Raw genomic sequence first — 94,717 nt, forward strand, 5'->3', positions numbered from 1 at the left:
ACCTGGAGGGGGCGGGCAGCCCGGCGCCCGTTGGCGTCCGATCAGCTCGCGGTGCAGGCGAGGGCCGGAGCGGTGTTGGTACCGCTGTAGTTGGCATTGAAGCCGAAGTTGGTGGTGCCACCCGCCGCGATGGCGCCGTTGTAGGCGGCGCTGTTCACCGTGACGACCTTGCCGGACTGGGTGTAGCTGCCGCTCCAGAGGTTGGTGACCGTCTGGTTGCCGGCGTAGGTCAGGGTGACCTTCCAACTCTTGGTGGCGGCGGCCCCGTTGTTCTTGACGGTCACCGCGCCGGTGAAGCCGGAGCCCCAGTCGGACGAGTTGGTGAAGGTCGCGGTGCAGCCACTGCCGGTGCCGGTACTGGTGGCGGTGGGCGACGGGCTGCTGGTCGCGGTGGGCGACGGGCTGGAGGTCGGGGTGGGCGACGGGCTGGAGGTGGTACCGCCGGTCCCGTGGCTGACCGTGATGTTGGAGCTACCGCTGCTGCCGTAGCCCTCGGTGGCCAGGATCTCGTAGTTCGGGGTGCCGAGGTTCAGGCCCGCCTTCGCCCACGCGTTGAAGAAGTTCGACACGGTGATGGTGCCACCGGTGCGCTTCGACTGGCGGACCGCCCAGAACTGCGTGAAGTTCGAGCTGTCCCCCTCGATGGACGGGGCGTTGGTGCGCTGCGTCGAGTACAGGTCGTACGTACCGCCGTCGCTGGCGACCGAGCCCAGCTTGGTGGCACCCGAACTCGGGTTGTAGTTGCCGTAGTTGTCGACGATGTAGTACTCGATGAGCGGGTTGGTGGTCCAACCGTACAGCGACAGGTAGCAGTTGCCGTTGCAGTTGAACGAGCCCGAGTAGGTCACGGCGTCGGTCGTGCCCGGGTTCCAGCCCTTGCCGGCGACGAAGTTGGTGACGTTGCTCCACGTGGTGCTGTACTGGCCGCCGGTGCCCAGGGTCATGGAGGCCTGACCACTGTTCTGGCTCCAGAACGAGTAGAAGTACCCGTTGTTGGTGCCGGTGCCGTTCGACGAGATGGTCGTGTCGGCGTTCGCGACGGTGGGGATGACGAGCACGGCCGCCAGGGCCACGGCAAGGACGCTCGCCTTACTGACGAACCGTGAGAGGCGGCGACTGCCTCGGGTGGGGCGGATGAGCTTCACGTGCGTGCTTCCTCTTCAGTGGGGGCGGACAGAAGGGGTGCGTCGTGGCGTGACACGGCACAGCGCCGCGGCCGAGTTGCGGCCGGCGCGTGCGGGTGTCGTGCAACGCGGCGGGGTGGCCGGACGCCAAAGGGTCGGCGGCCGGAGAACACCTGGGGCCCAAGTCGCGATGGCCGACTTGGATCGGCCGTGGTGGGGCCTGCCGATGGCGACGATGCTGGCCCGCACCTGTCGGACTGTCAACACTTTCGACAAATTTGCGAAAACTTCGCGGGAGACCAAGGCTCTCCTGATGAAGGATCACCGCAGCTCACAGTCCATTCACAGAGACCTGCCTACCTAATCGGGCAACTTCGAGAAAGGCGTGGGGCAGTGAGGACTCGAAGGAACAGTGATCCGGAAAGGTCACCTCTCTCGAAAGTTTCGATACTCGACCCGATCACTCTCGATGCGGGCCGGGGACGCGAGTCCGGTTTGCTGCACCGCATGTGACGGGAAGCCGGGCAACGGCATCGGCGCAGCCGTGAGCAACGGTGGGCCCGCCCGGCGTCGTTCGCTTCCGAGTCCGCTCGCGTCACGGGCCGACTGAAGACGGCGTGGACCGGCGCCCGTCCCCGTGGTCGATCAGGGAAAGGTACGTGATGAAGGCGAACGCATCGGCGTTCTTCGCACCTCGACCGCGACGCCACCGGCCACCTCGCTTTCGGACACGGAATCCACCGCTGCTTCGGCGCACCACCGGCACAGACCGAGATCGAGATCGCACTCCGGACGGCTATGACCCGCCTCCCCGGCCTGGCAGCTCGCCGTACCGCCGGAGCAGCCTCGTGGCTGGCCGGCTCGGATGGAACCGGTTTTGCCCGGGGCCCGTCGAACCGGCGCGGTGCCGCCGAGGATGCGGCGCCGTCCAGCTTTCAGGAGGAAGTCAGTAATGGTTGTGGAGACGAAGAACCGGCCGATGGGCCGCTGGCGCGGGCGGCGGCTGGCCGTGCTGGCCGGGATGCTGCTGACGCTCGCCGCAGTGGCGGGCTGCGCTTCGGGCGGCACGAGCGCGGTTGGCGGAGCACCAGCGAAAATGGCGCCCCCGGCCGCACTGCCGTCGACAAGCCAGCCGGCCGCACCGGCCACGACGCCCCCGCAGTCGCCGGCCGCGAGCGCGCCACCGGCCGCGGGCTCCAAGCCGGCCACCAGCCCGGCGCCGAAGGGACCGGGGATCGCCCCCGGTGAGCCCGCGCCGGTGCCCGGTGGCCCGCAGACCATCAGCTACCGGGCCGACGGCAACCGGCTGACCGTCTGGTTCAGCGCCGGCATCTGCGAGAAGTACGGCCTGAAGGCGGACGAGTCCCGGGCCGGCCAGGTCGGCGTCCGGATCGTGGTCACGACGCCGATCCCGCCCGGCCAGGTCTGCGCGGCGGTGGCCGAGAAGCAGTCGGCAACAGTCGATCTCGCGAAGCCGCTGGCGGGCCGCACCGTGCTGGACACCGCCGGGGGCACCGAGGTGCCGCTGGAGACCGCCCCGTCGGGGCGCTGAGCGGGGGCCCGACACGACAAAGGCGGCCCCCGGGATCACCCGGGGGCCGCCTCGGCGCTCGCGCGTGGTGTATTTTGAGAGCAGTGTGAGCCCCGGCGCCCGGGGCGGGTCGGTCTCGTTGGGGTGAATCGGACGAAATGTCCGCGACTGCCGCCGCCGGCCGGGTACAACCGGGATCATGACGGATGCCGAGGACCGGGCGACGGTCGATGCGATGTGGCGGGCCGCCGATCTGACACGGGCGTATCTCGCCGAGGACCGCGCAATGGTGGAAAAGATCCTCGCCGAAGTGGACACCGACGCGCTGGACAGCATCCTGGCCTGGCTGATCATCAGCCACGACGAACTCTTCGACGGGCTGGGAGAGCCGTCACTGTCGGTACGGGGATTCGAGGCTGTGGCGGCCCTGGCGCCCCCCGAGTCGGAGTTCGCGGTCACCACGGCAGTGCGCCAGGTCGCCTCCGGAGAGATCGGTCTCCACGCGGCGGTGGAGGACCTCGGCCGCCGCGAGGATCAGATCCACGCCGTGGCGATCTGCAGCACCACCATGCTCCTGGAAGCCGTCAGCCGCACCGACGCCCTGCAGATGCTCGACAAGGACACCGCGGAATACGTGAGGAAAGGCCACCCCCGGCCCTACACCATCACCTGACCTGGCGTGACGGGGCGCTCGCGCCAGCTGCTCAGTCGCTCATTGGAGGCCCGGTCGCGTGTGTCGGGCTTGCCGAGCCGGGCGCTTCGGGTCACGACGGTCAGCGCTTCGTGCAACCAAGTGTCTTCGGCGGGGACTGCCGGGTCCTGTAGTTCCCTCAGCCGCCGCACTGCCTCGGCCGGAGGCCTGTCCACCGCGGCTACGACCTTGCTGGGATGCCCACTTGCGCAGCGCGGCCCCGGGGATGTACGGAGCGCTGTCGTAGGTCTCGATCAGCTGGGCCAGCACCATCCCCGTCACGTAGGCCTCGCTGTCGGGGTCGTGCTTGGTGAACTCGCGCCGCGGGCCAAGCCGCCCGGTGATCTTATGAGGCCCGTCGGCGTATTGGCCGGTCGGCGCCAGAGCGGCCGCGTTATCGGGCAGGAGCGGCAACAGTGCAGTGACAGGCGTGTTCGGGGCGGGACCGCAATCCGTCATGTGTCACTCCACACGTCAGTGGGGTCCACGGGCCTCGACCTCGACCTCATGGCAGCCTATGTTCTCCAAGAGGACCTCGATCAGCGGACGCGCCGCCGCGCGCAGGTGTTGCGGGCTGGCGCCGTACACCGGTGGTGATCAAGCCCTACCAGGCATCGCGCGAGTCGAACTCGCGCGATGCCCGTGGCATTGCGGCGTCTGTCAGTTGCCGCCGCCGGCGACCTTGATGGTGTGTGTGCCGGCCTTCACTCGGTGGAGGGTGACATAGCCGTTGTCGAGGGTGGCGCCGGAACCGTTGACGGCGGCGGTTCCGTTCCAGACGATCTTGCCGTCGAGACGGACCGCTGCGGAGCCGGTGACCGGCACCGAGACGTCTCCCGAGGTGTCCTTGGGCGCGGTGTAGGTCAGGGTGAAGTCGTTCTTGTTCTTGTCGCGGGTCCAGTCGACCCGCAGGGGCCCGTGTGGGGTGGGGAGCACTCCCTTCGCCCAACTGACCGAACCAGGGTTGGGCTTGATGGTCCAGGTGGCGAAGCCGGGGCCGGTGGGGGTGGCGCCGAGCAGGCCGTTGGTGAGGGCCGGCAGTACTCCGGTGGACCAGCCGTGGGCGGCGGAGGTGAAGGCGCCCTGGTACAGGGACCCGCCTGCGCCGATGCCCTCCCAGTCGGTGATGCCCGGGCCGTGCTCGGTCATCCAGCCGTAGAGCCGCTTGATCTCCTCGATCGCGGAGTCGGCCTGGCCGCTGAGGAAGCGGGCCTGGATCTCGGGGTACGAGGTGAAGGCGTACACGCGCTGCGAGCCGTCCGGGACGAGCGTGTCGTTGTCCATGAACGCGTTGCCGTAGGGCCGGGCGGTGTTCTTGGCGAGGTAGTCCAGTGCCGAGGCCGCCCGGACGGGGTCGCTCACGCCCGCGACGACGGCGAGACCGTTGCCGTCCTGGCCGTGCCGCACGGGGCCCGTGGCGGAGTCGAGGTACGCGCCCGCACCGGCGTCCCACAGGTGGGCGTTGATCGCGTCGGAGACGCTCTTCGCCCGCTGCTCCCAACGCTCGGCGTCGGCGGTGTGGCCGAGGGACCGGGCATAGCCGGCGGCGTTCTTCAGGGCCTGGACGTAGAGCGTGTTGTAGTACGTGACCTCGCCGGTGCGGCCGAGGAAGGCGTAGTCCCCGTAGTCCTTGGTGCCGTTGAGGCCCTTGGAGAGCAGGCCGTTGGTGTCGGTGACGCTGGGGTACCAGTTGTCCAGGACCTTGAGCAGGTGCGGGTAGTAGGTCTGGGCGTAGCCGGTGTCACCGGTGTAGAGGAGGTAGTCCCAGCTGCTGGTGACCCACCACATGGGGTAGTCGAACAGCGGGAGCGTGTAGTTGCCGATCGAGGCCGGCGGGATCCAGCCGTCGTTGCGCTGGTGGTCCGCGAGGTCGGCGAGCACGTTGCGGGCGGCGATCGAGGTGTTGTGCGTGAGGTAGGTGGTGCGGCCGGAGACGGCTATGTCGCCGACGTAGGGGTCGCGGTCGCGCTTGGCGCCGTCGTGGAGGACGAGCTTGCCGTCCAGGGTGGGGCTGAACGCGTTGCGCATGTCGACGTCGCCGGCGCGGAAGGTGTCGGTACCGAGCTCGTTGGTGTAGGAGGCGTTGTACCAGTACTGGTTGAGCTTGGTGTCCGAGGACTCGAACCAGCCGGTGTAGCTGTTCGGGGTGCCGAGCAGGGCGGTGAAGTCGAGGGAAACGCCGTTGATCTTCACGCTGCCGTAGGGCTGTGCGGCGGGGGCGTCGCCGGGAAGGGCGTCCAGGGTGATCTTGAGGTAGCGGAAGCCGTGCAGTCCGTCGGCGCACACCTGGGTGCCGTTCTTGCAGCCCCCGGTGTCGGTCCAGGTGCCGCCCTGCTGGGGGACGGCGTACTGGTCGGTGCCCGGGCCGCCGGCGTAGTCGGACCGGGAGAAGTCGGAGCGGTCGCCGAGGAACTCCTGCGTTTCGGAGAACGCGAGCCGGACGCCGGGGTTGCCCGCGGAGGCGCCGGCGAAGCTGATCCGGGGGTAGCCGACGACGACTTTGCCGAAGTCCAGGGTGATGCTGGGCGCCGGTGCGTCGGCGATCAGGCCCGGGTAGACCTCGTTGATCCGGGTGTATTCGCCCTTCGGGGTCGACTGGTCCTTAGTGACGTTGATCCGGACCTGGGTCGTCGTGACCGTTGCGGGGAAAGCTACTGCGCGCTGCACCTCGGAGTTGCCGGTGACCGTGGCCTGGACCTTCCAGGCGCTGCCGTCCCAGGTCTCGACGGTGAAGTCCTGAGGCGTTCCGTCGCTGTTCGACCGCACGGTGATGCCGGGCAGGGAGACCGGTGCGGGGCTGGTGATCTGGAGCCAGGCGGGGTAGGCCGCTGCCGACTCGTCGTTCCAGAAGGTGCCGATGTCGCCGTCGATCGCGTTGCCGGGGACGTAGGTCCGCGGCTTGTTGTCGTTGCCGTTGTTCCCCTCGTGATGTGACGAGGCGGTGGCCGTGGTGCCGGTCGGCCAGCTTGGCCTGGGGAGGGGGGCCGGCCTGTTGAGGACGGCGGTCCCCTTGCCGAGTGCTCCGTTCGGGCGGGTCACGTCACCGGTGGTGGCGACGACGGCGACGGGCTTTACCGTCCTGCTCGACGGTGCCTGCACGTACTGCCGCCAGGAGGGTGAGTCGGCGTGGGCGGACGCCAGGCCAGTGATGCTGGTGGTGGCGGTGAGGGTTGCGGCGAGGAGGACGAGCTGGGACGGACGGAAGCGGCGTGAATGCTGCGGCATGAGGGCTCCAGAGACTCAGCCGGACGCGTCGTGCGCACGGCTGGTGCAGGTGGGTCCGAGCGATAGAACGTTTCAACTCGGTGACGCAGAACCTAAGGTCCGGTAAATCTCTCAGTCAATACACCTGCAAGAAAAAGTTCATATCGGACGCAAGAGGGGATTGAAACCTTTTTGAATCGCGAATGAGAGCCCGGGTCGCCGCACCGGGCGCGGCCGAAGGCCGCAAAGGCGCGCCACGCAAGCGGCACGCCTCAGGCCGGCATGAGGCCCCCCGCCTGAAGGCTGCCGGCCGCCCACTGCGGGCATCGTGAGGGGCACCTTCGCCCTGGGACGGCCCGAGGCTCGGCGCGCCCGCGTCCGGCGGGGATTCGTCCCTGCCCGTCGGGCACCACTGTGAGAGCTCCGGGCGCGCACGTCACGGCCGTGCCGGAGCACGAGGCCGGCCGGGGCGGCCGGCGGACGTGTGCCGCCCGGTCAGCGAGAGCCGAGCGTGGAGCTGCGCACCACCAGTTCGGGCAGCAGGACCACACGACGGTGCTGGTGGGCGTCGGCGCTGTCGCCCGTCTCCTCCAGGAGCATCTCCGCGGCCATCGTGCCCATGGTGAGGGCGGGCTGCCGGACGGAGGTGAGCGGGACGGCCGCGGCGGCCGCGAACTCGATGTCGTCGTAGCCGACGATGGCGAGGTCCTGCGGCACCCGCACGCCGGCTGCGTAGACGGCCTGCAGGACTCCCAGCGCCAGCAGGTCGTTGGCGCAGAAGACCGCCGTGGGGCGCCGGGTGAGCCCGAGCAGCCTGGAGCCTGCATCTCGGCCGGCCGCGACGTTCAGTGCCTCGGTGGGCAGGTCCTGCAGTGCCTCGGGCGGGAGACCGGCCTCGGCGAGCGCGAGCAGTGCGCCGGCGCGGCGGTCCTTGATCTGCTGGAGGTGGCTGGGGCCGCTGACGAAGGCGATGGAACGGTGGCCGGCTGCCGCAAGGTGCCGTACCGCGAGGGCGCCGCCCGCGACGTCGTCGACGGAGACCGAGCACTCGCTGCTCCCGGCCGCGACGCGGTCCACCAGGACGAACGGGATGTGATGGCGTCGGAACGACTCCAGGTTGCGCCCGGTGGCGTCGGCGGGGGTCACCAGCACCCCGCGAACGCGCTGTTCGGCGAACAGGCCGAGGTACTCGGCCTCCTCGGCGGCGCTCTCCCCGCTGTTACACACCATCACCCCGAGCCCCGCCGCGCGTGCGGCCCGCTCGGCGCCGCGGGCGACGTCCACGAAGAAGGGGTTGCCCATGTCGAGGACCAGCAGTGCCATGATCCTGCTCCGGCCGGCGCGCAACTGGCGCGCGGACTCGCTGCGGACGTAGCCGAGACGCTCTATCACCCGCTGGACCCGCACCCGGGTCTCCTCGGACACCATGTCAGGCCGGTTGATCACGTTGGACACCGTGCCCACCGAGACTCCGGCCTCCCGGGCCACATCCTTGATTCCGGCCATGGCTGCCACGAGCCTGTCCTACCTCCTTCGCGGGTTGCCGGAGCCGTGGGGCTCCGGCAACTGTCCATCGTATGGGGTCACCCGTCGTCCGCGCCCTCAGGCTAGGTGGAACACCTCGGGCAGCGGCGCCATCGCGGCGTCGGGCGTGGCGCCGTCCGTGCTCTCGAAGAACTCGGCCATCTGCGCCTGCCAGCGGGTGTTCACGTCGGTGCCGGCCATGGCGGCCCGGGCCCGTTCGAAGTCCTCGGTCTCCAGGTAGCCGACCAGGAGCCCGTCCTCGCGCAGGAACAGCGAGTAGTTGCCCCAGCCGGCCGAGGAGAGCTCGGCGAGCAGGTCGGGCCAGACGTCCCGGTGGCGGCTCCGGTACTCGTCGAGGCGGTCCTGACGCACCTTCAGCAGAAAGCACACACGTTGCACGGTCAACTCCTTCTCGCCGGATGCCGGTTGCCGCCGCCCCTGCACGAGGGCGGCGGCAACCGGTGGGGACGCGGGGCCGGTCAGAAGTCGAACTGGTCGATGTTGGCGGCGTCGAAGACGGTGGGGTCGCCGAGCAGAACCACGCCGTTCGCGCCGACCGTGAAGCTGCCGAGGTCGCCCGCCTTGAACGTCTGCCCCTCGGCACCGCTGATCTGGCCCGAGGCCAGCGCCGTGGCGGCGTAGGCAGCCAGCGCACCGAGCTTGGACGGGTCCCACAGCTCGAACCCCTGGACGGTGCCGTCCTTGACGTAGGCGCGCATGTCGTTGGGGATGCCGAGACCGGTCAGCTTCACCTTGCCCTTGTACTCGGAGCCGGAGAGGTACTGGGCCGCCGCCTTGATGCCCACCGTGGTGGGGGAGATGATCCCGGCGAGGTCCGGGTACTGCTGGATGAGCCCCTGGGTCTGCTGGAAGGAGGTCTGCGCGTCGTCGTTGCCGTAGGCGACCTTGACCAGCTGGATGTCCTTGTAGTCCGGCTTCTTCAGCTCGTCCTTCATGAAGTCGATCCAGGTGTTCTGGTTGGTCGCGGTCTGGGCCGCGGACAGGACGGCTATCTTGCCCTTGCCGCCGATCTGCTTGGCGAGCAGCTGCACCTGGGTGCGGCCCAGCGCCTCCGCGCTCGCCTGCGAGATGAACAGCTGCCGGCAGGCGGCATTGGTGTCGGAGTCGTAGGTCACGACCTTGATGCCGTTCTCCATGGCCTGCTTGAGGGCCGTGCACAGCGCGCCCGGGTCCTGGGCCGACACCGCGATCCCGTGCACCTTCTGCTGGGTGAGGCTGTTGACGTAGGAGACCTGGCCGGCGGTGTCGGTCCCGCTGCTGGTGCCGACCTCCTTGTAGGTCTCGCCGAGGGCCTCCAGCGCCTTCTTGCCCCCGCCGTCCGCGACGGTGAAGTACGGGTTGTTGACCGCCTTGGGCAGGAAAGCGATGGTCAGGCCGTTCTTGGTGGGCGCGTTCGGGTCGGCCGAGCCCTTGACCGCGGGGGCCGACGACGAGGCGCCGGAGCCCTTCGTGGTGCCGCCGCAGGCGCCGAGGCCGAGAGCGAGAACGGAGGTGACGGCGAGGGTGAGGCCGGCGCGGGCGACGGACGTGAGGCTGACGGACATGAGGGGTTCGTCCTCTCTGCTGCGGGGACAGCAGGTGGGCAGGCCGAGGCCTGGGAATGGCGGAGGTGGGGGAAACGGGGGAAGAGGCTCAGGCCGTCCGGGCCGGAGCGGCAGCTTGAGCGGGAGCGGGGGTCGGGCGGCGCCGGGCCTGGGCGGCCACGACCTGCCGGGCGACCCGCGGGCCGAGGACGGAGATCACCAGCAGCACGCCGGTGACCACGATCTGTGACTGCGCCGAGACGTTGACCAGGCTCATCACGTTCTGCAGGGCGCCCAGCAGGAAGACCCCGGCGACGGCGCCGCCCAGCGTGCCCCGGCCGCCGTCGAAGTCGATCCCGCCCAGCAGCACGGCGGCGACGACGGACAGTTCGAGCCCGGTGGCGTTGTCGTAACGTGCGCTGGCGTAGTGCAGCGCCCAGAACACGCCGGTCAGCGAGGCGACGACGCCGGTGGCGACGAACATCGACAGCTTCAGACGCCGCACCCGGATGCCGGCGAACCTCGCGGCCTCCTGCGAGGCGCCGATCGCGAACAGCGATCGGCCGATCGGCGTGGCGTGCAGGACGACGACCGCGACGAGCAGCAGCACCGCCCAGGGGATCGCGGCGTAGGGGACGAAGGTGCCCGCGATCCGGCCCGCACCGAAGTCCAGGTACTGCTGCGGGAAGTCGGTGACCGAGTTCGCACCCAGGACGATCTGCGCGATGCCACGGTACGCCGCCAGCGTCCCGATGGTGACAGCCAGTGAGGGCAGGCCCAGCCTGGTCACCAGCAGGCCGTTCACCAGACCGCAGACGACGCCCAGCCCGACGCAGATCGGGATGATGACCTCGATGGCCGTCCCGCTGTTCCACAGCGCGCCCATCACCGCGCCGGAGAGCCCCGCCGTGGACCCCACCGACAGGTCGATCTCGCCGGAGACCACCAGCATCGTCATGGGCAGCGCGATCATCGCGATCGGAAGGGTGTTCCCGATCAGGAAGGACAGGTTCAGTGCGTTGTCGAAGTTGTCCACGAAGGAGAAGGAGCAGAGCAGCAGGACCACCAGCATCGCCCCGACGGCGGTGTCCCAGCGGACGGCTCCGCGCAGGCGGGAGCCGGTCGAGATGTCAGCCATGGCGAGCACTCCTTGTCTCCGCTGCCCTCTTTCGCAGCGCGCCCGCGACCCGCAGGGCCACGACCCGGTCGACGGCGATGGCGAGGAGCAGCAGGATTCCGTCGATGGCCTGCACCCAGACCGAGCTGACGCCGATCGAGGGCAGGACGCTGTTGATGGACGTGAGTAGCAGCGCGCCCAGGGCGACGCCGTAGACACTGCCGGAGCCACCGGTGAAGGCGACGCCGCCGACGACCACCGCACTGACCACGGTGAGCTCGAAGCCGCTGCCGGTGGCGGAGTCGACGTTCCCGAAACGGGCCAGGTACAGCGCCCCGGCCAGGCCCGCGAGCGCTCCGCAGACGACGTACGCCGCGAGAATGCGCCGGCGCACGGGCACACCGGCCAGCCGTGCGGCCTCGGGGTTGGAACCCAGGGCGTAGAACTGCCTGCCGCTGCGGTAGTTGCGCAGGTAGTAGGCGACCGCGGCCAGGACCAGAGCCGCCAGGACCGCCAGGTAGGGCAGCACGCTCAGGCCATCCCGGCCGAAGGCGGTGAACCCGGAGGGCAGGTCACTCGCGGTGATCTGCCGGGAGCCGACCCAGATCGAGGCGGCCCCGCGGATGATGTAGAGCGTGCCCAGGGTGACGACCAGCGCCGGCACCTGTCCGATGCTCACCAGCATCCCGTTCAGTGCCCCGAAGGCTGCGCCCAGGGCGGCGGCGAGCAGGACCGCGAGGACGGGGTTGCCGCCGGACTGCAGGAACGTGCCCGCGGCGAAGGCGGAGACGCCGAGGACCGAGCCGACTGACAGGTCGACGTTGCGGGTGATCACCACCATCGCCTCGCCGACGGCGACCAGCAGCAGGATGGTCGCGTTCAGCAGCAGGTCCTTGACGCCCTGCTGGGACAGGAAGGCGCTGTTCTCGATCTGGGTGGCGGTCAGCATCACCACGAGGACGGCGAGGATGGCGAGTTCGCGCATCTTCAGCACCCGGTCGAGCAGTGTCCGGGGTGCTGGTCTCGCGACCTCGACGGACTGCAGGGTCGTCATGCCGCCCTCCTTGTGGCGCCGGTGGCCGCGGCCATCACGGACTGCTCGCTCGCTTCGGCCCTGGGTATGTCGGCGGCGATCCGGCCTTCGTGCATGACCAGCACCCGGTCGGCCATGCCGAGGATCTCCGGCAGGTCGGAGGAGATCATCAGCACCGCAACGCCGCTCGCCGCGAGCTGTGACAGGAGCCGGTGGACCTCGGCCTTCGTGCCGACGTCGATGCCGCGCGTCGGCTCGTCGACGATCAGGACGTCGGGGGAGGTGGCCAGCCACTTGGCCAGGACGACTTTCTGCTGGTTGCCGCCGGACAGTGTGCCTACGACATCGGCCAGCCTGGCGTACTTGACCTGCAGCTTCGCCGCCCAGTCGACGGCGCGGCGGCGTTCGCCGCCCCGGTCCATCAGGCCGACGCGCGAGGTCTCCGGAAGGCCGGTGAGTCCGATGTTGCGTTCGATGGACATGTCCATCACCAGGCCCTGTGCGCGCCGGTCCTCCGGGACCAGTGCGACACCGGCGGCCATGGCCAGGCTGGGCGCGCCGGGCTTGAGCGCCTGCCCGCAGACCTCGACCTCACCGCCGTCCCAGCGGTCCACGCCGAACACCGCCCGCGCCACCTCGCTGCGCCCCGCGCCGACCAGTCCGGCCAGGCCGACGATCTCGCCGCGACGCACCTCGAAGGAAACGTCGGTGAAGACGCCCTCCCGGGTCAGCCGGCGCACGCTGAGCATCACCTCGCCGATCTCCGCGGTCTCCTTGGGGTAGAGGTCGGCCAGGTCGCGCCCGACCATGCGGCGGATCAGGTCGCTCTCGTCGAGTCCTTCGACGGGCTCGCTGGCGATCCAGGTTCCGTCCCGCAGGGTGGTGACCCGCTGGCAGAGGGCGAAGACCTCCTCCAGCCGGTGGGAGATGAACAGCACGGCGGCGCCCTGCTCGCGCAGTTTCCGCACGACGCCGAAGAGGCGGGCCACCTCGCTGCCGGTGAGGGCGGCGGTGGGCTCGTCCATGATCAGGACGCGGGCGTCGAAGGACAGCGCCTTGGCTATCTCGACGAGTTGCTGGTCGGCGATGGACAGGCCGCGGGCGGGCTGGTCGGGGTCCAGGTCGACGCCCAGCCGCTTGAACAGCCCGGCGGTCGCGTCGCGGACGGCCCGGTGGTCCACCCGGCCGAGCGAGCGGCGGGGCTGGCGGCCCATGAAGATGTTCTCGGCCACCGACAGGTCGGGGAAGAGGGTCGGTTCCTGGTAGATGACGGCCACGCCCGCGTCCCTGGCGTCGGCCGGGCCGTTAAAGACGACTGGCTCGCCGTCCAACAGCACGCTGCCTTCGTCCGGTCGGTGCACTCCGGCCAGGGTCTTGATCAGCGTCGACTTGCCCGCGCCGTTCTCGCCGGCGAGGGCGTGCGCCTCTCCTGCGTAGAGGTGCAGGGAGACACCGCGCAGGGCGCGCACCATGCCGAAGGACTTGCTCACCCCCTCGAGCGCGAGTACCGGAACCAGGTCCGGGTTGGGGTGGATCATGGGGATTCTCCTGGCTCTCCGAACCTGACGGCCCGGGGGATGAAATGTTTCAAGGAAGTTGCCGTGAAGTTAGCTGCGCCCTGCAAGGGCGTCAAGAGATGCTTCCGGGTCGACCCTCGCTCGCCATGCTTGTGAGCATCTCGGGTCGACTGTTCCAGGTGCTCCGACCTGCGGGAAGATGTCCCCATCGTGGGACTGGGATTGATTGACACGATTCAATAACGTCACTCGTTTCAGGTGCTTTATGGCGGTCTCGGCATGGGCGGCGGCGCCCGACGGCCGCCCGTTCGCGCGGCGGGCTCGGGCGCAGGGGCGATCGTCGACATGGCGGCGGCTGCCTCGGCCCCGTCCGACAGGGTGCCTTCGGGGCGCCTTCCGGAGTGCCCGCCCCCGCCGCGTGGGCGCTGCGGTCCGGCGCGGGTGAATCGCGTGGCTACTCCGGCGGCGGGGCGATCCCTTGTGGGTCGACCGGACATCTGGCCTGGTCGCAAAGGTTTTCCGCCGGGCGGCTTGCCCTCGTTCCTCGGCCCCGTCCGTCGGCGGCCCGCCCCGTTAGTCATGAGCCATCGCCGGACTCGTGCGCGATCCTCGGCCCCGTCGCGTCCGGGCCCGACCTCTTGACGGACCTTCTGGAGGCGAGTAGCTTCCGAATCCTGAAACGATTCATGGCGTTCATCGGCGCACCGCCGAATGGGCGCCGTCACAGGAGGTGTCAATGTCTGACTTGGCGGCGGTCAAGGCGGCGCTCAAGGTCCAGCGGATCGAGACCCCGTCGTGGGGCTACGGAAATTCCGGGACCAGGTTCAAGGTGTTCACCCAGCCGGGCGTGCCACGAGACCCCTACGAGAAGCTGGCGGACGCGGCGCAGGTACATGCCGCCACCGGGGTGGCCCCCCAGGTGTCGCTGCACATCCCCTGGGACCGGGTCGACGACTACGGCAGGCTGGCGCAGTACGCGGACGGCCTCGGGGTACGGATCGGGGCGATCAACGCCAACGTGTTCCAGGACGACGAGTACAAGCTGGGCTCGGTGACGAACGCGGACTCGGCGGTACGCCGCAAGGCGGTCGACCACCTGCTGGAGTGCGTCGACGTCATGGACGCGACCGGTTCACGCGACCTGAAGCTGTGGTTCTCCGACGGCACCAACTACCCCGGCCAGGACGACGTGGTGACCCGCCAGGGCCGCCTGTCCGAGGCCCTCACCGAGGTGTACGCACGGCTGGGCGAAGAGCAGCGCATCCTGCTGGAGTACAAGCTGTTCGAACCCGCCTTCTACACCATGGACGTACCCGACTGGGGCACCGCCTACGCACACTGCCTGAAGCTCGGTCACAAGGCCCAGGTCGTCGTCGACACCGGGCACCACGCGCCCGGTACCAACATCGAGTTCATCGTGGCCCTCCTGCTGGCCGAGGGGAGGCTGGGCGGCTTCGACTTCAACTCCCGCTTCTACGCGGACGACGACCTGATGGTCGGCTCGGCCGACCCGTTCCAGCTGTTCCGGATCCTGCACGAGGTCGTCAAGAACGGCGGCTTCGACGAGGCGGCCGGCGTCGCGTTCATGCTCGACCAGTGCCACAACATCGAGGCGAAGATCCCCGCGGTCATCCGCTCGGTGATGAACGTCCAGGAGGCGACGGCCAAGGCGCTGGTGGTGGACCTGGACGCGCTGCGCGCCGCCCAGCAGGCCGGCGACGTGCTGGGTGCGAACGCCGTGCTGATGGACGCCTACAACACCGACGTCCGCCCGCTGCTGGCCGAGGTCCGCGCGGAGCAAGGCCTCGACCCGGACCCCGTCGCCGCCTACCGCGCCACCGGCTGGGCCGAGCGGACCGCCGCCGAGCGGGTCGGCGGTACCCAGGCCGGCTGGGGCGCATAGCCGCCTCCCCGCTCTCCCGCCTCCGCTGTGACCGCTTCACGAAGGACTGCCATGACTGCAACGCTCCACCCCGAGGCCGCCGCGCTGCTGGCGCGTTCCAACCGGCTCGGCGCCGACCCCCGTAACACCAACTACGCCGGCGGCAACACCTCCGCCAAGGCGACCGTCGCCGACCCGGCCACGGGACAGCCGGTGGAACTGGTGTGGGTCAAGGGCTCCGGCGGCGACCTCGGCACCCTGACCGGGTCCGGGCTGGCGGCGCTTCGCCTGGACCGCCTGCACGCGCTGGCCGCCACCTACCCGGGGGTCGAACGCGAGGACGAGATGGTCGCCGCGTTCGACTACTGCCTGCACGGGCGCGGGGGAGCGACGCCGTCGATCGACACCGCGATGCACGGCCTGGTCGACGCCGCCCACGTGGACCACCTGCACCCCGACTCCGGCATCGCGCTGGCCACGGCCGCCGACGGCGAGAAGCTGACCGCCGAGTGCTTCGGCGACCTGGTGGTATGGGTGCCCTGGCGCCGCCCCGGCTTCCAACTGGGCCTGGACATCGCCGCCGTCAAGGCCGCCAACCCGCAGGCGGTCGGCTGCGTCCTGGGCGGCCACGGCATCACCGCGTGGGGCGACACCAGCGACGAGGCCGAGGCGAACTCGCTGTACATCATCCGCACCGCCGAGCGGTTCCTCGCCGAGCACGGAAAGCCGGAGCCCTTCGGCCCACTGCTCGCGGGCCACGCGCCGCTGCCCGAGGCCGGCCGGCGCGAGCGCGCCGCCGCACTCGCCCCGCTCGTCCGCGGCCTCGCCTCCACCGACCGCCCGCAGGTGGCCCACTTCACCGACATCGCGCCGGTCCTCGACTTCCTCGCCCGCACCGAGCACCCCCGCCTGGCGGCACTGGGCACCTCCTGCCCCGACCACTTCCTGCGCACCAAAGTCCGGCCGCTGGTCCTGGACCTGCCCGCGGAAGCACCGCTGGAGCAGGCCGCCGCGAGACTGCGCGAGCTGCACGAGCAGTACCGCGAGGAGTACACCGCCTACTACCTGCGCCACGCCACCCCCGACTCCCCGCCGATGCGCGGCGCGGACCCGGCCGTCGTGCTGGTACCCGGCGTGGGCATGTTCTCCTTCGGCAAGGACAAGCAGACCGCGCGGGTCGCCGGCGAGTTCTACCTCAACGCGATCAACGTGATGCGCGGCGCCGAGTCCGTCTCCTCCTACACCCCGATCGAGGAAGCCGAGAAGTTCCGGATCGAGTACTGGGCGCTGGAGGAAGCCAAACTGCGACAGCTGCCCGCGCCCAAGCCGCTGGCGGCCCGCGTCGCACTCGTGACCGGCGCGGGCTCGGGCATCGGCCGGGCGATCGCCCGCCGCTTGGTGGCCGAAGGCGCCTGCGTGGTCGTCGCCGACCTCGACGGCGAGAGTGCCGCCGCCGTCGCCGAGGAGCTCGGCGGCCCGGACAAGGCCGTCGCCGTCACCGTCGACGTCACCTCCGAGGAGCGGATCACCGCGGCCTTCCAGGCTGCGGCCCTCGCCTTCGGCGGCGTCGACCTGGTCGTCAACAACGCCGGCATCTCCATCTCCAAGCCGCTGCTGGAGACCACCGCCCGGGACTGGGACGTGCAGCACGACATCATGGCCCGCGGCTCCTTCCTCGTCTCCCGGGAGGCCGCCCGCGTCATGATCGAGCAGAAGATGGGCGGCGACATCGTCTACATCGCCTCCAAGAACGCGGTGTTCGCGGGCCCGAACAACATCGCCTACTCCGCCACCAAGGCCGACCAGGCGCACCAGGTCCGCCTGCTGGCCGCCGAGCTCGGCGAGCACGGCATCCGCGTCAACGGCATCAACCCCGACGGCGTGGTGCGCGGCTCCGGCATCTTCGCCGGCGGCTGGGGCAGCCGACGCGCGGCCGTCTACGGCGTCGAGGAGGACAAGCTCGGCGAGTTCTACGCCCAGCGCACCCTGCTCAAGCGCGAGGTCCTGCCCGAACACGTCGCCGCCGCCGTCTTCGCTCTGACCGGCGGCGACCTCACCCACACCACCGGCCTCCACATCCCCGTCGACGCCGGCGTCGCGGCAGCGTTCCTGCGCTGACCCCCTGATCGCTCCGGGGGCCTCGCCCACGGCCGCCACCGTCGGCGCGCGACCCTCCCCCGGGCGCGCCGACGACTGCCACCGTCGGCGCGGCCCCCGGAGCCCACCCCACCCTGCACGCCCACCGCGTGCGCCCCGACCGTCGAACCGCTGGATACCAGGTGCCCGTGTGACCTCCACGACCGCTTCCCCCGCCCACCCCGCCGTCTTCGCGGCCGTCGACCTCGGCGCCACCAGCGGCCGGGTGGTCCTCGGCCGGGTGGGGGAGAACCACCTCGACCTGACCGAGGTCCACCGCTTCGCCAACCGCCCCGTCCGGCTCCCCTCCGGCCTGCACTGGGACATCCTCGCCCTCCACCAGGGCATTCTGGACGGCCTGCGCGCGGCCGCCCGGAGCGGCCCCCCGGTGGTCTCCGTCGGCGTGGACACCTGGGCGGTGGACTACGCCCTGCTCGACTCCACCGGCGCCCTCCTCGGCAATCCCCACCACTACCGCGACGAGCGCACCCACGACGCGGCCCGGCGGATCCACCGCCACGTCGGCCCGGCCGAGCTCTACCGGACGACCGGCCTGCAGCACCTCGACTTCAACACCGTCTACCAACTGGCCGCCGCCCAGGACACCCCACAACTACGGGCCGCACACCGGCTGCTGCTCATCCCCGACCTCGTCGCCTACTGGCTGACCGGCCAGCTCGGCGCGGAGGAGACCAACGCCTCCACCACCGGGCTCTATGACGCACGGACCCGCCAGTGGTCACCCACCCTGCTGAAGGCCGCCGGCGTACCCGCCGACCTCATGGCGCCGCTGCGCCGGCCCGGCGACACCATCGGCACCCTCCTCCCGTACGTCTCGGAGCACACCGGGCTGCCCCGCGACACACCGGTCACCGCCGTCGCCTCGCACGACACCGCCTCCGCCGTCGTCGCCGTCCCGGCCTCCGACCCCGCCTTCGCCTACATCTCCTGCGGTACCTGGTCCCTGGCCGGACTGGAACTCGACGCCCCCGTGCTCACCGAAGCCTCACGGGCCGCCAACTTCACCAACGAACTCGGCATCGACGACACCGTCCGCTACCTGCGCAACATCATGGGCCTGTGGCTGCTAAGCGAGACCCAGCGAACCTGGCAGGCCCAGGGCCGCCCCTGGGAGCTGGAGCCGCTGCTCGCCCGGGCCGCCACCGCGGAGCCATTCGCCGCGGTGATCGACCCGGACGCCCCCGAGTTCCTGGCCCCCGGCGACATGCCCGCCCGGATCGCCGAGTACTGCGGGCGCACCAGCCAGAAACCGCCGGCCGACCCCGCCTCCCTGGTGCGCACCATCCTCGAAGCCCTCGCCCTCGCCCACGCTAGAACGCTGCGAGCCGCAGCCGCCCTGGCCGGCCGCGACATCGCCGTCGTGCACCTCGTCGGCGGCGGCAGCCGCAATGCCCTCCTTTGCCAGCTCACCGCCGACGCCCTCGGACTGCCGGTCGTCGCAGGCCCCGCCGAGGCCACCGCCCTCGGCAACATCCTCGTCCAGGCCCGCACCGCGGGCAGCGTCCGCGACCTGGCGCAGATGCGCAAGCTCGTCGCCGACACCCAGCACCTGCGCCACTACCTGCCCCGAGGCACTCCCACCCCCTGGCACGCCGCCGCCGCCCGCATCGGCCTGGCCTGACTGCGGCCCGAACCCCAAGGAGCAAGCGATGCGCGTCGCCCTCTTCCTGACCTGCGTCAACGACGCGCTCTACCCCCGAACCGGCCGGGCCGTGGTCACACTGCTGGAGCGCCTCGGCGTCGAGGTGGACTTCCCCGCAGCGCAGACGTGTTGCGGGCAGCCGCAGTACAACACCGGCTACCGCCGCGAAACCGAACCCCTGCTGCGCCGCACCGCCGCCGCCTTCGAAGGCTACGACTACATCGTCAGCCCCTCCGGATCCTGCACCGCGATGATCCGCGACGGCTACCCGCGCGTGGGTTCCCACGCCGAGGCGGATGGGCGCGGGAGCGAACTGGCCGACGCCGCCGCCTCCCTCGCCTCCCGCACCTACGAGTTGACCGAGTTCCTCACAGACGTCTTGGAGGTCGAGGACGTCGGCGCCCACTACCCCCACAAGGTCACCTACCACCCCTCCTGCCACGGCATGCGGATGCTCGGCCTGGGCAGCCGCCCCACCCGCCTCCTGCGCGCGGTCAAAGGCCTCGAACTGGTGGAACTGCCCGGCGCCGAGGAGTGCTGCGGCTTCGGCGGCACCTTCTCGGTCAAGAACCCCCACGTCTCCGCCGCCATGGGCCAGGACAAAGCGCGCAACGCCGTCGCCACCGGCGCCCAGGTGCTGTGCGGCGCCGACAACTCCTGCCTGATGCACATCTCCGGGGTGCTGCGCCGCCTCGACGCCCCCACGGACGCCGTGCACATCGCCGAGATCCTGGCCGCCACCGAACAGGAGACCCACCTGTGAGCAGCACCCACCTCGGCATGCCGTCCTTCCCCGACGCGGCCAGGGCATCCACCCAGGACACCCGGCTGCGCGCCAACATGACCCGGGCCACCCGCACGATCCGGGACAAACGGGCCGGCGCCGTCGCCGAACTCGACGACTGGGCACAGCTGCGCAACGCCGGAAAGCAGATCAAGGACCAGGTGCTGCGCCACCTGGACGCCTACCTACCGCAGGTGGAGGAAAAGGTCACCGCGGCCGGCGGCACCGTGCACTGGGCGGCGGACGCCGCCGAGGCGAACCGGATCGTCACGGACCTGGTCAAGGCCACCGGTGAGACGGAGGTCGTCAAGGTCAAGTCCATGGCCACCCAGGAGATCGGCCTGAACGAAGCCCTCGCTGAGCACGGCATCACCGCGTACGAGACCGACCTGGCCGAGCTGATCGTCCAGCTCGGCGACGACCGCCCCTCGCACATCCTGGTCCCCGCGATTCACCGCAACCGGGCCGAGGTCCGCGACATCTTCACCGGTGAGATGGGCCGCTGGGGCCGGCCCGCCCCCGAAGGCCTGACCGACCGCCCCGCAGACCTGGCCGACGCCGCCCGCCTGCACCTGCGCGAGAGGTTCCTGCGCGCCAAGGTCGCCGTCTCCGGAGCGAACTTCATCGTCGCCGACACCGGAACGCTCGTCGTCGTCGAGTCCGAGGGAAACGGCCGCATGTGCCTGACCCTCCCGGAGACCCTGATCTCCGTCGTCGGCATCGAGAAGATCATCCCCACCTTCCAGGACCTCGAAGTCTTCCTCCAACTCCTGCCGCGTTCCTCCACCGCGGAGCGGATGAACCCCTACACCTCCATGTGGACCGGCACCACCGCCGGGGACGGCCCCAGCGCCTTCCACCTGGTGCTGCTCGACAACGGCCGCACCGCCACACTCGCGGACGAGGTCGGCCGCCAGGCCCTGCGCTGCATCCGCTGCTCCGCCTGCCTGAACGTCTGCCCCGTCTACGAGCGCGCCGGCGGCCACGCCTACGGCAGCGTCTACCCGGGCCCGATCGGCGCCATCCTCAACCCCCTGCTGCGCGGCACCGCCAGCGACGTCGACGCTTCGCTGCCCTACGCCTCCACCCTGTGCGGCGCTTGCTACGAGGTCTGCCCCGTCGCGATCGACATCCCGGAGGTCCTGGTCCACCTGCGCGAACAGGTCGTCGAGCAGCACCCCGAGGAGCACCGCGCAGAACGCGCGGCCGTCAAGGCCGCCACCTGGCTCCTCGACCACCCGGCCGCCTTCGCCCTCGCCGAGCGCGCCGGCTCCAAGACCCGCAAACTCCACCCCCGTACCCTGCCCGTTCCCCCGGTCAAGGCCTGGACCGATTCGCGCGACCTGCCCGAATTCCCCCAAGAACCGTTCCGCGACTGGTGGAAGAAGAACCGACGATGACCACACCATCCGCAACCAGCCCGACATCACGCGAACGGATCCTCCAGAGCATCCGCGATGCCCTCGCCGGCGCGGGCGAGGCCGCACCTGTTGATCGCGGTTACGCCGAGGCCCACGTTCCGGACGACCCCGCTGCCCTTCTCGCTCTCCTGGCCGACAACCTCCAGGACTACCGCGCTCGTGTTCACCGTGCCGGGACGCGCGAGCTCCCGGGCCTGATCGCCCGGCTGCTGGCCGACCGCGACGTGCGCACGCTCGTCCTGCCCCCAGGCGTACCGGAGTTCTGGACCACTGCCACAGACGTCGACCTGCTTGTCGACGACCCTGAGGACCTGCTGACGACATGCCGGCTGGACGCCGTCGAAGCAGTCCTGACCGGCTGCACCCTGGCGATCGCCGAGACCGGCACCATCGTCCTGGACGGCGGCCCGGGGCAGGGGCGCCGCGTGCTCACCCTCGTCCCCGATCACCACATCTGCGTGGTCCGGGCTCCCGAACAGATCGTCGCCTCGTTGCCACTGGCCATGCACCGTCTGGACCCCACCCGGCCGCTCACTTGGATATCCGGGCCCTCCGCCACCAGCGACATCGAACTCGAACGAGTGGAAGGCGTACACGGCCCCCGCACCCTCGACATCATCCTGCCCGCCTGATCGAAGGCCTCCTGAGGCAGCGGGCGCCGCCCGGTCGGCCCACCGCACCGGCTCCCACCCTGATGATCCGGCACGGGCGACCGAGCGGGCGCTCCCTGCGGGGGCGCCTGCCCGTCCTGGCCGTCGTGCCTCCGCGCTCCCCCCGGTCCGGTCGTAGTCACGCCGTCCGTCCACCGGTGCCGTTGCGCTGCCGTCCGCCGGTCCGTCCGCTCGGGTCTTCTCCGTCGTGTTCCAGGCTGCCGCAGATCAGTGGGCGTGCCGTACGGCCCTCGCCTGCGGGTGCGGTGGTATGCCAGGCGGCGCCGGTCAGGGGGTGCGGCCCGCCGCGACGGCCCGGTCCGGCCGCGCCGGCGTGCCCGGACCCTGGCGCAGGACGAGCCCTAGCTGGTCCGGTCCGGTCTGGTGCGTGGGCTGCTCCGTGCCGGGCCCGCGCGCCTTCCGTAGTTCCCCACGTGGTCAGCGGATACGCAGACAGGAACCGTTCAGCGGGCCGAGCCTGTGGATGTTGCGGAGGGTGCAGCGAACGGCGCTGCCGGCTGGCTCGGCATCGGATGCGATTGCCTAAAGGAGCACGCCGGTGACGGCGATGAACGCAGCGGTCATCAGTACGGCCGGGATCCGGTTGTGCGGGTCCTGTTCCTGGTGCGGGACGTCCGGTTCGCGCGGGGGACCTTCCAGGCGGTGTGTCTCCTGGAGCGTGTCATGCCCGACTGGTTCTGACGTGCCTCGCGCGCCCTCCCGCACGCTCTGCCGCGACGCCCGACGAGGCGGCAAGTCTTGGTCTCGGGATCACTCGGACTGAAGGCCTCGGCGTCGGGAGGGGGCGGCTCCACCTGCCGCTGCGGATCCGAGCTCAGGACGCCTCGCGTTCGTCCGGCTGATCATCCAGATGCAGGACAACGGCTACCTAGGGCCTATTTGGAGTCGTGATCATGTGGCGGGGTCGAGGCTGCGCATCCAGATGATGGATCCGCGTAGTTGGAGCCCCGCCATGTAGCTCTCGGGTGTTTTGTCGCATCGGGTGGCCAGGCCCGGATCTTGTTGATGCAGCGCTCCACCGTGTTGCGCTCCTTGTACTGCTCGGCATCGTGGGAGACGGGTCGGCCGCCAGCGCTGCCGCGCTTCTTGCGGTTGGCGGCCTGGTCGGCCTTCTCCGGTATCACCGCCTTGATCCCGCGTCTGCGCAGGTAGGCGCGGTTGGCCCGCGAGGAGTAGGCCTTATCGGCGGCGACCGCGTCGGGCCGGGTACGCGGACGGCCGAGCGGCCCTCGCACCTTGACCTTCTCCAGCACCGCGACGAACCGCGGGCTGTCGGCGGCCTGCCCCGGCGTGAGCACGAAGGCCAGTGGGCGGCAGCGCCAGTCCGCGCGAGGTGGACCTTGCAGGTGAGATCGCCGCGAGAACGCGCGAGCTCCGCGGCCCTGAGCCGGGCCCGGCGGCGCCGACGCAGCCGTCGACGCTCGGCGCGATCCGCCTCAAGCAACACCGCCTCGACGGTCACCGGGGCGGTTTGCCCGGTTTCTGCTGCCCCTATTCCTCCGCTGCTGCCTCCTCCAGGGCCGCCAGCACCTCGGGGCCCACCACCATCCCGGCCGCGTCGTGGTGCGTGCGGGCCACCGTGGAGTCCACACTGACCAGCGACATGTCCGCCTGTCCACGCCGGGCGGCCTCGGCGAACATCGCCTCCATCAGCGCGGCGAACACGCCGCCGTCGCGCCACTGGGCGAAGCGGTCGTAGACCGTCTGCCAGGCCCCGAACCGCGCCGGCATCTCCCGCCACCTGCCGCCACTGCGGAACTTCCAAATGACGCCCTCGAACTGTTCGCGCAGATGCTGCGGATAGGGGCCATACCGGCCGATCGGCAGGAACGGCTCAACCAGCCCCCACTCGCTGTCACTCAGTTCGCATCGCGTCGCGTCACAGCAGTGTTCTACCAGCCCCGCCCGGCCCGCGGCAGGCGAACCAGGCAATTAATCACAACTCCAAACAGACCCTCGCGGCCCCGGCAACTGGGTCGTACCGTCGGCCCGCCATGTTGCCCCGTCGGTGAGATCCTTCCGGGCCACCGACTTCAACCACAGCCGTTCGGTGAAGCCGGTCAGAGCTTCAGCACACTCGGCCCTGTCCTGTCCGTGCTCCCGCGGCCTTGCCAGTCGGCGACGCTCAATGCGTAGCCGGTTCCCGCAGCAACCTCGTTGCCGGGCCGACGGGCTCAGGCAAGGAAACTGGGGCCGTCGAGACGGCCGCCGCCGGTCAGTTCCATGACGGCCTCCAGGAGTGCGCCGAGGTCCTGCAGGTCGTCGAGTACCCGGTCGGCGCCGGCTACGGCCAGCTGCGGCACGGAGGTGGTGCCTGAGGCGATGGCGATCACCCTGGCGCCGCCCTCGGCGCCGGTTCGCACGTCCTCCAGCGAGTCGCCGATGATCACCGTGTTCGCAGGACCGAAGGCAGTGTCGTAGCGATCGGCGGCGCGGCGTTGGGCGATGCCGACCAGGGCCGGCCGATGAGAGTCGTCGGAGGCGAAGCCTCCGACGCTCAGATCCACATACCGCTCAAGATCGAAAGCGCCGAGCTTGATGGCCGCGCTCTGCTGAAGGTTGCCGGGTGAGTTCAACCGGTGGTTGCAACACCAGGCTGTTGTAGTGAGCGTAGCTGTTCCTCGAACACCTCGGTCGGCGTCCGCCAGCCGAGGACTTCCGGGGCCGGTTGTTGATCGCCAGCGCGACGGCTTGGAGGTCCTGGGACGACCACCGGGAGAGATCGGTGCCCTTCGGGAAGTACTGACGCAGCAGTCCGTTTGTGTTCTCGTTCGTCGGTCGCTGCCAGGGTGAGTGCGGATCGGCGAAGAACACCTTCATCCCGGTATCGAGAGTGAGCTGGGCATGGCCGGAGAGTTCTTTCCCCCGATCCCAGGTGAGGGTCTTGCGTAATTGCTCGGGCAGCTTCGACATCGACTTGGTGAGCGCCGCGTTCATCGCGATCGCGCCGTAACCCCCGAGCGAGGTGCCGTTCTTCACCGGTGGGTTCTCGCCCCAGCCTTCGAGCCGGGGCAGGTGCACCAGGAGCGTGGAGCGGCTGCTGCGCTCGACAAGTGTGCCGATCGCGGAGCGGCCCGTCCCGATGATCAAATCACCTTCCCAGTGTCCGGGGACCGCGCGGTCCCCAGCCTCGGCGGGGCATTCGCTGAGGACGACGTCCGCGGTGACATGCCCTTGCGGCTTGTTCTGCGACCGCCCACGGGGAGTCCGCAGTGCCCGGCCGGTACGCAGACACGTGACCAGCTCCCGCTTGAGCGCACCGCGGCCTTCGATGAACAGCGCCTGTTAGATCGCTTCGTGGCTGATCCGCATGGACCCATCATCGGGGAAGTCGAGTTCAAGCCGGCGCGAGATCTGCTCCGGACTCCACGCCGTCGCCCATCTTCTGTCCTGCCGGTGCGGCTTGTTCAGCCCCTTCCACACGGGCGTCCTGGGCCCGGTGACGATCGTGCCGTCGGGACGACGGACACTGCCGGCGAGCCGTTCCTGCACGTATTCGCGCAGCCTGTCGTTGCCTGCGAGCTTGGCTGTTCCCGGTCGCTTCGCGGCCTGCTGTACTTTCCACTGAGCGACCGTGGCCCGGTACTCCTGCCGCCCGCCGCGAGTGGCGGCGTTGCGGCGCAACTCGCGCGAGATCGTCCCTGGGTCACGCCCGATCGCTCGGGCGATCTCTCGCACGCCCTTGTCCTGTGCCCGCAGGATCGCGATCTCCTCTCGCTCCTCGAAGAACAGATAGCGGCCGGTGGCCTCGGCCAGGGAGATCGGCGGCATGCCGCCAGCGTGACGGAACCACCGAGCACCGACCGGCCACGACACCCCGACCGCCAGCGATGCCTCAGCCGTCGTGACACCCGTGGCGATCAGCCGCCAGAACTGCCGCTGCACCACCCTCGACGGATCAGGCCGACCAGGCGAACGCATCGCAGGCCTCAGCGCCCGGTCAGCACGCCACTGACGCCGAAGCCCCTCGGGCGCATCGCCAGACTTCCTGATCCAGTCCTCCGTAGCGATCTTGAACACCTCCGAAATCAAGGTGTTGCGACGACCGATTGAATCCGCCAGCGCCCACTTCCATCGGTGACGACAACAAAGGACTGCAGCCCACCCCACTTCCCGTCCGAGACGAATCCGAAAGGTGACTTGGTCATACCGAGCCGCTCCGCGGCCAGGCCGGCCCGTCGCCCTCCCTGCCCTCCCCGCCATCACCAACCTCACCCCCACACCGGGTCGACACCACTGTGATCGCCAAGTTCGGCCCTCCACCAGTGGAGCCTGGAATCCCGGCACTGTCCGCTACACAGCCACAGCCGCCGGCTGCGGCAGCACCCACGGCCCCAGCTGCCCGAAACCTCTCGGGCCACTGACCAGCCGAACGGGTGAAAATCCGGCGACGGCTACACCCTGCGCGAGCTCCTCACCCACGAGGGCATCCGCAGCCACCTCGACCCCCGCCCGGGCGAGACGCTCGAACGAACTCGTACCGCCTGCGCACTGGACTCCATGGCCCTGCCAGCCACCCTGCACAGGCGGGCGGAGGAAGCCTCCGCCCGTGCTCGGACAGTGATCGAAAAGTCCCCGTTCGACCCGAACACGCCCGGAGGAAACCCACTTGAACGAACCATCCGCACAGCACCATCATCAACGCCTGCTGGAACCGCCATCCTCTTCAACTGACCCTTCCAAAAAGCGACTTACCGCTTCGGCCGATCGCCGCGGCGCTCTGCGCAGCGCGCCCACCCGTCCGGAAGGCCACCGGACAGTTAACCGATCCATCGATCTTCGAACACCAGGGGACAGCTTGACCACCGCAACGACGGCAGAGCCCACCGCTGACCCGACACCCGAAGACATGGCCCTCCGGTTCGCCGGCGCCGACGTCGAACTCGCCTCCGGACAGGCCCTGACCATGCGCAGCGTCGCGCGCCGTCTGCCCGCTCTGGTGCGCCGTGTGCTGGCGATGGCGTGGGAGCGTGACCGGGCGGCGCTGGCGGTCCTGCTCGTCGCTCAGGCCGTGTCGGGTGTCGCCGGGGCGTTCGGGCTGCTGGCGACGACCGCGATGATCCAGGCCCTGGTTACGTCCGGTGACCTGGCGGCGAACCTGGGGCACGCCGTGCCGTCCGTCGCGGTGCTGGCTTCGATGGCCGCGACCCGGGCGGTGCTGGGGAACGTGGTGCGGGCCATGTCGGAGCGGATCGGTCCGAAGCTCTCGCGGGCCGCCGAGCGCAAGCTCGTCACGACGGGGACGGGCGCGGAGTACGCGGCCTATGACAACCCCGGCTACAACGACCGGTGGGAGGCGGCGGACCGCGGGGCGAACACGGCCCGCGACCTCCTCGGTGACACGCAGAACATGATCGCCTCGCTGGCGTCGGTGGCCGCCGCGGCGGCCGTGCTCTGCACGGTCCACCCGCTCCTGCTGGTCCTCCTGCTGGTCGCGGCGCTGCCCCAGTTGGCCGCCGGTGTGATGAGCGCGCGGATCTACTACATGGCGTTCTTCTCGACCTGGGCGCTGCGCCGGATGCTCTCCCAGCTGCGGTTCTTCCAGATCGACAGGTCCGTGGCCGACCAGGTGCGCACCAACACGCTCGCGCCTTACCTGTTGTCGCGCTACGACGAGGCGTGGGACACGGTCGAGGCCAGCAACGACCGGGCCGCCTGGCGCAGCGCGCGGACAGGGCTGGCCGGCTCGGCCGCGGCGGGTGTCGCGTCGGCTGTCGTGTGGGGGGCGTTGTGGTGGCTGCTCGCGCACGGGCACATCTCGCTGGCGGCGGCGGGCACGGCGGTGCCGGCGATGCGCAACGCCTCGGCATCGATGGAGGGGGCGACGTCGTACGGTGCCAGTCTCTACCGCAACGGGATGTACCTCGCCGACTGGCAGACGTTCATCGACGAGGCCGCCGGCCACCGCCTCGCCCGCGGCAGCCTGGTGCCGGCTGCTCCGGAGACCATCGAGTTCCGCGGCGTCGCCTACCGCTACCCGGATGCCGACCGCCCCGCGCTGGACGGTATCGAACTCACCCTCACCAGGGGTGAGATCACGGCGGTCGTCGGGATCAACGGCTCGGGCAAGTCGACGCTGGTGAAGCTTGCCTGCGGCCTGCTGCTGCCCACCGAGGGGCAGGTGCTCTGGGACGGCGTCGACATCCGCGAGCTGGACGCCGAGGCCATGTGGCGCCAGTGCTCGGTGGTTCCGCAGGACTTCGCGCACTGGCCCATGACCTGCCGCGAGAACATCCAGCTCGGCCAGCCCACCCGGACGGCGACGAAGCAGTATGGGCCGCGGCGCGCGCGTCCGGCGCCGACGAGACGATCGCCGCGTTCCGGTCCGGTCTCGACACCCTGCTGGCCAAGCAGTGGTGGGGCGGAGTGGAGCCGTCCAAGGGCGGCTGGCAGCGCCTGGCGGTGGCCCGGGCCACCACCGCCCCGGCAGCCTCCTCGTCCTCGACGAGCCGACCAGTGCGATGGACCCCCCGCGTCGAGCACCGGATCCTGACGGGCCTTCCGGCCATCGCCGCCGAACGCACCACCGTCTTGGTCACGCACAACCTGGAGAACACCCGCGTCGCCGACAAGATCGCGGTCTTCGACGACGGCCGCCTCATCCAGTACGGCACCTACCCCGAACTCGCCGCCCGTGAGGGAGAGATGTTCGCTGACCTCCTCGCCCTGCAGAAGGACCGCGCCGTCCCCGCCCAGCGGAAGGAAGCCTGACGTGATCCCCGCCCCGCCCTGCGCCGAGCTCCGCCAGGCGAGCCCGGACGACGACGCCGAACTGACCCGGCTGCGCCTGGTCATGCTCGCCGCCGCCGGCCTTTCCGCCCCCGACGACGCCTGGATCGGGCGCTGCCTTACCTACTTCGCCGAACACCTGGCTGACGACCCCGCCTTCAACGCCTTCGTCGTGGCCTCCGGCCGGCGGCTGCTGGCCTGCGCGGTCGGCCAGTACATCCCGCGCCTGCCCCGGCCCGGCGCCGGGCCCCACATCGGTCACATCACCTCCGTCGCCACCGACCCCGATCACCGCCGGCAGGGCCACGCCCGGCGCGCTGTGGAGGCGGTCCACCGCTGGCTCGCGGACGCGGGCTGCTCAAGCATCCTCCTGACCGCGACGCTCGACGCCGAGCCCCTGTATCGCTCCCTCGGCTACGGCACCGACGCAACCCCCCTCGTCTGGTCGGCGCCATGACCGCAGCCGATGAACAGCCGCTCCCCGCAGTCGTGCCGAGCGGTCCTGCTCTCCCGAGACACCAAGGAGCCCTTCCAGTGATCGACTTCGGCGTACTCATCGAACAGGCCGCCCGCGAGGGCATCGATCGGATCGGCGTCGGCGTCGTAGTCCGCGACGCCTCGGGCCGGATCCTGCTGATCCGTTGCGCCCCGCACGACGTCCTGCCCGGATTGTGGGAGTACCCGGGCGGCGCCCGCGAGACGGGCGAGGACGTGCCCGCCGGAGCGGCACGCGAACTCGCCGAGGAGACCGGGCTCACCGGCCTTGCGCTGGAGTACACGCGGAGCCTGGACTTCACCAACCAGCGCAGGCTTCGTGTGCGGCAGTTCGTCTTCACCGCTGTTGTGCCGGACGGCACGACGGTGGCCCTCTCCCGGGACCACGACGGTCACCGGTGGGCGAGCCCGGACGTCCTGCCGCCGACCAGCGACGGGCAGCGGGAGGTCATCGAGTGGCTCACCCGGCGCCTGGCCATCCCGGGTTGGCGGCCGGTCGGCGGCTACCTGACCACCGTGGCGCGGCCCACGAGCTACGGCTGCTTCCTGGTCACCGACCCGGCCGGCCGCGTCCTGGGCATGCGCTCGGCGATCAATCCGGAGGTGTGGAACTTCCCGGGCGGCAACGTCGAGAACGGCGAGTCCCCGTTCGCTGCCGCACTGCGCGAGGCCGAGGAGGAGCTGGGCCTCGACCTCGCCACCGAGAACCCCGAGGTGATCACCCGGCGACGCCTGGTCGCCGTCATCCACACGCAGGCCGACGCCGAGTACCCCGCTCCGGTCTGTGGCTACGTCTTCGACGGCGGCACCCTCACCGACGAGCAGCAGGCCCGGATCCGCCTGGATGCGGACGAGCACACCGAGTGGCGCTTCGAGAGCGTCCACGACTGGTACGCGCTGATGTCCCTGTCCCACTACCAGCGGCTCCTGCAGGTCCTGCGCGCCCACCGCTCCGGTATCCCCCTGTACCTGGAACGCCCGGCCCCGGAGGACGACTTCGAGGGAATCATGGTGTTCGTCACCGACGGGCACGGCCGACTGCTGATGCACCACCGCGACGACAAGGCGGGCATCGCCTGGCCGGGCCACTGGACCCCGATCGGGGGCTGGCGCGAGGGCGAGGAGACACCCCAGGAGAACGCAGCCCGCGAGGTCCTGGAGGAAGCCGGCATCCAGGTCAGCGGACTGCGGATCGTGCCCGGCCCGCACCACGAACTGGTCTCCCCGCTCACCCGCGTCCTGCACGCCGTCTGGGACGGCCCCGAAAGCGACCTGCAACTGGGCGACGAGGGACTCGCCGTACGCATGGTCCCCCTCGACGAGGTGCCCGCCCTCAAGGTCCCGCCCTACATGGAGCACTACCTGCCGCTTCTGGCCGAAGCCGCCCGGAGGTTTTCGTGAACCACAAGGACACGCCCCACACCTCGGTGTCCGAGGTACCGGCGGGCCCGCCCACCCTGATCGTCGGCGTGCACCTCGTCTTGGTCGAGGACGGCAGGGTACTGCTCGGCCGCCGCAGGAACACCTCCTACGCCGAGAACCACTGGCACACGCCCGCCGGCCACATGGAACCCGGCGAGTCCGTGCTGCGCTCGATGGCCCGCGAGGCCGAGGAAGAACTAGGCATCACCATCGCCGAGGACGACCTCGTCCTCCTCCACACCGTCCACCACCTGGACGCGGACGACGGCCGCGGCAGGCTCCAGCTGTTCTTCCGCGCCACCCGCTACGAGGGCCAGGTCGCCAACCGCGAGCCGGACAAGTGCCACGAGCTGCGATGGTGGCCGCTCGACGGCGCCCTCCCCGACGACACCGTCCCCTACACCGCGCACGCCCTCGCCGAGATCAGCGCGGGCCGGTCGGTCTCAGCCGTCGGCCGGCCGGCATGAACGCCACCACGGTGCTGCCGCCGAACGTCGAACGGCTCCTGCTCGCCGTGGTCGGCCGGCGCGCCGTGCTCGCGGTGCACGTCCTGTCCCGGGCCGGGGAGCCGGTGGTGTGGGAGGTCCAGGACAACGGCGGTGCCCGCTGGTTCGCGAAACGGCACCAGAACGCCCTGATGCACCGGCGCGAGGTCGACGGCTACCGCATGCTCGCCCCCGCCCTCGGCCCCGGCCGCGCTCCGCGCCTGCGCGGCCAGGATCCGGACGGGCTGCTCATCGTCACCGACGCCCTCGCCGGAGCGAGCGTGCGCACCGCCAGCCTCGCCCGGCCCGCGCTCGTCGAGGCGTACCGGCAGGCCGGGGAGATCGCCGCGCGCATCCACACCCACCCGCTCCCCTCCGGGCCGGCGCCGAAGCGTTCCGACTGGGCGGAGGAACGGAAGCGGGCCCTGGCGCTCGCGCGCGGTCTCGGCCTGCCCGGCGAGGACCTCGACGCCCTCGCCGACGCCACCCGCACCCCGCCGCCACAGCTCCCGCTCGCCTGGTGCCACGGGGACTTCGGGCCACGGAACTGGATCGCACAACCCGGGCCGGACGGCCCGCGCATCGCGGTGATCGACTTCGAGCGCAGCTGCGTCGAGGAGCCGGTGCGCCGCGATCTGATGCGGATCCTCTACCAGATCACTCCCGGCGACCCGGGGCTTCGCGCGGCCTTTCTCGCCGGGTACGGCCGTCCCCTGTTGCAGGAGGAGTTGGCGGCGTGCCGGGCGTGGGCGGCGATCGACTGCCCGTCCGCGATGCGCTGGGCCCTCGACCACGGCGGCGATCCGGAGATCCTCGGCTACGCCAACACGGCGCTCTCCCTGGTCCGCGACCCGAACCCCGTTGCGTGACCCCCCTTTTCCTCACTACCCGTTGGAGTTCCGACATGCAGTCCCTGCGTCAGGCCGTGTGCGTCATCGTCCACGACGAGAAGGCGAGCAAGGTCGCCTGCGTCCACTACTCCAACGACTCCTGGTCCACCGTGCCCGCCTGGACCGTTCCCGGCGGCAAGGTCGAGGAGGGCGAGCGTCTGGACGAGGCCGCCGCCCGCGAGCTGCTGGAGGAGTCCGGGCTCACCGTCGCCCCCGAGGACCTGCGGCTGGTCCACACCATCCAGGTCAAGGCCGGGTGGGACGGCAAGGGCCCGTTCCTGCTCTCGGTCTTCGCCGCGACCTCGTGGCGGGGCGAACTGACGAACACCGAGCCGGACAAGCACCTCGCCGTCCTGTGGATGGACGCCTCCGCGCTTCCGACCCCGATGTTCCCCACCTCGCACGCAGCCCTCACCGCCTACCTCACCGGCGACGGGCGGGGGTTCTCCACCTACGGCTGGGACGCCTCGCAGGACCTGCGCGCCCTGGTCGGGGCATGAGATGGCCCGCCACCGCCGCCCGCCCACCGGCGAGCAGGCGGCTCTGCCTGCGGACGTCGACCTACGGCTGCGCGCCATCACCCAGGGCCGCACCATCACCGACGAAGGCGTCGTCACGTTCCCCGGCGCAAAGCACCCGTACGCCTACCGCCACCTCTACCGGCCCGACGGAGGAGTGGACCGGCTCCTGGAGCGCCTGTCCCCCGGCCCACTGCACCCGCCCGGCCCGCTACCCGCCAACTAGGCCCGGCCGAGCCCAGTCCCGACGAAGCGCCCATCGACCGGCCCCGAAACACCGAGGAGCCCCCGCAATGATCAACTTCGACGTACTCACCGAACAGACCGCCCGCGAGGGCATCGAACGGATCGGCGTCGGCGTCGTGGTCCGCGACGCCTCCGGCCGGATCCTGCTGATCCGCCGTGCACCGCACGACGTCCTGCCCGGCCTCGCCGAGGTACTCGATCTCAACGTCCCGCCCTACCTGCAGCACTACCTCCCACTGCTGGCCGAAGCCGCCCGCCCCGAAGGAGTCCGCCCGTGAGCCTGCCCACCGTCACCCGTCAGCCGGCCGTGCCGCAGCCCTGGCAGCACCACGACCGCACTACCCTGCTGGACACCGGCTCGTACCTGATCCACCGCGACACGGTGACCCAGCCCGACGGCACCGCCGGGATCTTCGAGTACCACCAGGCCCGGACCGACGGAGCCCTGACGATCGCCCTAGGGCCTGTGTGATGTTGTGATCAGTTGAGTGGTCGCACGAGGTCGTCTATCCAGATCATCGAGGCGCGGAGGTGAAGGCCTGCGAGGTAGCTCTCGGGCGTCTTGTCGAACCGGGTGGCGATGCCCCGCCAGGCCTTCAGCCTGTTGATCAGGCGCTCGACGGTGTTCCGCTCTTGGTAGAGGTCGGTGTCGTGGCCGACGGGTCGCCCGCCTTTGCTGCCCTTCCGTTTCCGGCTGGCAGCCTGGTCCTTCTTCTCCGGGATGACAGCCTTGATGCTGCGTTTGCGCAGGTAGGCGCGGTTGGCGCGGGACTAGTAGGCCTTGTCTGCGGCGACCGCGCCGGGCCGGGTGCGAGGCCGGCCGACCGGCAGGCGCACGCGGACCTTGGCGAGGACGGGGACGAACTGTGGGCTGTCGCCGGCCTGTCCCGCGGTCAGGACGAGCGCCAGCGGCCGGCACCTACGGTCGGCGGCGAGATGGACCTTGCTGGTCAGCCCACCCCGTGACCTGCCGAGCAGGGCCTGCTTCAGACGGAGCTTGCGTCGCAGCCGGACCTGTCTGCGCTCGTCCTGTCCGTTCTGTTCCTGCGACTCGCCCCCTTTTGTCGGGCCGCCTCCTGCTCGCGCGCGGCCTCCTCCAGGGCCTGCATGAGCTCCTCGTCGACGAGCATCCCGGCGGCGTCGTGGTGGGCGCGGACGGTCGTCGAGTCGACGCTGACCAGCGACAGGTCCGTCTTTCCCTCGCGGGCGGCCTCGGCGATCACGCCTTCGAGCAGGGCACTGAACACGCCGGCGTCCCGCCAGACCCGAAACCGGCCGAAGACCGTGGACCACGGGCCGAACTCCTCAGGCATCTCCCGCCACTGAGCACTGGAGCGGAACCGCCAGATCACCCCCTCGAACTGGTCGCGAAGCCGTTCGGGGTAGGGCCCGAACCTGCCGATCGGCAGGTAGGGCTCGATCAAAGTCCACTGCTCGTCGGTGAGTTGCCTACGCGTCACAACCAACATTCCTACCGGGTTCTGCCCCGGAGCAGGGGCAGAACCCGAAGATTGATCACAACACCACACAGGCCCTAGACGACGAGGGACGGATCGCCATGGTCCGCTACCGCAGCTACGTCCACGACGAGATCCTCACCCCGCCCGGCGGCAGCCTCGACCCGGGCGAGAACCCGCTGGATGCCGCACGGCGCGAACTCAAGGAAGGGGCGGGCATCACCGCCGGCACCTGGAGCAGGCTCGGCGAGATCGCCCTGATGACGAAATGCACGGCCAGGCTCCACATCTTCATCGCGCGGGACCTGACGATCCGCGAGCAGGAACTGACCGCCACCGAGACGGGCATGACCGTCGAGTGGTGGCCGCTGCAGGAAGCGGTGGCCGCCGCCATGGACGGCAGGCTCCTGCTCTCCGGCGCCGCCGTGTCGATCCTGATGGCCGCCAACACCGTCCACCTCGTGGGGTGCGCGTGAACATCCCTCCGGCCGGCGCTCCCGCGCTGTTGCACGCCTGGTCGGTCCCGACGCGCGAGTACGCCCCGCCAGGAGGAACGCCGGGGCCGACGGCACGCCTACACCCGGCTCGATCCGGTCCGCACCGCGCTGGTGGTGATCGACATGGTGCCGTTCTTCGACGGACCGTACACGCGCGGCGTGATCCCGCAGATCCAGGCGCTGGCGGGCGCCCTGCGCGAGAGCGGCGGGCTCGTGGCCTGGGTGCTGCCGGGCCCAGGCGGGCCGCATGCGGCCCGCGAGGAGTTCTCCGGCCCCCGGGTCGCGGAGCTGTACCGGACCTCCGGCAGCAGCGGTCCGCTCGCCGGGCGCCTGTGGCCACAGCTCACCGTGGACGAGAGCCGCGACCTGCTGGTGGAGAAGGCCGTGTCCGGCGCCTTCTTCCCCGGCTACTGCCCGCTGCCCGACGCCGTCCGGTCCCAACCGCGCCACGTAAACCGCGCTCATGGCGACCCAGCTGAGCTGGGCCTCGACCGCGCGCATCACCACCGCACAGACGAACGTACTGACCGCGATATACCGATGGTTCTGGTCCGCCTCGATCCCGATCTGTGGTGAGAGCCGGACAACGGTTGGCTCTGCGATGACTCTAGCCCGGCGCTGCGTCGAGTCACTGCAGGTCAGCGGCGTTCCCCGAGGAACTCGCTGGGCTTCACCGCCCAGCTGATCGCAAGCTGTTCACGGGCCCGGGTGGCAGCGACGAAAAGCAGCGAGCGCTCGCGCTGCAGATCGCGGTCGTGCTGGAGACGGTCCTCGGAGGCCGGGGTGACGGCACCGGGCTGCGGGACGTGCTCCGCCCCGACGCTGATGATCGCGACAGCTCGGTACTCCAGGCCCTTGATCCGGTGCATGGTCATCACATGCACCCCGGAGCCGATCGCCGGAGTCTGCCGGGACTTCACCTGGACGGCCTCGATCCTCGCGGCCTTCAGCGCTTCGACCGCAGCCTCGGCGAGCTTGTTGGTCCGGGCGGTGACGACGATCTCCTCCGCCTTGAGGCCCTCGCCCAGCCAGCAGCCGACCCGGGTGGCGAGTGCGGCGAGCTCGGCGGCGGTGGAGGGGTATTCGATCAGTGCGGGCTTGGCACCGCGCAGGACGGACCGGTAGCCGCCGAGGTTCTCGGCCGCGTCGTCGAGGTCGTCGAAGATCGAGTCGCCGAGCAGGCTCAGCGACGTGCCCAGGATCTGACGGGTCGTACGGTAGTTCAGCGTCAGTCGCTTGGAGCGGCTGCCCCGGATGTTGATGCCGTGGGCGCTCAGCGTGGTCCGGTTGTCGTAGATCCGCTGATGGGCGTCACCGACGATGAAGAGGTCGTCCGCGCCGACCGGCACCAGGGCGCGCAGCAGCTTCCAGTGCGCGGCGTGCAGATCCTGCGCCTCGTCGACGACGATGTGCCGGTAGGGACGCTCCTCGTCGCTCCAGCCGGAGGCGATCCGGGCGGCCTGCGCTGCGAGCTGGTTGACGCCGACCCCGCCCGCCGCGTCCAGGCGGTGCTCGAAGGCCTCGATCAGCCCCCACACCTGGGCCCGCTCGGGGCGGTTAAGGCGACGGCCGCGCCCGGTCCGGACGGCGGCCAGGTAGTCGTCGCGACTGCGCAGGTCCTGGGCGAGCACGACCTGCTTCCACTCGGCCTCCAGGAAGCGCGCGTCCCAGCGGTGCGGGTGCTGCTCGTCGGCGAGGTCCTCCCAGCGCTTGCGGATCTCGACGTCGCCGAGCGGGTTGGGGGTCTTCGCGCCGAAGATCTCCTTGGCGACGCCGTAGGAGACCTTGTCGATGTTGCGGACGTCCACCTTGGCGGCGAGCTGCGCTCCGCCGAGGTCCTCCAGCAGTGACCGCAACAGCTCGGCGAGGGTGGTGGTGTAGGTGGTGAGCAGGATCGCCTGGCCCGGAGGCAACCGGTCGGCGAGGGCCTTGACCCGGTGCAGGGCGACCACGGTCTTCCCCGTACCCGGGCCGCCGGTGACCCGGACCGAGCCCTTGTTGGGGGTCTTCCGCTCGGCGAGGGCGCGCTGCGCCGGGTGCAGGAAGATCCGCCAGGCCGACAGCGGCTCGGCCATGATCCGGCCGAACTCGGCGACGTCACCGGTGACAACGAAGGACTCCTTGGTGGCGGGACGCTCGTTGGCGGCCTCGTAGTCCTCTGGGTCGACCGTATCGCTGGTCGCGGCCACGGAGCTGACGTGCTCCCAGACCTCCTCGACGGTCAGGCCGTCGGCGAGGCAGAGAATCACGTCCCTGGCGAGCTTGGGCAGGTGCTCGACGAAGCCGAGGATCGCGTCGATGCTGCGGATCTCGCGCAGCGCGGGGACGACCGAGGGGTGTACGCCGAGCCGGTCGAAGTCGGGGTCCGAGACAGCGGCGAAGATCGACGGTTCGTCGGCCACGCCGACACCCGGAGCCGGCCGTCCGCTGATGGTGCCGCTGAGGGTCGCGAGGTTGATCAGCTCGACACCGCCGGTGACCTTGTTGATGTCGAAGATGATGTTCGACGCGAGGGTGTAGGCGTCGTCGTGCGGCAGCACCGCGGCCAGATAGTAGATCCGGTCGGCGTAGTGCATCAGCACGGCACGGAAGTTGTCGTTGATCCTGGCCGTGCGCACCCGCTTGTCGCGGCCGCCCTTCGGCGGCTTGAGGTTCAGCCCGTTGGCGTCCGGGTCGCGCTGCATCTTCATGATGAACTGCAGCACCTGCGCCTGAACCTGGCTGTCGAGGTCCTCGTAGTACTTGCTGAAGACATCGGCCATGACCACCTGGGCCTTGGACATCACACGTTCTCCAAACGCTCGGCCAGCTCGGCCACATCGACTGTCTGCGCGTATGCCACGTGCCACCCTGCCTTGATGAAGGCGGTGTCACGCTGCTCGTCCTCGTCCACGAACACCGCCGTCCTGGCGTCCGGCCAGGCGAGTTCCGCCTGCGGGACCCGGTCGTCCAACTCGAATCCGACCTCGGGCGCGCCGAAGCGGCGCGGGCCTGCCTCCCGTGCCAGCGCGAACAGCAGCTCCTCCATACGAGAGGAAGCCCACTCGACCGCCTCCGCCCACGCGTGCGGCAGCTGCTCGGGGACGCCCGTGGTGCTGGGCAGCGCTCCCGCGAGCAGCGCGACCGTATGCGGATCCAGCTGAGCAGCCGTGGACATCGCGACCTGGTGGAACGAGCGTGGCAGGGCCGTACCCTGACTGTCCGCCAGCAGCTGCAGCAGGTTGGACCAGCGCAACCAGTCGGTCCACCGCTCGCGGTGGCCGGGCTCTGCGACGGCCTCGTCCCGGTCGTCCAGAACGGTGAAGGCCGACCAAGCTGCCATACCGGGCTGCCCGGTCGCCGGCTCGGGCCTGCGGTCGAGCAGGCCGATGACGCGCAGGCCGCCGAGGGTCCGGGCATCCAGCGCCATGGCGTCGGCAGCAGCGGGATCAGCGGCGTGCGGCAGCGCACCACTGGCCATGACGCCTGGCAGCTGCTCTCCCAGCGAACGCCGGTCGATCGGTTGCCGTTGAGCACCTCCGCCCGCGAACCCGCCGATGAGCGCCGCCGCCTTGCGTGACCACTTGGCGACGTCCGGATCCGCCAGTATCGCCAGCAACGTCTCTATCGGGTTGCGCAGAACCGGGTCCAGGGTGTCATCGGGTCGAGCCCCGCCGGTCAGCCCCTGGTGAATCTGCCGGGCCATCCGCAGGGCGCTCTCCCCGAGCAGTGGCTCGGCCGGGGTGCTCACCGGACGCTCTCCGGACGCGCCGTCCACGGCGGCCTTCCAGGCCATCACGTCCTTGTGGGTGAACTGCCACACCTGCATACCCTCGGCACGTAGCGCCGCGCGCTTCGTTGCGTCGTCGGCGATCCGGTTGATGCCGACGCTCGCATGGTAGGCGTAGCCGTCGAGGAAGATCGCGATCCGGGTCGAAGGGCCGTCGATCCGGGTCAGCAGGTAGTCCGGTTCGCTCGGCGCGGAGGTCAACTGACGTACGTGGTCCTGGAAGAGCCAGCGGGTCGTACCGCCGTCCGGCCGGGCGAAGCGCAGCTCGTACTCCATGCCGCGTTCGCCGGCCCGAGGCGTCACCGAACCGGGTTCCTGGCTGAGGCTCCCCCAGTCGACCAGGGTGCGGACGAACTGCGCCTCCAGCTCGCTGTCCGCGAGCTGGTCGATCCGCACACCCGAAAGGGTGTCGATCTTCTCGGTGTCCCAGTCCTTGAGGATCTCGTCGAGGAGCTCGCGGGCCACGCGGAGCGACGCGAAGGGGTGGTCACTGCTGCTGACGTGCGGCAGCAGGCAGCGGTGGCAGGGGGTGCGCATCTCCTCCTTGCCGCAGGGGCAGTCCCGCAGGGCTGTCTGGGCGAGCGTCAGCACCCGGTGGAGCACCTTCGGATCGGCGAGGTGTTCCAGGTAGCCGGTGCCGCCCGGCATCGAGTCGTGCAGCACCAGGAACCGGCGGCGCAGCTCCTGGGTACCGCCGGGCATGGTCGCGGTGACGACGCGCAGGTGGTCAGGGGCGCCGCCGAAGTGCTTGGTGATGCCCAGCAACAACGCTGCTTGGAAGGACACCAGCCGGGTCTGCAGCTCCATGGTGGAGAACGGCAGCAGGATGCGCAGCGCCTGTGTCGTCAGCTCGTGCGCGAGCAGAAGCCGCTGCACCGGCTCGGCCGTGATCCCGTCGTCCTTGTGGCTGCACCAGTACGAGTGCCGGGTCCCGATCCGCTCAGCGGCCCGGTCCCATGCCTGCGGGTGGACACCCCGTACGGCCCCGCACTCCAGGCAGGTCTCGAACCCCGGGACCTGCACCTCCAGGCCGGCGATCTGGTGCTCGGGGCCCGCGGCTGCGGCCGGGCCGAGGTTGAGAGTACGGATGGTGGCGACTCGCGCGAACTCCACGCCGAACGGGAGGTCTCCGATGCGCTTCCAGGCCCGCAGTCCGTGCGGTTGGTCAGGGTCGATATCCACCAGGGTCACGCCGTTGAACCGCCGCCGGTCTCGGTCGTCGCGCTCATCGGTCAGTCGGGCGTCCTCGCGCCGTTCGCGGGCTGTGACGCGCTCGGGGACCAGGACCTTGTGCAGCGCGCCCGGATCGCCGATCTGCCCGGCCTGGCAGCGCGGACAGGCCGTCAGCTGCAGCCCGGCCTCGGCCGTGGCCACATATCCGCACTCAGGGCACAGCCGCCAGTCGATGTAGGCGGTGTCGCCCTCGCCGGCGCCCAGGTCCAGGCCGTTGACGATGTACTTGTAGCCGTCGGTGTGGAAGGTGTTGCCCGGGGCGAGTTCGACCAGCGCGGTGCGGGAGCCGCGACCGTACTCGGCCAGCTGTTCCTGGAACTCGCCGTCCGGGTCCTTCCACCAGAGCGTCGCGTCGAGAAGGGTCGCGTCGTCGTACAGCGTGTAGTTGGGCAGCAGGCCGAGGCGTACCAGGGCATTGACCGAGTTCTCGCCAACCAGCGCGTCCTGCCGCTTTCGGACGGACCTGCGCTCCGCGTACAGCTGCCGGCGCTGCTCGTCGCGTTCACGGTCGCCCGAGGCGGTCGAGAGCGCATCGAAGGCCCGGCCGATCTGACGGGAGCGCGAACGCAGCGCCTCCAGGCGCTTGCGCCAGGCCGTGGCGGCCTGGCCGACGGTCTGCTCCAGCTCCAGCTCGGCGAACTGTTCCAGCCCCTGCTTCGCCTGCGCCGACATCGCGGGGAAGAGCTTGACGAAGGACTCGGCAAAGTCGGCATGCCGCGCCTGCGCGACGTCCAGGAAGGCGCGGAACCAGCCGCCCTCCGCGAGGCCGCGGTTGAAGAGCTCACCGATGCGGTGCGGCATGGCCTGTTCGGGCACGGTCGTGTCCCGCCACAGGCTGCGGTCGGCGGCCCGGTCCAGCAGGAACGCCAGGTACTGACGGCGCAGGATCTCGGACGCGTCCAGGTAGCAGTCGGGCGGGATGATCCGCCCGGCGAGCATCTGCTCCGGGGCGTGCAGGTAGTAATGGTTGCGGGCACCGCGCGGTACGAAGGTGACGGTGAGTGAGTTTCCGGTGCTGCGTCCGGCGCGGCCAATGCGCTGCGCGTAGTTGGCGGGCGCGGGCGGGAGGGAGGCGAGGAGCACGGCGGACAGGTCGCCGATGTCGATGCCGAGTTCCAGGGTGGGTGTGCAGGTCAGGACGTTGGGGTCGAAGGGGGACGGGCGGAGCTTGAAGGCCTGCTCGACCTCCTCGCGGCGCGCACGGCTGAGCGCGCCTGTGTGCTCGGCGGTGAGCACGTCGCCGGGGCGGTCGACGGTGTAGAGGTGACGGTAGTAGTCGTCGCTGTAGTCACGGTCGTCGGTGGTGAAGCGGCCGGTGCACTGGAAACGCAGGCAGGGAGTGCCGAGCCAGGCGTCGCGCCGGGCCGGTGGGACGGTCTGCCGCCAGGTGCAGCTGTCGCAGCGGACGCCGTAGTCGTTGACGTCCGTATCACCGGGCGCCGACGGGTCGTCGGCGAGACTGTGCACCAGGATCGTGCGTGGCCGCAGCGCGTAGACGGTCGAGCCGCCGTCGGCCGGGTAGGTCGCCAGCACCTCGCGCTGTGCGAGGAGCTTCATCGCCACCTCGGCGAGCGCTCGGGCCTCGCGGCGCTCGCATTGGAGCACACGGTGGCCCCAGTCGGCGAACCAGGTGCCGTCGCGGTTGAGCGAGTCGAACTCGGATGCCCCAGTACGCCCGAGGATCGGGAAGGTCGGCGCGGCCAGGCCGCGCGGGAACGCGGGCATCCCGGTGGGCCGACCGCCCCAGATCGGCCAACGCCGGGCGCCGGCCTGGGCGATGTACTCCTTCAACCAGGGGTGGAAAAGCGCCCCTCGCAACCGCATCCGCTCCAGAAGACCGCGCAGATAGACGTGGTAGTGGGTGTCGTCCGCGGGGAGCGTGATCTGACCGGGGATGCGCTGGTGCGCCTCCCGGAGGAGTGCAACGACGGCTTCGGCATCGGGGAGGTCCACCTCAGCGGCGGCCGTGCGGGTCAGTTCGAGGGTACGGCCGAGACGCGAGCGCAGGCCGAACTCCATGAGCGTCTGGAAGACCATCCGGTCCTGCAGCATGTACGCGCCCGCGTCGCTGAACCCGTCGCCGGAGAGGAGGGTGCGGATCTCGGGGTTGTCGCGCAGGTCGGGAGGAACGATCGACGCGAGCTTGCTCCGGTCGCCGTTTCCGGCGGCGGTCACGACTGCTTCGGCGGCGTCCGTGGCGAGGTCGTGGACAGCGACGGGGTGACCGGGCTTGAGCTGCTCGGTGAGCAGGCCGCGGAAGGTGAAGCCGAAGCTGCGGTTGGCGATGAACGCGGCCCGGTGGGTGGCGTCCTGGACCGAGTCGGTGAAGACCAGCAGCTTGCGCTCGTCGTCGGTCAGCCCGCGGTTGGAGAAGAGCTGGGTGGTGGTGACGGAGGCGAGGGTGGCGGTGCCGGCGCCGAGGAAGCGCATGCCGTCGGTGAGGTCACAGGAGGGGCACTTGTCACCGGCGCCGGCGGGAACCGGCCCGGCGGTGGTGATGACGGGCACGGTCTCGCCGCTTGCCACCGTGCGGAGTTCGCCCTCCTCGGCGTGCAGGAAGACGGGCGTCTGCTCACCGGGCCTGGCACGGATCATCCAGCGGACGGCCCGGTTGCCCTGGGCGGACGCGCGATAGATGTCCAGCGGCTTGGTCTTGAGCTGCTGCCACTCCAGATCGGTCGAGAGCGCCGCCCAGCCGGAGCGGCCGCAGTGCCGGCAGTACACGGCGGGCAGGTGGGCGCGGTAGGCCGGGCCGACGGGCCGGACGAACGGGACCGCCGGATCGACGTCGTCCGACTCGGCGTCGGCCGTGCCGTCCACCTCGGCCGAGGGGTAGACGGCGAGGTTCGCCGGGTTGGGCACGGTGTCGGCGGTCGGGCCGTCGTCGTCGAACCAGCGGAAGTGGGGCGTGGGCGTCGCCGCGCGAATCACGCGGCGGACTTCACGGACCCAGAGCTGCGCCTCGACCCGGAGGAACGGGCTCGTCCGGTCGTGCACCGGATCGTGGACCCGCGCCGTGGACACCAGCGCGAGCAGCCGGGCCAGGCCGGTGGCGACCAGGGCGACGTCGCTCCGGGCCGCCTCGTCCCAGGCCGCGCCACCGCCGCGCTTAGCGAACTCGCGGGCGATGCTCGGGACGGTGACGGGGGTGTCGCCGGCGACGTCGAGAAGGGCACGGATGAGGTTGTGCTGACGGAGTTTCAGGCCCAGCGGGATCGGGTCGGCGAAGTCCAGGCCCACGACGAGCTTAGCGAGCTGGTGCAGGGCCGCCGGATTGTCCAGGGGGTCGTCGACCTCGGCGAGCTGCTGCGGGGAGGGGACCGGGAGCAGGAAGTCGGGTTCGGCGATGAACTCACCGGGGGTCTGCCGGTCCTCGCCGATCAGGGCGTCGTCCGGAAAGACCGTGCCGAAGACCTTCTCGGCGAACTCGCGCAGGAGCTCGCGGTCCGACAGCTTCGGGCCGACGGCTGCGAGGCCGTCGTCGGTGGACGGGCTGCCGCCGAGCGTGGCGGAGGTGGCCACAGGTGTGATCAAGCCGAGCGGACGGCCGGACTCGGCCTTGCCGGTGGCCGCGCCGAGGCGGCGCAGCAGCATCGCCACGTCGGTGCCCTGGGCACCGTCGTAGGTGTGGAACTCGTCCAGGACGACGTAGGTCAGCCCGCCGTCCTGCCAGAGCGGGACGTCGGGGACGCGCTGGAGGAGCAGGTCCAGCATCTTGTAGTTGGTGAGGAGAATGTCCGGCGGGGTGGCTCGGATGGCCTCCCGGTCGGTGATCAGCCGGCTGTGCGGTGACAGTTGGGCCGGGGTGACGGCGCTCGCACCGGACTCGCGGGCATAGGAGCCGGGCTGGTTCTCGTCCTCGTCGGAGGGGAGCCGTTCGCCGGCAGCGCCGCCGATGTAGATGCCTGCGGTGACGGCGGAGAGGGCGCCGTTCTTGGCGAGCAGCTCGTCGATACGGCGGGCCTGGTCGTCCGCGAGGGCGTTCATCGGGTACAGGAGCAGCGCCTTGACGCCCTTCACTCCGGCGGCGCGGGCGCGGGCGCAGTGGTCGAGGATCGGGATCAGGAACGACTCGGTCTTACCGGAGCCGGTGCCGGTGGTGACGATCGTCGGCGCGGGGGTGTGGCCGTTCTTCGTGGACAACCGCCGCCAGGCGGTGGCCTGGTGGGTGTGCGGGCGGAAGCCGTTGGGCCACCAGTCGAGCGCCTGCTCCCAGCCGGGGGGCGCCTCGCGGAACGGCGTGCGGACACGGAGGTAGGGCCCACGGAACAGGCGACTCTCCGGCCGCTCCAGGAACGCTTCGAGCTCCTCGCGAACGTCGTCGTCGGCGAGCGCGAAACTCGTCGTCAGGTACGCGGCGAGGGCACGGCGCAGATCCTCGGCGGCCAGGGAGGGAAGCATGGCGGGGTTCTACCGGCCTTCCGGGGTGGTGGGCGTCGTCGTCAGCGGGTGCTCGGCGAGGTAGGCGGCGTAGTCGCCGTACTCGCCGGCGTGCAGGCGCGCGGTGAAGTCCGCGTGGGCGCGGGTCATCTCCGCCTCGCGGTTCGGCTTCACCCAGCCGTCGGGGACGGCTGGGGTCGGGTCGCCTGCGCGGGCGGCCTTGGCCCAGGCGCGGGCGAATTTCGTCTCATCAACACCCTGCCGGATTCCTACATTGTATTTAGATGAGCCAATTTTATGACCATCCAACGAGAAAAACATTTCCCACTCATACATCCTCAGGACGCGGAAATGCGAGAGGTACATTGCATTCAATTGCTCCGCAGTGAGGCCAAGCATAATAGCCACGATGGAATCAATCTCCACGAGCGCCATTCTGCGATGGTAATCAGTCCGCACCGGGGTCCCCAGGGACCACTCTGGGCCAATCCCGCCCAGTTTATGCAAACTAAGCGCTGGATCGGTCCATCGGTCATTACGCCAAGCCGCGTCATAAGTCTCAGCCCATAGGGCGGCATAGTCTCGCGTTAGGCAGTTCAGCCTGAGCATTCGCAAAAGCAATGACCCTACGAGAGGGTGAGATAGTGAAACGGGAAAACGCCCGACGGTCTCCGCCCGTACATCACGCTTTCCGAAAACCTTTACAAGGTAATCAATTGGCAGGCTAGAGAAGAATCCAGCCACGATGCATGTATCACGAGTCGACGACAGTGCCAGTGTATTCATGAGGCTCATATGGTCTGGACCTGGAGTAATAATCGCCGCTTCGAGGCTTCGCTCGGTGGCTACATCCACCCCACGACGCCAAGCGGTGCGCCAGTAATTGACCGCAGGACCTTCTGGCCAGAGCTTCGATGCGCCTTGTAGTGCGGCCCCAGAATTGGGGTACTGATAGTTTGTTCGAGGGACAAGAATTTCCGGCAACTTTGTCGCATCGAAAGCCGTCCAGTCTTCCTTCCCCGTACACCCTTCATTTGGCTGCTTCGCAAATGGATTGGCCACGGTAATGTGGGGATTCTGCAGAATTACACCACTGAGACTTTCGGGAACTTCGGTAGTCCATTTGACACCCGCAGTCCTGGCGGCATTCTCATGCCACCCCTCAGAATGAAAGAAGTTGGCGTGAGCGAGTCGGTGTGGATAATTTGAAATCAACCTCAGGGCGCCGAGTTCATCCCTCGTCTTGGGCCTGAATAGCTTCGCCTTCAGGGAGGGAGTTCCGGGCTTGTCGAGAATACTAGCGAATACGCGGAGCATAGATTCATCAATAGGAATAATGCGCTGGCGATGCGGGCGCGTGTCAACTTCACCGGAAGCAAAGCTTCCGCCGGGGACTTCCCCGCTCCCATCATGTTCCAACGAAAGTTCTAGCATCTGGGTACTGCGCAAGTTTGTGGCGAGAAGAAATCCTGGACTGTTCCTAACCGGACCGTAGCAGCTGATGCAGAAAGACTGGCTTGGGCTTTCGACGCCCTCGAACCACTCTCGGGCATGTGGGAATCCGGCGTGCAGGCGAAGGCGGAGATAGGTCGCCCGCCTCAGCGTTCCGCCGGCCTCGTCGGTCATATGGGTCTCGGGATGAATGAGTGCCGAGCGGCCCTTCAGTCCGGCAGAACGCCACACTCGTTGCATGAAATTTCTGTAGAAATTCGGCTGCAGTCCTGCGAGCTCTGTATATTCAATCGCCGAGCCTAGGTATTCTTTTGTCCCGGCCCAGGAATTCAAATCGCCCAGGTAGCCGCGCAAAGCAATTGGATCAGACAGCATGGCTGCCCGTCGATTGGCCTTTTCGTCCTCAAGCGCCTTATTCTTCCCATTCAGTCCGAACCATGGGTCGTACTCCGCGAGCGCCAGATCGTCGTCCCATGTCGGCCTGTGCCATGGCGGGTTACCCACCTGCAGGTCGAACCCGCCCTGCTCGAAGATATGTGCGAACTCCAACTCCCAGTGGAAGAAGCCCTGCTGCTGGGAGATCGCGTCCACCTCTCCCAGCCATGGGAACCGCACCATCACCGACGGCATGTCCACACACCGGCTCAGGAATCGGTCGAACTCGTCGTCCGCCGCTAGCTGCTCGAACTCACCGCTATCAGCGAACAGCCCCAGGGTGTCGTCCAGGCCCGCCCCGGCGCCCCGCTTACTGCCAGCTTTCGCCTTCGCGGCTGGCACGCCCAGGACCGCCTCGCAGAAGGACAACCACTCGTCCGCTGTTGGCGGCGTCGGTGTGTCGACCTGCCCGATAGGCCAGAACCACAGCGCACACCAGGCGTCCATGACCAGTTTCAACCGTCCCCGCGGCGAACCAGGGGCGTTCAGCGCGCGCTCGATCTGTTCCCTCGTCACATCCCCAGATGCATGTGACAGCGACTGGCCCCCGTCAGCCTCCCAGACAACGATGTCCCGCCGGACCTCCCGCTCGCTCACGATGAGCCGGCGCCGCGTCAGCTCCCACAGCCGCTCAACCCGCGTTCCCAGCGCCAGCAGGCGCTTCGTTGCTGACGGCGTCGCAATAATGGCCGTCCGCCACTTCGCCAGCGAGTCCCGCTCATCCTTCGCGAATTCCTTCGCCTGCTCGGCGTCCGCGACCGCACCCCAGCCCTTGACCGGCAATAGGAAGTGATGGATCTCCTTCCCTGCCTGGAACTCGCCGTCCTCCGCACCAGCCCACAGCGGACGGTCCGTAGGGACCGTCGTCAGCCACGCCTTCCTATTCAGCGCCTCCGCCGAGTACACCGCCCGCCGCGCCCCGATCAGCGAGTTGCCCCGCCGCAGGTGGAGCCCGAACCACGGGGCCTTCAGGCCCTCGTGCATGGCGTTGAGCCAGAGTGAGACCTCCGCCAGCTCCACAGCCGTCTGGTTGAGGTCGACCCCGTAGCAGTTGTGCAGCGCGAGGTAGGCCTTGACCTTCTGCAGCTCCGCCTCGTACCGGTCCGGGGTCAGCTGCTGGTCGACCTCCGCCATCCTCCGCCGCAGGTACTCCGCCGCCAGCTGGTTGATGGCCTCGTTGAGGAACGCGCCCGATCCCAGCGCAGGCTCGCACACCGTGAGGTCCAGGATGGCCCGCGCCGGAGTCGTCACGCCGTCCTGGTCGAGAAGCTCCGCCAGCGCGTGCTTGACCGTGCTCCGGGTCAGCACCTCGGGCGTGTAGAACGAGGCCGACCGCTGCCGCTCGCGCCCCGACAGTCTGTAGACGAACGAGCCCTTCTTGTGGAGCACGCGCTTCAGCGATCCCGTCAGCTCGTCCCGCCGCGTGACGAAGACGTTGTCGTCGTAGTTGTCGGCGTCCTCGACCGCCACCACCCACGTGCCGCTCAGCCCGTCCGAGTCCGGCTTGGCGACCTCGTACAGGTCCTTGTCCGCGAAGAAGCCGGTGTAGGACATCAGGCCCTCGTACACCGCACCCAGCTGGTTGATGCCGAGCTGCGCGTACGAGATGAAGCCCTTCCCCGTACCTCCCCCGGCCCTGCCCCGGCCGCTGCTGCGGCCCTGGGTGAGCATCAGCAGGTTGAGCACCTTCCACAGCACCTTGTTCCGGAGCCGGGTGTCGATCCGCTCGCCCTCGACCGAGACCGTGCCGATCAACGGGGTCGCGTCGGCCTTGAACAGGTCGCTGCGCAGGGCCTCGAACCGCAGGCCGTCCGCGTCGAGCACGGCCACGGCGTCGGCCACGGCGCCCGCCTCGTCGCCGAGCGGGCGGTGCCCCTGGTCCACCAGCCGGAACAGCAGGTCCAGCGACTCCGCGAAGTGGAAGCCGTCCTGGGCCTCGTCAGGCAAGTCGTAGGAGACCAACTCGCCCAGCCGCGCCAGTCCGTACCCGTCCTGGTAGGCGTCGTCCTTGCCGGGCAGGATGCCGAGCTCGGGCCGGGCCTCCGCGTAGAGCAGGAACAGCACCCGGTACAGGTAGCGCAGCGACTCGCGCGTGAGCCGGCCGGCCAGTTCGGCGCCGTCGCCCAGTTCGCCCGGGTCCGCGCCGCCTTCCTCAAGCCGGTCCAGGATCTCCTGGGCGATCAGCTCGACCGACTGCCGCAGACCCTCCCGCAGTTCCTTGGAGACGCCCACCGCGTGCTTGCGGCCCTTGTCGACCAGGCCGTCCAGGAATCCGGCGACACCGCCCTCCGTCAGCAGCGACTCCGCACCGAACAGTGCTGCCACTGCTTCCAGTTCGCCACCGTCCGCGCTGAGGTTGCGGTCCAGCGCCTCGTCCACGCTGACCGCGAGGAACCGGCCCTCGTGCCAGGCCGTGCGGTCGGCGAGCAGCACCGCGCCGCCGGCGAGCAGCAGGACGAAGCGCGGCGCGTAGCCGTCCTCGCAGCCGAACAGGAACGTCACGGCATCCGCCGCACCGGTGATCCGCTGCTTGCCGTCCAGCAGGATCGGGTCGAGCAGCTGCGCGCCGCCGTCCTCGACGTCCGCGACGACCAGTTCGCCGTCCACGGCCCAGCTGACATCGAGCGCGACCAGTTCCACCCCACCCGGCCCGGTGACGGCGAGGGCGGCCGGTACCGACCGCTCCTTGTCCCCCTGCATGACGCCGAAGTCGCCCCGGACCAGCCGGGTGTGCGTCCCGCCCTCCGGCTCCTCCTTGGACCCGACGTAGGCGAGTGCAGCCAGCAGACGGTCGTTCAGCTCTCGGACAGCGGGCCCGTCGAAGTCCGGGGGCTCGGTGATCCGGACCTTCGCCCTGAAGTACTCCCGCCCGAGGCCCCTCACACCCGACCGGGACGACGGCGCGCCCGCCCGGTCGGCGGAGGTCCAGCGCTTGCGCAGGTCGGTGAGGTCGCGGGCGAACAGCTCGGCGAGGTAGTGGGCGGAGATGTACTCACCGCGGTTGGTGATCGCTTCGAATGCCACGGTGTCACGCGTCCTTCTGCTGCTGGGTCATGGCGCCGGCCGGGGCGAGGACCCCGATGACCCGCACCATTGATTCGCCCTGGGTGGCCAGCTGCTCGATCAGCTGCTCGACCTCTATGGCGGTCTTCTGTACGCGCGTCTCCTCGTGCTTGCGCCGTACGCCGTCGAAACTGAGCTGCTCAACCGTCGACAGGCTGGCCCTGCGCCAGATCGCCAGTCGTTCCGCGTACTCGGCGAGCTGCCCGGTCAGCGGGGCCTCCTGCTCGATGCGCAGCGCGGCCAGGTGCTCGCGGCTCGCCCGCACGGCCGCCGGGACCAGCGCCTGCAGCGCCGTCCGGTCACCTGTGAAGGGGCGGTTGAGCATCTTGGGTTTGACGCCGGCCTGCTCCAGCACGGCCACCAGGTCGTCGTCGAAGGTCGGCGTGCCATTCGCCAGGCCCGTGACGCAGGACCAGGCCAGTACGGTCGGGTGTCCCTTGGCGTTGGAGTACATGCCCTGGGTGAGGAAGACCGGTTCGCGGACGTCCGCCGTGATGATCGGCGCGGTGTTGCGGGCGAGCCTGACGAGGACCTTGTCGGTGAGCCACTCGACCACCGGGTGCTGGTCCGTCAGGTAGCTGACGTCGGGCCAGCCCGAGGTCTCGGTCCGTTCCTGCTTGGTGATCGCGCCCTTGCCGCGGTTGCCGCTGCGCTCGCGGGCCCGGTCCAGGCGCTCCTGGCCGAACTCCTTGTCGAAGGTGACCCGGAGCTGCTCCAGGACGCGCCGCTCGTCCAGGTAGGACTTGGGCAGCACCAGCAGGCGGCGCTGGAGTTCCCGGTCGGGCGTGAAGACCAGCATCTTGGGGTGGTCCTCGTCCCAGCGCTTGCCGATGCGCTGCTCCGGGTTCTCGTAGACCTCCTCCAGGGCCTCCTCCACGAACGCCCGGGTGGACGTGAACAGCTGCGGCACCCGGTATCCGGTGGAGTCACCGCCGGGGGTGTGGCCGGCCATGAACGCCTCGAACGGGTCCAGCGGGACCGCCGGCACGACGGCGTCGAACGCAGTTCCGGCTGCCAGTCCCTCCATGATGGCGGCCGTCTCGGCTCCCTCGTCACGCAGGCCGAGGATGGACGCTGCCTCGCCGAGGGTGCGGTGCACCTCGTGCTCGCGCTCCAGCAGGCGCTTGGAGACCGCGCGGTCGGCCGAGGGCTTGTCCGGGTCCTCGTCGGCGCTGAGCAGCAGCAGGGCGCGGATCTCCGGGGAGTACTGCTGGCCGTAGCGGTCGATGCGGCCGTTGCGCTGCTCGATGGTGATCAACGACCACGGCAGGTCGTAGTGGATCATCTGGTGGCACTGGCGGTGCAGGTTGACGCCCTCGGCGGCGATGTCGCCCGTGAGCAGGATCCGCAGGTCGCTGTCACCGAGCCCGAAGTCCTTGACCGTGCGCTGCTGTTCGTCGTCGGAGAGGCCGCCGTGGAGCTGCCGGACCGCTCCACCCGCCTTCTCCCGGCTCTGCGCGAACCCAAGGGCGGACGGCAGGGTGTCCTGCAGTATCCGCAGGGTGGCGCGGCGCTCGGAGAAGATGACGACGCGGGTGTCCGACTTGGGGCCGACATCCAGTTTCTTGAGCTCGGCAACCAGTCGCCTGAACTTGGCGGCCTCGTCGATGTCGATGGCTTCGGCGAGGGTGCCGAGGGTGACCAGGGCGTCCCGCTCGGCCTTGCGGTCCTCCCCCGCAGGGTCCCGGTCGATGCTGGCGATCCGGTTGTCGACGGTCTCGGCGAGTGCGGCGTGCGAGGAGAGGAAGGACTTCAGCAGGATGTAGGGGAAGAGCCTCGCGCCCTTACCGGTGACGGGGGCCGTCCGGCCGTCCGGCGGGCTGATCCAGACGTCGTACAGCTCGTCGAAGACCTGCTGCTCCGCGGGGGTCGCCGTGCAGTCGATGGCGATCGGCGGCTTGCGGGTGGCCCACTTGTGGCCGATCTCGGCGGAGACGTCGGGGGACATCTTGTGGCGCCGGATGTAGAGGTGTTCGAGCTGCGTCTCGTCGTAGTCGCTGGTGTCGGGGATCGCCGTCGGATCGAGCATGCTCAGCAGCTCGCCGAAGGACTCGCGCTGGCCGTTGTGGGGGGTGGCGCTGGCGAGGATCAAAGCGTCGGTCTTGGGGGCGAGCAACTGCGCGAGGCGGTTGTTCTTCGTACCGGCGTTGATGAGCTTGTGCGACTCGTCGATGACGACCGCGTCCCAGGTGACCTGCATGAGGTGGCTGCGCCAGCGGTCGGACCGCAGGGTGTCGATCGAGATGATCGCCCGCTTGTAGTACGAGAAGGGATTGCGGCCGGCCGGGATGTCGTTCTTGATCCGCTCGATCCCGGCGGAGTCCAGCCGCACCAGCGGGATCGCGAAGCGCGTCCACAGCTCGTGCTGGAACTGTTCCAGGATGTGCTTGGGTGTCACCACCAGGATGCGCTCACCGCGTCCGCGCCTGATCAGCTCGGACAGCAGGAGCCCCACCTCCAGCGTCTTGCCGAGGCCGACCGCGTCCGCGATCAGCAGTCGGGGGCGCAGCGCCCGCAGGGCGGCCTTGGCGGGCTCCCGCTGGTAGGCGAGGTCATCGACGAGATGGGTCCCGACCGTGGCGAGGCGCTGCTCGGACTGCGGCAGCGGGGTCTTGCGGATCACCGCGTCGATGAACAGCCGCGAGCGGCGGCACTCGGGCGAGCCGTCGGGGACGAGCGCGGTGTCCTCGGGACGCAGTGGGGTGACCTGGTCGAGGCTGTCGTGGGCGAAGAAGACCGCACGCTGGTCCCGGACCAGCGGCGAGGTGCCGCGCACGTCCAGCCGGGTGCCGTCCTTGACGGTCTCGACGGCCTCGACGACCAGCCAGTCCTCGTCGCGGGCGCGAACCTGCATCCCAGCGGCGAACCTGGCCTTGCCGCCGGTCGCACTACCTGACGAACTGTCGGCGGCCGTGGTCACGGGCGGTTCTCCTTCGGTTGCGGTGTTGCTGCGTTGCGATGTTCTGGGCTGCTCAGCCGCCGTAGTCACTGCGACGGCCCTCGATACGGCTGCGCCATCGCGCGGCCCAGCGATCCGGTTCCGGGTCCGGCTCAGCACGTTGCGGCGCGACGAAGGATGGCGGTGTGACCGGTTCCGTCAACGACACGGGGGCGACCAGCTCGGGAGTGATCTCCAACGGAGTCGCCTGACGTTCCAGCACCTCTGCGAGAAAGGCGGCCGGCAACGGAGGGTACGCCTGCGCATCCGTCGGCACCCCGAAGTCCAGCAGGTGTCCCATCGCCGTCTCCAACACGCTCTGCGGAGTCGGCCGGTCCTCCGCGTCGAAGGCCAGGGCGTGAGTAACGAGATCGACCAGCCCGGGGGGAAGTCCCGCCAGGTCCGGCTCGATGTCCAGGGTCCGTTGCATCGCCAGATGGGCGTGGAAGGGGACGTGCCCGGTCGCGGCGTGAACCAGCGTCGCACCGAGACTGTAGACGTCGGCTGCCTCACTCGCCCGCCGGGAGTCGGCCGCCTGTTCCGGGGCCATGTAGGCCAGGGTGCCAAGCGCGGCGCTCGCCGTGGTCAGGCCGGTGCTACCGCTGACGTGGGAAATACCGAAATCGATGACCCGGATGCCGTCCGAGGCGACCAGGACGTTGGCCGGCTTGAGGTCGCGATGCAGCAGATGCACCGAGTGCACGTGCATCAGCGCGTCCGCAAGGCCCGCGGCCAGCCACCAGGCGCCGAGCTCGCTCACCGCCCCGTGCTGCTCCAGCAGTTCCAGCAACGAGGGGGCGTTGATGTATTGAGTGGCGATCCACGGCGTTGCCGCCATCGGATCCGCGTCCACCAACGCGGCGGTGTGGAAGCCGCCGACGCGACGGATCGCTTCCAGCTCCTGGGCGAAGCGCCGGCGGAAGTAGTCGTCCTCCGCGAGCTGCGGCCGGACCACCTTGACGGCGACCGGCCGGGTCGAGCGGTAGCCGAGATATACCAGACCCATCGAGCCATGGCCCAGCCGGCCCACCAGCCGGAAGTCACCGACCGTCGTCGGATCAACCGCCGTGAGCGGTTTCAGCACCTTGACCCCCATGGTGTCCCGTCCTGAACGGACGAAGGCGAGGCTATCAGTGGACCTGATCACTTTTCCCGTCCATCCGAAGCCACGCCCTCCAGGGCGGACTCGCTGCCGGCCTTTGGCCGCAGGGCACCGTTCGTGAGCCCGTCGAACGCGAGCGCGCTCGCCTGCCCACCGAGCGCGGCCACCTCGCGCAGTCGCTCCTCGAAGGCGGTGAGGCGCCGGAAGGCCCCGCCGTACTCCCGCTGGCGTTCGATGTCCATCTGTGGGAGCTGCGCGCTGCGGGCGTCCAGCCGAAAGGTGCCCGTAGCAGTGGTGCTACGGCGGGTGTTGGCCGTACTACGCAGGAAGCCGCGCAGGTAGTCGCTGTCGAGCTGCTCGGTTCGGGAGGTGGCCGTGCTGCTGTCCAGGTCGACCAGACCGCCCCGGACGAGGTCGCCGAGGCCGATCGGTGCGGCCTCGACGCGGCCCGGGCCGGCGGGCAGTTCCGGGAGCAGTTCGAGCAGGTCCCGGGCGAGGCGCCGAACCTCATCGCGCAGGGCGGCGTATTCGGCCGGGTAGTCAGCGCGATGAGCGACCACGTAGCTCCCGGGGCTGAGGTCGACCTCGTCGTCCAGGATGTCGATGAGTGGGACGTCCGTGATCTGCTCTGGCACGGGAGCACCGGCGGCGGCGTCCGGGGTGGCGGTACTGAGGTCGATCATGCGGATGTGGGTTGGATCGATGTCTCCCTCGACCGGCCGCCGCAACTCCCACAGATGCACGGGAAGGGAGTGGTTGGAGATCAGACCGGGCGGGAGCGCCACCACGGAAGACAGGAGCCCTCGACGGACGAGCTCGGCCCGGATCCGGCGGCCCGCCCTCCGGTAGGCCACCGACGCGGGGAGAACGACCAGTGTCCGCCCTCCTGGGGCAGTGTGGGCGTAGCAGTGCTGCACCCAGGCGAGCTCGCTCTCCGATCGAGGGGGGACACCCAGCTCCCAACGCGGGTCGAGCAGCAATCCTTCGCGGCCCCAGTCGGCCACCCCCACCGGGGGCTCGCAGACAACCAGATCGGCATGCAGGCCGGAAAAGCGATCGTCGCGCAGCGAGTCGCCGCAAGCCACCGTGACGGACGCGCCATCGAGCCGCGAGCGGAGCTCGGTGATGGCGGCGGTCGTGGAGTTCTGGTCCTGTCCGTAGTAGTGAGCGGCAGGTCCGATACCGAGCAGCAGTGTGCCCGCACCGCACGCCGGGTCGTAGACGATAGCGTCCGCCGAATCGACCGGCCCGGCGAGCGCAGCGACGATCCGCGCCAGAGTCGGTGTGCTCATCGGTTCACCGCCGCTGCGGGCCGTGGAGACGATGCACCGTTCGATCAGGTCGCTGTAGAGCGCCTGCGTACCCCGCTCGACGGCGAGGGCCGTGACGACGGCCGCGGCGGACCCGGTCAGCGGCGGGAAACGGTGCGAGGCGGGATCATCCAGTAGCTGGGTGGCCACGGATCCGAGTGCCGTGAGCATGTCGTCGCCATGCTGAGCGCGCAGCTCGCGCCACAGCTCGACCTCTCCGGATGTCTCCTGCCCTTTGCCCTGCCGCTCCAGCCACTGCTGGACCTCAGCGAGCGGGAAGAGCGGGCTGGTCGAGGTCCCGGCGGCAGGGCGCGGGAAGTCCGGATAGCGCCGGCGCCAGTTCGACACCGCGGCCCGGGTCACACCGGCAAGCCGGGCGATCTCGGCAGCCGTGACGACCGCCATCGCGGTGGACTCGTCAGCTGCCATAGTCCGACCGTACACATGTAGGCAAGTACGATCAACCCTTCATCGTTGACACCGCTAACATGGACGCTCCAGAATATCCGTGAGCGTAGGTAGGGCTCCACCCGACCAGCGTATGGGCGCCGGGCCTTGCCCCTCACCCGCCGTCCACGCCGGTCCTCCTAAGGAGCAGTGCAGACAGCATGACCAAGCGCGCTCGACGTTCAGCTGTGCTTGCCGTGGAACAGCGAGCTGTCGACCACGCCTATTCTTGCCTCGAACGATCCCGCCGCGACGTAATCGAGCTTCGCAGCCTCGATGTCGCTGCCAGCACCAAGGACTCCATCGAGATCGGTCACGACTGGGACGAGCGGCTGGCATCGCTCGACCTCGGCGGCACATCCCTTGTGTTCATGCGCGCCGACGTGGATGCGGACGGAGCGCATAGGACGTTCTACATCGGGCGACGAGCCGTTCTCGACGAACGGCGAGATCCGGTGGTCATCTCCTGGTCCTCACCCGCTGCCGTACGTTGGCGGCTCACTACCGATCAGCAGCCGGGCGAGGTGCGGCTGCTGCGCCAGATCGTCTGCGACAGACGGACCGTCAAGCAATATCTCGACCTGCACGGAACCGACATGCAGGCCCTCGAAACCCAGATCCTTGGTGCGACCGAGGCGACGGCTGATCCCTCCGTGCTCCCGCCGGCTGATGCCGTGCCGAGTGAAACCGACTTGGTCGACCCGCTCCTCGACGAACTCGACCGAGCACGCGACGGAGCGATGCACGACATCGTTGAGACGATCCAGCGTGAGCAACTTCGCCTCGTCACGGAGCAGCCGGGCGGCGTCCTGATCGTCCAGGGCGGACCAGGAACCGGCAAGACCGCCGTCGGCCTGCACCGCGTGACCTGGCTGCTCGACAATAACCACGGAGCCGCCGGCGACGTGTTGGTCCTCGGACCGAACCGTGCCTTCCTCAACTACGTGGGCACTGTGCTGCCCCAGCTGGGCACCCGCGGTGTCACTCTGCTCGAGCTCCCCGCCTTGTGGTCGGCGGCAGAAGTCGGCCGCGACGCGCATCCGGTCGCCGTGGTGAAATCCGATCTCCGAATGGCCGCTGTCCTCCGCAACGCGGTCGACAGCCATATCACCAGCTCTGCAGATCGCCTGGAAGCCCTCGTCGACGGCCCCGTGTTCACATTCGAGCTGAACCGCCGAGAAGTCGTCATACCTGTGGCGGAGCTGGCGAACCTAGCCGCGGCGTCAATGGGGGGCGACAGTCCCTATCGCGTGCGCAGGGAGCGCTGCGTCCAGCAGATGACCGAACACCTTACCCAGGAGTACATCAGAACGCTGCCCGGCCCGGCAGACACAGACTACTTCGACCAGGTTCGGAAACTGCGCCCGGTCACCCGCCTGCTCAAGCGGATATGCCCCGAACTGTCGGCACCCGACGTGCTGCGAGGCCTCATGGCCTCGCCCGCCAGAATGACCTCGGCGGCGGACGGGATCCTGTCTGTAACGGAGCAGAACCTCCTCCTCGCCGACGGCGCAAGGACCACACGCATCGACCGCTCCCCGAGCCGCGAGGATCTCGTGTGCCTCGACGAACTCGCGTACATCCTGGTAGGCCGGCCCGAGCAGACATACGGACATCTCGTCATCGACGAGGCACAGGACGTCACTCCCATGGAGGCTCGGTCACTCGCCCGCCGCTGCCCCGCCGGATCCATGACGGTTCTCGGAGATCTTGCGCAGGCCACAGGGCCTCACCTCTACGAAGGCTGGGATCAGCTCGGGAACCTCCTTGCGGGAAGGGATGGTTGGCGCCTAGCAGAGCTGCTCACCGGCTTCCGCGTACCGCGTGAGGTGATGACCTTCGTGACACCACTGGGCGCGGCGTGCGCACCTGGGGTCGGGACGCCCGACTCGGTACGCACAACGGGCACCGATGTCATCGTCCGCCGCGGCCCGGCCCCTATCCAAGAGGCCGTGGAGTTCGCCGTCGGCCTCGTCATGGAGCCGGAATCGGCCGGACGCTCAGTCGCTGTGATCGTTGCGGATGACGAATCCTGGTCCACGACCGCCCATGCCGTACTCCGGCAGACGTTCGATGGCCCGGGGAAGGCCTGCGTGGAGGCCGAACGCAGGATCACCGTCCTCACCGCGTCCGCTGCCAAGGGCCTGGAGTTCGACCACGTCATCGTGGTCGAACCGGCCGCTGTTGCCCGCGATGGGGCCTCCGGCCTGCGACACCTGTTCGTCGCACTGACACGGTGCACCCAGTCCCTGACGATCATCCATCAGGCTGCGCTGCCGCAGCTGCTCATGAAACCCACCCCTACCCCCAGTCCCCATCAGAGCGTCGTTCTCAGGCCGAAGCCGGCCACTGGAACCGGAACTGGCGAGTCTCCCGGCCTGTGCAGCCGATTCCACCCAGACGGCCGGCCCTGCGCCCGTCCGGCAGGACACGGCGACGGCTGGTGCCGTGAACCCGGCTGTGGTGGCTTCCGCACCAGTGACCCGCTCCTCGTCCCGGGAGTCCGTCGGTTGCCCCCGGCTCCTGGCAGGGCCAGCTGGCAGAGGCTCGATCAGTCCGCCGCGGAGACCGCCCACGTGCGGGTGAGTGCGGGAGCACGAACCGCCTTCGTCCATCAGCACAGGGGCGAGCGCCGTGAGGCCGCAGTCGAACTCCACAGCATGCTGCGCCCCTTCCTCACCAACGGCATCCACCACCGGCGGCCGGATGGGCACTGGGTCCTGGACCTTCACGGATATCGACTCGTTCTCAGTCCGGACGCCGACACGATCACGGGCTACCACTCCATTCATTCGGAGCGGAGCTTCGCCCAGTTCGAAGCGGGAATATCCTCCCGGGTGGGCAAGGAAGCCCGTGCGCATCGCCGATCCGCACTCACGCCCGCCCGCCCGGAAACCAGCTCGCCCCTCACAGACAACGTAGTAGTGCGGCAACTCTCTTCGGAGCAGCTGCACGTGACGTCCTCGGCATGCGGAAGGTTCGAAGGCCTGCGCCCCGGTTCTCGGGAGCTTCCCGACGAGGAGTTCCTGCAGATACTCCGGAACGCCTTGGCATCCGATCTCCGTACCGCAGGGATCATCAGGGGGAACGGGCGACTTCTGGTCACCACGGACCGCCTTGAGTGGCATCTGACAGCAGACGGACGGACAGTGATCAACATTTATGAACCAGGGGCGGCCCCTTCCTTCCCCGCGAGGGAACCCGAGCCTGTCACACCCCCCGTCAGAGAGGCTGCCATGCCCGCCCCGACCATAGAGTCACCATCCGTCGCCCAGCCCGACGCGCGATCCGAACACAGCCTGGAGCAGCTCCTCTCCCAGCGCATGCTCGAGTCGCGGGCGGAGAAGGCGCACGAGGCGCTCCGGCATCGCCTGCTGGCCGACCTGTTCGAGAGCGCGGTGGACGCCGGCGAGGGCACATATGTCGATGCCTGGTGCGACCGGCCCAGCGGCACCGTGCTTTTCGAAGTCCTTGGAGCCGACGGGCAGCACTATGCGCAGATACGTGAGGCGGTGCTCCACCTCATGGAAGCGGCACATCTGCGGCCGGAGGGCCAGCCCGAATACCTGGTGCTGGCCCTCCGGGAGGCACCGGCCGAGGCGTGGATCTCGGACACAGTCACGGGTGCCTTCAGCGTCAGTCTCGCCTGGCGTGAGAATGACACCTGGGCGGGACCGGGTGCGGCTCACATCAATCCCGAGACCTGAGCACCCATCCCCCGCCACCGCGCCGCTGTAGAGGTCCACGGGCGTTGCCGATGCGGCGGGGTCGGCCAGCACAACGACACCAGTGCTCAGATCGGGCACGGCTCCCCGGAAGGGCACGCAGGGTCTTCCTACACAGTGAGTGACGCTACATCAGACATAGATTTTGGCACGTACAGGTGAAGTCAAGGCGGATGGTGAGCGCTGAATCAACGGACGTCAGCTCCGGCGGGAACGGTCCGATCTCCCGGATCGCTGCGATTGTGACCGAGCGCGAGCGTCGCCGCGCCCAGCGAGAACTCAAGGAGGCTGAAACCCCAGATGCTGCGGTTGATGGCTTCCTCCTGCGCAGGTGGCGCCAGGCGGGCGTCCGGCGCAAGCCCCACGGAGCCTCTCCAGTAGCTCCTGGACAATCTGATCGGCCAGGATGCCCAGGGGAGCAACGGGCGGCGGCCGAGCATACCCGCACAAGCTCCTGCCCCGAGCCCACGGCTGCTGTCGGCGTGCAGTTCACCGAAGCTTTTCAGCTCGGCACATCCTGGCTCCCAGCTGGTCCTCGATCAGGTAGGTCCACACAGCGGCCAAGATCCAAAATCTCGAGTTGTCGATCTGGCGGACAGTCAGAAAAGGTCAGCAAAAGGTCAGCATAGGAATCACTAGACCCTGCCACAGACGACCAAACCTGAGACTCGCACCCCGCCTCCATACCGCCCCCCAGCGGTCCAGCGGGCTACCCAGGTGGCGAGCCGACGGCTGCCGCTGTCCGCCGCCAGCAGTGCCTCGGTAAGCCCCACTCCGAAACACATAAGCCCAGGTCAGCGCGCTCGGCCCCGTGGTTTCAGGGGCATGGCGGGCATCTCGGGAGCAGCCAGTCGAGCTCCGTCGTAGCCGTGCACATCACCGAACCTGGCCCCTTCCATCCACGCCGAACGTGCCTGTACGATCTCCTCACTGGATCGTCCGATGAAGTTCCACCACATCACGATCTTCTCGTCGAACGGCTCGCCGCCGAGCAGCAGCACGGCGCTGTCCGTCCTTGCGAGGAGCGGGAGTTCGCGGCGGCCGCAGCCGAGGTAGAGCATCGAGCCGGGCTCGACCCGGACGCCGTCCACGTCGACGCTGCCGCTCATCGCCAGGACCGCGTACTCGAAGTCGCTCTCCAGTGGCAGCCGCAGGTCGGCGCCGGCGGTGAGGGCCAGGTCGGCGCCGACCAGGGGGGTGTGGGCGGTGCCGGGTGAGGTGGCGCCGTCGAGGGTCCCCATGATGACGGTGGCGTGCAGGCCGGGGGCGCTGACGGTCGGCAGGCCCGCGTGGTGTTCGAAGGCGGGGGCGGTGTTGCGGTGGCCGTCGGGGAGGGCGACCCAGAGTTGCGCGCCGTGCAGCAGGCGGGCGTGTTCGCGGGGCGACTCCTCGGAGTGGGAGATCGCCCGGCCCGAGGTCATCAGGCCCAGTTCGTAGGGCCGGACGGTCTGCAGGCTGCCCAGGCTGTCGCGATGCAGGATTTCGCCGTCGTGCAGCCAGCTGACGGTCTGCAGTCCCATGTGCGGGTGCGGCGGGACCTGCATGCCGGGCTCGCCGGCGATGTCGTCGGGCCCGTAGTGGTCGACGAAGCACCAGGCGCCGACCATCCGCCGGCCGAGGTTGGGCAGCAGCCGGCGTACTTCGGTGCTCTCGCCGAGGCGGACCTGCCGACCGGTCAGCAGCTCCTTGACCGGGCCGCTGACGGCCTCGCCTCCGCAGCGGGTCGGGGACGGCTTGAGATCGAGGTTGCTCATGCCGCCCACCCTACGGGTCGGGGCGCGGGCCGTGCCGGAGGCCGGTTCGGTCTGCCCCGCAAGCACGCGGCGATCGACAAGCCGCCCGGAGCGGGTACTGAGCGGCGCAGGCCGGATCAGGCGGGCAGGCCGACGAGTGCGTTGCCGAGGAAGGCGATGGTGTCGGGCATGACCCGGCGCCAGAAGCCCGCATCGTGCTCGCCGCGCGGGAAGTGGGCCTGGGCGGCGCGGGCGGCCAGGCCGCGGGCGGCCTCGCAGAAGGGGTCCTCGGTGCCGCACCACACGCCGAGCGGGCTGCCGTGCGGCTGGTCAAGGTGCAGCAGCGGCTCGTGTTCGCGCCAGTCCGCCTCGTCGCGGAAGACCTCGACGGCCCGGGCGGCCGGCCAGTCGCGGAACAGGGCCGGGCTGAGCAGGGCCACCGGTCCGAAGCGGGCGCCCCGGTTGCGCGCGTAGCGGAGCGTGCCGGAGCCGCCCATCGAGATGCCCATCGCACCGGCCGGGGTGCGCAGCCCCTGCCCGGCCAGCCAGCCGGGCACCTCGTCGAGCAGCATCCTCTGCGGGTCGTCGCTGCCGGTGAGGTGCCAGTAGGTGGCGTCGCCGCCGTCGACCGCGACCAGTGCGAACGGGGGTATTCCGGCCGCGACGGCCTCCGCGAGGAACTGCGGCAGGCCGGTGTCCACCATGGTCTGCGCGTCGGCGCCGCGCCCGTGCAAAGCGAGGCAGACCGGCAGGTCACCGGGGCGGGCGGCGCCCGGCGGGAGCATGGTGATCAACTGCACGGTGGCGCCGCGCGCCTGCGAGCGGAGCCTCTCGACGTGCACCGGTCCGGGGACGATCGGCGGCAGGCTGCCGTCCGGGCCGGTCAGTCCGAGTGCCCGGCGCAGCCGGACGCCGCCGGGCAGCAGGTCCTCGGCCATCGCCACGCCCGCTCCGGCGCCGGCCAGGGCGAGGCCGCCGGCCGCGGCGGCGAACCGCAGCAGCGTCCGTCTGCCGACCCGGCGCGCCGGCGCGCTCGCCTCGTCCCCGCCGCTCTCCCCGTGACCGGCCCTGCGGCCGTCCCCGTGGCTCTCCCCGTGACTCACAGCAGTGTCCCCTCCGACGGTGAGGCACCAACTGTAGGGGCGGGCGGCGCGACGGCACGCGCCGCCCGGACGACCCGATGCACCGTCAGTGGGCGCAGGCCCAGGAGGCGGTGGCGGTGGCCGTCTCGGCCTGGGCACGCAGGGCGCGGACGGCCTCGGCGGGGTCGGCGGCGCCGTAGACGGCGGAGCCGGCCACGAAGACGTCGGCGCCGGCCTCGGCGCAGCGCTCGATGGTGGACTCCGACACGCCGCCGTCGACCTGGAGCCAGAGGTCCAGGCCGTACTTGGAGATCAGCTCCCGGGTGCGGCGGATCTTGGGCAGCATGATGTCGAGGAAGGCCTGGCCGCCGAAGCCGGGCTCGACGGTCATGATCAGCAGCATGTCCAGCTCGGGCAGCAGGTCCTCGTACGGCTCGATCGGCGTGCCCGGCTTGAGCGCCATCGACGCGCGGGCGCCCTTGGCGCGGATCTCGCGGGCGAGCCGGACGGGGGCGGCGGCGGCCTCGACGTGGAAGGTGACGGAGCCGGCTCCGGCCTCGACGTACTGCGGGGCCCAGCGGTCCGGGTCCTCGATCATCAGGTGGCAGTCGAGCGGGGTGCGGGTGGCGCGGGCGAGGGACTCGACGACCGGGACGCCGAGCGTCAGGTTGGGCACGAAGTGGTTGTCCATCACATCGACGTGCAGCCAGTCCGCACCCCGGACGGACTCCGCCTCCTCGGCCAGGCGCGCGAAGTCGGCCGACAGGATGCTGGGGTTGATCTGCGCCATTTCCGATGCCTTCACAGCTGGACGTGGGTGCCGGGATCGGCCACCTCGGCCACATCATCCCCCGGCCCGGCGGCCGGAAGTGAACAGTGATACACGCCCGTGACCCGCATCACACCGGTTGCGCGATAGCGTTCTGGCCGCCGTGGTCCGTCCCCGTCCCTCCGAGGAAGGTCTTCCGATGGCCGAGCTGGTCCATCCCGCCCGCGCGTTGTGGTGGCTCTTCGAGCCGGTGCACGCCGTCACCTACTTCTCGCCCGAAGGGCGGGCCGCGTACGAGGCCGCGGGCCTGCGCGGCGGCTGGCGCGGCTACTTCGCCGGCCGCGCGGCGCCGCTCGGCCCGGTGGACGCACCGCCGGTGACCGCCGCGTTCTTCAACTTCGCGCCCAGCATGGTCGAGCGGGCACTGCCGGACGTCTGGAGCCGGGCCACCCCGGAGGCCGCCCTGGCGGCCCGGACGGCCGGTGCGACGGCCGCGTTGGAGCGGCTGCTGGAGCACGTCAAGCCGGACCGGATCGAGCGGGCGGTGATCCGGCTGGAGCGGGCCGTCGCCGGCCTGGACTGCGCGGGCCGGGTGCTGGCCGCCGCGAACGCCGCCCTGCCGCACCCCGAGGGCATGCTCGCCCGGCTCTGGCACGCCACCACGGTGATGCGCGAGCACCGCGGCGACGGTCATGTCGCGGCCCTGGTGGGCGCCGGGCTCGACGGCTGCGAGGCACTGGTGGTGCGATGTTCCCTGGATGCCCAGCGTGAGGTGCTGCAGCCCTACCGCGGCTGGACGGACAAGGAGTGGGAGGCGGCGACCGCGCGGCTGGTGGAGCGCGGCTGGCTGACCGCCGAGGGCACCGTCACGGAGTGGGGCCGGATCCGCCACCAGACCCTCGAAGCGGCCACCGACCTCGCGGCGGCGCGGGTCTGGGAAGGCTACCCGCGGGCCGAACTGGACCGGCTGGTCGCCGACCTCAAGCCCATCTCGACGCTCTGCCGCACGGCCCTGCCGCCCATCAACCCGATCGGGCTGCCCGCGACCACCGGCTGAGCGTCAGACCCCGGCCGGCCCTCCGGCTGCCGCGTCGGCCACCGGTTCAGTCACCGGTTCGGCCACGGGTTCGGCCACGGGACCAGCCGCCGACCCGGCCGCCGACCCGTGCGGTCCGAGGACGATGCCGCGGCCCGCGTAGAAGCGCGGCAGGTCCGTCCAGGGGACGCGGGCGAACTCCTGCGACTCGCCCGCGAACCCGGACGGGTTGTGGATCACCAGGTCGTCGGCCGTGGCACCGACCGCGAGCACCAGGTGCCCGCCCCGGCGGACGGGCTCGGGGCCCAGGGTGCGGACGGCCGGGTGCACCGAGATCATCACCAGCCGGCCCCGCGCCAGGTACCCGGGCAGGTCCTCGGCGGGCAGGTCCGGCCGGGACTCGGCGGCCAGCCCCCACCGCTCGCTCGCGTACGCGGCGAACGGGGCGTGGATCAGCCCGTCCAGCCGCTCGCCTCGGCGGACGTACGCACCCGCGTCCAGACATTCACCCGCAAGGGTGACGGGCGGCGGCGCGACACCCCACCAGAAGTCGAGCGCCATCCGCAGGCAGGCCACTCCGCACAACCGCCACGACCAGTACTCGTACTCCTCGGGCGTCGCCGCCCCCGACTGCCCCCAGAGGGGGTCGTCGGCAGCGCTCAGCAGTCCCCCGATGATCTCCCGGACTAGCCCGGGAGACTCCCACTGCGCGTAGTAGGGCACCTGGTGGATGGTCTCCGAGCCGCTCGTCATGGCCCCGACCCTGCCACAGGGCGGCGCGGCCGTCCCGTCGAGCCGCCGCGGGGCGGTGCCCGGGCGGTACGGACCGCCCGGGCACCCGGCGCGTCCTACCAGGCGTAGTCCTCCGGCGCGGTGCGGTGGCCGGGGAAGATCTCGTCGAGGCGGTCGAGGGTCTTCTGGTCGAGCGTCACGTCCAGGGCGCGGACGGCCGCGTGCAGCTGGTCGAGCGTGCGCGGGCCGACGATCGGGGCGGTGACGGCCGGGCGGGAGAGCAGCCAGGCGAGGGCGATGTCGCCCGGCTCGTGACCGAGCTCGGCGGCGAAGTCCTCGTACGCCTGGATCTGCTCGCGCTTCGCGGCGATCGTCTCGGCCGCCCGCCCGGAGCTGCGGCGCACGCCCTCGCGCTCCTTGCGCAGCACGCCGCCGAGCAGGCCGCCGTGCAGGGGCGACCAGGGGATCAGGCCGAGGCCGTAGTGCTGGGCGGCCGGGACGACCTCCAGCTCGACGGTGCGCTCCAGCAGGTTGTAGATCGACTGCTCGCTGGTGAGGCCGAGGAAGTTCCGGGCCTTCGCGCTCTCCTGGGCCTGGGCGATGTGCCAGCCGGCGAAGTTGCTGGAGCCGACGTAGACGATCTTGCCCTGGGCGACCAGCACCTCCATCGCCTGCCAGATCTCCTCCCAGGGAGTCGCCCGGTCGACGTGGTGCATCTGGTACAGGTCGATGTAGTCGGTCTGCAGGCGGCGCAGGCTGGCGTCGACGGCGCGCCGGATGTTGAGCGCGGAGAGCTTGCCCTCGTTGGGCCACTCGCCCATGTCCCCGTACAGCTTGGTGGCGAGGACGGTCCGCTCGCGGCGGCCGCCGCCCTGCGCGAACCAGCTGCCGATGATCTCTTCGGTGCGGCCCTTGTTCTCGGCCCAGCCGTAGACGTTGGCGGTGTCGAAGAAGTTGATGCCCTGCTCGTGGGCGGTGTCCATGATCTTGTGGGCGTCGGCCTCTTCGGTGTGCGGACCGAAGTTCATGGTGCCCAGGCAGAGGCGGGAGACGGTCAGGCCGGTACGGCCGAGGTGGGTGAACTCCATGGTCCACCACCCTCTGCCGCTCCGGCCCGTTTGTCCAGCATCGGCCCCCGGCGTCTCACCATGGGGCCCGGTCAGCGCCCGTCGGCGGCGAACTTCCGTACCGCGAGCGGCCGGAAGACCGCCCGGAGCAGCACGCACCGCGCCAGGCGGGCCGGTCAGGGCGAGGAAGACGTCGTCAGGCGGAACCCGGCGCCCACCTGCACGCCGCGGCCACCAGCGACCGGTTCCCCGATCTGGCCCGGACCTTCGCCGAGGGGGCGCACCCGTCGACCCCGAGACGGTGTTCGCCCGGTCACTGCACCGGGTCATCGCGGCGATGCTCACGCCGCCGCCCCCCTGACACCCCGGACCCCTGCCGACCCGGAGAGCCGCAGAGCATCACCATGTGTCACCACTCGACTCCGCAGCGCGTACGATACTGCGTGTACGTCGCAGGGTGCCAGCCACCGGTGCCGCGCGACACGCACGTTCGGCACCGGGCCGCGCCGCAGGGCCGCGCACCGCAGGAAGGGGCCCGCCACGCATGGACACGGTCATCGTGCAGCTGCCCGAAGGCACCCGCCCCCGGCCCGGCGACGGCCCCGCGACGCCCCGGCTGCTGCACCTGGGGCCGGGCGAGAGCGCCGAGTTCGGACGCGGCTCCCCCGGCAGTCCGGCCGCCATCGCGCTGGACGACCAGGGTGTGTCACGCCGCGCGGGCGAGCTGACCGCCGCCGAGGACTACTGGCGGCTGTCCAACTTCAGCACGTCCGCCACCTACGTGGTCGAGAACCTCGAAGGAGCCGGCGAGCACGTCAAGGTCGCACCCGGACGCCTCGGCGCTCCGGTGCCGTTCGAGTTCGCGCGGGTGGTGCTGCCCGCACTCGGCGGCGCCACCCACTTCAAGGTCTTCGCACCCCAACACGCCTACCTGGACGGCACATCGGGGCCCTGCTCCGGCGAACACACGGTGAGCCCGTTCGCCCTGGACCCGACCTCCAAGTACTTCCTCGTCCTGCTCGCCCTGTGCGAGCCGAGGCTGCGGGCGGCCTCCGCGGCCGTCCCCGGCGCGACCGAGGTGACCGAGCGGCTGCGCGACCTGCCCGACTGCGCCGGGCTGACCCGGTCCGCCGTCAACTACCACATCGACTACCTGGCGGACACCAAGCTCCGGCTCCGCGACGGCGGCGCGACGGCGGACGTGCCCCGGCCGAGCGGGCACAAGCGGGAGGAACTCGTCGCGCTCGCCCTGCGGTTCGACCTCGTCCGGGAGGAGCACCTCGCACTGCTCCCGGCCGGCCGGGGCCACCCCGGCCGCAACCGGCCCGGCCCCACCGGCTGACCCCGCACCACCGCACCACCGGACGCTCCGAGAGGCCGCGATGACCCTGGACGACGGCGAGCCGCCCGCGCTCGACCTGCCGGCCGGCCTCGTCGTGGCCGGAACCCGGATCACCGGGCTGATCGGAGCCGGGAGTTGGGGAACGGTCTACGCGGCCGAGCGGATCGACGACGGCGCGCCGGTCGCCGTCAAGCTCCTGCGGCCCGACCTGCTGACCCCGGGCCGGCGCAGCACGATGGCCGAACTGGTCGCCCGCGAGGTGCGCTTCAGCCGCCAGGCCGACCACCCGCACCTCATCCGCACCTTCACCACCTCCACCCTGCACGATCCGGACGATCCCCGGCTCGACGGGGCCGTGGTGCTGGTGATGGAACGCGCCGCCGGCAGCCTCCAGGATCTGCTCACCTCCGCCGTGCCCCCGACGCCGGTGCCGGAGGCGGAGCGGCTGCTCGCCGAGGTCTGCACCGGCCTCGCCCACATGCACCGGCACGGCTGGGTGCACGGCGACCTCAAGGGCGCCAACATCCTGCTGATGGCCGACGGCACCGTCCGGCTCGCCGACTTCGGGCTCACCGCCCAACTCGACGGCACGCACGCCTACATCCCGCCGCTCGGCTCGCTCGACCACGTGCCGCCGGAGTGGTGGTCGCAGCGGGCGGACAGCCGGGGAGTGCCGCTACGGCCGAGTGCGGACATCTGGGCCTTCGGCGTCCTCGCCCACCAGCTCCTCACCGGCGGACTGCACCCCTTTCTGGGCGCGACCGCCCGCGCCAGGTCGCTCGCCGCGCAGTCCTACGCCTGCGGGGCGGCGCCACTGCGACTGGACGACGGAGTCCCCGGGCCGTGGCGGGCACTCGTCACCGAGTGCCTGGCCGCCGACCCGGCCGTCCGCGGCCGGCTGGACGCGACCGGGCTGGCGGCCCGGGTGCGGGCCCTCGACACGGCCGCAGACACGGCCCCCGACACGGCCCCCGCCCGGCTCCGGCGCACGCAGCGGCGCACCGTCGCCCTGGCCGCCGGGGCCTCGGCGTTCGTCCTCGCCCTGGCCGGCGGCGCCGTCGCGGTGCTGCGGGTCTCCGGGTCCGGGGGCTCCCCGCCGCCCCCGCCGGTGGCGGTCACCGCGCCGGGCGCGGTCCCCGAAGACTCCGACGTCCCCCGCGAGTTGCGCGAGGTCATCACCCGCACGGCCCGGCAGTGCCCGGAGCCGGAGGTGACGCCGGCACTGCTGGCGGCCATGCTCAAGGCCGAGAGCGGCTTCGACCCGGCCGCCGCCCGGCCGCAGTCCCAGGAGTACGGCATCGCGATGTGGACGCCCGCGGTCTTCAACGCCTGGGCGCAGGACGGCGACAGCGACGGCGACAAGGACTACATGTCCCCGCCCGACGCGATCGTCAGCATGGGCAACTACGTCTGCTGGCTCGACCAGCAGCTCAAGCGCCGGGGTATGACCGAGCACCTGCCCGCGCTGGTCGTCGCCGGCTACCGCACCAGCGACAAGACCGTCGCCGATGCCGGCGACGTACCGGAGCGCGTCCGGCCGCATGTCGACAAGGTGATGAATTACCTCGATCAGTACACACGTTGACGCGGGCCGCCGTCCCGCAGGAGGCGACCCGCGCCAGGACCGTGGCCGCGGGCCCAGAAGCACGGCAGGCTCCACGGGCCGACCGGCAAAGCGGCCGGTTGGCCGGCCTACTCAGCAGGTCGGCAGCCCCGGCACCGGCTCGTCGTTGCCGCCGCCCGAGAGGTAGATGACGTTCACCCAGACACCGCGGTTGCCGCTGTCGTCGTCGGTCTTCGCGTACCACTTGTTGTGGTAGGCGCCGTCGGACATCTCCGAGCCGACGGCCTGGCAGTAGAAGTAGTTGACACCGGCGTTGAGCGTGCCGGCCCGGACGTTGCCGCTGAAGAACGTGGGAGCGGTCTTCCACACGTTGCAGTTGTACGTTCCGTTGCCGTTGTCCGAACAGCCCCCGGCCGCGTCGGCCGAGGTCGCGGTGAGACCCAGGGTGGTGACCCCCAGGACGGCCGCGGCGCCGGCCAGAGCAAGCTTGCGCACAGCGAACATGGTTCTCCTCAATGATGGCGAGTGATGTCCTTCGCGGTTACGCACTGTGTTACTGGAACCACAGTGCGTCCACGACCAGAGAACCAGTACGCTTCCCCGCCCGGTACCTGACACCTGTCAGGGCCGACTCCGAGCTGCCGGCCTGCGGTCCCCCGGCCCCCGCGCTACCCCAGCGCGTACGGCAACACGACCCGCACGAACTCGGCCGGCTCCACCACGTGCGGCTCACGGCCGCCGCCCCCGTAGACGTGCCGCTCCGCCTTCGGCAGCGCCAGGTCGATCGTGTCCAGCGCCCCGGTGCGCTCCGGACCGCCGTCGTCGCTCTGGGTCAGCAGCACCGTCTCCGTGAAGCCGCCGAGGGCGTCCAGGTCCAGGTCGTAGGCGTCCGGGTCCCGGAGCTCGTCCAGGAACGTCGGCGCGTTGCGGATGTACGCGTGCCGCAGCGGGGCGGGCAGCTTCGACCACGCTCCGGGGCCGAAGGTCACCGTCTCCACGAACAGCTCGGCCGCCGCCGCGGTCTCTCCCCGCTCCAGCAGCGTCCGCACCGGCGCGACCCGCGCGACCGCGGCGTCCGCGACCCGCCGCCGGTCCGGGTCGGACGCGAGCAGCCCGATCGCCGGCGGCTCGTGCGCCGCGATCCCCCGCACCAGATCCGGCCGGGCCACCGCCAGCCGGAGCGCGACCATCGCCCCGTACAGCGTCCCGACGACGAACGCCGGCGCCAGCCGCAGCCCCTCGATGAGGCCCGCCAGATCGGCGGCGTCCTCGTGCACCGACCCCTGGGTCAGCACTTCCTCACTTCGGCCGTGCCCCCGCCGGTCGTACGCCACGACCTTGCACTCCGCCGCGAGCCCCGGCAGCACACGCTCCCACGAATCGGCGTCCACCCACGACCCGTGCACCAGCACCACACTCGGCCCCGTACCCCGGACCTCGTGGTACAGCGCAACCCCGTTCGCCCTGAGCATGGCCATCGCAGACCTCCGCACCTCGGTCCCGCTCCGCCCCACCCCACCAGCCTGGCACAACCTCCGCCGGAGCGGATCTCCGGCGGACGGCCCCGCGGCGGACGGCATCCGCACCAGGACAGCGGGCGGCATTCGCGCCAGGGCAAGGGGGCGGCAGCTGTGCCTAGAGTGGAGCCATGGCGCAGACGCGTGGCGCAGCCGCCCGGGCCGCGGGGGTGCTCCGGTGGCGGCCCCGTCCGGGGAGCCGGACGTGGGCCTGGTGGTTGCCGGTCCTCCTGGTTCCGCTGGCCGTGCTGATCGACCTCGCCTTCCGGAGCCGTGAACCGCTGAGCTTCGTGCTGGTCGGCGTGCCGCCGCTGGCAGCCGCCACCCGCAGCCCCCGGGGGACCGCCCTGGCCACCGCGATCTGCGTGCTGCTGGAGATGTGGATGGCGTCCCGGCTGCCCGGCCACCTCACCGAGCAGCACCACGTGGCCCTGTACCTTGCGACCGTGCTGATCGGGATGGCGAGCGTCCTGCTCGCCCGGCAGCGGGTCCGGGCCGAGGCCCACCTGATCGAGGCCCGGTCGGTGGCCGAGGCGGTGCAGCTCACACTGCTGCGCCCGGTACCGGAGCGGGTCGGGCCGTTACGGGCGGCCGGGTTCTACGAGGCCGGCGAGGGCGGCGCGCTGGTCGGTGGTGATCTCTACGACCTGTGCGAGACACCGTTCGGCGTCCGGGTGCTCATCGGCGACGTCCGCGGCAAGGGCCTGGACGCCGTCCAGACGGTGTCCGCCGTCCTCGGCGCTTTCCGGGTCTCCGCGCACGAGTGGGCCGACCTGGGAAAGCTGGCCGAGCGGCTGGAGCTCAGCATCGCGCGCAACTCGGGCCGGGCGGCGGGCGACGCCGAGCTGTTCGTCACGGCCCTGCTGCTGGAGTTCCCCACCGGCACGGGCGAGGTGCGGATCGTCGACCGCGGTCACCCCGCCCCCGTCCTGGTCGGACGGGCCGGCACCCGCCTGCTCCGGACCTCGCCGTCGCTGCCGCTGGGCCTGGGCGAACTCTGCCCCGCGGAGTCCGAGGTGACCACGCACACGTTCGATCCCGGCGACGTGCTCGTCCTCTACACCGACGGCGTGAGCGAGGCCCGCAACGGTGACGGCACCTTCTACCCCCTGCTGGACCGCCTGGCCGAGCGCTTCGACGGGCGGATGGCGGGCGGACCGGAGACGGTCGCGTCCTTCGTCCGGGCCGACGCCGACCTCTGGTCGGCCGGGTCCGAGGGCGGCACCGAGGGCGGCACCGACGACCGGGCCGTCCTCACCCTGGCCCTGCCGGGGGCGCCCGACCACCCGGGGACGAAGCGGCTCTGAGACGACGACGAGGGCCGCCTTCCCGGATGCGGGAAGACGGCCCTCGAAGGGTGTGCGGGCGGAGCCCAGCCGGAAGTACGGCCGGCAGAGCCTCGCCCGGACGGCCGGACGGCCGGAAGGGCCTCGACCGGAAGTACGGCGGGAGGGGCCCGGCGCACGAGTCGCGCGCCGGGCCCCTCCGCCTTCGCCCCGGGGCCCCTGTCCGACGCCGGGGCGCCGCGGTGGTGGCTCGGTCGGGACAGGCCTGTCGGCTTAGTACCAGTGGTGGGTCTGCCAGAACGCCCAGGCGGCGTTCGGGCTGCCGTAGCGCTCGTTCATGTAGTTCAGGCCCCACTTGATCTGGGTGGCCGGGTTGGTCTTCCAGTCGGCGCCGGCCGAGGCCATCTTGGAGCCGGGGAGCGCCTGGACGAGGCCGTACGCACCGGAGGAGGCGTTGGTCGCGGTGACGTTCCAGCTGCTCTCGTGGGCGACGATCTTGTTGAACGACGCGAGCTGGCCGGCCGGCACGATCTTCGCGGCCAGTGCCTGCGCGGTGGAGGCGGGGGTGGCCGCGTTGGCCATGGTGGGGGCCACGACGGTGCCGAGGGTGGCGATACCGGCGGCGGAGGCGAGCAGAGCGGCCGAAGCACGCAGGCGGGTGGAGAAGATGCGCATGGGGAAGCAGGTCCTCAATCGTTTGGCTGCGCTTCCGTCCGCGGTGTCCGCCGAGCCGGACAGGGGCTCGGGCGGTCGGGACGGGGCGCTGGGCACCCGCACTGGGCGGGGCCGGCGGACGAGTTCCGCAGCGGGACAGGTGCTGCGGTCTCTGGCGACTCCGCAATTGTTAGCGGGCCCCGAGGCGGGCGCCAAGACCCCCCTGATACGACGCCGCGTCGTAGTCAGGCCGGACGATCACACGCTCGGAGCCCGCCGGATTACCCCTGTCATTCCATCCCAAACCACCCATTTCGGGCAGGTTTTTCGGTCGGCTCGACGCTCCCGACCTGCACGTATCACTCGGCCCACCCCCCAAACCTCCACAGGCACCTCTTCAGGGCCGAACCGGCGGCCCGCACCCCGCCCGCGACCGGCGGGCGGTCAACTACGCAGGTCCGTACTCCCCGATCCGCTGTGAGGACCCTCACCCGCCGACTGACCGATATGTCCGAATCGGGCCGGCTTTCCGGGTCGTCGCGACCGCCTTATGGGGAGCTTCAGCGCGCGAAGGTGTCGATTCCGGCGATCTTCCAGACCCCGTCCCGGCGCACGGCGTCCACGGTGAACGCGGCTGCCGCGAACGTCGATCCGGCGCTCCTGGCGCCCTCGGCGGTGCTGGTGCTCCGCTGGTCGGCGTAGACCAGCACGCGTGCACGGTCGCCGTCGATCAGCTCCACGCCGCTGCCCGTCACCGTCGTGGTGAGCACGAGCTTCTGCGGTACGGCCTGGGCCCGAACCTCGGCGAGCATCGTGGCGTACTGCTCCACGGCCGCACCGACCAGCATCCGCCGGGCCGCCTCGTCGCTCCGGGCCGCGTCGGCGTAGTTGTAGGAGAAGACGGCGTCGACCGCCTGCGAGACGGCCCCCTTCAGCTCGCTCGTCCGGGCGGTGTCGGTGAGCGCACGGTTGTGGACGGACGCGCCGGCCCGCAGGTCGGCCGCCCGGCCCAGCGCCAGGGCGGCGAATCCGCCGAGCAGGACGGTGAGCAGCGCGAGAGCGAGGGCCAGGGAGGGGACACGGCGGCGCGGCCGTACCGATCCGGCCTCGGCCTCGGGAGCGGGCGCTGCCGGCGCCACGGCCGCTGCGGGCCCGCCCCGGAGCGCGCGGCTCCCGATCACGGCCAGGCGGCGTTGACGGTTGACGAGGTGGCGGGTCGTCGACATGAACGGTGCTCCTCTCTCTCGTGCGCTTCAGTTCTCGTGCGCTTCAGTGGCCGTCGGACGGTGGAAGAGGGGACGGCAGAGGGGACGGCTGGTCCGTCGCCGGGGCGCCGTCGCCCATCGGTGCCTGGCCGAGGGCGCTGAGCTTCCAGCCGCTGGGCGTGCGGGTGAGTTCGCCGAGCATCCGGCTGTCCTTGGTGGCCGGCGCGCTGTCCGGCACCTGGACGGTGATCCTGAGCGCGATCATCACTGCGGCCCGCCCGGCCCGGTCGTCCAGCTCGGTGACTGCGCCCGAGAGGGCCCTGGCCGTAGTGACCGTCCGGGCCTTCGTCACCTGGCTCTCGAACTGGGCCCGGCCCTGCACCAGCTGGTCGTGGAGACCGCCGGTGGTGGAGCTCTCCCACAGGTCGAGGCCCCTGGCGAGATCCCGGTGGTCCAGGGTGTTCATGTTCTGGGCCGCCTGCTCGCCCGCCGCGAGAACCTGGTCGCGGGCCCGGCCGTAGGCGGCCGCGTCATCGTGCGCGGCCGTGAACCAGGACCAGCCGGCCCAGGCCGCCAGGCCTGCCGCCAGTACCGCCAGGGTGCAGGCCACCGCCACCACGGGGTTCCCGGCCGGCCGCCACATCCGCAAGTGCTTCATCGTCGTCCCCTACCGGGCCTTGAGATCGGTGATCCGCCAGTGGCCGCCGTCGAGCCGGGCGGTCACCGACAGCTGGGCTGCCGCCACGGTCGCGGGAGCGCCCTCGCGCTGCGCGGTCTGGTCCAGATAGACCAGCAACTGCGCGTGGCCGGCAGTGAGCCGGACCACCCCGATCCGGACGACCCGGGTGGTGAGGGTGAGCCGCTGTTCGGCCACCCGCCGGCGCAGCTCGTCCATCAGGGCCCGGTACTGCGCGGCGGCGGTGTCGTCGAGCACGTCCCGCGCGGCGGTCGTCGTGGCGTCCGTGTCGGTCGGGGAGTAGGAGAACACCCTGGCCAGTGCCGCTCCGACCTCGCCGGTGAGGCGCCCGCCGGCCGCCGTGTCGACGAGGGCGAGGTTGGCGGTGTCCGCCGACTCCCGTACCTCGGCACCGAGCCGGAGGAATCCGCCGCCTGCCGCCAGGAGCAGCGCCACCAGCAGCGGAACCACCGCCCGCCGCCACCGGCGCGGAGCGGCCGGCGCCTCCTGCGGAGCGGCCGAGGACGCGGTTTCCGGAGCGTCCGAGGACACGGTCTCCGGAGGCTCCGTAGGTGCGGACGTGGGACTGTCGGAGGGTGCGGGCGCCGGAGTGTCGACCTCTGCTGTGCTCACACGTTCGTCCTTTCGGCATTCGGCTCAGCCCTGCGTCACGGGGGCGGCGGCCACGGGCACGGCGGAGAGGGTGGTGATCCGCCAGCCCGAGGGGGTGCGTTCGAGGCCGGCCTCGAAGCGTTTGCGGTCGGTGCTCGGGGCTCCCCCGGCCTTCGGCGTGACCTGGACCTCCACGGTGGCGATCAGCTTCGCCGTGCCGGCCCGCAGGTCGAGGGCCGTGACGGCGGAGTCCGTGACGGTGCCGCGCGCGGAGGCGCCGGACTGCTGCAGGGCGGTGCGGTCGGCGTCGGTGGTGCGCTGCATCTGGTCGTGCAGCGGACCGGCGGTCGCGTCGAGCCGCTGCCGCAGCCAGTCGTCGATGTGCTGCGTGTCGACGCTGTTCAGCCGGGTGATCTCCTGCCCGCCTACGGACCGGACGGTGTCACGGGCGCGCGCGTGGGCCACGGTGTCGTCCGCGCGGGCCTGGGCGTATGACCGGGCGGCCAGGGCGCAGAACAGGGCGGCGGCGATCAGGACGGCCCACCGTGCGGTGTGTCGAAGGGTCATCGGGCGTCCTCCCCCGGTCCGAGCAGGCCGAGCAGGCCGCGCAGGTCGGTCGGGGCACCCTGCGGTACGGCGGGCAGGGCCAGCGGTCCGGGCAGCGCGGGGGCTGCGGCGGCGGCGCCCGGGGCCGCGGTGGCCGGCAGGAGCGCGCCCGGCCGGGCGGGCTCCTGCACCGCGGCGGTCGGCGCGTTCGCGGAACCGCGCACGTCGATGCCGGTCCCCGGCGCCGAGGTGCAGCGTGCGGAGGTGTTGAACGCCGGAGCCGCACCGACGTCGAGCCCGTTGCGGCGGGTGGTGTCGCCGTAGCCCGCGGTGCAGGGCAGCGGGCTGAAGAAGGTCAGCGCCATGCCGACCCGCAGGCCCTTCTCGTCCACCGCCGTGGCCCCGGCCGCGGCGACTGCGGGCAGCCGGACGAGGAGTTCCTCGATTCCGCGCTGACGGGTCACCGCGATGTCGGACGTGGTGAGGAGGTTCGCGAGCAGCACGCTCAGCCCGGGGTCGAGGTCGCGGAGCAGCGCGCTCACCTCTCCCGCTGCCGACGGCCCGGCGGCGATGACGCGGCGCAGGTCGGCGTCGGAGGAGTTGAGCTGCTCGGCGAGCCTGCGCGCGTCGGCGGCGAAGGACCTGATGGCCGCGCCCTCGTCGGCCTGGGTGTCGAGCACCGTCCGGGCGTCCACCAGCAGGGTGGTGTTGCCGGGCAGGGCGGCGTCGGCGGCGGCGATGAAGCGGCTGCTGTTGTCCAGCAGCGCCTTGAGGTTGGCGTCCTGGCCGACGAAGGCCTGCCCGAACTCGTCGACGACGGTACGCAGGGACTGCAGCGGAACGGAGGTGGTGAGCCTGTCCACGCTGGTGAGCAGATTCGTCACGGGGGCGGGCGTACGGGTGTCCTGCTCCGCGACGGTCGAGCCGTCCGCGAGGTACGGGCCGTCGTCGGTGCTCGGGCGCAGGTCGATGTACTGCTCGCCGACGGCGGACAGGTTGGCGACGACCGCCTCCAGCCGGGCGGGGATGCGCGGAGCCGAGTCGTCGATCCGCAGCTCGGCCCGGACGCCGCTCCCGGTGAGGACGATCGGGCCGACGCGTCCGACGGAGACGCCGCGGTAGGTCACGTCGGCGTGTTCGAAGAGTCCGCCCGTCTCGGGCAGTTCGACCTGGACGACGTAGTAGCCGCGCATGCCGACGTAGCGCCCGAGGTCGGCATAGCGGACGGCGATGAAGCCGAGGACGAGAACGGCGACGAGAAGGAACGCGATGTTCCGCAGACGGGTGCCCAGGGTGAGCATCAGCGGCCCTCCCCGGTACGGGTGCCGGTGGCGGGGGCGGAGGCGGGAGCGGACTCGGTGAAGGAGGGCAGCGGGACGGGCGGCGCCTTGCGCACCGCGCCCTCGGCACCCGGCTCCGGTTCCGTGCCCGGGTCCGTGCCCGGGTCCGTGCCGGGATCGGTACCCGGGTCCGTCCCGGGGTCGGTGCCCGGGTCGGGGGTCGGCTCCGGGGTCGGCTCGGGTGGCGGCGGGTAGGCGTTGTCCTCGGCGGCGAGCTCCGGGATGATCCGGGTGCCGGGGGCGGCCGTGAGGTCGAGGTAGGCGTTGAGGTAGTCGCCCTTCACCCCGCGCAGCACCTCGTCCGTGAACGGGTAGGTGGCCAGCACCTGGAGCGAGTCGGGCAGCGACTTCCCGGCGTCGGCGAGGCGTTGGAGGGTGGGCGCGAGCGCCCTGAGGTCGGCGACCATGTCGTCCTTGGTCCGGTTGACGGTGTCCACGGCGGTCCCGGAGAGGGTGTCCAGCGACTGGAGCATCGTGACGAGTGAACCGCGCTGCTCCTCCAGGACTTTCAGTCCCGGTGCGAGGTCGGTGAGCATGACGGCGATCTGCCGGTTGCGGCCGGCCAGGGTGGCGGAGAGGCGATTGACCCCGTCGAGCGCGTCGGTGATGTCCTGCTTGTGCGCGTCGAGTTGGGTCACCATGGTGTCGACCTGGGTGAGCAGCGAGCGGACCTGCGACTCGTTGCCGGCCAGTGCCTTGTTCAACTCGACGGTGATCGTCCTCAGTTGGTCGATGCCACCGCCGTTGAGGAGCATCGAGAGCGCGCCGAGGACTTCCTCGGCCTCCGCACTGCGGTTGGTCCGGTCCACCGGGATGACCGAGCCGTCGCCGAGAGCGCCCAAGGCGCCCTGCCGGTCCGGCGGCGGCGTCAGCTGGACGTACTTCTCGCCGAGCAGGCTGGACTGTTCCAGCAGGGCGTAGGAGTTCGCGGGCAGCCGGACGTCACCGTTGATCCTCATGCTGACGACGGCCGACCAGTCGCCGGGGGCGAGGGTGATGGCGGTGACCCGGCCGACGGGTACGTCGTCGACCTTCACGGCGGACTGCGGAACCAGGCTGAGGGCGTTGGCGAAGTGGGCCTTGATCTCGTACGGGTGGCCGCCGAGGTCGGCGCCGCCGGGCAGCGCCACGTTCTGCACGCCGGTGATGCCGAAGGAGCAGCCGGCCAGCGTGAGGCCGGCGGCCAGCATGGCGGTGGCGACGGTCGCGGTGCGCCGATTCATCGGGTCACCCCCTCGGTGGGCCCGGCCGTGGGTTCCGTCCCCGGGTCGGTCGGCTCGGCGCTCGGCTCCCGGGTCGGCTCGGCGCTCGGCTCGGGGCTCGGCTCGTCACCGGGCCCGTCACCCGGATCGTCCGTGGGCTCCGGGCTCGGCTCAGGGCTCGCGGACGGGCTGGGCAGCGGCGTCGGAGCGGTGTCGACGGGCGGCAGCGGCCACGGGAGGGTGCCTGCTCCGGCGGGCCCGATGGCGGTACTGATCTCGTTGAGGTTGGCGCGGCCGTCGATCGTCCGGCGCACCGGGTCGTAGGCACGGAGCAGGTTGTCGGCTGCGAGCGGTGCGGTGTCGAGGAGTTCGGCGAGCGAGGCCCGCTGGTCGACGAGCGACTGGGTGATCGGGACGAGCTTGTCCACGGTGGCTCTGAGCCTGGCCCGGTTGTCCTGGATGAAGGTCTTGACCTGGCCCAGTGCGACGGCGAGCTGCTCCAGGGCGGCGCCGAGATCCTGCCGGTCGGCGGCCAGGAAGCCGGTGACCGTGGAGAGTTGGTCGGCGGCGTCCCGGATCCTGCCGTCGTTGTCCTTGAGCATCGTGGTGAAGGACTGGAGCGCGGAGAGGGTGGCGAACAGGTCGTCGCTGCGGCCGGAGAGGGTCCGGGCGGCCTGGCCGAGCTGGTCGATGGTGTCGCCCATCGCCCTGCCGTTGCCCGCGAGGTTCTGCGCACCGGCGTCCAGCAGCCGGGAGAGGCTGCCGGTGGCGTTGGCGCCGTCCGGGCCGAGGGCGTCGCTCAGCCGGGTGATGCTCTCGTAGAGCTGGTCCACCTCCACCGGCGCGGCGGTGCGCTCGGCCGGAATGACGGCGTGGTCGGCGAGTTGGGGTCCGCCGGTGTAGGCGGGGGTGAGCTGGACGTACCGGTCGGCGACCACGCTGGGTGCGACGACGACCGCGCCCGCGTCGGCGGGTACGGCCACCCCCGCGTCGAGGGTCAGGCTGACCTCGACCCGCGTTCCCCGGGGTTCGACGGCGTCGACCGTGCCGACCCTGACTCCCAGGATCCGCAGGTCGGAGCCGGCGTAGACACCGACCGTGTGGTCGAACCAGGCGGTGAAGTGCCGGCCCGACGAGCCCGGGCCGGCCCGGAATCCGGCGGTGCTGCCGCCCGCCAGGGTGGTGAGGGCGACGGCCAGGGTGACGCCCGCGACGAGCGGGTGCCTCCTGCGGGTCGTCCGCATCGGTGACCACCTTCTCAGGGCCTGTGACCGCCTCATCAGCGCGCTTCCCGGGGTTGGGTGGGCATGCACCCGGTCTCCGGCGGGGTGCCGGCGGGCAGGTAGTTCTTCGGGACGAGTCCGCACAGGTAGCTGTCGAACCAGCGGCCGCTGCCGAGGGTGTTGCCCACCAGCCGGTAGTAGGGCCCGGCGAGGGCGAGGGCCTGGTCGAGGCCGGTCTGGTTGGCGCGCAGCACGGTGGTGACCCGGTCGAGGGCGTCGAGGGTGGGCGCGAGCTGCCCGGTGTTGTCCTGGATCAGGCCGGTGAGCTGGGTGCTGAGGTCCCTGGTGCCGGTGAGCAGCGCGTGGATGGCGTCGCGGCGCCGCCGCAGTTCGCCGAGCAGCAGGTTGCCGTCGGAGAGCAGGGTCTCGATCCGGTCGTTCTGGTCGGCGAGGGTGCCGGTGAGCTGTTTGCTGCCGGCCAGGAGGCGGGCGAGCTGGGCGTCCCGGCCGGCGATCGTCCGGGAGAGGGCGGAGAGGCCGTCGACGGCGCCGCGTACCGAGGCCGGGGTGTCCTTGAAGGTGTCGGCGATGGTCTGGAAGCTCTGCGAGAGCTGCTGGGCGTCGAGGGCGCCGAGGGTCTGGCCGAGCCCGTCCAGTGCCCTGGTGACGTCGTACGGCGAGGTGGTGCGGGTCAGCGGGATCCGGGTGGCCGGGTCCTGTGCGGCGGTGCCGAGCGGGTCGAGGGCCAGGTACTTCTCGCCGAGCAGCGTCCTGATGCCGATGGCGGCGGTGCTGGCGTCGCCGATCCAGGTGCCGCGGACCTTGAAGGTGACCTTCACCCGGTTGCCGTCCAGGGCCACGGCGGTGACCTTGCCGACCTTCACGCCCGCGACCCGTACCTCGTTGCCGGTGCGCAGCCCGGCGGCCTCGGTGAAGTCGGCGCGGTAGGTGGTGCCGCCGCCGGTGACGGGCAGTGAGTCGGCCCGGTAGGCGGCGACGGCGACGAGGGCGAGCAGGAGCAGGCCGACCGCGCCGACGAGGACGGGGTTGCGGTCCCGGAGGGGTCTGACGATCGGGCGGCCCCTGCGGGAGGTGCGGGTGCTGGTGCTGGTCATCCGGTGCTGCACCTCGCTTCGGTGCTCGTGATGCCGGTGGGCGGCGCGCTGCCGTCCGCTGCGGCGACGCCGCTGACGGTGGCCTGGCAGAGGTAGAGGTTGAACCAGGAGCCGTAGGAGGCGGCCCGGCCGATGGCCCGCATCTTCTCGGGGGTCTGCCGCAGGAAGTTCTCCAACTGCGGTGTGCCGTCGGCGAGGTTGGCCGAGAGCCGGCCGAGCTGGCCGATGCTGTCCTTGAGCGGTGCCCGGCCGTCCTGGAGGAGTCCGGTGGTGCTCGCGGTGAGTGCGGCGATCGCGGTGACGGACTGCCCGATGGGTTCGCGGTCGCCGGCGAAGCCGGTCACCAGTTGCCGGAGGGTGGCGACCAGGTCCCGGAAGCCGCTCTCGCGGTCGTTGACGGTGGCGAGGACGGAGTTGAGGTTGTCGACGACCTGGCCGATCACCTGGTCCTTGCCGGCCAGGGTGCCGGTGAGCGAGCCCATGGTGCGCAGCAGGCTGTCGACGGTGCCGCCCTCGCCCTGGAGCACCTGGACGATCTCCCCGGCCAGTTGGTTGACGTCCTGGGGCGACAGGCCCTGGAAGAGCGGTTGGAACCCGTCGAAGAGCTGGGTGAGGTCGAGCGCGGGAGTGGTGCGCTCCAGCGGGATGGTGTCGCCGGGGGTGAGGCTGCGGTCGACCGGTCCGGCGCCCTGCCCGAGGTCGAGGTAGCGCTGCCCGACCAGGTTGAGGTACTTGACGGCGGCGGTGGCGGAGGCGGGCAGCGGGCGGTCCCTGGCGACCGAGAAGCGCACTTCGGCGAGCCGCCGGTCGACCACCCGGATGCTGTCGACCCGGCCGACCTTGACCCCGGCGATCCGCACGCTGTCGCCGGCGGTGAGTCCGGTGGTGTCGCTGAAGCGGGCGTGGTAGCCGACGGTGTCCCCGACGCCGGTGCCGGCGATGCTGAACGCCAGTGCGGTGGTGGCGAGTACGGTCACGATGACGAACACGACCGACTTGGCGAGCGGGCCCGCGATGCTTCGTCGTCTCACCGGAGTGTCACCTCCGCGCCCCGCAGGACGGGGCCGGCCAGCAGACTGCTCCAGTCCGGCAGGGCCTGGGGGGTGGTGTTCATGCCGGGGGCCAGCAGCTCGTTGACAAGGGCGTTCTCCTGCGGGGAGTTGGGCAGGCCTGCGGCGGCCGGGCCGGTGGTGGCGGGTACGGGGGTGGTCGCGGAGTCCGTCGGCCGCTCCCCGGCTCCGGTGTAGGGGACGGAGTAGCAGGCCGGGCCGCCGCTCGCCCGGTAGACCGGGGTGTCCTGGCCGGGCAGGTAACTGCCGCGCGCCGGCACGGTGGTGACGGTGAGGTGCAGACCGGGCAGGTCGGTGCCCTTGCCCAGGGCCTGGTCCATGACGGGCACGAACGCGGCCAGGGTGCTGAGCGTGCAGGGGAAGGACGGCGCGTACTCGGCGAGCAGGTCGAGGGTGGTCCGGCTGTCGGTGCTCAGCCGGATCAGGTTGTCCTTGTTCTGCCGCAGGAAGGTCGTGAGGTCCTGCGCGGCGGTGCTGGTCGCGCCGTAGAGGGCGGCGAGGCCGTTCTGCTGCTGGGCGATGGTGCGGCTGGTGCGGGTGAAGTCCGTGAGTGCCTGGACGATGTCGGGGGCGGCCCGGTCGTAGAGCCGGCTGACCTCGACGAGCCGTTCGATGTCGTCGGTGAGGACGGGCAGTTCGGGGTTGAGCCGGGTGAGGTAGCCGTTCAGCTGGGTGAGCGTGGCGCCGAGCTGCGCACCGCGTCCGTCCAGGGCGGTGGCGACGGCGTTGAGGGTGGCGGAGAGCTTCTCCGGCTGGACGGCGGTGAGCAGTGGCATCAGGTGGTCGAGGACCTGCTGGAGCTCGACGGCGTTGGCGGAGCGGTCGCGCGGGATGACGGCGCCCGGGGCGAGGGTCCGGCCGGTGGTGGCGGTGGCCGGGACGAGGGCAACGAACCGCTCGCCGAACAGGGTGGTGGGCAGCAGCTGCGCGGAGACGTCGCCGGGTATCTGCCGCAGGCGGACCGGGTCGATGTCGAGGACGAGGCGGGCGCCGTCGCCGGTCGAGGTGATGTCGCGGACCCGGCCGACCACGACGCCGCGCAGCTTCACGTCGGCGTTGACGTGCATCTCGTGGCCGACGCTGCCCGCTTCGACGGTGACGGTCGCCGTGTCGGTGAACTTCTTGTCGTAGACGGCGACGGCGAGCCAGGCGAGCAGGACGGGCGCCATCAGGAAGGCGAGGCCGGCGAGCCTGCGGCGGGCGGCGGGCGTGCGGCGGCGGGGCCGCGCCGGGGCGGCGGTCATCCGGCCACCCGCACCGTCGTGGTCGCGCCCCAGATCGCCAGGCTCAGGAAGAAGTCGCTGATGCTGATGATGACGATCGCGTTGCGGACGGAGCGGCCGACGGCGATGCCGACTCCGGCGGGCCCGCCCTGGGCGCGGTAGCCGTAGTAGCAGTGCGCGAGGATCACGATCACGCTGAAGACCAGGACCTTGAGGCCGGACAGCAGGACGTCCACCGGGGAGAGGAACAGGTTGAAGTAGTGGTCGTAGGTGCCCGCCGACTGGCCGTTGACGAACACCGTGACGGCCCGGGAGGCGACGTAGGAGCTGAGCAGCCCGATGCCGTACAGGGGGATGATCGCGGCCACCCCGGCGATGATCCTGGTGGTGACGAGGTACGGCATGCTGCGGATGCCCATGCCCTCCAGCGCGTCGATCTCCTCGTTGATCCGCATGGCGCCGAGCTGGGCGGTGAAGCCCGCGCCGACGGTCGCGGACAGCGCCAGGCCGGCCACCAGCGGCGCGATCTCGCGGGTGTTGAAGTACGCCGAGATGAAGCCGGTGAACGCGGTGGTGCCGAGTTCGTTCATCGCGGCGTAGCCCTGCAGGCCGACCACGGTGCCGGTGAAGAGGGTCATGCCGATCATCACGCCGACGGTGCCGCCGATGACGCCGAGGCCGCCGCTGCCGAACGCCACCTCGGCGAGCAGGCGTTGGACCTCGCCGAGGTAACGGCGCAGGGTCCGGGGGATCCACAGCACGGCGGCGAGGTGGAACAGCAGGTGGTCGCCGGTCTCGTCCAGGAAGGCGAGCCCCCGCCGGGGCGGCCGGGGCTCGGCCGGGTCCCGCGGGTCATCCTCGGGGCTGCTGCCGGGACGCTTGTCGAGGAGTGCCATGCTCAGGCTCCCTTCTGCGGGACGAGTTGCAGGTAGACGGCCGTGAGCACCATGTTGAGGAAGAACAGCAGCAGGAACGTGATGACCACGGACTGGTTGACGGCGTCCCCGACGCCCTTGGGCCCACCACGGGGGTTGAGGCCCCGGTAGGCCGCGACGACTCCGGCGACGAAGCCGAAGACCAGTGCCTTGAACTCGCTGATGTACAGGTCCGGCAGCTGGGCGAGGGCGGAGAAGCTGGAGAGGTAGGCGCCGGGTGTGCCGTGCTGCAGGACGACGTTGAAGAAGTAGCCGCCGAGCGTGCCGACCACCGAGACCAGTCCGTTCAGCAGGACGGCCACCAGCATGGTCGCCAGCACACGCGGTACGACGAGGCGTTGGACGGGCGAGACGCCCATCACCGCCATCGCGTCGAGCTCCTCGCGGATCGTGCGCGAGCCCAGGTCGGCGCAGATCGCCGCTCCCCCGGCCCCGGCGATGAGCAGCGCGACGATCAGCGGGCTGGCCTGCTGGACGACGGCGAGCACGCTGGCTCCGCCGGTGAACGACTGCGCACCCAACTGCTGGGCGAGCGAGCCGACCTGGAGGGCGATGACGGCCCCGAACGGGATCGAGACCAGGGCGGCGGGCAGGATCGTCACGCTGGCGACGAACCAGAACTGCTCGATCAGCTCGCGCACCTGGAACGGGCGCCGGAACGTCTCGCGCACGGTGGTGGCGGACAGCGCGAACAGCCGGCCGCTCTGCCGCAGCGGCCCCGCCAGCCGGGCGGCGGCGCTCACGCCGGCTCTCCCCGGTCCGGCACGGGGGCGGCGGCGCGCAGCGCTTCGCGGGCGGGGCCGGGCAGTTGGTCCCACATCCGCAGCGCCCTGGCCCGGCGGCGCCCGACCGCGGACCGGTCCGGCAGGCCGGCGGACGGCTGCAGTTGCGGAGCGAGGGCCCGCGGCGGCTCCGGCAGCGCGGCGGCGCCGCGCCGCTCGCCGGCCAGGGTGGCCTCGTCCTTCTCCTCCGACATCCCGATCGGCCCCTCCCGGCGGCCGGTGAGGAACTGCCGCACGACGGGCTCCTCGCTGGTGAGGAGCAGCTCCCGGGGGCCGAAGGCGACCAGCCGCCGGCGGAAGAGCATGCCCAGGTTGTCCGGCACGGTGGACGCGATGTCGAGGTTGTGGGTGACGATCAGCATGGTCGCGTCGGTCTGCGCGTTGAGGTCGATGAGCAGTTGCGACAGGTACGAGGTGCGGACGGGGTCGAGTCCGGAGTCGGGTTCGTCGCAGAGGATGATCTGCGGGTCGAGGACGAGTGCGCGGGCCAGTCCGGCGCGTTTGCGCATGCCGCCGGAGATCTGGCCCGGGAGCTTGCGCTCGGCGCCGACCAGGCCGACCATCTCCATCCGCTCCATCACGATGCGGCGGATGTCCCGCTCCCTGGTGCGGGTGTGCTCCCGCAGCGGGAAGGCGATGTTGTCGAAGAGGCTCATCGAGCCGAAGAGCGCACCGTCCTGGAACATCAGGCCGAACAGCTTGCGGGCCTCGTAGATGTCCCGTTCGGGGCTGTTCACCATGTCGACGCCGTTGACGAGGACCCGGCCGCGCTCCGGCTTGAGCAACCCGATGACGGATTTCAGGAACACCGTCTTGCCGGTGCCCGAGGGGCCGAGCAGCACGCTGACCTCGCCGGGCGGCAGCGTGAGCGAGACGTCCTGCCAGACGGTCTGTCGACCGAACGACTTTGTCAGACCTTCGACGATCACTTCGATTCCCATGACACCTCCCGATGGTGTGAACGAGACCTGTCGGCCGGGCCGGCAAGGGCGTTGGGGTCAGCGGTGCGGCGGGGCGGGCATCTCGACCTCCGGCAGGCATCCGTTCGGCTGGTCGCTGGTGGGAGTGCACAGGGCGCCCTGGATGAAGTTGAGCGAGTTCCCGGCGCCGGAGACCGCCGCCGTGAACAGGGCGCTCAGGTCCTCCCCGTTGCCGCCCCGGCAGCCGGTGAACGGGGGGATGACGAGGTTCCCGGACGACAGCGGGCCGCCGGTCTGCACGGTGTAGTCGGGTCTGCCGTCGTCGTCGGTGATCCCGCTGTCCTGGCGTCCGGTGAGGGTGAGGTCGATCGGCGCGGCCGCGTGGCAGTCCGGGCCGACGTCCAGCGGCGTGCCGTTGACCGAGACGTCGTCCAGGCTGAGCGCCTGGTAGCCGCCGACGGTCGTGATCACCGGCTGGTCCCAGTCCGAGTTGCCGATCACGGTGAAGGTCAGCGGTCCGAGCGGGGTGAGTTTCATCCTGGCGGTCACCGGCATGAACCCGAAGGTGAGGAAAGTCGCCTCGGCCGGGGGGAGTTCGAGGCTGCCGATGCCGTCCACCTCGACGTACCCGGGGCTCCCGTCCTCCGTCCAGAGCATGACGATCCGCTTGTGCATGTCCACCCGGACGAGGGCCGGGGCCTGCCGGGGGTCGTTCACGAGGGCGGCCGCGCCGAGCTTGCCGACGTTGGCGTAGCCGACGGCGTAGGCGCAGGCCGGTACCGGCTCGAACGGGTCGGCCCCGGGCATCGGCAGCACGATCGCGCCCTCGGGCACCTTCGGCAGCCGCCGCGGGTCCAGCTCGCCCGCCGGGGCCGGCGGGCATTCGCTGACCCCGGAGTGCACGGGGCCCTCGACGGTGATGGTGCCCTCCGGCGCGGGGGCCGCGGCCGGCGGTGCGACGAGTTGGGCCGCCGGCCGGGAGGCCGACGCGGCGGGAGCCGACAGCGGCGCGGACGGAGCCGGGGCACCGCCCGTCGGAGCGGCGGACGGAGTGGCCCGGGTGGGGGTCGCGGAGCCGGCGGGCGAGGCGGGCGCAGAGGCCGGCCGGGAGGTGGAGGGCGACGGTGTGCCCGGCGGCCTCGACCCCGAGGGTGACGCCGTGCCCGGCGACGGCAACCCCGACGGCGTGCCCGACGGCGGCGCCTGGGCCACCACCGGTACGGTGCCCAACCGGGCTTGCTGCTGGGCTTTCTGGGTACAGTCCACGACGGTCTCGGCCGCACCGCCGAGCAGTCCGAGGGTGAGGCCGGCGGCGGTGAAGGTGACGTCGCCCGGCGCGGACACCGTCACCGGTGCGACCGGCCCGCTGAAGGTGAGCACCAGGTCGTCGGCGCCGGTGAGCGGGACCGCCGGGGCGGTGAGGCCCGACCAGTCGGCGTCCGCCTTCGAAGTCCCCTGTGCCACCAGGGCCCTGAGCGAACCTCGGCCGGCGACGGCCTCCGTGCCGGCGGGCAGGGCCGCGGCGGCGGCCGCCCCGGACATCGCGACGGTCGCCGTCAGCGGACCGGGCTGGACGGGCCGGCCGGCCTCCCCGCCGGCCGGGTAGGACTGCGCGAGCGTGACCCGTACCTCCTGCGGCCCCTGGGCGAACGCGCAGGTGTACAGCAGCCGGAGCCCGCCGTCCGGCCCGTCGGCCGACGAGGCCGCCGCCGGCAGCAGCCCCGCCAGCAGCGCGACGGCCGCGACCCCCGCCGGACGCCAGTTGCGGCGCCGGGCCACTGCTTCCGTCATCGCGGTACTCCTCTGGCTCGCTCGCCGGACCGGCCCGGGGGGCCGTCGGACCGGATGCATTCGGATCGGACACGTTCGCAGCGCCGCCGGAAGGAAAGCACCGGGGCCGAACTGCTCAGGGCACTGGACAGTACGGGCCGGTAACAAGAAGCGACAAGTGATCGAACCCCGGAGAATTCCGCGACTTCGCGGGAGCCGTATTTCTTGTCACCGATTGACAATCCGGCCGCGGAATCTTGTCCTCCGTTGAGTGCTCGCCGGGTGCACGGCACCCCGCCGCCGGGGGGTGTCCGGCTGCGGGGTGCCGTGGCGGATGCCCGGGCCCGGGAGGACGACGGGCCCGGGCCGCCGGGTCAGGGCGAGGTGATCGCCTGCGGGGCGGCGAGCGCGTAGCCGGCGTTGTAGGTGGCGGCGTCGCCGTTGTTGATCAGCCCGAGGCAGGTGCCCGAGACGTTGTACGCGTGCAGGTCGCCGCCGCTGAGGGTCAGCGTGCTGTTGGAGTTGGTGTACGTGCCGGTGAGGGTGGCCGCGGTGGTGCTGGTCGGGCCGTAGAAGTCGGCGGTGCAGCCGGCGCCGCTGATGTGGGCCTTGACGCCGGTGAGGGTGCCGGTGGTGGTGCCCGTGGCGGCGTTGTACGACAAGGCGTTGAGGGTCCAGGGCAGGCCCTGCGGGGTGACCGTGAAGGTGATGCCCAGCGGGCCGGAGCAACTCGCCCAGCTGACCGAGGTGATGGTGGCGATGGCGACGCCGGACAGGCCGCTGCCGACCGCGATGTTGCCGGCCGCGGCGGAGGAGGTGCAGGTGAGCTTGGTGCCGGTCTTGGTGTCGGTGAGCTTCGGCGAGAGTGCCTTCGCGGTGAACGCACCGCCGGGGCTGGTGCTCCAGGTGGGGGCGGCGGACGCGGGGCTCGCGGCGAGGCCGGCGGCTGCGGTGAATGCCGCGGCGACGACCAGACCGCTCTTGGTGAACTTGCGCACGATTGATCCTTTCAGGGAGGGTGGGGGACCCGGAGAACGGGAAGTCCGGGCTGCTGGAGGGCGAATTCGAGGGAACTCGATTCCGCTCTCCCTGCCCTGCTGAACGGCGACGTTACGCATGGGTAACCCAGGCGGGCAACAGTCGCGGCGCAGATTCTTCGGGCGCACCTACCGGCGGGTATTCCCTTGTCATTCGAGCAGCAAATACCGGCGGGAATTTATAACCGAGCGAGCATTCCGGGCCACCCGGCGAAGCGGCCGACCAGCCACGACGGGACGGCCGCGCCGCCACCCGCGACCCGGGCCGCCGGGCGGCGGCGAGGTTTCCGTGTCGGGGGTACTGCGCTCCGCACACGCCGTGGTCTATCTTTCACGCAGCCGCGACACGTTGTACGCGACCCACTACCGTCAGGTCCGCCGCCCCCACCAGCCCCGGCGGCGGACCCGCCGACCGAACTTCCCCGCCCGCACCCGCCACCGGCCCCGGCCCGCGGCCCGCAGGGCGGCGAAGAGTCAGGGGGACAGGCATGGGCGTAGCCAGACCGCCGACGGAGCGGGGCGAGCCGATGGGCCCGATGCCGCGCGAGTTGGCCATGATCATGAGACCTGAACTCCCCAGCCTGCTCAAGGAGATGGCGAGTGAGATCATCGCCGCCATCCCCGAGTACAAGCCGCTGATGGACGGCCCCAACGCAAGGGTCATCCGGCTCGGCATCGAGCAGAACATCGCCGCCTTCGTCGACCAGATCGCCGTCCCCACCGCCACCACCGTGCTCCGGGACGACATCTGCCGCCGCTTCGGCCGGTTCGAGGCCTACGAGGGACGCAGCCTGGACATGCTCCAGGAGGCCTACCGGATCGGCTGCCAGACCGCACTGCGCCGGGCGCGGACGCTCGGCAAGCGCTACAGCCTGTCCGCCACCGTCATGCTGTCCTTCGCCGACGCCCTCTTCGTGTACATGGGTGACCTCGCCGCGCTGTCCCGCGAGGGCTATCTGCAGGCGATGGCCGAACTGGGCGAGGAGCCGGACAACCGGCGCCGGCAGTTGCTGCGGCGGATCCTCACCGGCTCGTCGGTGGCCCGCCGGGCGCTCGCCGAGCTGGCCGAGCACGCCGCCTGGCCCTTACCGGCCGAGGTCACCATGGTCGCTCTCGAAGCCGGGTCCGATCCGCCGACCGCTTTGCTGGACAAGGACGTTCTGCTCGACCTCAACATCCCCGAGCCGCATCTGCTCGTCCCCGGGGCGCTCACCGCCGAACGCCGGGCCATGCTGGACCGGGCGCTGGAGGGCAGCCGGGCGGCCTACGGCCTCACCACCCCGCTGGCCGAGGCCGCGCACTCGCTGCGCTGGGCCCGGCACGCGCTGGCCCTGGCGGCGGCCGGCATCATCGAGGACCGTCCGGTGCTGGACGGCGCCGACCACCTGCTGTCGCTGTGGCTGCTGGGCGATCCCGCGCTGGTCCAGCAGTTGGCGAAGCGCTACCTCGGCCCGCTCGCCGCCCTCACCCCGGCCCAGCAGGGCCGGCTCGTCGACACCCTGCTGACCTGGCTCACCACCCGCGGCACGGCCGCCCAGATGGCCCGGCTCCTCGGGGTGCACCCGCAGACCGTGCGCTACCGGATGCGCATCCTGGACCGTGCCTTCGGGGAGCAACTGGCCGACCCGGACGACCGGTTCGCGACCGAGGTGGCGCTGCGCGCCCTGCACGCGCAGCAACGCGGCCGGCCGCCCGGGTGACCGGGGGCCGGCCGGGGGCGCGCCCGGTGTCAGGCCGTGCGGCGCAGCAGGGCCAGGTACATCGCGTCGGTGCCGTGCAGGTGCGGCCAGAGCTGGACGTCCGGGCCGTCGCCGAGGGCAGGGACGCCGGGCAGCAGCGGGCGGGCGTCGATCCACTCCAGCCGGCCGCCCTCCTCGCGCAGCACGTCGTCGACCACGGCGCGGGTCTCGGCGAGGTGCGGCGAGCAGGTCGCGTAGCCGACCACGCCGCCGATCCGGGTGGCGGCGACGGCGCCGCGCAGCAGGTCCCGCTGGAGCGGGCCGAAGGCGGCGATGTCCTCGGGGCGGCGGCGCCAGCGGGCCTCCGGGCGGCGGCGCAGGGCGCCGAGGCCGGAGCAGGGCACATCGACCAGCACGCGGTCGAAGCTGCCGGGCCGCCAGGCGGGCTTGAGGCCGTCGGCGGCGATCACGGTGTAGGGGCCGGGGTTGCCGTCGAGGGCGCGCGCGACCAGCTTGGCGCGGTGCGGCTGCTTCTCGCTGGCGACGAGGGCGGCGCCGCGCTGCGCGGCGAGGGCGGCGAGCAGGGCGGCCTTGCCGCCGGGGCCGGCGCAGCCGTCCAGCCAGAGGCGGTCGGCGCCCTCCAGCGGGGCGGCGGCGAGGGCGAGGGCGACCAGCTGGCTGCCCTCGTCCTGGACGCCGACGCGGTTCTCCTTGACGGCCTCGACGCCGCCGGGGTCGCCGCCCTCGGCGAGCCGCACCGCGTACGGGGACCAGCGGCCGGGGGTCGACTCGGGCAGTGCCTCGGTCAGCTCCTGGGCGGTCGCGCGCCCGGGGCGGGCGACGAGGGTGACCTCGGGGCGCTCGTTGTCCGCCGTGAGGAGTTCTTCGATCGCGGTGCGCCCGGCGGCGTCGGGCTGCCAGCGGCCGAGCGAGTCCCACAGGGCGGAGACGACCCAGCGCGGGTGGGAGTGGACGACGGCGAGGTGGTCCTCGGCGTCCTTCTCGTACGGCGGGGCGACCTGGGCGATCCAGGCCGCCATGTCCTGGGCGCTGATCCGGCGCAGGACGGCGTTGACGAACTTGGCCTTGCCGTCGCCGAGCACCGCGCGGGCCAGCTCGACCGTCGCGGAGACGGCGGCGTGGCTGGGGATGCGGGTGGTGAGCAGCTGGTGCGCGCCGAGCGAGAGCACGTCGAGGACGGGCGGGTCGACCTCGCGCAGCGGCCGGTCGATGCAGGCCGCGATGACGGCGTCGTAGGTGCCCTGGAGTCGCAGGGTGCCGTAGACGAGTTCGGTGGCGAGGGCGGCGTCGCGCCGGTCGAGGTTGTGCTTCTGCTCGGCCTCGCGGAGCAGCGAGGGCAGGATCAGGTTGGCGTACGCGTCGCGCTCGTCGACGGCGCGCAGCGCGCGGAAGGCGACCATCCGCGCCGGGTCCTTCTTCGGGCGGCGGTGCGGGCGAGGGGGGCGCTTGGCGCCGGAGGTCCGGGGAGTGCCGCTGGTCCGGGGAGTGCCGGAGCCGCTGGGGGTGCTGGGGGTGCTCACGTGGTGCCTCAATGTGCTGCGGGTGTACGGATGGTCCGGCCGGTGAAACAGTAAAGCTAAACCTGAGGATCAGAGTCCGAGCTGCTCGCCGGACTCGATGCGGGCCCCCCGGGCCCAGTCTGCCGCGCGCATCGGCTTCTTGCCCTGCGGCTGGACCTCGCCGAGTTCGACCTCGTGACTGCCGGTGCCGACCCGCAGGCTGTTCTTCTCCACCGCGAGCACGCCGGGCGCCAGCTCGGCGCTGCCGGCCAGCAGCCGGACCGGGCCGGAGAGCTTGAGCCGCTCGCCCCGGAACGTCGTCCAGGCGCCGGGGGCCGGGGCGCAGCCGCGCACCACACGGTCGATCCGCAGGGCCGGGTGGGCCCAGTCGATCCGGGCGTCCTCGACGGTGATCTTCGGGGCCAGGGTGACGCCGTCGGCGGGCTGCGGGACGGCGCTCAGGCCGCCGTCCTCGATGCCGTCCATGGTCGCGGTCAGCAGGCGGGCGCCGGAGTGCGCGAGCCGGGTGAGCAGTTCACCGCTGGTGTCCGTGGGACGGATCTCCTCGGTGATGACACCGAAGACCGGCCCGGAGTCGAGCCCCTGCTCGATCAGAAAGGTCGACGCGCCGGTGACCTCGTCCCCGGCCATCACGGCGTGCTGCACAGGGGCGGCGCCGCGCCAGGCCGGCAGCAGCGAGAAGTGCAGGTTGACCCAGCCGTGCTTCGGGACCTCCAGCGCACCGGGGCGGATCAGCGCGCCGTACGCCACCACCGGGCAGCAGTCCGGAGCGATCTCGGCGAGCCGGGCCAGGAACTCCGGGTCGCCCGGCTTCGCGGGCTTGAGGATCTCGATCCCGGCCTCCTCCGCGCGCTGCGCGACGGGGCTGGCGACCAGCTTGCGCCCGCGCCCGGCGGGGGCGTCCGGGCGGGTGACCACCGCGACGACCTCGTGCCGGTCGGAGGCCAGCAGGGCGTCCAGGGCGGGAACGGCGACCTCGGGGGTGCCGGCGAAGACGAGGCGCATCAAGGGCCTTCCGGGTAGGGGGCTGGGCGGGGAGAACGGTGACGGAGGGTCAGCGGGCGCTGCCGAAGGTGCTGTGCGGGGAGATCCGGACGGCCGGGGCCGGCCCGTCGCCCCACTCGGACTCCCGGATCGCCTTGAGGGCGGCCTTGCGCCGCTCGCGGTCGAGGCGGTCGATGAAGATGATGCCGTCGAGGTGGTCGGTCTCGTGCTGGATGCAGCGGGCGAGCAGTTCGGTGCCCTCGACGGTGACCGGGTCGCCGTACATGGTGAAGCCCCTGGCGACCACGCCGTACGCGCGCCTGGTGTCGAAGCGCAGGCCGGGCAATGAGAGGCAGCCCTCGGGGCCGTCCTGCTCCTCGTCGGTGAGGCTCAGGTCCGGGTTGACCAGGTGCCCGGTGACGCCGTCCACGTGGTAGGTGAACACCCGCAGTGAGACGCCGAGTTGGGGCGCCGCCAGGCCGGCGCCGGGGGCGTCGAGCATGGTGTCGGTGAGGTCCTTGACCAGGGTGCGCAGTTCCTTGTCGAAGGTGGTCACCGGCTGTGCGGTGGCCCGCAGGACGGGGTCACCGAAGATGCGGATCGGCTGGATCGGCACGGTGGCGGACTCCTGTCGGGGCGGTTCCGGACGGCTGGCAGATGACAAGTCTATGCAATCCGTCCGGGCCTCCGGTCCGCCCCCGCAAGCCCGTGCGAACGGGCTCCGGGTGTTCTGGCATATCCCGAGTCTGCCCGGCTGCGTGACCCCGGCCCCTGCTGCCGCGTTGGTCAAGTGAGATTGACCGAGTGGGTTTGACCGAGTGGGACGGATCGGGGCGCGGCTGACCGCCCCGGCCGAGCTGACCGTACGGAAGGTGGCACGTAGGCCATGGCCGAGCAGATCAATCACGACGCCCGGGCGCGGGCGAGCCTGCACCTGCTGGTGCGGGACATCGAGCGGGTGCGGCGGCAGGTCGACGCGCTGCGGACCCTCACCGCGCAGTTGGGCAACGTCTACCGCCCCCGGCGGCCCAGCACCTCGGCGGGGTTCGTGGTGTACGGGCGGGCGCCCGCGCCCACGGTGCGCCTGGCGCAGGAGCTGCGCGAGAGCGTGGAGACGCTGGTCGCGGCGGCGGTCGAGTTCGACCGGGCGCTGGGCTTCTCCTGGGACTCCGTGGGCTCCGCCCTCGGTGTCACCAAGCAGGCCGTGCACCGGCGCTACGGCATGCGGCGGCCCGCCGGCGAGCTGCTGGCGGCCGGAGCCGTCCCGGCCCCGGCCGGCCCCGGCCGGGGCGAGCGCGCCGAGGAGGTGGTGGCGGCCGCACCGGGAGCCCTGGGCGGCCCGGCGGTGGGCGCCGGCGGCCCGGGCTCCGGCCCGTCCGGCCTGGCCGTGACCGTCCCGGCGGCCCGCCAGGGCGGCCTGAACCGGTCGGGCCTGCCGCTGCGGGGCTGAGGAACGGCGGACCGCCGAGCCGGGTCACCCCGGCTGGGCGGTCCTCAGCCGATGTCCAGCGGGTCGATCCGCACCTTCACCGGGTCGGGCGTCCGAAGCGCGATCCGGGCGATCTGCGCCGCCTTGAGCGCGGCGGCCAGCGCCGATCCCTGCCCGGGCGGCACCCGCAGCAGGGCCCGCTCGACCTCCTCGCCCCGCCCGCCGGGCACCGGGACCGGACCGAGCACGTCGGCGCCCTCCGGCAGCCGGACCAGCCCGAGCAGATCCTCGACGGCGGCCGGGGAGCCGGTCACCGAGGCCATCCGGGAGACCGGCGGGAAGTGCAGCTGGGCCCGCTCCTCCAGTTCGATCGCGGCGTGCCCCGCCGGGTCCCACCGCACGAGCGCCTGGACGGGCCGGGCGCTCGGCTCCGCGACCACCACGACCGTGCCGCCCTCGGCGGCCGGCCGGACCAGCCCGGCCGCCGTGAGCCAGAGCCGCAGCGTCTCCTCCCCCGCCCGCAGGTCGGGGCGGCTCAGCAGGGCCCAGCCGTCGAGCAGCAGGGCGGCCGCGTAGCCGCCCTCGGCGACCGGTTCGGCGCCGGGTGTGGAGATCACCAGGGCGGGCTCGGCCGGGACGGAGAGCAGCACGGCGTCCCGGCCCGACGTCCGGACCGGGATCCGCGGGAAGGCCTTGCCCAGCTCCTCCGCCGTCCGCCGGGCGCCGACCACCTGGGCCCGCAGCCGGAACGAGCCGCACTCGGTGCAGTGCCAGGAGGCCTCGGCCTCCCCGCACCAGCCGCAGCGCAGCGGCTCGGCGGCGGACGCGGCCTCCAGCGGGCCCTCGCAGTGCCGGCAGCGGGCGGGGTGCCGGCAGCGCCCGCAGGCCAGCCTGGGGACGTAGCCGCGCCTGGGCACCTGGATCAGCACCGGGCCCGACGCCAGTGCGTCCCGCGCGACCTGCCAGGCGATGCTGGGCAGCCGGGCGGCCTGGGCGGCGGCGTCCCGGGCCTGGTCCAGGTCGCTGACGGTACGCACGCGGGGGGCCACCTCGCGGACGGTCGCCCGCTCGGCGGCCAGCGGCCGGGCCCAGCCCGTGTTGACGAGCTGCGCGCCCTCCACGGTGACCGCGAGCCCCCCGAGCAGCACGGCCGCCCCCTCCTCGGCCGCGCGCAGCAGCGCGACGTCCCGCACGTGCGGGTGCGGGGCGCGCGGGTCGGAGTGGCTCCCGTCGCCGTCCGACCAGACGACCACCAGGCCGAGGTCCCGGACGGGGGCGAACATCGTCGCCCGGGTGCCGACGGCCGCCCGCACCGAGCCCCGGCTGACGGCCAGCCACCGCCGGTAGCGCTCCTTGGGGCCCAGGTCGGCGGCGAGCGTCGCGTGCCGGCCGCCGCCGAGCAGGTCGGTGAGCGCCTCGTCGACCCGGGCGGTGGAGCGCCCGTCGGGCAGCACGACAAGCGCGCCGCGCCCGCCGGCCAGCGTGGCGGCGACCGCCCGGGCGATCTCCTGCGGCCAGGTCGGGCCGGGCAGCGCCGTCCACACCGCGCGGGGCGCGTGGCCGTCGGCGAGCGCCGTCAGGTAGTCGGGCCCCTGCGGGTAGCGGCTCCAGCTGCCGGGCTCGGGCGCGGCGGGCGGCGCCAGGGCGGGCGGGGAGGGCTCGGCCTCCGCCTTGGCGTGGCGGGGCGGCACGGCGAGCTGGAGGACGTCGGCGAGGGTGCCCGCGTAGCGGTCGGCGACGGTGCGGCAGAGCCGCAGCAGCTCGGGGGTGAGCACGGGCTCGGGCGACAGCACCTGGGCGAGCGGCGCGAGCGGGCCCGCGTAGTCACTGGCCGCGCGGCGCTCGACGATGAAGCCGTCGTGCAGCTCCCCGCCCTCGCGCCGGCCGTTCACCACGCGCGCCCCGAAACGCACCCGGACGCGGACGCCCGGCACCGCGTCGTCGGCGAGGTTGGCGGGCACCGCGTAGTCGAAGAACTGGTCGAGGTGGAGCAGCCCCTTGTCGACCAGCACCCGGGCGACCGGCAGGTGCTCGGCCCGCTGGGCGCCCAGCCAGGTACGCGGCTTCGCGCGGCGGACCGTCTCGCGGATGAACGCGAGCTGCTCCGGCGCCCCGCTCCCTCCGGCCTCGTCTGTGCTGCTCATCGCTCCAAGTACTACCACCTGGGACTGACAGAACACGCCAGGCGGCGGCCGCCCCGGTGGTCCGGGG

Annotated in this window: 69 protein-coding genes and 3 pseudogenes; 27 read left to right on the plus strand and 45 right to left on the minus strand. The window is 71.2% G+C overall.

What is annotated here, in order from left to right:
* Nucleotides 1–41: 41 nt before the first annotated feature.
* Nucleotides 42–1,073 carry a glycoside hydrolase family 11 protein gene (locus tag ACFUK0_RS08640; RefSeq protein ID WP_380247614.1) on the minus strand — a complete coding sequence of 344 codons (1,032 nt, stop codon included), beginning with the start codon at nucleotides 1,071–1,073 and terminating at the stop codon, nucleotides 42–44.
* Nucleotides 1,074–2,076: 1,003 nt separating this feature from the next.
* On the opposite strand from ACFUK0_RS08640, the gene ACFUK0_RS08645 reads away from it, so the two are divergent.
* Together ACFUK0_RS08645 and ACFUK0_RS08650 are read left to right on the plus strand one after the other, a co-directional pair.
* On the plus strand, nucleotides 2,077–2,676 hold the full coding sequence (locus tag ACFUK0_RS08645) for a hypothetical protein (RefSeq protein WP_380247616.1): 600 nt from the start codon (nucleotides 2,077–2,079) through the stop codon (nucleotides 2,674–2,676).
* A 178-nt stretch (nucleotides 2,677–2,854) separates the two neighbouring features.
* The gene (locus ACFUK0_RS08650) at nucleotides 2,855–3,328 is read left to right on the plus strand and encodes a hypothetical protein (protein ID WP_380247617.1); all 474 of its coding nucleotides are present in this window, start codon (nucleotides 2,855–2,857) and stop codon (nucleotides 3,326–3,328) included.
* Nucleotides 3,329–4,006: 678 nt separating this feature from the next.
* Here ACFUK0_RS08650 and ACFUK0_RS08655 read toward each other — a convergent pair.
* The 7 genes from ACFUK0_RS08655 to ACFUK0_RS08685 all read right to left on the minus strand — a co-directional run bounded on the left by ACFUK0_RS08655 (nucleotide 4,007) and on the right by ACFUK0_RS08685 (nucleotide 13,306).
* A complete protein-coding gene (locus ACFUK0_RS08655) occupies nucleotides 4,007–6,571 on the minus strand; it encodes an alpha-L-rhamnosidase C-terminal domain-containing protein (RefSeq protein WP_380247619.1) in 2,565 nt (854 codons plus the stop codon).
* A gap of 474 nt (nucleotides 6,572–7,045) precedes the next feature.
* A complete protein-coding gene (locus ACFUK0_RS08660; protein WP_380247621.1) occupies nucleotides 7,046–8,065 on the minus strand; it encodes a LacI family DNA-binding transcriptional regulator in 1,020 nt (339 codons plus the stop codon).
* Between the two features lie 87 nt (nucleotides 8,066–8,152).
* Nucleotides 8,153–8,473, minus strand: coding sequence for an L-rhamnose mutarotase (locus tag ACFUK0_RS08665; RefSeq protein ID WP_380247623.1), 321 nt, complete (start codon nucleotides 8,471–8,473; stop codon nucleotides 8,153–8,155).
* Nucleotides 8,474–8,553: 80 nt separating this feature from the next.
* A complete protein-coding gene (gene rhaS, locus ACFUK0_RS08670; protein WP_380247625.1) occupies nucleotides 8,554–9,639 on the minus strand; it encodes a rhamnose ABC transporter substrate-binding protein in 1,086 nt (361 codons plus the stop codon).
* Nucleotides 9,640–9,727: 88 nt separating this feature from the next.
* Complete coding sequence (locus ACFUK0_RS08675; protein ID WP_380247627.1) at nucleotides 9,728–10,756, minus strand: ABC transporter permease; 1,029 nt, start codon at nucleotides 10,754–10,756, stop codon at nucleotides 9,728–9,730.
* Nucleotides 10,749–11,789, minus strand: coding sequence for an ABC transporter permease (locus tag ACFUK0_RS08680; RefSeq protein WP_380247629.1), 1,041 nt, complete (start codon nucleotides 11,787–11,789; stop codon nucleotides 10,749–10,751). Before ACFUK0_RS08680 ends, ACFUK0_RS08675 begins: the two co-directional genes overlap by 8 nt.
* On the minus strand, nucleotides 11,786–13,306 hold the full coding sequence (locus tag ACFUK0_RS08685) for a sugar ABC transporter ATP-binding protein (protein ID WP_380247631.1): 1,521 nt from the start codon (nucleotides 13,304–13,306) through the stop codon (nucleotides 11,786–11,788). The genes ACFUK0_RS08680 and ACFUK0_RS08685 overlap by 4 nt, the downstream gene beginning before the upstream one ends.
* Nucleotides 13,307–14,021: 715 nt before the next feature.
* On the opposite strand from ACFUK0_RS08685, the gene rhaI reads away from it, so the two are divergent.
* The 6 genes from rhaI to ACFUK0_RS08715 all read left to right on the plus strand — a co-directional run bounded on the left by rhaI (nucleotide 14,022) and on the right by ACFUK0_RS08715 (nucleotide 21,803).
* On the plus strand, nucleotides 14,022–15,188 hold the full coding sequence (gene rhaI / locus ACFUK0_RS08690) for an L-rhamnose isomerase (RefSeq protein WP_380247633.1): 1,167 nt from the start codon (nucleotides 14,022–14,024) through the stop codon (nucleotides 15,186–15,188).
* A 51-nt stretch (nucleotides 15,189–15,239) separates the two neighbouring features.
* Nucleotides 15,240–17,285 carry a bifunctional aldolase/short-chain dehydrogenase gene (locus ACFUK0_RS08695; RefSeq protein ID WP_380247634.1) on the plus strand — a complete coding sequence of 682 codons (2,046 nt, stop codon included), beginning with the start codon at nucleotides 15,240–15,242 and terminating at the stop codon, nucleotides 17,283–17,285.
* 169 nt (nucleotides 17,286–17,454) lie between these two features.
* Entirely contained in the window at nucleotides 17,455–18,945 is a 1,491-nt protein-coding gene (locus tag ACFUK0_RS08700; RefSeq protein WP_380247636.1) for a rhamnulokinase family protein, read from the plus strand.
* Between the two features lie 28 nt (nucleotides 18,946–18,973).
* Nucleotides 18,974–19,729, plus strand: coding sequence for a (Fe-S)-binding protein (locus tag ACFUK0_RS08705; protein ID WP_380247638.1), 756 nt, complete (start codon nucleotides 18,974–18,976; stop codon nucleotides 19,727–19,729).
* Nucleotides 19,726–21,150 (plus strand): LutB/LldF family L-lactate oxidation iron-sulfur protein, encoded by a 1,425-nt coding sequence (locus ACFUK0_RS08710; RefSeq protein ID WP_380247640.1) that lies wholly within the window; start codon nucleotides 19,726–19,728, stop codon nucleotides 21,148–21,150. The genes ACFUK0_RS08705 and ACFUK0_RS08710 overlap by 4 nt, the downstream gene beginning before the upstream one ends.
* Nucleotides 21,147–21,803, plus strand: a complete 657-nt coding sequence (locus ACFUK0_RS08715; protein ID WP_380247642.1) for a lactate utilization protein C — start codon at nucleotides 21,147–21,149, stop codon at nucleotides 21,801–21,803. The genes ACFUK0_RS08710 and ACFUK0_RS08715 overlap by 4 nt, the downstream gene beginning before the upstream one ends.
* A 930-nt stretch (nucleotides 21,804–22,733) precedes the next feature.
* Here the strand turns inward: ACFUK0_RS08715 and ACFUK0_RS08720 are convergent.
* The 3 genes and pseudogenes from ACFUK0_RS08720 to ACFUK0_RS08730 form a co-directional block, all read right to left on the minus strand.
* A pseudogene (locus ACFUK0_RS08720) lies at nucleotides 22,734–23,741 on the minus strand (transposase).
* A gap of 275 nt (nucleotides 23,742–24,016) precedes the next feature.
* Entirely contained in the window at nucleotides 24,017–24,418 is a 402-nt protein-coding gene (locus ACFUK0_RS08725) for an HAD hydrolase-like protein (protein WP_380247643.1), read from the minus strand.
* Nucleotides 24,415–25,613 (minus strand): annotated as a pseudogene (locus tag ACFUK0_RS08730) (IS30 family transposase). The gene ACFUK0_RS08725 and the pseudogene ACFUK0_RS08730 overlap by 4 nt, the downstream one beginning before the upstream one ends.
* A gap of 1,078 nt (nucleotides 25,614–26,691) precedes the next feature.
* Here ACFUK0_RS08730 and ACFUK0_RS08735 point away from each other — a divergent pair.
* The 10 genes from ACFUK0_RS08735 (at nucleotide 26,692) to ACFUK0_RS08780 (ending at nucleotide 33,099) form a co-directional block, all read left to right on the plus strand.
* A complete protein-coding gene (locus ACFUK0_RS08735) occupies nucleotides 26,692–28,335 on the plus strand; it encodes an ATP-binding cassette domain-containing protein (protein WP_380247645.1) in 1,644 nt (547 codons plus the stop codon).
* Nucleotides 28,299–28,553: a hypothetical protein gene (locus tag ACFUK0_RS08740; protein ID WP_380247647.1), complete on the plus strand. Its 255-nt coding sequence runs from the start codon at nucleotides 28,299–28,301 to the stop codon at nucleotides 28,551–28,553. The genes ACFUK0_RS08735 and ACFUK0_RS08740 overlap by 37 nt, the downstream gene beginning before the upstream one ends.
* Before the next feature lies 1 nt (nucleotide 28,554).
* Nucleotides 28,555–29,028, plus strand: coding sequence for a GNAT family N-acetyltransferase (locus ACFUK0_RS08745; protein WP_380247649.1), 474 nt, complete (start codon nucleotides 28,555–28,557; stop codon nucleotides 29,026–29,028).
* Nucleotides 29,029–29,105: 77 nt separating this feature from the next.
* Nucleotides 29,106–30,467, plus strand: a complete 1,362-nt coding sequence (locus ACFUK0_RS08750; RefSeq protein ID WP_380247651.1) for an NUDIX domain-containing protein — start codon at nucleotides 29,106–29,108, stop codon at nucleotides 30,465–30,467.
* Nucleotides 30,464–30,955 carry an NUDIX domain-containing protein gene (locus ACFUK0_RS08755; protein WP_380247653.1) on the plus strand — a complete coding sequence of 164 codons (492 nt, stop codon included), beginning with the start codon at nucleotides 30,464–30,466 and terminating at the stop codon, nucleotides 30,953–30,955. The genes ACFUK0_RS08750 and ACFUK0_RS08755 overlap by 4 nt, the downstream gene beginning before the upstream one ends.
* Complete coding sequence (locus ACFUK0_RS08760) at nucleotides 30,952–31,842, plus strand: aminoglycoside phosphotransferase family protein (RefSeq protein ID WP_380247655.1); 891 nt, start codon at nucleotides 30,952–30,954, stop codon at nucleotides 31,840–31,842. Before ACFUK0_RS08755 ends, ACFUK0_RS08760 begins: the two co-directional genes overlap by 4 nt.
* 35 nt (nucleotides 31,843–31,877) lie before the next feature.
* The gene (locus ACFUK0_RS08765; protein WP_380247656.1) at nucleotides 31,878–32,363 is read left to right on the plus strand and encodes an NUDIX domain-containing protein; all 486 of its coding nucleotides are present in this window, start codon (nucleotides 31,878–31,880) and stop codon (nucleotides 32,361–32,363) included.
* Between the two features lies 1 nt (nucleotide 32,364).
* Entirely contained in the window at nucleotides 32,365–32,607 is a 243-nt protein-coding gene (locus ACFUK0_RS08770; protein WP_380247658.1) for a hypothetical protein, read from the plus strand.
* 67 nt (nucleotides 32,608–32,674) lie between these two features.
* Nucleotides 32,675–32,905, plus strand: coding sequence for a hypothetical protein (locus ACFUK0_RS08775; RefSeq protein WP_380247660.1), 231 nt, complete (start codon nucleotides 32,675–32,677; stop codon nucleotides 32,903–32,905).
* The gene (locus ACFUK0_RS08780; protein WP_380247662.1) at nucleotides 32,902–33,099 is read left to right on the plus strand and encodes a hypothetical protein; all 198 of its coding nucleotides are present in this window, start codon (nucleotides 32,902–32,904) and stop codon (nucleotides 33,097–33,099) included. The genes ACFUK0_RS08775 and ACFUK0_RS08780 overlap by 4 nt, the downstream gene beginning before the upstream one ends.
* Nucleotides 33,100–33,107: 8 nt before the next feature.
* Here ACFUK0_RS08780 and ACFUK0_RS08785 read toward each other — a convergent pair.
* Nucleotides 33,108–34,087: pseudogene (locus ACFUK0_RS08785) on the minus strand (IS5 family transposase).
* Nucleotides 34,088–34,137: 50 nt separating this feature from the next.
* Here ACFUK0_RS08785 and ACFUK0_RS08790 point away from each other — a divergent pair.
* Nucleotides 34,138–34,560, plus strand: coding sequence for an NUDIX domain-containing protein (locus ACFUK0_RS08790; RefSeq protein WP_380247737.1), 423 nt, complete (start codon nucleotides 34,138–34,140; stop codon nucleotides 34,558–34,560).
* A 132-nt stretch (nucleotides 34,561–34,692) separates the two neighbouring features.
* Nucleotides 34,693–35,157, plus strand: a complete 465-nt coding sequence (locus ACFUK0_RS08795; RefSeq protein ID WP_380247663.1) for a hypothetical protein — start codon at nucleotides 34,693–34,695, stop codon at nucleotides 35,155–35,157.
* Between the two features lie 62 nt (nucleotides 35,158–35,219).
* Here the strand turns inward: ACFUK0_RS08795 and ACFUK0_RS08800 are convergent, their stop codons facing one another.
* The 6 genes from ACFUK0_RS08800 to ACFUK0_RS08825 are packed head-to-tail and all read right to left on the minus strand — an operon-like array spanning nucleotide 35,220 to nucleotide 54,692.
* On the minus strand, nucleotides 35,220–37,364 hold the full coding sequence (locus ACFUK0_RS08800; RefSeq protein ID WP_380247665.1) for a UvrD-helicase domain-containing protein: 2,145 nt from the start codon (nucleotides 37,362–37,364) through the stop codon (nucleotides 35,220–35,222).
* On the minus strand, nucleotides 37,364–43,984 hold the full coding sequence (locus ACFUK0_RS08805) for a DEAD/DEAH box helicase (protein ID WP_380247667.1): 6,621 nt from the start codon (nucleotides 43,982–43,984) through the stop codon (nucleotides 37,364–37,366). Before ACFUK0_RS08805 ends, ACFUK0_RS08800 begins: the two co-directional genes overlap by 1 nt.
* A 9-nt stretch (nucleotides 43,985–43,993) precedes the next feature.
* The gene (locus ACFUK0_RS08810) at nucleotides 43,994–48,874 is read right to left on the minus strand and encodes a type II restriction endonuclease subunit M (RefSeq protein ID WP_380247669.1); all 4,881 of its coding nucleotides are present in this window, start codon (nucleotides 48,872–48,874) and stop codon (nucleotides 43,994–43,996) included.
* Nucleotides 48,875–48,878: 4 nt separating this feature from the next.
* The gene (locus tag ACFUK0_RS08815; RefSeq protein WP_380247671.1) at nucleotides 48,879–51,833 is read right to left on the minus strand and encodes a DEAD/DEAH box helicase; all 2,955 of its coding nucleotides are present in this window, start codon (nucleotides 51,831–51,833) and stop codon (nucleotides 48,879–48,881) included.
* A gap of 52 nt (nucleotides 51,834–51,885) precedes the next feature.
* Nucleotides 51,886–52,947 carry a serine/threonine-protein kinase gene (locus ACFUK0_RS08820; RefSeq protein ID WP_380247672.1) on the minus strand — a complete coding sequence of 354 codons (1,062 nt, stop codon included), beginning with the start codon at nucleotides 52,945–52,947 and terminating at the stop codon, nucleotides 51,886–51,888.
* 47 nt (nucleotides 52,948–52,994) lie between these two features.
* The gene (locus tag ACFUK0_RS08825) at nucleotides 52,995–54,692 is read right to left on the minus strand and encodes an N-6 DNA methylase (RefSeq protein WP_380247674.1); all 1,698 of its coding nucleotides are present in this window, start codon (nucleotides 54,690–54,692) and stop codon (nucleotides 52,995–52,997) included.
* 179 nt (nucleotides 54,693–54,871) lie between these two features.
* Here ACFUK0_RS08825 and ACFUK0_RS08830 point away from each other — a divergent pair, with 179 nt between their 5' ends.
* Nucleotides 54,872–58,417 (plus strand): HelD family protein, encoded by a 3,546-nt coding sequence (locus ACFUK0_RS08830; protein WP_380247676.1) that lies wholly within the window; start codon nucleotides 54,872–54,874, stop codon nucleotides 58,415–58,417.
* A gap of 812 nt (nucleotides 58,418–59,229) precedes the next feature.
* On the opposite strand, the gene ACFUK0_RS08835 is transcribed toward ACFUK0_RS08830, so the two are convergent.
* The 3 genes from ACFUK0_RS08835 to rpe form a co-directional block, all read right to left on the minus strand.
* Nucleotides 59,230–60,189, minus strand: coding sequence for a pirin family protein (locus tag ACFUK0_RS08835; protein ID WP_380247678.1), 960 nt, complete (start codon nucleotides 60,187–60,189; stop codon nucleotides 59,230–59,232).
* Nucleotides 60,190–60,305: 116 nt separating this feature from the next.
* Nucleotides 60,306–61,271, minus strand: coding sequence for an alpha/beta hydrolase (locus ACFUK0_RS08840; RefSeq protein WP_380247679.1), 966 nt, complete (start codon nucleotides 61,269–61,271; stop codon nucleotides 60,306–60,308).
* Between the two features lie 85 nt (nucleotides 61,272–61,356).
* Nucleotides 61,357–62,040, minus strand: coding sequence for a ribulose-phosphate 3-epimerase (gene rpe / locus ACFUK0_RS08845; RefSeq protein WP_380247681.1), 684 nt, complete (start codon nucleotides 62,038–62,040; stop codon nucleotides 61,357–61,359).
* A 178-nt stretch (nucleotides 62,041–62,218) separates the two neighbouring features.
* On the opposite strand from rpe, the gene ACFUK0_RS08850 reads away from it, so the two are divergent.
* A complete protein-coding gene (locus tag ACFUK0_RS08850; RefSeq protein ID WP_380247683.1) occupies nucleotides 62,219–63,076 on the plus strand; it encodes a hypothetical protein in 858 nt (285 codons plus the stop codon).
* Nucleotides 63,077–63,079: 3 nt separating this feature from the next.
* Here the strand turns inward: ACFUK0_RS08850 and ACFUK0_RS08855 are convergent, their stop codons facing one another.
* Both ACFUK0_RS08855 and ACFUK0_RS08860 read right to left on the minus strand, forming a co-directional pair.
* Entirely contained in the window at nucleotides 63,080–63,808 is a 729-nt protein-coding gene (locus ACFUK0_RS08855) for a C39 family peptidase (RefSeq protein WP_380247685.1), read from the minus strand.
* A gap of 95 nt (nucleotides 63,809–63,903) precedes the next feature.
* The gene (locus tag ACFUK0_RS08860) at nucleotides 63,904–64,875 is read right to left on the minus strand and encodes an aldo/keto reductase (protein WP_380247687.1); all 972 of its coding nucleotides are present in this window, start codon (nucleotides 64,873–64,875) and stop codon (nucleotides 63,904–63,906) included.
* Between the two features lie 523 nt (nucleotides 64,876–65,398).
* Between ACFUK0_RS08860 and ACFUK0_RS08865 the strand changes: the two genes are divergently transcribed.
* Together ACFUK0_RS08865 and ACFUK0_RS08870 are read left to right on the plus strand one after the other, a co-directional pair.
* The gene (locus tag ACFUK0_RS08865; RefSeq protein WP_380247688.1) at nucleotides 65,399–66,196 is read left to right on the plus strand and encodes a serine/threonine protein kinase; all 798 of its coding nucleotides are present in this window, start codon (nucleotides 65,399–65,401) and stop codon (nucleotides 66,194–66,196) included.
* 40 nt (nucleotides 66,197–66,236) lie between these two features.
* Nucleotides 66,237–67,781: a protein kinase gene (locus ACFUK0_RS08870; protein ID WP_380247690.1), complete on the plus strand. Its 1,545-nt coding sequence runs from the start codon at nucleotides 66,237–66,239 to the stop codon at nucleotides 67,779–67,781.
* Between the two features lie 111 nt (nucleotides 67,782–67,892).
* Here the strand turns inward: ACFUK0_RS08870 and ACFUK0_RS08875 are convergent, their stop codons facing one another.
* Complete coding sequence (locus tag ACFUK0_RS08875; protein WP_380247691.1) at nucleotides 67,893–68,255, minus strand: hypothetical protein; 363 nt, start codon at nucleotides 68,253–68,255, stop codon at nucleotides 67,893–67,895.
* Between the two features lie 173 nt (nucleotides 68,256–68,428).
* The gene (locus ACFUK0_RS08880; RefSeq protein ID WP_380247693.1) at nucleotides 68,429–69,238 is read right to left on the minus strand and encodes an alpha/beta hydrolase; all 810 of its coding nucleotides are present in this window, start codon (nucleotides 69,236–69,238) and stop codon (nucleotides 68,429–68,431) included.
* A gap of 170 nt (nucleotides 69,239–69,408) precedes the next feature.
* Here ACFUK0_RS08880 and ACFUK0_RS08885 point away from each other — a divergent pair, with 170 nt between their 5' ends.
* Nucleotides 69,409–70,584: a PP2C family protein-serine/threonine phosphatase gene (locus tag ACFUK0_RS08885; protein WP_380247695.1), complete on the plus strand. Its 1,176-nt coding sequence runs from the start codon at nucleotides 69,409–69,411 to the stop codon at nucleotides 70,582–70,584.
* A gap of 252 nt (nucleotides 70,585–70,836) precedes the next feature.
* Here ACFUK0_RS08885 and ACFUK0_RS08890 read toward each other — a convergent pair whose 3' ends face one another.
* The 16 genes from ACFUK0_RS08890 to ACFUK0_RS08965 all read right to left on the minus strand — a co-directional run bounded on the left by ACFUK0_RS08890 (nucleotide 70,837) and on the right by ACFUK0_RS08965 (nucleotide 86,834).
* Entirely contained in the window at nucleotides 70,837–71,238 is a 402-nt protein-coding gene (locus ACFUK0_RS08890) for a transglycosylase SLT domain-containing protein (RefSeq protein WP_380247697.1), read from the minus strand.
* A gap of 539 nt (nucleotides 71,239–71,777) precedes the next feature.
* Entirely contained in the window at nucleotides 71,778–72,443 is a 666-nt protein-coding gene (locus ACFUK0_RS08895) for a hypothetical protein (RefSeq protein WP_380247699.1), read from the minus strand.
* A 43-nt stretch (nucleotides 72,444–72,486) separates the two neighbouring features.
* The gene (locus ACFUK0_RS08900) at nucleotides 72,487–73,080 is read right to left on the minus strand and encodes a hypothetical protein (RefSeq protein ID WP_380247701.1); all 594 of its coding nucleotides are present in this window, start codon (nucleotides 73,078–73,080) and stop codon (nucleotides 72,487–72,489) included.
* A gap of 9 nt (nucleotides 73,081–73,089) precedes the next feature.
* Nucleotides 73,090–73,731: a hypothetical protein gene (locus ACFUK0_RS08905; RefSeq protein ID WP_380247703.1), complete on the minus strand. Its 642-nt coding sequence runs from the start codon at nucleotides 73,729–73,731 to the stop codon at nucleotides 73,090–73,092.
* Between the two features lie 24 nt (nucleotides 73,732–73,755).
* A complete protein-coding gene (locus tag ACFUK0_RS08910) occupies nucleotides 73,756–74,277 on the minus strand; it encodes a hypothetical protein (RefSeq protein WP_380247704.1) in 522 nt (173 codons plus the stop codon).
* Nucleotides 74,274–75,557 carry an MlaD family protein gene (locus ACFUK0_RS08915; protein WP_380247706.1) on the minus strand — a complete coding sequence of 428 codons (1,284 nt, stop codon included), beginning with the start codon at nucleotides 75,555–75,557 and terminating at the stop codon, nucleotides 74,274–74,276. Before ACFUK0_RS08915 ends, ACFUK0_RS08910 begins: the two co-directional genes overlap by 4 nt.
* Nucleotides 75,557–76,819, minus strand: a complete 1,263-nt coding sequence (locus ACFUK0_RS08920; protein WP_380247708.1) for an MCE family protein — start codon at nucleotides 76,817–76,819, stop codon at nucleotides 75,557–75,559. The genes ACFUK0_RS08915 and ACFUK0_RS08920 overlap by 1 nt, the downstream gene beginning before the upstream one ends.
* Entirely contained in the window at nucleotides 76,816–78,042 is a 1,227-nt protein-coding gene (locus ACFUK0_RS08925; protein WP_380247710.1) for an MCE family protein, read from the minus strand. Before ACFUK0_RS08925 ends, ACFUK0_RS08920 begins: the two co-directional genes overlap by 4 nt.
* A gap of 35 nt (nucleotides 78,043–78,077) precedes the next feature.
* Nucleotides 78,078–79,136 carry an MCE family protein gene (locus ACFUK0_RS08930; protein WP_380247712.1) on the minus strand — a complete coding sequence of 353 codons (1,059 nt, stop codon included), beginning with the start codon at nucleotides 79,134–79,136 and terminating at the stop codon, nucleotides 78,078–78,080.
* Nucleotides 79,133–80,167, minus strand: a complete 1,035-nt coding sequence (locus ACFUK0_RS08935; RefSeq protein WP_380247714.1) for an MCE family protein — start codon at nucleotides 80,165–80,167, stop codon at nucleotides 79,133–79,135. The genes ACFUK0_RS08930 and ACFUK0_RS08935 overlap by 4 nt, the downstream gene beginning before the upstream one ends.
* Nucleotides 80,164–81,450: an MCE family protein gene (locus tag ACFUK0_RS08940; RefSeq protein WP_380247716.1), complete on the minus strand. Its 1,287-nt coding sequence runs from the start codon at nucleotides 81,448–81,450 to the stop codon at nucleotides 80,164–80,166. The genes ACFUK0_RS08935 and ACFUK0_RS08940 overlap by 4 nt, the downstream gene beginning before the upstream one ends.
* The gene (locus ACFUK0_RS08945) at nucleotides 81,447–82,325 is read right to left on the minus strand and encodes an MlaE family ABC transporter permease (RefSeq protein ID WP_380247718.1); all 879 of its coding nucleotides are present in this window, start codon (nucleotides 82,323–82,325) and stop codon (nucleotides 81,447–81,449) included. Before ACFUK0_RS08945 ends, ACFUK0_RS08940 begins: the two co-directional genes overlap by 4 nt.
* A 2-nt stretch (nucleotides 82,326–82,327) precedes the next feature.
* The gene (locus ACFUK0_RS08950) at nucleotides 82,328–83,182 is read right to left on the minus strand and encodes an MlaE family ABC transporter permease (RefSeq protein WP_380247720.1); all 855 of its coding nucleotides are present in this window, start codon (nucleotides 83,180–83,182) and stop codon (nucleotides 82,328–82,330) included.
* A complete protein-coding gene (locus ACFUK0_RS08955) occupies nucleotides 83,104–84,087 on the minus strand; it encodes an ABC transporter ATP-binding protein (RefSeq protein ID WP_380247722.1) in 984 nt (327 codons plus the stop codon). The genes ACFUK0_RS08950 and ACFUK0_RS08955 overlap by 79 nt, the downstream gene beginning before the upstream one ends.
* A gap of 57 nt (nucleotides 84,088–84,144) precedes the next feature.
* Entirely contained in the window at nucleotides 84,145–85,857 is a 1,713-nt protein-coding gene (locus ACFUK0_RS08960) for a DUF6801 domain-containing protein (RefSeq protein WP_380247723.1), read from the minus strand.
* A gap of 353 nt (nucleotides 85,858–86,210) precedes the next feature.
* Nucleotides 86,211–86,834 carry a hypothetical protein gene (locus ACFUK0_RS08965; RefSeq protein ID WP_380247725.1) on the minus strand — a complete coding sequence of 208 codons (624 nt, stop codon included), beginning with the start codon at nucleotides 86,832–86,834 and terminating at the stop codon, nucleotides 86,211–86,213.
* A gap of 527 nt (nucleotides 86,835–87,361) precedes the next feature.
* Between ACFUK0_RS08965 and ACFUK0_RS08970 the strand changes: the two genes are divergently transcribed.
* On the plus strand, nucleotides 87,362–88,573 hold the full coding sequence (locus tag ACFUK0_RS08970; protein ID WP_380247726.1) for a helix-turn-helix domain-containing protein: 1,212 nt from the start codon (nucleotides 87,362–87,364) through the stop codon (nucleotides 88,571–88,573).
* Between the two features lie 29 nt (nucleotides 88,574–88,602).
* On the opposite strand, the gene ACFUK0_RS08975 is transcribed toward ACFUK0_RS08970, so the two are convergent.
* The 3 genes from ACFUK0_RS08975 to def all read right to left on the minus strand — a co-directional run bounded on the left by ACFUK0_RS08975 (nucleotide 88,603) and on the right by def (nucleotide 91,693).
* Nucleotides 88,603–90,093: an RsmB/NOP family class I SAM-dependent RNA methyltransferase gene (locus ACFUK0_RS08975; protein ID WP_380247728.1), complete on the minus strand. Its 1,491-nt coding sequence runs from the start codon at nucleotides 90,091–90,093 to the stop codon at nucleotides 88,603–88,605.
* Between the two features lie 69 nt (nucleotides 90,094–90,162).
* On the minus strand, nucleotides 90,163–91,098 hold the full coding sequence (fmt, locus tag ACFUK0_RS08980) for a methionyl-tRNA formyltransferase (RefSeq protein WP_380247730.1): 936 nt from the start codon (nucleotides 91,096–91,098) through the stop codon (nucleotides 90,163–90,165).
* A 49-nt stretch (nucleotides 91,099–91,147) separates the two neighbouring features.
* Nucleotides 91,148–91,693 carry a peptide deformylase gene (def, locus tag ACFUK0_RS08985; RefSeq protein WP_380247732.1) on the minus strand — a complete coding sequence of 182 codons (546 nt, stop codon included), beginning with the start codon at nucleotides 91,691–91,693 and terminating at the stop codon, nucleotides 91,148–91,150.
* A 270-nt stretch (nucleotides 91,694–91,963) separates the two neighbouring features.
* Here def and ACFUK0_RS08990 point away from each other — a divergent pair, with 270 nt between their 5' ends.
* The gene (locus ACFUK0_RS08990; protein WP_380247733.1) at nucleotides 91,964–92,527 is read left to right on the plus strand and encodes a hypothetical protein; all 564 of its coding nucleotides are present in this window, start codon (nucleotides 91,964–91,966) and stop codon (nucleotides 92,525–92,527) included.
* Between the two features lie 44 nt (nucleotides 92,528–92,571).
* On the opposite strand, the gene ACFUK0_RS08995 is transcribed toward ACFUK0_RS08990, so the two are convergent.
* Nucleotides 92,572–94,650: a primosomal protein N' gene (locus ACFUK0_RS08995; RefSeq protein WP_380247735.1), complete on the minus strand. Its 2,079-nt coding sequence runs from the start codon at nucleotides 94,648–94,650 to the stop codon at nucleotides 92,572–92,574.
* Nucleotides 94,651–94,717: the final 67 nt, after the last annotated feature.

The organism is Kitasatospora sp. NPDC057223 (assembly GCF_042669755.1).
Lineage (GTDB): Bacteria > Actinomycetota > Actinomycetes > Streptomycetales > Streptomycetaceae > Kitasatospora.

Excerpts from the sequence above, each read along its gene's own strand:
- ACFUK0_RS08645 (WP_380247616.1), top strand. The coding sequence starts at position 2,077 with ATGGTTGTGGAGACGAAGAACCGGCCGATGGGCCGCTGGCGCGGGCGG.
- ACFUK0_RS08650 (WP_380247617.1), top strand. The coding sequence starts at position 2,855 with ATGACGGATGCCGAGGACCGGGCGACGGTCGATGCGATGTGGCGGGCC.
- ACFUK0_RS08655 (WP_380247619.1), bottom strand. The coding sequence starts at position 6,571 with ATGCCGCAGCATTCACGCCGCTTCCGTCCGTCCCAGCTCGTCCTCCTC.
- rhaS (WP_380247625.1), bottom strand. The coding sequence starts at position 9,639 with ATGTCCGTCAGCCTCACGTCCGTCGCCCGCGCCGGCCTCACCCTCGCC.
- ACFUK0_RS08675 (WP_380247627.1), bottom strand. The coding sequence starts at position 10,756 with ATGGCTGACATCTCGACCGGCTCCCGCCTGCGCGGAGCCGTCCGCTGG.
- ACFUK0_RS08680 (WP_380247629.1), bottom strand. The coding sequence starts at position 11,789 with ATGACGACCCTGCAGTCCGTCGAGGTCGCGAGACCAGCACCCCGGACA.
- ACFUK0_RS08685 (WP_380247631.1), bottom strand. The coding sequence starts at position 13,306 with ATGATCCACCCCAACCCGGACCTGGTTCCGGTACTCGCGCTCGAGGGG.
- rhaI (WP_380247633.1), top strand. The coding sequence starts at position 14,022 with ATGTCTGACTTGGCGGCGGTCAAGGCGGCGCTCAAGGTCCAGCGGATC.
- ACFUK0_RS08695 (WP_380247634.1), top strand. The coding sequence starts at position 15,240 with ATGACTGCAACGCTCCACCCCGAGGCCGCCGCGCTGCTGGCGCGTTCC.
- ACFUK0_RS08705 (WP_380247638.1), top strand. The coding sequence starts at position 18,974 with ATGCGCGTCGCCCTCTTCCTGACCTGCGTCAACGACGCGCTCTACCCC.
- ACFUK0_RS08715 (WP_380247642.1), top strand. The coding sequence starts at position 21,147 with ATGACCACACCATCCGCAACCAGCCCGACATCACGCGAACGGATCCTC.
- ACFUK0_RS08735 (WP_380247645.1), top strand. The coding sequence starts at position 26,692 with ATGGCCCTCCGGTTCGCCGGCGCCGACGTCGAACTCGCCTCCGGACAG.
- ACFUK0_RS08760 (WP_380247655.1), top strand. The coding sequence starts at position 30,952 with ATGAACGCCACCACGGTGCTGCCGCCGAACGTCGAACGGCTCCTGCTC.
- ACFUK0_RS08765 (WP_380247656.1), top strand. The coding sequence starts at position 31,878 with ATGCAGTCCCTGCGTCAGGCCGTGTGCGTCATCGTCCACGACGAGAAG.
- ACFUK0_RS08770 (WP_380247658.1), top strand. The coding sequence starts at position 32,365 with ATGGCCCGCCACCGCCGCCCGCCCACCGGCGAGCAGGCGGCTCTGCCT.
- ACFUK0_RS08775 (WP_380247660.1), top strand. The coding sequence starts at position 32,675 with ATGATCAACTTCGACGTACTCACCGAACAGACCGCCCGCGAGGGCATC.
- ACFUK0_RS08800 (WP_380247665.1), bottom strand. The coding sequence starts at position 37,364 with ATGTCCAAGGCCCAGGTGGTCATGGCCGATGTCTTCAGCAAGTACTAC.
- ACFUK0_RS08805 (WP_380247667.1), bottom strand. The coding sequence starts at position 43,984 with ATGCTTCCCTCCCTGGCCGCCGAGGATCTGCGCCGTGCCCTCGCCGCG.
- ACFUK0_RS08820 (WP_380247672.1), bottom strand. The coding sequence starts at position 52,947 with ATGGGGGTCAAGGTGCTGAAACCGCTCACGGCGGTTGATCCGACGACG.
- ACFUK0_RS08825 (WP_380247674.1), bottom strand. The coding sequence starts at position 54,692 with ATGGCAGCTGACGAGTCCACCGCGATGGCGGTCGTCACGGCTGCCGAG.
- ACFUK0_RS08830 (WP_380247676.1), top strand. The coding sequence starts at position 54,872 with ATGACCAAGCGCGCTCGACGTTCAGCTGTGCTTGCCGTGGAACAGCGA.
- ACFUK0_RS08835 (WP_380247678.1), bottom strand. The coding sequence starts at position 60,189 with ATGAGCAACCTCGATCTCAAGCCGTCCCCGACCCGCTGCGGAGGCGAG.
- rpe (WP_380247681.1), bottom strand. The coding sequence starts at position 62,040 with ATGGCGCAGATCAACCCCAGCATCCTGTCGGCCGACTTCGCGCGCCTG.
- ACFUK0_RS08850 (WP_380247683.1), top strand. The coding sequence starts at position 62,219 with ATGGCCGAGCTGGTCCATCCCGCCCGCGCGTTGTGGTGGCTCTTCGAG.
- ACFUK0_RS08855 (WP_380247685.1), bottom strand. The coding sequence starts at position 63,808 with ATGACGAGCGGCTCGGAGACCATCCACCAGGTGCCCTACTACGCGCAG.
- ACFUK0_RS08860 (WP_380247687.1), bottom strand. The coding sequence starts at position 64,875 with ATGGAGTTCACCCACCTCGGCCGTACCGGCCTGACCGTCTCCCGCCTC.
- ACFUK0_RS08865 (WP_380247688.1), top strand. The coding sequence starts at position 65,399 with ATGGACACGGTCATCGTGCAGCTGCCCGAAGGCACCCGCCCCCGGCCC.
- ACFUK0_RS08870 (WP_380247690.1), top strand. The coding sequence starts at position 66,237 with ATGACCCTGGACGACGGCGAGCCGCCCGCGCTCGACCTGCCGGCCGGC.
- ACFUK0_RS08880 (WP_380247693.1), bottom strand. The coding sequence starts at position 69,238 with ATGGCCATGCTCAGGGCGAACGGGGTTGCGCTGTACCACGAGGTCCGG.
- ACFUK0_RS08885 (WP_380247695.1), top strand. The coding sequence starts at position 69,409 with ATGGCGCAGACGCGTGGCGCAGCCGCCCGGGCCGCGGGGGTGCTCCGG.
- ACFUK0_RS08890 (WP_380247697.1), bottom strand. The coding sequence starts at position 71,238 with ATGCGCATCTTCTCCACCCGCCTGCGTGCTTCGGCCGCTCTGCTCGCC.
- ACFUK0_RS08895 (WP_380247699.1), bottom strand. The coding sequence starts at position 72,443 with ATGTCGACGACCCGCCACCTCGTCAACCGTCAACGCCGCCTGGCCGTG.
- ACFUK0_RS08900 (WP_380247701.1), bottom strand. The coding sequence starts at position 73,080 with ATGAAGCACTTGCGGATGTGGCGGCCGGCCGGGAACCCCGTGGTGGCG.
- ACFUK0_RS08910 (WP_380247704.1), bottom strand. The coding sequence starts at position 74,277 with ATGACCCTTCGACACACCGCACGGTGGGCCGTCCTGATCGCCGCCGCC.
- ACFUK0_RS08915 (WP_380247706.1), bottom strand. The coding sequence starts at position 75,557 with ATGCTCACCCTGGGCACCCGTCTGCGGAACATCGCGTTCCTTCTCGTC.
- ACFUK0_RS08920 (WP_380247708.1), bottom strand. The coding sequence starts at position 76,819 with ATGAATCGGCGCACCGCGACCGTCGCCACCGCCATGCTGGCCGCCGGC.
- ACFUK0_RS08925 (WP_380247710.1), bottom strand. The coding sequence starts at position 78,042 with ATGCGGACGACCCGCAGGAGGCACCCGCTCGTCGCGGGCGTCACCCTG.
- ACFUK0_RS08930 (WP_380247712.1), bottom strand. The coding sequence starts at position 79,136 with ATGACCAGCACCAGCACCCGCACCTCCCGCAGGGGCCGCCCGATCGTC.
- ACFUK0_RS08940 (WP_380247716.1), bottom strand. The coding sequence starts at position 81,450 with ATGACCGCCGCCCCGGCGCGGCCCCGCCGCCGCACGCCCGCCGCCCGC.
- ACFUK0_RS08945 (WP_380247718.1), bottom strand. The coding sequence starts at position 82,325 with ATGGCACTCCTCGACAAGCGTCCCGGCAGCAGCCCCGAGGATGACCCG.
- ACFUK0_RS08955 (WP_380247722.1), bottom strand. The coding sequence starts at position 84,087 with ATGGGAATCGAAGTGATCGTCGAAGGTCTGACAAAGTCGTTCGGTCGA.
- ACFUK0_RS08960 (WP_380247723.1), bottom strand. The coding sequence starts at position 85,857 with ATGACGGAAGCAGTGGCCCGGCGCCGCAACTGGCGTCCGGCGGGGGTC.
- ACFUK0_RS08970 (WP_380247726.1), top strand. The coding sequence starts at position 87,362 with ATGGGCGTAGCCAGACCGCCGACGGAGCGGGGCGAGCCGATGGGCCCG.
- fmt (WP_380247730.1), bottom strand. The coding sequence starts at position 91,098 with ATGCGCCTCGTCTTCGCCGGCACCCCCGAGGTCGCCGTTCCCGCCCTG.
- ACFUK0_RS08990 (WP_380247733.1), top strand. The coding sequence starts at position 91,964 with ATGGCCGAGCAGATCAATCACGACGCCCGGGCGCGGGCGAGCCTGCAC.
- ACFUK0_RS08995 (WP_380247735.1), bottom strand. The coding sequence starts at position 94,650 with ATGAGCAGCACAGACGAGGCCGGAGGGAGCGGGGCGCCGGAGCAGCTC.